Raw genomic sequence first — 113050 nt, 5'->3', positions numbered from 1 at the left:
CACTTCTATTGTGACCCGGTGATCCAGGCCCTGGCCGAAGAAACCGGTGGCTGTGTCTCCGACTCCCTGGAAATGGCCCGCTTCGGCGCCGCGCATCCGGCCAAGACCGTGCTGGTCGCCGGTGTGCGCTTCATGGGCGAGACCGCCAAAATCCTTACGCCCGAAAAACGCATTCTCATGCCGACGCTGGAAGCCACGTGTTCCCTGGACCTGGGTTGCCCGGTGGAGGAGTTTTCGGCGTTCTGTGATCAGCATCCCGAGCGCACCGTGGTGGTGTACGCCAACACGTCGGCGGCGGTCAAAGCCCGAGCGGATTGGGTGGTGACCTCCAGCTGTGCGCTGGAAATTGTCGAAAGCCTGATGGACAACGGCGAGACGATCATCTGGGGCCCGGACAAGCACCTGGGTACTTACATCCAGCGCCAGACCGGTGCCGATATGCTGTTGTGGGACGGTGCCTGCATCGTCCACGAAGAGTTCAAGTCCAAGCAGTTGGAAGACATGAAGGCGCTGTACCCGGATGCAGCCATTCTGGTGCACCCGGAGTCGCCGACGGCGGTGATTGAACTGGCGGACGCCGTGGGTTCAACCAGCCAACTGATCGCGGCTGCCCAACGCTTGCCGAACAAGACCTTTATCGTCGCCACCGACCGCGGCATCTTCTACAAGATGCAGCAGCTGTGCCCGGACAAAGTCTTTATCGAAGCGCCTACCGCCGGCAACGGCGCCGCGTGCCGCAGTTGCGCACACTGCCCGTGGATGGCGATGAACACGCTGGAGCGCACGCTGCAGTGCCTGCGTGAGGGTAGCAACGAGATCTTCGTCGAGCCGTCGGTGATCCCGCATGCGGTGCGCCCGCTCAAGCGCATGCTGGACTTCACCCAGGCTGCGCGCCTGAAGCTGGCCGGCAACGCCTGACCCCGTTGTGAACACTGTCAAACTGTGGGAGCTGGCAAACCAGCTCCCACAGTTGATGTGTGTCGTCTGCAATTACTTCTTCTGCTTCGGAACCCGCACCAGTTGCGTATCCGAATAGATATCGTGCCAGCTGCGCTTTTGCTTATCGAACAGCGACCAGATAAACCCCAGCCCCACGCACAGCCACGACGCAATCGACACCACAAAGCGCAACAGCGCCTGCCACAGGCTGATCCGCGAGCCGTCGGCGTTCTGCACGCGCACGCCCCACACCTGCATGCCCAGGGTCTGCCCGGAATGGGTCCAGAACTTGGCGAAGAAACCAAACAGCACAAACAACAGAATCGTCGACAGCAGCGGATCGCCATCCAGTGCGCCGGACTCGGTGAGCGTGCGCATCCTGGCTTCGCCCATAAACGCGATCCAGATCAGCTTGTAGATGAACGCAGTAACGATCAGCAGCGCGGTGCACAACAGGAAGTCGTAGAACATCGCTGCCAAGCGACGGCCCAGGCCAACGGCGGGGAAATCGCCTGTGGGGCTCAGCAGGGGTTTCGACATGGCAGGGCTCTCTAATGGAAAAAGCCATTTTACGAGCAATCGCACATAAAAAAGCCCCTGATGTCAGCATCAGGGGCTTTTTGTCGCAGTTGGGATCAGCCTTCTGCTTGTACTTCGTCAGCCTGCATGCCTTTCTGGCCTTGCACAGCAACGAACGTCACTTTCTGGCCTTCTTTCAGGCTCTTGAAGCCGTTGCCCTGAATGGCGCGGAAATGCACGAACAGATCCTGACCGCTTTCTGGCGTGATAAAACCAAACCCTTTCTCGTCGTTAAACCACTTGACGGTACCGCTCTGACGTTCAGACATTTTCTTATTTCCTTGACGCTAAAATTAATGACAGCCTCTTTCACATGAAAGAGCACTGGGCTGGGTTGCAGGAAAGTAAGAGACGTCGAACGGGTTGTAGCACAACTACTTCAGCTACTGCCCAGGTCCAGGTTCCAAGCGACCCATGCAAACACAGTGCGCAAACTCTACGCCAACTAATAGATAAAAAACAAGTCCTGGCAAATGCCCCGTGTTTGCTGGGCTTTATGACGCTTTGGCGAATAATGAGGCGTCGACTTATTCGATAGAGTTGGTCACTTGTTATGGGTTTAAACACTTAATAAAGACTATCGGTGATGCACTGTTTTGTGGCGGTTGCGTTACAGATTAGTGCACGCTGGCGCAACCGCGTTACTTATAGAAACAGTCAATCAACCGCGGTAGTAACGTTGCGGCACAAATGGCATTTTACTTACACGCAGTGGCACTTTTTTCCCACGCACCAGCGCAGACACTTCGGTATCCAGCGCGATGAATGCACTGTCCAGGTAACCCATAGCCAGCGGGCCACCCAGCGTCGGACCGAAACCACCGCTGCACACCCTGCCAATCACTGTGCCGTGTTCGTCAACGATTTCCGCGCCTTCACGCACTGGCGTGCGCTCCTGTGGCAACAGGCCAACACGTTTACGACTTACGCCGGCTTGCTGCTGGGTGAAGACCTTGTCGGCGCCCGGGAAGCCACCGGCACGCGCGCCGTCGGCGCGGCGGGCCTTGGAGATCGCCCACAACAGGCTGGCTTCGATGGGTGTGGTGTCGGTGTTCATGTCGTGGCCATACAGGCACAGGCCGGCTTCCAGGCGCAGCGAGTCGCGGGCGCCCAGGCCGATGGCCTGTACTTCGGTCTCAGCGAGCAGGCTGCGGGCCAGGCTTTCGGCGTTGGCGGCCGGCACGGAGATTTCAAAGCCGTCCTCACCGGTGTAGCCCGAACGACTGACGTAGCAGTCCACACCCAGCAGGCGCAGGGTGGTGAACTGCATGAAGGTCATCTTGGTGACTTCCGGTGCCAGGCGTGCCAGTACCTTGACCGCCGCCGGCCCCTGCAGGGCCAGCAATGCACGCTCTTCGAACAGCGGTTCGATGCTGCACTGGTCGCCGATATGCTGGCGCAGGTGCGCCAGATCCTGATCCTTGCAGGCGGCGTTGACCACCAGGAACAGCTCGTCGTTACCCAGGTTGGCCACCATCAGGTCGTCGAGAATGCCGCCCTGGTCATTGGTGAACATCGCGTAGCGCTGCATGCCCACCGGCAAGTCGATGATGTCGACCGGCACCAGGGTTTCCAGGGCTTTGGCCGCATTGGCGCCGGTGAGGCGGATCTGGCCCATGTGGGACACGTCGAACAGCCCGGCTTGATCACGGGTGTGCAGGTGTTCCTTCATCACACCCAGAGGGTATTGCACCGGCATGTCGTAGCCGGCGAAGGGCACCATGCGCGCGCCCAGCTCAATGTGCAGGGCGTGCAGTGGGGTTTTCAACAGGGTTTCGGTGGACATATTCAGCTCCTGAAAAACGTGCTGGCGCGCCGTTAGGCGTCAGCACTCGATAATGTTGACCGCCAAACCGCCACGGGCGGTTTCCTTGTATTTGCTTTTCATGTCGGCGCCAGTCTGGCGCATGGTGCGGATGACTTTATCCAGCGAGACGAAATGTTGGCCGTCGCCGCGCAAGGCCATACGCACCGCATTGATCGCCTTGACCGAACCCATGGCATTGCGCTCGATGCAGGGCACCTGCACCAGCCCGCCAATCGGGTCGCAGGTCAGGCCGAGGTTGTGTTCCATGCCGATCTCGGCGGCGTTTTCCACTTGGGAGACGCTGCCACCCAATACTTCGCACAGCGCGCCCGCCGCCATCGAACAGGCCACGCCTACTTCACCCTGGCAGCCGACTTCGGCGCCGGAAATCGAGGCGTTTTCCTTGTACAGAATGCCGATGGCAGCGGCGGTGAGCAGAAAACGCACCACGCCGTCTTCGTTCGCGCCGGGGATAAAGCGCATGTAGTAATGCAGTACGGCTGGCACGATCCCGGCCGCGCCGTTGGTCGGCGCCGTGACTACGCGCCCGCCGTTGGCGTTTTCTTCGTTGACTGCCAGGGCGTAAAGGTTGACCCAATCCAGCACCGACAACGGGTCGCGCAGCGCCGATTCCGGGTGCTTGCACAGCTGGCGATGCAGCGCAGCAGCGCGCCGCTTGACCTTCAAGCCACCCGGCAAAATCCCCTCATTGCGGCAGCCCGCGTCGACGCAGTCCTGCATCACTTGCCAGATTTTCAACAGGCCTGCGCGGGTCTCCGCTTCGGGGCGCCAGGCACTTTCATTGGTCAGCATCACCTGGCTGATGGACAACCCATAGGTAGTGCAATGACCGAGCAGGTCTTTGGCGTGTTTGAAGGGGAAGGTCAGCGGCGTGGCGTCTTCGACAATCCGGTCAGCGCCTGCGGCGTCCTCATCTACCACAAACCCGCCACCGACCGAGTAGTACTCGCGGCTGCGGATCTGGATGTTGGCGGCGTCAAAGGCACGAAAGATCATGCCGTTGGGGTGGTAGGTGAGGGGTTTGCGAATCATCGCCAAGTGTTCTTTCTCATTGAACGCAATGCTGTGTTCGCCGAGCAAATTCAGGCAGCCGTCCTTGCGCATCTGCGCCAGGCGCGTCGCCACGGTTTCGGTGTTGACGGTGTCCGGGTGTTCGCCTTCCAGTCCGAGCAGCACGGCCTTGTCGCTGCCGTGGCCTTTGCCGGTGGCGCCCAGCGATCCATAGAGTTCCACCTTGACGGTGGTGGTGGCGCTCAGCAGGTTGTCACGGCGCAAGCCCTCGACAAACCGGGCTGCGGCGCGCATCGGGCCGACGGTGTGGGAACTGGAGGGGCCGATGCCAATCTTGAACAGGTCGAACACGCTAAGGGACATGGTTGTTCTCCGGTTTCTTATTATGTGTGGGAGGTACTCGATTCAACTGTGGAAGAGGTGTGTGTGGGAGCCGGGCTTGCCCGCGATGCAGGCACCTCGGTCCATCTGGCAGACCGAGGTGAGGCTATCGCAGGCAAGCCAGCTCCCACACAAGCCAGCTTTCACATCTAATCGAGCACAGCCTCAGTTATGCGTAGCTCTCGATCGACGGGCATGCACACACCAGGTTGCGATCGCCAAACACGTTGTCGACCCGGCCAACCGGCGGCCAGTATTTGCCTTCGATCAACGAAGCCACCGGGTACACAGCCTGTTCACGGCTATACGGGTGTGTCCACTCGCCCACCAGCTCGGCTGCGGTGTGCGGCGCGTTCTTCAGCGGGTTGTCATCCTTGTCCAGGGTGCCGTTTTCCACGGCGCGGATTTCTTCGCGGATGGCGATCATGGCGTCGCAGAAGCGGTCCAGTTCTTCCTTGGATTCGCTCTCGGTCGGCTCGATCATCAACGTGCCCGCGACCGGGAACGACATGGTCGGCGCATGGAAGCCGAAGTCGATCAGGCGCTTGGCCACGTCATCTACGCTGATGCCGCTGCTGTCTTTGAGTGGGCGCAGGTCGAGGATGCATTCATGCGCTACCAGGCCGTTGCTGCCGGTGTAGAGCACGGGGTAGTGCTCCTCCAGACGACGGGAAATGTAGTTGGCATTCAGGATCGCCAGTTGCGAAGCGCGCTTGAGGCCCGCGCCGCCCATCATGCTGATGTACATCCAGGTGATCGGCAGAATGCTTGCGCTGCCGAACGGCGCCGCGCAGACCGCGCCTTCCTTGCGTTCCATGGCTGCGTGGCCTGGCAGGAACGGCGTGAGGTGCGACTTGACGCCAATCGGGCCGACGCCCGGGCCGCCACCGCCGTGGGGAATGCAGAAGGTCTTGTGCAGGTTCAGGTGGGACACGTCGCCGCCGAACTTGCCCGGTGCGCACAGGCCGACCATGGCGTTCATGTTGGCGCCGTCGATGTACACCTGGCCGCCGTTGTCGTGAATGATGCCGCAGATTTCGCGGATACCTTCTTCGAACACACCATGGGTGGACGGGTAGGTAATCATCAGCGCGGCGAGGTGGTCGCGGTGCTCGATGGCCTTGGCGCGCAGGTCTTCGATATCGACGTTGCCACGCGCATCGCAGGCGGTGACGACAACGCGCATGCCAGCCATGTTGGCGGTGGCAGGGTTGGTGCCGTGGGCCGACGATGGGATCAGGCAGATGTCGCGGCGTTCATCGCCACGGCTCTGGTGGTACGCACGGATGGCCAACAGGCCCGCGTACTCGCCTTGGGAGCCGGCGTTCGGCTGCAGGGAGATTGCATCGTAACCGGTGGCCGCGCAGAGCATGGCTTCCAGGTCGGAGGTCAGCTCCAGGTAACCGGTGCTTTGCTCGGCCGGGGCGAAGGGGTGCAGGGCACCGAACTCGGCCCAGGTCACCGGGATCATTTCGCTGGCGGCGTTGAGCTTCATGGTGCACGAGCCCAGCGGGATCATGGTGCGGTCCAGCGCCAGGTCCTTGTCGGCCAGCTTGCGCAGGTAGCGCATCAGCTCGGTTTCCGAGTGATAACGGTTGAACACCGGGTGGCTGAGGACGGGCGACTGGCGCAGCAGTGCGGCCGGTAGGGCGCTGTCAACGTTGGCAGTGAAGGCTGGCAGCGGCTTGCCGTCGGCGAAGATGCTCCACAGCGTTTCGATATCCGCCTGGTTGGTGGTTTCGTCCACCGACACGCCAAGACGCTCAGCGTCCACCACACGCAGGTTGATGCGCTGGGCACGGGCCTTGTCGTGCAGGGCGGCGGTGTTGGCGCCGGTGTTGAGGGTAATGGTGTCGAAGAAGTTGGCTTGCTCGACTTTCAGGCCCAGGGCGGTCAAGCCCTTGGCCAGGATCGCGGTCAACTGGTGCACGCGCTGGGCGATCTGGGTCAGGCCTTTGGGGCCGTGGTACACGGCGTACATGCTGGCGATGTTGGCCAGTAGCACCTGGGCGGTGCAGATGTTGCTGGTGGCCTTTTCGCGGCGGATATGCTGCTCGCGGGTCTGCATCGCCAGGCGCAGGGCCGGCTTGCCGAAACGGTCGACGGACACACCTACCAGGCGGCCCGGCATGTCGCGCTTGAACGCATCCTTGGTGGAGAAGTACGCCGCGTGCGGGCCACCGAAGCCCAGCGGCACGCCGAAGCGTTGCGCGCTGCCGATGGCCACGTCGGCGCCGAATTCACCCGGTGGGGTCAGCAGGGTCAGGGCCAGCAGGTCAGCGGCTACCGCGACCAGTGCGTTGGCGGCGTGGAAGCGCTCGGTGAGCTCGCGGTAGTCGAACACGTCACCGTTGCTGGCTGGATATTGCAGCAGGGCGCCGAAAAACGGGGTGACGTCGTTCAGTTCGCGCTCATCGCCTACGACCACATCGATACCCAACGGCTCGGCACGGGTGCGCAGCACGTCGAGGGTTTGCGGGTGGCTGTGGATCGAGGCGAAGAAGGCATTGCTGCCCTTGTTCTTGCTCAGGCGTTTGCAGAAGGTCATGGCCTCGGCGGCAGCGGTGGCTTCGTCGAGCAGGGAGGCGTTGGCGATCGGCAGGCCGGTGAGGTCGCTGATCAGGGTCTGGAAATTCAGCAACGCTTCCAGGCGGCCTTGGGAAATCTCTGGCTGGTACGGCGTGTAGGCGGTGTACCAGGCCGGATTTTCCAGCAGGTTACGCAGGATCGGCGACGGCGTGTGGCAGTTGTAGTAGCCCTGGCCGATGTAGGTTTTGAACAATTGGTTCTTGCCGGCGATGGCCTTGATCCTGGCCAGGGCCTCGGCTTCGCTCAGGCCGTCTTCCAGGCCGAGCACGCTGGTGCCCTTGATGCTTTCCGGGATCACGCTGGCGCTCAGGGCTTCCAGGGAGTCGAAACCCAGGCTGGCCAGCATGTGCTGCTCGTCTTCCTGACGCGGGCCGATGTGGCGGGCGATAAATTCGTTGGCAGTGCTCAAGTTGATCGTCATGGCGCGCTCCTCAGGCTTCAGCGTTGGCTTTGATCAGGCGGTCGTACGCGTCCTGATCCAGCAGTTTAGCTACCGCCTCGGCGTCGGCCGGTTTAAAGCGGAAGAACCAACCTTCGCCCATCGGGTCTTCGTTGACCAGTTCCGGGTTGCCATCGAGTTTTTCGTTCACTTCGAGCACTTCACCGTCCAAAGGCATGTACACGCCGCTGGCGGCTTTTACGGACTCGACGGTAGACGCTTCGGCGCCCTTGTCGTAAGCCTGCAACTGCGGCAGTTGCACGAAAACCACATCACCCAGCGCGTTCTGCGCAAAAGCGGTGATCCCCACGGTGACGCTGCCGTCAGCTTCGGCGCGCAGCCATTCGTGATCTTCAGTGAAACGCAACTCGCTCATGGAAACTCCTCGGGGCCAGATTCGTCTGGTGGACGGGATTGGAATAATGGGGAGTTACTTAGCAATATCGCGGCCAAGCTTGTTAAAGCCTTTTAAATCAAGGGTTTAATAAAAAATGGTTATGACGATAGGGCATTTGGCTGTAGCGATTTCGCTACACTCCGACGCGCAGAAAAAAGCCTATGCGGATCAAAGCCTTGCATGGCGCGCAAAAAACAAGGTTGTAGCGATATCGTTCCGCTGTAGCGCTTTCAGTACAGCCGATGTCGTTCTCAGACCAACTTTTGCAATACGGTCCTGTGGGCGCTGGCTGGCCTGCGATGGCGGTCCATCAAACCCAAATGGGCCGGCTGACCCACCGCTATCGCAGGCCAGCCAGCTCCCCCATTGAGACTGCGTTTGTTCAGTCAGGGTTTGTTGGGAATGCCGTACTTGCGCAGGCGATGGGCAATCGCCGTGTGGGAAGTCTGCAAGCGGCTGGCCAGTTGGCGCGTCGAGGGGTAGCTGCTGTAGAGCTTTTCCAGCAGGCTGCGCTCGAAATCTTCCATGGCCTGTTCCAGGCTGTCGACTTCACCGTCGCCCTGGCGCGCTACTGACGTGCCGGCGATGTCGAGGTCGCCAATGTCCACCAGGCTGCTTTCACAGATGGCGGCGGCGCGGAAGATCACGTTTTGCAACTGGCGCACATTGCCCGGCCAGCGGTTGCCCAACAGCGCCGGGTAAGTGCCGGGCGCCAGGCGGCAGACCGGACGTTGGATCTGCGCACAAGCCTGCTGCATGAAATAGCGCGCCAGCAGCAGGATGTCCTGGCCGCGTTCGCGCAGCGGCGGTACTTCGACGTTGAGCACATTGAGGCGGTAGAACAAGTCTTCGCGAAAGGTGCCCTCGCTGACCATCTTTTCCAGGTCGCGGTGGGTGGCGCTGAGGATGCGCACATTGACCTTCACTTCACGGTCGCCACCGACGCGACGGAAGCTGCCGTCATTGAGAAAACGCAGCAGCTTGGCCTGCAGGTACGGGGACATCTCACCGATCTCATCCAGGAACACCGTGCCCTGGTTGGCCAACTCCATCAGCCCCGGCTTGCCGCCGCGTTGCGCGCCGGTAAAGGCGCCCGGTGCATAACCGAACAGCTCACTTTCGGCGAGGTTTTCCGGCAGCGCCGCGCAGTTCAATGCCAGAAAGGGCGCGCTGTGACGCGCGCTGATGGCGTGGCAGGCACGTGCCACCAGCTCCTTGCCGGTGCCGGTTTCGCCTTGAATCAATAGCGGTGCATCCAATGCCGCCACCCGCTGCGCGCGCGCCTTGAGCGTGCGGATGACGGGGGATTCGCCGAGCAGCGCATCAAACCCTTCGGCATGGTCGTGGTGCAGCGCCGACAGTTGTTCGCCGATACGGTTGGGTTGGTAGAGGGTGAGCAGGGCACCGGCGTCGGTGATCGGCGTGGCGTCCAGCAGCAAGGTCTGGCCGTTGACGCTGATCTCACGCAGCGGCAGGCGAAAGCCGTGTTCCAGCAACGTGTCCAGCAGCGTCGGGTCGTTGAACAGCTCGCTGATGCTTTCCCCGGCCGGTTCGCGGCCATACAGGGCGATCAGTGCCGGGTTGGCCAACAGAATCTTGCCGGCGCTATCCAGGGCCAGCACCGGGTCGGTCATGGCGGCCAGCAGGGCATCGAGTTGCAGGTGGCGGCGTTGACCGGGGAGGATATCCACCACCGTGACCGCCTGTACGCCGTGCACGCGGAAGAGGGCGTCGCGCAGCGCTTCCAGCACCTCAGCGCTCAGGGTCGGCGCATCGATGTAGACATTGGGCGGCACCATTTCCACCGCATCCAGGTTGAGATTACGCCCACCGAGCAAGGCCAGGACTTCCTGGGTGATGCCGACGCGGTCGATGAAGCTGACGTGGATACGCATGGGGCGGATCTTGATTCTGGAGTGCGGAGGGTGGCCAGTATGCCTTGGAGATGATGGAGATCAAAATGTGGGAGCAAGCCAGTCAGCTCCCACAGGGGATTTGCGGTGTTGTTACTCCAGGTGCTCGGGCTTGACTGGATCACCCGGCTTCACATCCAGCTGATGCCGCACATCCTCGAACATCAAGTCGTACTGCTTGTGCATCGAGCCGTTCAACACCGCGGTCTTGGGCATTCCATACTTCTGCGCAATATTCATCGCATGCCGCGCAAAGTCGAACGCCTGGTCCTTGGGCAGGAAGAACGCTTCCTTGAGGTCCTTGCCCTGCACCGAGCCATGCAGCGTGAACAGCATCCCCTTGCCTTCCTTGGGGTCCTGGCTGACTTCATACTCGATGCACAGGTTGTAGCTGTAGTCCTGGGCATTCAGCGCGTGACGTTCAACGTGCAAGTGACCGGGTTCAAAGGTGGCCATAGGCGTCTCTCCTCCACTTCACAGATAGGTGATGCCAGGTTTTGCCGTGCTGATGCGTGTACCGGCGCTGCCCTGGACGATGGCTTCGATGTCCGAGAGTGAACCGATGACGGCGGTTTTGCCAGTCTGGCGGGCGAACTCGCAGGCGGCTTGCACCTTGGGCCCCATGGAACCGGCGGCGAAGCCGAGTTTTTCCATTTCGTCAGGGTGGGCCTGGCCGATGGCTTTTTGGGTCGGCTTGCCGTAGTCGATGAAAGCGGCGTTGACATCGGTGGCGATCACCAGCAAATCGGCGTCCAGTTGCGCAGCCAGCAAGGATGAGCAGAGGTCTTTGTCGATCACCGCTTCGATGCCTTGGAGCTTGCCGTCTTCGCCGTACATTGTCGGGATGCCGCCACCTCCGGCGCAGATCACGATGGCGCTTTTTTCCAGTAGCCACTTGATCGGGCGGATTTCAAAGATACGTTTCGGCCGTGGGCTGGCGACCACACGGCGGTATTTATCGCCGTCTGGTGCAATTGCCCAGCCTTTTTCGGCGGCGAGCTTTTGCGCTTCGGCCTTGGAGTACACCGGGCCGATGGGCTTGGTCGGGTTCTGGAACGCTGGGTCCTTGGCGTCGACTTCCACCTGGGTGAGCAAGGTGGCGAACGGCACTTCGAAGTCCAATAGATTGCCCAGCTCCTGCTCGATGATGTAGCCGATCATGCCTTCGGTCTCGGCGCCGAGCACGTCCAGCGGGTAGGGCGAAACCTGGGTATAGGCCGCCGCCTGCAATGACAGCAGGCCGACTTGCGGGCCATTGCCGTGGGCGATCACCAGCTCGTTGCCGGTATGGATCTTGGCGATCTGCTCGGTGGCGATGCGAATATTGGCGCGTTGGTTGTCCGCCGTCATGGGTTCACCACGGCGGAGCAGGGCGTTGCCGCCCAGGGCTACGACGATGCGCATACAGAGTGTCCTTCTGAAAGTTCTGATGAAGGAACGCGGTCAATGTGGGAGCTGGCTTGCCTGCGATAGCATCACCGCGGTCTGCTTGATAGACCGAGGTGCCTGCATCGCGGGCAAGCCCGGCTCCCACATTTGTCCTCATTGCCAACTTAAGGGTTAGATATCCGCCAACGCCGACACCAGAATCGCCTTGATGGTATGCATGCGGTTCTCCGCCTGCTCAAACGCAATGTTGGCCGGCGATTCAAACACCTCTTCAGTCACTTCCACGCCATTGGCCAGGTTCGGATAGCGCGCGGCGATGTCCTTGCCGACCTTGGTTTCGCTGTTATGGAACGCCGGCAGGCAGTGCATGAACTTCACGCGTGGGTTGCCCGAGGCTTTCATCATCTTGGCGTTGACTTGGTACGGCAGCAGTTGCTCGATGCGCTCGTCCCACGCTTCCACCGGCTCACCCATCGACACCCAGATATCGGTGTGGATGAAGTCCACGCCTTTCACGGCTTCTTTCGGGTCTTCGGTGATGGTGATGCGTGCGCCGCTTTCTTCGGCGAACGCCTGGCATTGCTTGATGAAATCTTCGTGCGGCCACAGGGCTTTCGGCGCACCGATGCGCACGTCCATGCCCAGCTTGGCGCCGATCATCAGCAGCGAGTTGCCCATGTTGTAACGGGCATCGCCGAGGTAGGCGTAGCTGATGTCATGCAACGGCTTGTCGCTGTGTTCGCGCATGGTCAGGGTGTCGGCGATCATTTGCGTCGGGTGGAATTCGGCGGTGAGTCCGTTGAACACCGGCACGCCGGCGAATTTGGCCAGCTCTTCGACGATTTCCTGCTCGAAGCCACGGTACTCAATGGCATCGAACATGCGCCCGAGCACCCGGGCGGTGTCTTTCATGCTTTCTTTGTGGCCGATCTGCGATGAAACCGGATCGATATAGGTGACGTGGGCACCCTGGTCATGGGCTGCGACTTCGAAAGCGCAACGGGTGCGGGTCGAGGTTTTTTCGAAGATCAGCGCGATGTTCTTGCCTTTCAGGTGCGCACGCTCGGTGCCGGTGTATTTGGCGCGTTTGAGGTCTCGGGACAGGTCCAGCAGGTAGTTGAGCTCGCGGGTGGTGTGGTGCATCAGCGAGAGCAGGCTGCGGTTGCGCATGTTGAAAGCCATGATGGATCTCCTTAATAGTCGATTGGGTCGCGGATGATCGGGCAGGTCATGCAGTGGCCGCCGCCACGGCCGCGGCCGAGTTCACCGGCGCTGATGGTGATGACTTCCACACCGGCCTTGCGCAGCAAGGTGTTGGTGTAGGTGTTGCGGTCGTAACCGATCACCACGCCAGGCTCCACGGCGACTACGTTGTTGCCGTCGTCCCACTGCTCGCGTTCGGCGGCGAAGCTGTTGCCACCGGTTTCAACCACACGCAGGGCCTTGAGGTTGAGCGCTGCGGCTACGGTCTCAAGGAAGTTGGTTTTCTCGCGTTGGATATCGATACCGTGCGGCTTGCTTTCGTCAGGGCGCAGGGTGAAGGGGACGATTTGGTTGACCACTTCGGGGAAGATGGTGACCAGGTCGCGGTCGCAGAAGCTGAACACGGTATCCAGGTGCATCGCCGCGCGGGATTTCGGCAGTCCGGCAACGATCACGCGTTCCACGGCTTTGTTTTTGAACAAGTTGCGCGCCAATTGGCCGATGGCTTGGTGGGACGAGCGTTCGCCCATACCGATCAAGACCACGCCGTTACCAATGGGCATCACGTCGCCGCCTTCCAGCGTGGCGGCACCGTGTTCCTGGTCGGGGTCGCCGTACCAGATCTGGAAGTCCGCGTGGGTGAACTCAGGGTGGAATTTATAGATGGCGCTGGCCAACAGGGTTTCCTGGCGTCGCGCCGGCCAGTACATCGGGTTCAGCGTCACGCCGCCGTAGATCCAGCAGGTGGTGTCACGGGTGAACTGAGTGTTGGGCAGCGGGGGCAGGATGAAACTGGCGTGGCCGAGGAAGTCGCGGAACATCTCGATGGTCTTGCCACCAAAGCTGCTCGGCAGGTCATCCGCCGATACGCCGCCGATCAGGAACTCAGCGATCTTGCGCGGCTCCAGACTGCGCAGCCACGAGCTGACTTCATCGACCAGGCCCAGGCCGACCGTGTTGGAGGTGATCTTGCGCGCCAGGATCCAGTCGAGCGCTTCAGGGTTGGCAACGATGTCGGTCAGCAGGTTGTGCATTTCCAGCACATCAATGTCCCGCTCGCGCATCTTGGTCACGAAGTCGAAATGGTCGCGCTTGGCCTGGGCCACCCACAACACGTCATCGAACAGCAGTTCATCGCAGTTGTTGGGCGTCAGTCGTTGATGGGCCAAGCCTGGGGAGCACACCATGACTTTGCGCAGTTTGCCGGCTTCGGAATGTACGCCGTACTTTACTTTTTCCGTGGTCATTACAGATCCTCCAAGGAACAACAGTTTCTTTGGGTAAAAAGCTACAAGGTCAAAAAGCCGTCGTAGAGCCCATACGCCGCCACCAGGGCGCCAATGACCACTGCGGCGAAAATCAGCTTCTCGACGAGGGTGAAAATCGGTTTGCCCAGTTCACGCTTGGCCTTGGCGAACAGGATCGCGCCGGGGGCGTAGAGCAGGGCGGAGAGCAGCAGGTATTTGGTGCCGCCGGCGTAGAGCAGCCAGATCGCGTAGATCAGGGCGACCGCGCCAATGAACAGGTATTTCTTGCGTTCGGCCAGGGCGTTTTCGTAGGTTTCGCCACGCACCGCCAGCAGCAGGGCGTAGGCCGCCGACCACAGGTAAGGCACCAGGATCATCGAGGTGGCGAGGTAGATCAGCGACAGGTAGGTGCTGGCGGAAAACAGTGTGATCACCAGGAAAATCTGCACCATCGCGTTGGTCAGCCAAAGGGCATTGACCGGCACGTGGTTGGCGTTTTCCTTACGCAGGAACTCCGGCATGGTGTGGTCCTTGGCAGCGGCGAACATGATCTCCGCACACAGCAGCACCCATGACAGCAACGCCCCGAGCAGCGAGATGATCAAGCCGACGCTGATCAGTACCGCGCCCCAGTGGCCCACCACATGCTCCAGCACGGCGGCCATCGACGGGTTCTGCAGCTTGGCCAGTTCTGGCTGAGTCATGATCCCCAGCGACAGTACGTTCACCAGCATCAGGAACAGCAACACGGTGATAAAACCAATCACGGTAGCCTTGCCCACGTCGGAGCGTTTTTCCGCACGGGAGGAGAAGATGCTTGCGCCTTCGATGCCGATGAACACCCACACGGTGACCAGCATCATGTTGCGCACCTGGTTCATCACACTGCCCAGGTCAGGGTTTTTCACGCCCCAGATGTCTGCGGTGAAGATGTCCAGCTTGAACGCGAACACTGCGATCAACACGAACAGCACCAGCGGCACGATCTTGGCGACGGTGGTCACCAGGTTGATGAACGCCGCTTCCTTGATCCCGCGCAGCACCAGGAAATGCACGGCCCACAGCAGTACCGACGCACCGATCACTGCGGCCGGCGTGTTGCCTTCGCCAAAGATCGGAAAAAAGTAGCCGAGGGTGCTGAACAGCAACACGAAGTAACCGACGTTGCCCAGCCAGGCGCTGATCCAGTAGCCCCACGCGGAGGAGAAACCCATGTAGTCGCCAAAACCGGCCTTGGCGTAGGCGTACACCCCGCCGTCGAGGTCGGGCTTGCGGTTGGCAAGAGTTTGAAAGACAAACGCGAGGGTCAGCATGCCGATGGCGGTAATCACCCAACCAATCAACACCGCACCGACATCGGCGCTGGCGGCCATGTTTTGCGGCAGTGAGAAGATCCCGCCACCAATCATTGAACCGACGACAAGTGCAACCAGTGCGCCTAATCGAAGTTTTCCGGGAGATTCAGACATCGCATAACTCCAATGCAGGAGAAGAGAGGCCGCAGAATAATGCCGTGCGCTAATCAATCATCTGACTCAGATCACTTCATTGGCAGATACCTGTGTGAATTAATAACTTGAGGTTGAAAGCTTCAGGCACGAATTTTCCGCGCAAAGCCGCTTCCCAGAGCGATCCCTGCGTTTTGATTAATCATTTAGTGCTGCCTATGGGCGTTTGAAGCTAGACCGTTTTCTCGAATGTGCAAACTTTGCGAAAATGCGACAGCAAGTAGCGTGGAAGCGACAAGGTAGTCGCCGTATTTAAATTATAAGTAAGCCTAAACTATACAAGCTGTCATGCCGTTGGGTTATGAGCGTAGCGTTTTTATCGCAGTCTCTAATAAACGATACACTGGCTGAGTTAATTAGTTGAGTGCACGGTTGTTAGCTCGAATTATTATTTATTCAGGAGTGTTCATGTCCCAACCGGCCCAAAAACTTCGACTCAGTGCTTTGATTGCCTTGGTAGTGGGCTCGATGATCGGCGGCGGGATCTTCTCCCTACCGCAGAACATGGCCGCGCGCGCCGAGGTAGGTGCCGTATTGATCGGCTGGGCGATCACCGCCGTCGGCATGCTGACCCTTGCGTTTGTGTTCCAGACCCTGGCCAATCGCAAACCCGATCTGGACTCGGGGGTGTATGCCTACGCCAAGGCGGGTTTCGGCGACTATATGGGCTTCTCCTCCGCATGGGGCTATTGGATCAGCGCATGGATGGGCAACGTCGGTTACTTCGTGTTGCTGTTCAGCACCCTCGGTTACTTTTTTCCGGTGTTTGGCCAGGGCAACACACCAGTGGCCATCGGCTGTGCGTCGTTGCTGCTGTGGGGCGTACATTTCCTGGTAATGCGCGGGATCAAGGAGGCGGCCCTCATCAACCAGATCACCACGGTGGCCAAGATCGTGCCGTTGCTGATGTTCATCGTGATCGCCGCCGTAGCGTTCAAGGCGGATATTTTCACCCGGGACATCTGGGGCCTGGGTAATCCGGGCATCGGCAATGTGGTGGACCAGGTGCGCAACATGATGCTGGTCACCGTGTTTGTGTTTATCGGCATCGAGGGCGCCAGCGTGTATTCGGCGCGCGCCGAGAAACGCTCGGACGTGGGCCGCGCCACGCTGATCGGCTTTCTTGGCGTGTTGGCGTTGCTGGTGCTGGTGAATGTGCTGTCCCTGGGGATCATGAGCCAGCCGGAGCTCGCGCAGTTGCAAAACCCGTCCCTGGCCGGTGTGCTGGAGCATATCGTCGGGCCCTGGGGCGCGATGGCAATCAGCATTGGCCTGGCGGTGTCACTGCTCGGCGCCTTACTGTCCTGGGCGCTGCTCTGCGCGGAAATTCTCTACGCCACCGCCCATGACAAGACCATGCCGGCCTTTCTGAAAAAGGAAAACGCCAACCAGGTGCCGGTCAACGCGTTGTGGCTGACCAATGTGATGATCCAGGCCTTCCTGGTGATTACACTGTTTTCCCACAGCACCTACACCACCCTGATTTACCTGGCCTCGTCGATGATTCTGGTGCCGTACCTGTGGTCGGCGGCGTATGCGGTGTTGTTGAGCGGGCGTGGCGAAACCTATGAGGGCGCTCACGGCCAGCGCATGAAAGACTTGCTGGTGGGCCTGATCGCCCTCGGCTATGCGGTGTGGCTGCTCTACGCTGGCGGCTTGAAGTACCTGCTGCTGTCGGCGCTGCTGTATGCACCGGGCGTGATCCTGTTTGCCCTCGCCAAGCGTGAGCAGGGCCAGCCTCTGTTTACCCACCTGGAAAAAGGCATTTTCAGCTGCGTGATCGCGGGCGCCGGGTTGGCGGCGTATGGGCTGTATAGCGGAGTGCTGTCGCTGTGAGACTGGCGTATCAGCCGCCTTATGACTGGGCGGCGATGGTGGGTTTTCTATCGGCGCGCGCTATCGCTGGGATGGAGACGGTCGAAGCTGGCATGTACCGGCGCAGCATCAGCGTGAGCGGCCAGCACGGCTGGCTCAGCGTGGTACCGGGGGCTGGCGATTGGTTGGACGTGGCGGTGGAGTTTCCAGAGGGTTCGGCGCTGCCTGAGATCGAACGGCGCCTGCGCAAGCTGTTTGATCTGGATGCCCAGCCTCAGTTGATCAACGCGCAATTGGCGACGGACCCGTTGATGGCGCAGTTGGTGGCGGCGCGTCCCGGCCTGCGCGTGCCGGGCACTTGGGATGGCCTGGAACTGGCGATTCGGGCAGTGCTGGGCCAGCAGATCACGGTAGTGGCCGCGATTCGTTTGGCGGGCAAGCTGGTGGCGCAATACGGTCAGCCGCTGCAAACACCGTATGCGGGTATCACGCATGTTTTTCCCACGCCCGAGGTATTGGCGGCTGCGGACCTGGCGACCTTGGGCATGCCCAAGGCGCGTGGGCGCACGTTGTCGGGTGTCGCACAGGCGTTGCTGGATGATCCTGAAGTGTTCGAACCCAAGGCCAGCCTCAAGGAAGGCGTGGCACGGCTGGTGGCTTTACCGGGGATTGGCGATTGGACGGCGCAGTACATCGCAATGCGCCAGATGCGTGAGGCGGATGCGTTTGCGACGGGGGATATCGGGCTGATTAATGCGCTGGCAGCGTTGGCGGGTGGGCCGGTTTCGGCGCGGCAGTTGTCGGCGCGGGCCGAGGCTTGGCGGCCGCTCAGGGCTTATGCGGCGCAGCATTTGTGGACGTCGTTGCAGCGGTCAGATTGATAGTGTCTGTACGGGCCTTATAGCAGGCAAGCCAGCGCCCACAGTTGGAATGCGGTCAAGTGTGGGCGCTGGCTTGCCTGCGATAGCGCAGGTCAGATCACCACTGCGGCCGGTGCGACCCCAATTCCCCAGCCGGCAAATCCCACTGCAACGGCGTGCCGCTGATGGTCAGCGGCGCCAACAACCGATGGGCCTGGCCCCAGGTTGTTTGCTCCATCACCAAACCCTGATCCCCTGGCTCTTCAGTGCGCAACCCCGGTTGCTCCGGCACCTGTCCCGCCTCCACCAATAACTTCGCCGTACGTGCCAACGACAACCGCGCCGAACCGCCGCGCCCGGTTTTCAACCGTTCGCTCAATGCCTGAATCGCACTGGCCGCCATCAAATACCCGGTCGCGTGATCCAGCGCCTGCAACGGCAGCGGCACCGGCACCGGTTTATCCGATTGTTTCCAGGCCATGCCCGCGTCGGCAATCCCGCTGCTCATTTGCACCAGGCTGTCGAAACCCCGGCGATTTCGCCACGGGCCGCTCCAGCCGTAGGCGTTGAGACTCACGTCGATCAGGCCGGGGGTGAGGGTTTGCAGTTCGTTGGCGGTGTAACCCAATTGCTCCAAGGCGTCGGCACGGTAGCCGTGGAACAGAATGTCGGCCTCCTTGAGCAGGCTTTCGAAAATCCGACGGCCTTCTGGGGTCTTCAAGTCGAGACGGGCACAGCGTTTGCCGAGGGTCATTTCCGGTACTACGCCGGGTTCGTTCCAGGTCGGCGAGTCGATACGCAGCACGTCGGCGCCCAGGCCCGCGAGAAAACGACTGGCCACGGGGCCGGCCAGCACGCGAGTCAGGTCCAGCACCTTGATGCCCGCGAGTGGCCGCGTCACCGAGCCGAGCCAGGGTTTGTCGGCGTCGGGTTCAAAGGTCTGGCGCTGCACCAGGTCTTCAGCATTCACCGCCAACCCTTGCGGGTGCACTTGCCAGGCCTGCCAGGCACGCATCTGCGCCGCACAGCCACCTTCATCGACAATCGCCTGTTCCAGTTCAGCGGCGCTCCATGGGGCAACGCGGGCAGCCATCTCGGCACGGTCAGTGACTTTGCCTAACACCCGCTCGGCGGCGCCTCGGTGATGGGGGGCGTTGGTGTGCAGGCGAATCCAGCCATCGGCGCTGGCATAGTCACCGGCTACCGGATCCCACAGCGGCGGCACTTGCCAGCCCACCGGGCGAATCGAGGATGAAAACCAGAAAGAGGCGAGGCGCCGGTCCACGCTGACGCCGGGCAAGCGCCCGGTCTGTTGCTGGATCAACTGGGCCAAGGCCTGGCCGGCAGCGCCGATACAGGCGCTGGCCAGTTCGGTCACGGCGAAAGTCGAGGGCAGGGCGCCGGCTTCGGTAAAGGTCAGGGGCGTTTGCGGCAGGTCGAGTGCAGCTTGGATGGGAGTCAGCAGGTCAGTCATCGAAGGCCCTCCGTAAGAGAAGGGCCACTATAAGAGATGATCAGCCCGGTGTGACAACCCCAGGCACCAACGGCAGGTCGATGCTGGCGATAAAACCACCCTCTGCAGGGTTGGCCAGGATCAGGCTGCCACCGTGGCGTTCGGCGGCGCGACGGGCAATCGCCAGGCCCAGGCCGTGGCCTTGTGCTGTTTGGCCGGGAGCGCGATAGAACGGTTCGCCCAACTGGCTCAAGTGTTCGGCTTCAACGCCTGGGCCGTGGTCGCGCACGCTGATCAGGATGCGCTCGCCCAGGCGCTGGGCCTGCAACTCGATCGGCAATCCCGGCGGGTTAAAGCGCTGTGCATTGCGCAGCAAGTTATCCACAGCACGTTCGATCATGGTCGGCCACCCCTTGAGGTGCAGGTCGGTGTGAGTGATCAGTTTCACTGCTTGGTCCGGCGCGCTAAGTTGCGCGTCTTTCTGCAGGGTCTTGAGCAGCGGGTTGAGGTCGATGTCTTCGGCGCTGGCATTGTCGGCGTCGACACGGGCCAATACCAGGATTTCGCTGATCAGCGCTTCCAGTCGATCGCATTCGCGGGTCAGGCGTGGCCAGAGTTTTTCCCGCTCTTCGGGGTTGGCGCGTTCGGCCAAGGCCAGGGCGATTCGCAAGCGGGCCAGGGGCGAGCGCAGTTCGTGGGACACGTCCCGCAGCAATTGGCGCTGACTGCCGATCAGGCTTTGCAGGCGCGCGCCCATGCGGTTGAAGTCGGTGGCCAACACGCCGAACTCATCGCGCCGGTTAGCCAGTTGCGCCAAGCTGTTTTGCTGGTAGGTGGCCTGGCCGAGGTCATGCACTGCACCGCGCAGACGGCTGAGCGGGCGAGTGATGGACAACGTCACCAGCAGGCTGAACAGGGTCAGCACTACCAGCGCAATTGCCAGTGCACTCAACGGCCACGTCAGGCTACTGCGGTGCCATTCGTCCAGTTCCGGGTGCGGGATGCGGTAGATCAACAGGTAGGTGTCGCCGGTTTTTGCACTGGTGTATTCGGCGGTCAGGCGGCGCCAGGGCAGATGGCCGTCCTGGCTGTCATTCTGGCGAGCTTCGAAGGCGGCGGCGCGACGTGGGAAAGTACCGCGCACCACCGGGTCGCCGCTTTCGTTGAGCACTTGCACGTCGATGTGGTACTGGCGTTTGCGCTGCTGCAGCAGATCCTGCGCAGCGACCTCACCCTGGGCTTCGTAGCGTTGGGTCCACTCTTGCGCCAGGTTATTGAGGCCGGGGTGACGGCTGAGAATCCAGGCATCTTGATTGAGCATGTGCCCAATCAGGATCGACAACCCGGCAACCAGGGCGATGGCCAGCCAGAAACTGGCCAGGATGCGCCAGAACAATGAACGCACAGGAAACCCTCAAACAGGAAAAGCCCAGTGGCGCAGGCCACTGGGCTGGGAACGTTAATGGGAGGGCATTATTGCGCTTTTTGCGGCTGTTGCGCTTTCCAGGCTTGGAATTCCTTCCATTCGGCACGACGCTGTTCTTGCTTCTTGACGATCTCGTCGAACTTTTTCTGCTGGTCAGGCTTGAGTACCGCGCGGATATCGGCCTGGGTTTTCTGCTTGCCGGCGGCGATTTCGTCCTGCATGGCTTTCTGGTCAGCGGCTGGCAGTTTGTCCAAGTACTTCTTGGTCAAGTCTTTGCGAGCGTGCCATTGGTCGCCCATCAGTTTGCCGATCTGCTGGCGCTGTTCCTTGCTCAGGTCCAGTTGGCTGAAGGGGCCGCCTTTGCCACGCGGACCGTGTTCACCGCCGTGGCCCGGGCCACCCATCATGTGACCTTCCGGGCCACCCATCGGGCCTGGGCCTTCTGGCATTGCTGCCATGGCAACGGTCGGCAGGGCAGCGGCGAACATCAAAGCGATAAGGGTCTTGCGCATGGTGATTCTCCTGTCTCTATTCCGGTGAGTCCGGATGTGAGTAGATTACGCAGATCAAGGTCAGCCGCCGTCAGGAGAGGGTAAAGGTTTGGTAAGGGGGAGGGGGCAGCTGCAAGTCTTTAGCTGCAAGCGGCAAGTAAGAGCTTTTCGCTTGCAGCTGCTTTAAAGACTGTAATAGTAACCACGGCTACGCAATGCCACGATCCGCGGCCGGCCATCCGGGTGCGGGCCGATCTTTTTGCGCAGGTTGCTGACGTGCATGTCCAGGCTGCGATCGTAAAGGGTCAACTTGCGGCCCAGGGCGATCTGCGCCAGTTCCTGTTTGTCCAGTGGCTCGCCGGGCTGGCGTAGCAGGGCTTCCAGCAGACGACTTTCGGAGACGGTGAGGGTGAATTCCTGTTCATCGATGCTGACCACGCCGCGCACCGGGCTGAAGCACAAGTCGCCCAGTTCCAGCTGTGAGGACACGGCGGCCGGGTGGCTGCGGCGCAGCACGGCGCGCAGGCGAGCGGTAAGCTCGCGGGGGTCGCAGGGCTTGGCCAGGTAATCGTCGGCGCCCAGTTCCAGGCCGAGGATGCGGTCCAGGGGTTCGCCGCGGGCCGAGAGCATCAGCACCGGCAGCTCCGGGTGGTCGTTGCGCAATTGCTTGAGCAGCTCCAGCCCGCTGCCGTCGGGCAGCATCACGTCGAGCACCACCGCCGCCGGGGCGCTGTCGGCCAAGGCTTTGCGGGCGCTCAAGCCGTCATGGCAGGCGCGCACCTGGAAGCCTTCCTGGCTCAGCCAACGGGTCAGCAGCTCGCAGAGCTCCTGGTCATCATCTATCAGTAACAGCTCGCTCATGACTCACTCAATTTAGCCATTGTCGACGGCGACGGTGCCCACCGCTGGCGAAGATCCCGCACAGCAGGGCGATCAGAGCGACGGCCCCGCCGGTGACAAACCATTGCTGTTGCTCGGTCAGCCAGCGGGTCAAGGCGCCGCCCTGTGAATCTTTGAGTTGCTGGGCCAGGCGTTGATTCTCTTGGCGAAGGCGACTCAATTGGGCGCTTTCGCGGGAGGCCTCCGCACTTTGCAGCTGCTTGCCCAGTTCTTCACGCTGGCGTTCGCTTTCTTTCAAACGTTGTTGCAACTCGGTGATCTGGGCGCCGGCACTCAAGGACAGGGGCGTGGAACTGCCGGTGTTCGAGGTTTCTTCAGCGTGGGCCGTAGCCCCGATCATTAACACTGCCAACAGACACAACTGACGTAAGCGCATCGGAACTCCTGATTCCACACGAATATTCAGAACGTTGTCGGCAGGTTACTCAGAATAATGAGCAATTAGGAGCGCGCCGAACTGAAATGGTTCGGCGCGACCTGAGTCAAGGCAGGACTTGCTTGAACGGCTTGATCACGACGTCAGCGTAAACGCCTGCTGCAACGTAAGGATCGGCCTTGGCCCAAGCCTGGGCATCGGCCAGGGAGGCGAACTCGGCGACGATCAGGCTACCGGTGAAACCGGCATCGCCTGGGTCATTGCTGTCCACCGCCGGATGCGGGCCAGCCAATACGATACGGCCTTCGGCTTGCAGCTGTTTGAGGCGCTCGACGTGCGCCGGGCGCACGGAAAGGCGCTTTTCCAGCGAGTTGGCAACGTCGGTAGCAATGATGGCGTAGAGCATGTCAGTCCTCGGTTTTTGGCGTGGTAGGGTCGGTGTCATGCAGATGGCGCGACAGGTAAATACCCTGGGCAACCAGGAACAGCACGGTCATGCCAAGGCTGCCGAAGACTTTGAAGTCGACCCAGTAGTCCTGGAAGGTGAACGCCACGAACAGGTTGGCGGCGCCGCAGAACAGGAAAAACACGATCCAGGCGATGTTCAGGCGCACCCACACCGGCTCTGGCAGGGTCAGGGCATGGCCCATGATCCGCTTGATCAGCAGGCGGTCACCGATGAAATGGCTGCCGATAAACGCCAGGGCGAACAGCCAGTTCACCACCGGGGCTTTCCATTTAAGGAAGGTTTCGCTGTGAAAGGCCAGGGTCAGGCTGCCGAAGACCAGGCACGCAACCAGGGTCAGCCATTGGCTTTTTTCCAGTTTGCGCTGGGAGATGAAGAGGGCGCCGTAGACCACGAGTGAGCTGATGATGAGCACGGCGGTGGCGCTGTAGATGCCCCCGAACGTCAGCTCATGGCCGGCCAGATCAATGACCCTGGGGTCGAGTTTGTAAACGATGAAAAACAGCAACAGCGGGATGAAGTCGATGAATTGTTTCACAGTAAGAGCCAGAAGCTGGATGTGGCGGCATAATAACAAACATCCTTGGTAGCGAAAGCGCCAGCTGACTTGAGGTTACAAAGCCCCGTGAATGTTGATTTGCACTGCCACAGCACGGCCTCCGACGGCGCCCTGGCGCCTGCGGTACTGGTTGCGCGTGCGTTTGAAAAAGGCGTGCGAGTCCTTTCGTTGACCGACCACGACACCCTCGAAGGGCTGGACGAAGCCCGCGAAACCGCGCAGGCGCTGGGCATGCAGCTGGTCAACGGTGTGGAATTGTCCTGCACCTGGGGCGGCGCCACCATTCATGTGCTTGGCTACGGGTTTGATCAGAAAGCCCCGGCATTGGTGCAGTCCATCGCTAATTTGCACGATGGCCGTTGGCTGCGGTCAGAAGAAATAAGCCGCAAACTCAGCCTTAAAGGCATGCCCAATGCCCTCGACGGCGCCCGCGCCATCCAGCAGCAACTGGGCGACAGCGGCAACGCACCGGCCCGGCCGCATTTTGCCGACTGGATGGTACGTGAAGGTTTTGTTAAAGACCGTGCCGAAGCCTTTCGCAAATGGCTGGGCGCCGGCAAGTTGGGGGATGTGAAGTTGCATTGGCCGACCTTGGAAGACACCGTCGAGACCCTGCGCGCCTCCGGGGCCTGGGTCAGCCTGGCGCACCCTTGGCATTACGATTTCACCCGCAGTAAGCGCCGCAAGCTGATCAGCGACTATATTGGTGCGGGTGGCCACGCGATTGAAGTGGTCAATGGGCATCAACCCGCCGAACAGGTGGGCAGCCTGGCGATTCTTGCTCGCGAATTTGGTCTGCTGGTCAGCGCCGGCAGTGACTTTCATGGCCCAGGCGGCTGGTCCGAGATCGGCGAGTATCGCCAGGTCCCGGAGGACTTGCCGCTCTTGTGGGGGCGATTCAAGCATGACCCCATTATTGCCACCGTCTGAACAGGTAGAACACGTGAGTCAATTTTTCCAGATTCATCCGGAAAACCCCCAGGCGCGCCTGATTAAACAGGCCGTCGAGATCATTCGCGCCGGCGGCGTGGTGATCTACCCGACGGATTCGTCCTACGCTATTGGTTGCCAGATCGGCGACAAGGGCGCGGTAGAGCGTGTAAGGCGACTGCGTGACCTGGACAAGAACCACAACTTTGCGCTGATCTGCAGCGACTTGTCCCAACTAGGGCTGTTCGCCAAGGTCGACACCGGCACCTTCCGCCTGCTCAAGGCTCACACGCCGGGCCCCTACACGTTCATTCTCAACGCCACCCGTGAAGTGCCGCGCCTGCTGCTGCACCCGAAGAAACGCACCATCGGTCTGCGCGTGCCGGAGCATCCGATTGCCCTGGCGCTGCTGGCCGAGCTGGGTGAGCCACTGATGAGCGTGTCGTTGATCATGCCCGGCGACAGCGAACCGCTGGAAGACCCGTACGAAATGCGCCAGCTCCTGGAAAAACAGGTGGACCTGATCATCGACGGTGGCTTCGGGGGTGGCAAAGCCTCTACGGTGATCAACCTGGCCGACGGCGAACCGGAGGTAATCCGTGTGGGGTGCGGTGACCCGGCTCCGTTTATGGTTGAGGCCTGAATGTCGTCTGTGGAAACCGTCGACAGCCAGGCCGGCGCCCAGCAGGAACTGCCATTTGCAATGGTGTATGGCCAGGCCGTGCTGGAAATGCCGCTGGACTTGTACATCCCGCCGGACGCCCTGGAAGTCTTCCTTGAAGCCTTCGAAGGCCCGCTGGACTTGCTGCTCTACCTGATCCGCAAGCAGAACATCAACATCCTCGACATCCCGGTGGCGGAAATCACCCGTCAGTACATGGGCTATGTCGAGTTGATGCAGTCGGTGCGCCTGGAACTGGCCGCCGAGTACCTGGTGATGGCCGCCATGCTTGCCGAGATCAAGTCGCGCATGCTGCTGCCGCGCTCGGAGACGGTTGAGGCCGAAGAAGACGACCCGCGCGCCGAACTGATCCGTCGCCTGCAAGAATACGAGCGCTTCAAGGCGGCCGCCGAAGGCATCGATGGCTTGAGCCGGGTCGGCCGTGACGTGGTGGTGCCCAAACTCGACGCGCCCGAGGCCCGTGCGCGCAAGTTGTTGCCGGACGTGAGCCTGGAAGAATTATTGATGTCCATGGCCGAGGTATTGCGCCGTGGGGATATGTTTGAAAGCCACCAGGTCAGCCGCGAAGCGTTGTCGACCCGCGAGCGCATGAGTGATGTGCTGGATCGCCTCAAGGGCGGCGGGTTTGTGCCTTTTGTCGAACTGTTTACGAAAGAAGAAGGGCGCCTGGGGGTGGTGGTGACGTTTATGGCGATCCTTGAATTGGTCAAGGAATCCTTGGTCGAGCTGGTCCAGAATGAGCCTTTTGCGGCTATCCACGTGCGGGCGCGAGCCGAATAAAGAGCTGAATCGATGAATCTGACTGAACCCCGCGAATTGGCGACGCTGCTGGAGGCTTTTCTCCTGGCCTCGGGTAAACCGCAATCCCTGGAGCGCTTGTTCGAACTCTTTGAAGAGTCCGAGCGCCCTGAGCCGCCGGTGTTCAAGAAGGCGCTGGAGATATTGCGCAAATCCTGCGACGGCCGTGCCTTTGAACTGCGCGAGGTGGCGTCGGGTTATCGCCTTCAGATCCGTGAGAAGTTTTCCCCGTGGGTTGGGCGTTTGTGGGAAGAGCGCCCGCAACGTTATTCGCGGGCAATGCTGGAAACCATGGCGCTGATCGCCTACCGCCAGCCCATCACCCGAGGCGAGATCGAGGACGTACGTGGCGTGGCGGTCAATAGCCATATCGTCAAGACCTTGCTGGAGCGCGAGTGGATCCGCATCGTTGGCTACCGTGACGTTCCCGGCAAACCGGCGATGTTTGCCACCACCAAGGTGTTCCTCGACCATTTCAACCTGAAAAACCTCGACGACCTGCCGCCGCTCGCCGAACTGCGCGAAATGGAGCCAGACCCGGTGCTGGACTTCGACGACGCCCCCGTGCCCGCCAGTTTGCAAGCGTTGGCGGATGCCAGTGCCGAGCCGGAAGAGCCGAAGGACGAGACCAGTTTCCACACGTTGTTGCTGGAACTGGACGACATGGAGCAGGGGATCAAGACCGACTTCGACGATTTGCTGCGTGACGGCGCGGTTGAACCTGAAACCCAGCTGAACGTTGAAGTTGAGCCTGAAGTCGAACCTGAGATTGAGGTTCAGCCTGAGCCCGAGGAAGATAGCCTCGGCGTCGCCGAAGCCCGCGAGAAACTCCTGGCCGCCGTCGCCGCCCTCGAACAGCCGCCGCTGAGCGACGAAGAAGACGAAGCCCGCGCCCTGGCCGAAGCCATCGAAAACGAGCGCCGCGAGTTCGAAGACTGACGTGAGCAAGCCCGTACACATTTGATTATTGTTGCCAGGGAGAAATCATATGAGTTCAACCAAAGACCCCTGCATCAGCGTCTGCAAATTCAGCGACGACATTTGCGTCGGCTGTGGCCGCAACAAGCGCGAAATCCGTGCCTGGAAGAAACTCGACAAGGTCGACAAGCGCACAGTGTTGGCCGAGGCCGAGCTCCGATTGCTGGCGCTGGGCGCCACCGGTCGGCGGAAAAGCAAATGACTTGGGTCATATCGACTAGTCTGTGATGCGCAACGCGCGTCATGTGCGTATGATTCGCGACCCTTTGCCGAGCTATTCGGCCAAAGCCCCGCTTTCAACACTCTTCAGGCCACGCCTGAATCGACCCACCGGGAGGTGCTTAAGATGAACGACAAAGACCAGAACGACAGCCAGGAAATCGGCCCAGCAGGTGAAAAACTGCAAAAGGTGCTGGCGCGTATCGGCGTGGGCTCGCGCCGCGACGTCGAAGCCTGGATCACTCAGAAGCGCATCAAGGTCAACGGCGTCGAGGCCACCCTCGGCCAGCGCGTCGACCTGCACGATGCAATCACCATTGATGGCAAGGTCATCAAGCGTGAAGAAGCCGCCGAATCGGTGCGCCGCGTGATCATGTACAACAAGCCCGATGGCGAGATCTGCACCCGTGACGACCCGGAAGGCCGTCCGACCGTGTTCGACAAGATGCCTAAGCCAAAAGAAGGCCGTTGGATCAACATCGGTCGTCTCGACATCAACACCACCGGCTTGCTGATGTTCACCACTGACGGTGAATTGGCCAACCGCCTGATGCACCCGTCCTACGAGATGGACCGCGAATACGCTGTGCGTGTGCGTGGCGAAGTCGATGACGAGATGATCGAGCGCTTGAAAGCCGGCGTGGTGCTGGAAGACGGCCCGGCCAAGTTCACCGATATCAAGCAGGCCCCTGGTGGCGAAGGTTTCAACCACTGGTACCACTGCGTGGTGATGGAAGGTCGTAACCGTGAAGTCCGTCGCCTGTGGGAATCCCAGGGCCTGGTGGTCAGCCGCCTGAAGCGCGTGCGTTTCGGTCCGGTGTTCCTGAACTCCGACCTGCCGATGGGCCGCTGGCGCGAAATGAGCCAGTACGAAGTCGACATCCTCAGCGCCGAAGTCGGCCTGACACCAGTCGCGATGCCGCAGATGAACGCCAAGAGCAAAGACAAGCTTGAGCGTATGCAGCGTAAATCGTCGCGTCCGGTTGCTCGTACCGAGCGCGTTGCCCGCACCCTGCGCCCTGCGCTGAATGCACCGGCTACCGGCGGTCGTATTTCCCGTGAGCCGCAGATCGAAGGCGAGCGTCGTCCAACTGCGCCATCGCGCCAGGAAGGCGAGCGTGCTCCTCGCACGCCGCGCCCAGCTCCGGCCGGTGGTCGCAGCAATCGCGGTGAAGCGGATCGCCCCGCCGACAGCGCCAGCACCAAGCGTCCGGCCAAGCCGGCGGCAAACAAGCGCCCCGGCCCGAAACTGGTCGCGGACGAGCCGTCGGGCAAGCGCCGTGGCGCTCCGGCCGGTTCGGGTCAGCGTCCTGGTTTTGGTCGTAAGAAGCCTTAAGAGCAGCGGCAAGCTTTTAGCTTCAAGCTGCAAGAGAGACGCGCTGGCCCTCACAGGTTGGCGCTTTTTTTTGCTTGAAGCTTATAGCTTACGACGTGTAGCTGGCCCTAAAACGCAAATCTCCCATCAAAAAACGGTTTATCGTCCAGGGCCAAAGTCCCACTGGCAAAGATCAGGTCCAGGTGATGGCTGCCTTTCTGCCCACCTCCCAAGCCCAAATGCAACCCACAATGGCGCTCCTCAAACCCGGCATTGCGCGCATACAAATCCTTGACCCCTTCATTGGTACCAATCCCCAATTCCTCCACGCGCCGGTTGGACGGGTTGGCATTCAGGTACTTGTTGAAGTCATCGGCCAACCCCGGCACCTCACTGGCTACGCTGCAGACGGTCGAGTGCTCGATCCACAGCTGCAGCGGTGATTGCAGCACGCCATATTTGCGTGCAAACGGGATGGTGCTGAGAAAGGTGCCGACAAACCGCACCTGGCCATTGATGGCTTCGCTGTGGGTCGCGATCTCGCCGGGTGCGAGGTCGTGGTTGCCGATGCCGTTGATATTGGTCCACTTCTTGATGCTGCTCAGCGGCGCCTCCAGCCGCGAGCCGTGCTTGTCGGTGAAGCGCAGCACATTGGCCTGGGACATGCGCCGGATCAACGTGGCATTGAGGTCGGCAATGCGCTGTGGCTCGACGCTGAAGGTGTCGTAGAAATAGTCGCCGTAATCCTTGAACAGCAGGGATTTCTTCCAGTGCTCGGCCATCACGCCCTGCAGCGCGCGGATAAAGTCCGGGCCTTCGGCGCGTGGGTTGGGCAAGGTCGAGGAATCGTAGAAAAACAGATAGAGGTCGCAGGCTTCGATGGCTTGGGCCAGCGCGTCGCTGGCGGCCAGGTCCAGGCGCTGCACCTGGAAATTGAAACGGGCTGCGCAGCTGTGGGTGATCGCCTGGGCAATGGCGTCGTAGCGCTCGGTATGGCCCAGTAACACGGTGGGACGATTCAGGCCGCTGAGGGCCGGGTGGTGCGCAAGGTAGTAGAGAAAGTGTTCGACGGCGCGGGCCTTGTCCATGACGTGCATCCTTTTTTGCCTTGGGTAAGGGTGGCAGGTGCCGTGCACAGCACCTGCCGGATACCTGCCGATTTTAGAAAGGCCACATCGCGGTGCCGAACGGCACGACGGCATCGGCTTGCATCATTTCAACGGCGGCCTCATGGGTCGGCGCTTCAAACCAATCGTCGAGTTGCAGTTCGGTTTCCAGGTCGTTTTCCAGTGCTTGCATGGTGTAGCTCCTAGAGGACGTTGTTTGAGAACGGCTTGCCAACGGGCTGCGCTGGGCAAGTGGGATGAACCTAGGAGAGCCTGTTTCAGAATGCAAAATATTTATTGACACGGTTCCAATTGCACAATTTTTTCTATTTGGGGGCGTCTGCTTTTTTTCCATAAAAAACAGCAGGCTGATCAGGATGATTTTTAAGAAGTTCCCCGCCGCCAATTTTCCGTGAGTTCACGCTTGTAACGTAGATTTTCCGCGCTGTAACGATTAATTGACGATAAGACCGCGTGCTTGTTGAGCGGTGAAGCCCTGTAAGAAATGCCTGACAGATCGTCGCACGCACCGTTGCGGTGCGGCCTCAAGCTGTCGAGCGGTGTACAATCCGCCGCGTTTTACTGTGACGCCCTTGCGTACCCACGCAAAAGGCCAAGACCTCAGGGTTATCGACCCTGATCACTCCGCCCGGCCACGAGCCAGACGGGTTCGATTTCGTCACAGATAAAAATAAACAGGTGACGCATGACCGTTAGAAAGACGCTGTACTCCTGGTGCCTGCGCTGGGGTTTGAGCAGCGCTGCTTGAGTCGAGATTCAAGGCAGCAACGTGCATTCAACATCATCAAACCTTGCGTGAGATCCTTTTCATGAGCGGACCCCATTCCTCTTCAGGCGAGCTGAAACGCGGCTTGAAAAATCGGCATATCCAATTGATCGCCCTCGGTGGCGCCATCGGCACCGGCCTGTTCCTGGGCTCTGCCGGGGTGCTCAAATCCGCCGGCCCTTCGATGATCCTGGGTTATGCCATCTGCGGCTTCATTGCCTTCATGATCATGCGCCAGCTCGGCGAAATGATTGTTGAAGAGCCGGTCGCTGGTTCCTTCAGCCACTTTGCCCACAAGTACTGGGGCGGTTTCGCTGGCTTCCTGTCGGGCTGGAACTGCTGGCTCCTGTACATTTTGGTGGGCATGTCGGAGCTGACGGCCGTCGGCAAATACGTGCATTACTGGTGGCCGGAGATTCCGACTTGGGTCTCGGCGGCAGCGTTCTTCGTGCTGATCAACCTGATCAATCTGGCCAACGTCAAAGTCTTTGGTGAGGCTGAGTTCTGGTTCGCCATCATCAAGGTGGTGGCCATCGTCGGCATGATCGCCCTGGGCAGCTACATGCTGGTCAGCGGCAGTGGCGGGCCGCAGGCTTCGGTGACTAACTTGTGGGAGCACGGTGGGTTCTTCCCTCACGGCGTCGGCGGTTTGGTGATGGCCATGGCGATCATCATGTTCTCCTTCGGTGGCCTGGAAATGCTTGGCTTCACCGCTGCCGAAGCGGACCAGCCACGCACCGTGATCCCGAAAGCGATCAACCAAGTGATCTACCGCATCCTGATTTTCTACATCGGTGCTCTGGTCGTGCTGTTGTCGCTGACACCGTGGGACAGCCTGCTGACAACCCTCAACGCCTCCGGCGATGCCTACAGCGGCAGCCCGTTCGTGCAGGTGTTCTCGATGCTGGGCAGCAACACCGCCGCGCATATTCTTAACTTCGTGGTCCTGACGGCGGCACTGTCGGTATACAACAGCGGCACTTACTGCAACAGCCGCATGCTGCTGGGCATGGCCGAACAGGGTGATGCGCCCAAAGCACTGGCGAAGATCGACAAGCGCGGCGTGCCAGTGCGCTCCATCCTCGCCTCGGCGGCGATCACCCTGGTGGCGGTGTTGATGAACTACCTGATCCCGCAACACGCACTGGAACTGCTGATGTCTCTGGTCGTGGCTACGCTGGTGATCAACTGGGCGATGATCAGCTTCTCCCACTTCAAGTTCCGCCAGCACATGAACCGCACCGGCCAAGTGCCGTTGTTCAAGGCGCTGTGGTACCCGTATGGCAACTATGTGTGCCTGGCGTTCGTGGTGTTTATCCTGGTGATCATGCTGATGATTCCAGGGATTCAGGTGTCGGTGTACGCGATCCCGGTGTGGGTGGCGTTTATGGCGGTGTGTTACTGGATCAAGAACAAGCGCGCTGCGCAGCCGTACCCTCACGTGGTAACGCCAGCGGCGAAGTAACCCTTTGGCGTGTTGAGCAAACCCGGACCTGCGCCGGGTTTGCTGTTTCAGGGGCAAGGGCAAGGCGCATTCGCGTATCCTTGGATACCTTCGACCGGAACCCTTTACCCAATGCTGGTGATTTCCAACAACGTGCACCTGCCCGACGCCGAGATCGAGCTGACCGCCATTCGCGCCCAAGGCGCCGGTGGGCAGAACGTGAATAAGGTGTCGAGCGCGGTGCACCTGCGCTTTGACATTCCGGCGTCGTCGCTGCCGGAGTTCTATAAGGAGCGGCTGCTGGCGCTGCGCGATAGCCGTATCACCAGCGAAGGCGTGCTGGTGCTCAAGGCCCAGCAATACCGGACCCAGGAACAGAATCGCGCGGATGCGCTGGAGCGTTTGGTGGAGTTGATTCTCTGCGCCACCAAGGTCGAGAAGAAGCGCCGCCCGACCAAGCCGACCCTGGGCTCGAAAAAGCGTCGCCTCGAATCCAAGACCAAGCGTGGCAGCATCAAGGCCGGGCGCGGCAAGGTCGACTTTTAGTCGCCGCGCGCTTCACGGGCCTTGGGTGCCTGGCGGTACAGGTACACGCTCAGTAGCAAACCACCCAGGGCGGCGAGGGCGGCGAACAGGAAGATCGACGCAAAGCCGAAGCCAGCCGCCACGGCCCCGGCGAGCGGGCCGGTGATGCCCAGCGATAAATCGATAAACAGCGAATAGGCCCCCACCGCCGAGCCACGGCTGGACGCCGGTACCAGGTTCACTGCCTCCACCCCCAACGCCGGAAACACCAGGGAAAAGCCGAAGCCACTCAACGCCGCGCCGGCCAGGGCCAGGTTGGCGTCCGGCGCCAGCCACAGCAACAGCAGCCCTAGGATTTCTACCGACAGGCAGGCAATCGCCACGCGAAAGCCGCCGATCCGGTTGATCAGGTTACCGAACAGCAAGCGCGCGCCGATGAAACTGGCGCCGAATAGGCTCAGGGCCCACACCGCGTTATCCCAGTGCTGGGTGGTGTAATACAAGGTGATAAACGTGGCGATGGTGCCAAAACCGATGGAGCCCAACGCCAGCGCGCAGCCGTGGGGCAATACCCGGCCCAGTACATTCATGAACGGCAGGCGCACGCCAGCGACGATCGGCGCTGCGACTTTGTTCCAGGCCAGCAATAAGCCGACGACCGCCAGCAGAATGATGCTGACGCCCATGCTCCACAGCCCGAAGTTTCTCACCAGCAGCACACCCATAGGTGCTCCTACGGCCAAGGCGCCATAGCTGGCGATGCCGTTCCAGGAGATGACTTTGGCGGTATTTGCCGCACCGACCCGGCCGATGCCCCAGCCGATGGCGCCCGACCCCACCAGGCTTTCAGCGCTGCCTAGGACCAGGCGGCCAATCAGCAGGCTGCAGAGGCTCACGGCAGGCACGCTTGAAAACCACGCCGCGAGCAGCATGAACACGCCGCTCAGGCCACAGCCCGCTAAACCGATCAGCACCGCACGCTTGCTGCCCAGGTTGTCGATGATTTTGCCCGCATAGGGGCGGCTCAGTAGGGTGGCCAGGTATTGCACGCTGATCACCAGGCCGGCAATCACCGCGCCGTAGCCCAGTTCACTGTGGACATAGCCTGGCAATACGGCCAGGGGAATGCCGATATTCAGGTAGCCGATAAAGGTGAACAGTACGATGGAAACAACGTGCAGCGTGACCGCCATGGGGCGCTGGGTATCTGGCATGGGGAGAGGTCCACTGTCGCAGCAGGTAAAGATAGGCTGCTAATGATACCGGTGGTTTGGCCCGCGCAGGGCGGTAAAACGCAAAAACCTCAGGTCACAAAGAACTCAGGTTTGCGCAGGGGCCAGCAATTGCGTAGTGACCAGGGCGGCCAGCGCGTTTTCCTGGGTGCCGAAGCGCTTGAGCAGCACGGCTTGTTTGTCTGCGCTGAGGCGGTTCCAGACCTCGACCATCTGCAGGGCAGCATCGAGTACGGCGGTGTCCGGGGGAGTGGGGGAGGAGTCAGTCATGGCAGGTATCTCGGATGATTCAGGCAGTGTGGAAAGCGCTCAAAGCTGCGCTTTCCACACGGTCTGGTACGGCGTCAGTCCTGGCTTTTGCTGTCGACTGGTTTTGCTTCTCTGGCCTCAGGCTGCTTGTCGCTGGCCTGCTGCGGTGTTGGCTGCTCTGTAGGGTGCAGGCTTGGGAAGGGGAGATTAGGTATCTCGTGCATTGTCGTCGCTCCTCGCAAGGTCTGTTTTTTCAATCGCAGGTGATTCCGCGCTCTCAAAAAGCCTTGGCAGGATACAGCACTGTAAATGACAAATAGACTTTTATCTCGACGAATAGGTAACCCTTGATCCTGCAAACGCAAGTGACATGGGGTCACACTTACCTTTAGAAAGGCACTTTGCCCAGGATCATGTCGCGATACATCACAAAATCCCCGAGCAAGCTGTAGAACGGGTGCTGAAACGTCGCCGGGCGGTTTTTTTCGAAGAAGAAGTGACCGATCCACGCAAAGCTGTAGCCAGCAATCGGCACGGCAATCAGTAGGCCCAGCGAGCCTCTGCCGATGGCGTACGCCAAAATCCCGATCACCAGCGTGGTGCCGATAAAATGAAGGCGCCGGCACGTGCTGTTGCCGTGCTCGCTCAGGTAATAAGGGTAGAACTCAGCGAAGCTATTGAATTGCTTGACGTTTTCCACAGTGACCGGCCCTTTGATTGTTATGCCGCCCAACAGGTGTTCGGCGGGGAGCTTATTTGAGTCTAGAGTGATCAGTGGTAACGGCCAGTGACAATAGACGCCACTTTAGTATCCTTGGCTTCCTGGCTGCCATTTGAACCTGCTTTTTTAAGAAGACGCCATGAGCGAACGAACAACTTCTGCAAGCTGGGCGATGGGGATCGTCAAGGCATTGGAAATGGACGGCTTGGATTGCCGCGCCTTGTTCAAGCAGCTCGGCCTGGACTACGCCGCCCTGAATGACCCCGATGCGCGGTTTCCGCAAGACTCCATGACGCGCCTGTGGCAACGGGCGGTAGAGCTTTCAGGCAACCCGGCGATCGGCCTGAACATGGGTAAAGTGGTGCGCCCGGCGTCGTTTCATGTGGCTGGCTATGCACTGATGTCCAGCAATACCCTTGCCGAGGGCTTTATGCGCCTGGTGCGCTACCAGCGCATCATCGCCGAAAGTGCAGACCTGAGTTTCCGACTGATCCCCGAAGGTTATGCGCTGATTCTGACGGTGCATGGCGATCACCTGCCGCCCACCCGGCAAAGCGCCGAAGCTTCGCTGGCCAGCGCCTTGGCCCTGTGCGGTTGGCTGACCGGTCGTACCCTGCAGCCGCGCAAGGTGGTGTTGCAAGGTGATCAGCCGGCGGACCTGTCGCCCTACAAACAAGCCTTCCATGCGCCTTTGGAATTCAACGCGCCCTATGACGCGCTGATTTTCGAGCGGGCCGACATGGACGCGCAGTTGCCCACGGCCAACGAGGCCATGGCGCTGCTGCATGATCGATTTGCCGGCGAATACCTGGCGCGTTTTTCGGAGAGCCGCGTGACCCACAAGGCACGGCAGGTGTTGTGCCGGCTGTTGCCCCAGGGTGAGCCCAAACGAGAAGTGGTGGCCCAGACGTTGCACCTTTCCCAGCGCACCTTGCAGCGGCGTCTACAGGAGGAGGGCACCAGCTTCCAGACCCTGCTCGATGACACCCGCCGCGAATTGGCCGAGCAGTACCTGGCGCAGCCCAGCATGACGTTATTGGAAATCGCCTACCTGTTGGGTTTTGCCGACCCGAGCAACTTCTTTCGCGCGTTTCGTCGTTGGTTCGACGCCACGCCCGGCGAATACCGGGCGCGGTTGCTGGAAGCGTCGGCCATCAGTGGCGCCAAAACGCCGGAATGCACAGAACAAAGACCGTAATGATCTCCAGTCGGCCCAGCAGCATGCCGAGTGACAGGATCCACTTGGCCGCATCCGGCAGGCTGGCGAAGTTACCCGCAGGGCCAATGGTTTCGCCAAGGCCAGGGCCGACGCCGGAGACGGTACTGGCTGCGCCGGTCAAGGCGGTCATCCAGTCCAGGCCCAGAAGCGACAAGGCCAGGGCGATGGCGCAGATGGTAATGGCGAAGAAAAACGAGAACGTCAGGATCGAACGCACGATCTCTTCGTCAAGGCGATGGCCGTTGTACTTCTGCTTGATCACCGCGCGCGGGTGAATCAGTTGGTTCAAGTTGGCCTTGAGCAGGATATAGGCGACCTGAAAGCGGAAGATCTTGATCCCACCCGCCGTAGAGCCTGAACAACCACCGATAAAGCCCAGGTAAAAGAACAGCATCAGTGAGAAGTTGCCCCACAGGCTGTAGTCCCCCAATGCAAAACCCGTGGTGGTGACCACCGAGGTCACGTTCAACGCCACATGACGCAAGGCTTCCAGCCAATGCAGGTTGGTGGTCCACCAGTACCAGGTGCCCAGTACCAGCCAGGTCACGATCAACAAACCGAGCAAACCCTGCACTTGCTGATCCTTGATCAACGCCTTGCGGTTGCCACGCAAGGTGGCCACATAGAGCGTGAACGGCAAGCTGCCGAGGATCATCACCACCACCGCCACCCAGTGCACGGCAGGTTGTTTCCAGTGGGCCAGGGACTCATCCGAAGTGGAGAAGCCCCCGGTGGAAATCGCCGACATCGCGTGGTTGATCGCATCGAACAGGCCCATCCCGGCCCACCAGAACGCCAGGCTGCCGAGGATGGTGATGCCGACGTAGGCCGCCACGATCAGCCGCGCCACCATGTGCGAGCGGGGCATGACCTTTTCCGAGCGGTCCGAGGATTCGGTCTGGAACAGGCGCATGCCACCAATGCGCAGCAGTGGCAGGATCGCCACCGCCATGCCGATAAAGCCGATGCCACCCAGCCAGTGCAGCAGCGAGCGCCAGATCAGGATGCCTGGCGACATGGCGTCCAGGCCGCTCAACACGGTGGAGCCGGTGGCGGTGATACCGGACATGCTTTCAAAAAACGAGTCGGTGTAGCTGATGTGTTGGGTCAACAGAAACGGCAACGCCGCAAAGATGCACACCACCACCCAGCTTGTCACTGTGAGTAGGTACATGTCCCGCGGGCGCAGGTGCACATGCTCGGGGCGACCTGGAATCACCAGGGCCAGGCCGGCAAGAAAGGTGATCATGCTGGCCCACAGGAAAGAGGGCAGGTCACTGGTGCGTTCGAATATCACCAGGGTCGCCATTGGCACGACCATGGCGATCGCGAGGGTGATCAGGAAGATGCCGATGATGAAACCGATAATGCGTAGGGTCGGCAACGCCATGAAGTGAGCTCGGGGTTATTGGGCAGAGGCGCCATTCTACCTGCGGTGCAGGTCTTGTAAACCGGGGCTTGGAAGCGATGTAAGTCGAATGTGGGGCTTGCTCGCGAATGCGCAGTGTCAGTCAACGGATTCACTTGCTGATCCACCGCATTCGCGAGCAAGCCCGCACACATTGGTTTTGTGGCGCCTGATTGATTGTCGACAGGCGCATACAAAAAAGGCGACCCAAAGGCCGCCTTTTCCAATTCGCTACTGATCAGAACTCGTGATCAGCGCTGTCCGGGTTCAAGTCGCTGATGCCCAGCTTGCCTGCCGCCGCTTCGATCGAACCGGTCTGCTTGACCAGCGCAGCGATGGCGTCACGCACGACCTGATTGCCCGCATCGTTACCGGCAGCGATCAACTGGTCGTAGTGCTCACCCTTGTTGGCGTGGTCAACCATGACCTGGATCTTCGCTTCGGTGGCTGCCAGCTCCGCTTTCAGCGCGGTATCGGCAGCTGGATCGGCCTTGGCCACCAGGGATGACAGGCTGGCGCCGGTCATTTTGGTGCCGTCAACGCGGGTGTACTCGCCCAGGTAGACGTTGCGGATACCCTTGGCGTCGTAGAAGTGCGAGTTGTGGGTGTTGTCGCTGAAGCAGTCTTGCTCGTCTTCCGGCGAGTTGGCTTCCAGGGAAACCTTCATGCGCTCACCGGCCAGTTCGCCGAGGGACAGGCTGCCCATGCCGAACAGCATCTTGCGCACGCCGTCGGTGGCAGGTTCTGCCTCCAGGGTGGCGCGGTAGTTGTCTTCGACGTTTGGTTTCCAGTTGCCGACCATTTCTTCCAGGTCGCTGAGCAGCAGTTGAGTCACAGCGCTCAGGTAGGCACGGCGACGCTCGTTGTGGCCGCCTGTAGCGCCGTCGCCGGTCAGGTAGTCCGACGCAGGACGGTTGCCGGCGCCTGGGCCGGTGCCGTTCAGGTCTTGGCCCCAGAGCAGGAATTCGATGGCGTGGTAACCGGTGGCGACGTTGGCCTCGGAACCGCCCAGCTCATTGAGGCTGGCGAGTTTTTCCGGGGTGATGTCCTTCACGTCGACCTTGTCTTCGCCGACCTGGATCTCGGTATTGGCGATGATGTTGGCAGTGGCGCCTGGGTTACCCAAGGCGTGTTCGTAGGACTTGTCGGTGTAGTCGATCAGGCCTTCGTCGAGCGGCCATGCGTTCACCTGGCCTTCCCAGTCGTCGATGATGGTGTTGCCGAAGCGGAACACTTCGCTTTGCAGGTACGGAACGCGGGCGGCGACCCAGGCGGTACGCGCGGCTTTCAGGGTTTCGTCGTTCGGCTTGGCGAGAAACGCGTCGATCGCAGTTTGCAGGGTTTTAGCGGTGGACTCGGCGTCACTGTAGACCGCAAACACCATGTCTGCGTAATGCGCGACCACGGCCTTGGCGGCGGCTTCGTCGATCTGACCGGCAGGGGTGGCAGCGGCTGGAGCGGTGGTGCTGGTAGCCGGGGTCGGCGCCTGGTTTGCAGGGGCCTTGTCTTTACCTTCGCCGCAACCGGCGAGAGAAATGGCAATGGCCAGTAGACTGGCGGTGGCCAGGGGCATACGAATCATGGCGAACATCCTGCTTCGGTTGTTGAGAGGGCGCGCGGGGGCGCGCAAAGCTGCGACATAATGCGAAAGATTTGCATTTTGTGTAAAGGGTTATACGCGGGAAATATTTAGTATCATCTTGCCAGGTCAGAGAATGGCGGCGTTATTGCGCTCCGATTGCTTCAAAAAAGCCGCCAGCTCTCGGGCCTGCAAGGGCTTGCTGTAGTGGTAACCCTGACCCTCATGGCAGCCTTCGGAGATGATGTAAGCCTCCTGCTCAGCGGTTTCCACGCCTTCGGCGATCACCTGCATGCCCAGGCTTTTGCCCAACTGGATGATCGCGCGCACGATGGTGGCGTCGTCGTCATCGTCCAGCAGGTCCTGGACGAAGCTCTTGTCTATCTTGATCTTGTCCAAGGGCAGGCTTTTCAAGTAGCTGAGGGATGAGTAGCCGGTGCCGAAGTCATCAATCGCGATCAACGCCCCGGACCGGCGCAGGCTCAGCAGGTGCTGGGCGGCGGTGCTGATGTCTTCCATCAAGCCGGTTTCCGTGACTTCCAGTTCCAGGCTGCGCGGCGGCAAGCGGTAGATTTGCATCAGGTTATTGACCACCCGCGGCAACTCGGTGTGGTGCAACTGCACGGTGGACAGGTTGACCGCCATGCGCAGGTCGGTAAAGCCAAGGTCGTGCCATTCGCGCAATTGGCGGCAGGCTTGGTCGAGTACCCATTCGCCTATCGGGATAATCGTGCCGTTTTGCTCTGCCAGCGGGATAAACAGGTCCGGCGGGACCAGGCCGTGTTCCGGGTGCTGCCAGCGCAGCAGGGCTTCCACGCCCACTACACGGTGGTCGCGGTAACTGATCTGCGGCTGGTACACCAAGTAGAATTGATTGCGGCTGAGGGCGTCGCGCAGGTCCTTTTCCAGCTCCCGGCGGCGGCGCATCTCACTGTCGACGCTGGCGATATAGAACTGATAGCGGTTGCGCGAGCGGGTCTTGGCCAGGGTCATGGTCTGTTCGGCTTTTTGCAGCAGCTTTTCAGTGCTGTCGCCGTCTTCCGGGAATAAGGTGATGCCGATGGTGGCGCGCAGTCGAATCTGTTGGTGATCGAGGACGAAGTCTGCTTCCAGGTCATCAAGGATGCTTTGCGCCAGCTCGGCGGCTTCGTAAGGCTGTTCGATATCGGCTTGGACCAGCGCGAACTGATCTCCGCCCAGACGGGCCAGGGTGCCGAGGCGCCCACTGTGCGCGCGTAAACGGTCTGCCAGCGCCAGCAGCAGTTTGTCGCCGGCTTGATAGGTGAACTGTTCGTTGACGCTTTTGAAATCATCCAGCCCCACGCACAACACTGCTACGCGCCGTTGTCGGCGGCCTGCGTCAATAAGGATCTTGTCCAGTTGCTCCTGCAGTTTCTGGCGGTTCGGTAAACCGGTCAGGAAGTCGTACTGGGCCATGCGCAGCAGGCTGGTTTCGGCTTCATGGCGCAGGTGGGTGTTGCGCTCGATTGACTCGAGCAGCTGGTTGGCGGTATTGATCCACAGCCCCAATTCGTTGCGTTCGTGACCCTTGAGCTGCGGGATCTTGTGTTTGCTGGGCCGGTCCGGGTTGATCGACGTCAGGTGTTCGATAATCCGCGACAGCGGCTTGGTCAGCAGCCAGTGATAAACCAGGTAGAGCACCAGGCCCATGGCGAGGGCGCGCAATACACCGGAAATAAAAATGATCACCGAATTGACGATAAATCCCTGGCCATAGGTGGCCGTGTCGAGGGTGATACTCAGGTCACCGTAATACTCGCTGTAGGGGCCTTTGCCGACCAGGGGCGTGGTAAACGTGCGTTCCTGGCCAAGAATCAGGTCGGTCAACCAGCGGCTGGGGGCGTGCTGCAAAGTGCGGCTCTTCTCGGCCAGCATGGTTTCGTTGGGGTGGCCGATGGACGCCATGCGCACCGCGTCATCCTGGAACAGGCCCTCAATCACTTGCATGCCCATTTCGCGGTCCAGGCTGTAGATGGCCTGGGTCGAGGGGTCGCGAAACATGTCGAGGATGCGCTGGGCATCGCTGACGACGGCCTGACGCGTCTTGTAGGCATCGTAAACGATCTGCGCCACGCTCAGTGATACGCCCACAATCAATGCCGACAGCAGCACAACCCGTAGCAACTTCACGGACAAGCTGTTCTTGAGTTCCAGCTTCAAAGGGGCATTCCTTGTCTCATGCGGGTGGCCTTCAATATGCCATGAGTATTGGCAATCCCGTGAGGGCAGTCAAAGGAACATTAGGGCCGCAGACGTCTTGATGCGGGATACGCAGAAAAAACCAGAAAAAAACGGCGGATTTACTCCGCCGTCTGGGTGCTCGACTCACCTGTGGTCAGGTCAATGCCCTTCCAGGCCGTGAGCGTATTCACTGATACGCGGAAATCTCGATCTTTGGCGGCGGTGGCGGCATCATGTCTTCGCCTGGCCGGCCGGGTGCATTGGCACCACCGCCTTCACCGCCCCCTCCACCACCCGCACCACCGGCGAGGCCTTTCATCAGCCCGCTGATGAGTTGCATCGCCATCTGCCCACCTGCTTTTCCGATTTCTTCCATTGTGACTCTCCAGAAGCATGTGAGAGGGTTATTCCTCTCACTGCGTAGGTGGCACATTCCTTTGTGCGGGTTCCACGATTCCGGGCAAGTCGCTGATGCTGAGCGCACAAAAAAGCCCGGCAATCGCCGGGCTCTTTCTACTGCAAGCGTTGCTTAGGCAGTGAAGGTCTTGCCTTCGAACTGATCAGCCACGAACTTCCAGTTGACCAGGTTCCAGAACGCTTCCACGTACTTTGGACGCACGTTGCGGTAGTCGATGTAGTAGGCGTGTTCCCATACGTCGCAGGTCAGCAGCGGGGTGTCGCCGCTGGTCAGCGGGTTGCCGGCGCCGATGGTGCTGGCCAGGGCCAGGGAACCGTCAGCCTTTTTTACCAGCCAGCCCCAACCGGAACCGAAGGTGCCGACAGACGTCTTGGTGAACTCTTCCTTGAACTTGTCGAACGAACCAAACGCAGCGTTGATGGCTTCAGCCAGCGCGCCGGTAGGTTGGCCGCCGGCGTTTGGCGCCAGGCAGTTCCAGTAGAAGGTGTGGTTCCAGACCTGAGCGGCGTTGTTGAAGATGCCGCCCGAAGAGGATTTAACGATCTCTTCCAGGGTCTTGCCTTCGAACTCGGTGCCTGGCACCAGGTTGTTCAGGTTCACGACATAGGTGTTGTGGTGCTTGTCGTGGTGAAATTCCAAGGTTTCCTTGGAGATGTGCGGCTGCAGGGCATCGTGTGCGTAGGGCAGCGGCGGCAATTCGAAAGCCATGATGATTCTCCTAATCAGGTCAGTTGCGGTGAGCGCAAGGCCGATCACGGGCGGCCAAACAAGCGCCGGGGAGTTTGTACTCTTTGCGGCGCCGGGTCCGGATCATAGCACCGGGGGTGCGGCAAAACCACGCAACAACTGTGTGGGATAGAGGTTCCAGAGCGTTTTGGAATATTCCTCAGGCGCTGATCAATTGGTAGGCCACGCTGAACATCATCAGCGCTACCAACAGGTCCAGCAGGCGCCAGGTGGCGGGGCGCGCCAGCCAGGGGGCCAGCCAGGCCGCGCCGAGTGCCAAAGTCGCGAACCACAGGAACGAGGCGCTGGCGGCACCGGCCACATAGGCGCCGGGTTCGGTTTGCTGCGCGCCGAGAGAGCCGATCAGCAATACAGTGTCCAAGTACACGTGAGGGTTGAGCAGTGTCACCGCCAAGGCACTGAGCAACACGGCGCGCAAGGACCGCACCTTCAGGTCGTCGCCTTGTTCCATTCGCTGTTTTGAACAGGCCCGACGCAGTGCGCAAGCCCCGTACCAGATCAGGAAAGCTGCGCCGCCCCAGCGCGCAATCGCCAGCAGTAAAGGGCTTTGTGCCAGCACTGTGGCCAGGCCAAACACCCCGGCAGCCACCAGCAGGGCATCGCAGATCACACACAACGCCGCGACCGGCACGTGATGCTCGCGACGCAGGCTTTGCGCCAATACAAAGGCATTCTGGGAACCGATGGCCATGATCAGGCCGAACGCGACCAGCAAGCCATTCAGATAACTTTGCCACATAGGGTTTACTCCGCGTCCGCTGCCAATTGCCGCAAAACGTGCAGGGCGCGCTCGGCGTCGGCACGCCCGACAAACAGGTGGTCGTGGTAATAGCCGGCAATCACATTGCAACTGATGCCGGCCTTGCCCAGTGCGCTGGCGAAGGCGGCGGTCAAGCCCACGGCTTCCAGGGCCGAGTGCACATTCAAGGTGATCCACGCGGCAACGTAGTCAAAGGCCAAGCCCGCCTGTTCCGCCTGCTGGCGTTCAACGATCAGGGTCAGGCCTTCCTGCTCGCGAAAGCTGCCGATCACCTCGCAACCGGCAGGGACACGGTGATCGGGCAGGGTGCAGAACACGTAGTCACCCTCATTGAGATGGGGGCTCATGCTGCGCAGCAAGGTTGCCAGGGCGGTTTCGCCAGCCATGGGAGGTTCCTTATAGAGAGAAGCGATGCTGGCTATTCTCTTGGCATAGGCTGTATAAGAAAAACAAATATTACTGATCGCTCATTAGAGAAACTGATGTTCGACTATAAATTGCTTTCTGCCCTGGCGGCGGTGGTGGAACAGGCTGGCTTCGAGCGCGCCGCGCAAGTGTTGGGGCTCTCGCAATCGGCGATCTCCCAGCGCATCAAGTTGCTCGAGGCGCGCATCGGCCAGCCGGTCCTGGTGCGGGCCACGCCGCCGACGCCTACCGAGATCGGCCGTCGCCTGCTCAACCATGTGCAACAGGTGCGACTGTTGGAGCGCGACCTGCAAAGTCAGGTACCGGCACTGGACGAGGAAGGCATGCCTGAGCGTCTGCGCATCGCGTTAAACGCCGATAGCCTGGCCACCTGGTGGGCCGAGGCCGTCAGCGATTTTTGCGCCGAACAACATTTGCTGCTGGATTTGGTGGTGGAAGACCAGACCGTGGGCCTCAAACGCATGCGTGCTGGCGAAGTGGCCGCCTGCATCTGCGCCAGCGAGCGCCCGGTTGCAGGGGCACGCAGCCTGTTGCTGGGCGCTATGCGCTACCGGGCGCTGGCGAGCCCGGCTTTTATAACCCGGCACTTTCCGCATGGCGTACGCGCTGATCAACTGGCGCGCACCCCCGCACTGGTGTTCGGCCCGGATGATTTCCTGCAACACCGTTACCTGGCGTCCCTCGGCGTGGACGGTGGTTTCGAGCACCATTTGTGCCCATCGTCCGAAGGCTTCATCCGTTTGACAGAAGCAGGCCTGGGCTGGGGGTTGGTGCCGGAATTGCAGGTGCGCGACCAACTGGAAAAGGGCGTATTGGTCGAGTTATTGCCAGATAAGCCCATCGACGTGCCGTTGTACTGGCATCATTGGCGCAGTGGCGGGCAACTGCTGGGCTTGTTGACCGATCACCTGGCCCAGGCATGTGGCCAATGGTTGGTGCCCTATCAGCAGTGACAAGCGTCAAGCTGCAAGCTGCAAGAGAAGAGCTTGCAGATCGTATTTAACTTGCGGCTTATAGCTTGAAGCTTGCAGCTGCATCCGTAGGAGGCTCCATGAAAGTTCTGGTCACCGGCGCAAGCGGCTTCATTGGCGGGCGCTTTGCGCGTTTCGCCTTGGAGCAGGGCCTGGACGTGCGGGTCAACGGGCGGCGCGCCGAAGGTGTGGAACACCTGGTGAGGCGCGGCGCTGAGTTTATCCAGGGTGATCTGAATGACGCCGACCTGGTGCGCGGTCTGTGCCGCGATGTCGAAGCCGTGGTGCATTGCGCTGGCGCTGTCGGGCTGTGGGGGCGCTATCAGGACTTTCACCAGGGCAACGTGCTGGTCACTGAGAACGTGGTCGAGGCCTGCCTCAAGCAACGGGTCGGCCGACTGGTGCACCTGTCGTCGCCATCGATTTACTTTGACGGCCGCGACCACCTGGGCCTGACTGAAGAGCAAGTCCCCAAGCGCTTCAAACATCCCTATGCCGCCACCAAATACCTGGCGGAACAAAAGGTATTTGGCGCCCAGGAGTTCGGCCTCGAAGTGCTGGCCCTGCGCCCGCGCTTCGTTACTGGCGCCGGCGACATGAGCATCTTCCCACGCCTGCTGAAAATGCAGCGCAAGAACCGCCTGGCTATCGTCGGCGACGGCCTGAACAAGGTCGATTTCACCAGCGTGCACAACCTCAACGAAGCGCTGCTCAGCAGCCTGCTCGCTACCGGTTCAGCGCTAGGCAAGACCTACAACATCAGCAACGGCACGCCGGTGCCGGTGTGGGATGTGGTGAACTACGTGATGCGCCAAATGGAGTTGCCGCAGGTAACGCGGTATCGGTCCTACGGTTTGTCCTACAGCGTAGCGGCCCTCAACGAAGCCTTCTGCGCAATGTGGCCAGGGCGTCCGGAGCCAGCATTGTCACGCCTGGGCATGCAAGTCATGAACAAAGATTTCACGTTAGACATCAGCCGCGCCAGGCATTATCTGGACTACGAGCCCAAGGTCAGCCTGTGGACCGCCCTCGACGAGTTCTGCAGTTGGTGGAAGGCCCAGGACCCAGGGTTCAAGTAAGCACACAACAGGCAATACTTCGGGAACCGAATCTGGCATTCCAGGTCGATCAGTGCGCCGGGAAGGCGGTTTATACTCCCGTCGCTCGCCACTTCACCGATTCAGGGTTGATTCATGCGCAACGATGCTAAAGACGACTTCGACAACGTTCCCAGCCTGCGGGCCGATGTCGGGGATGACGATGATTTCGAACCTACCCCGGCCACCTCGGTGCGTTCGCGCAACACTAAGGTCGTCAAGGTCAAGAGCGCCAGCACTGGCCCGTTGTGGGCTTTGATCGGCGCTTTGCTGATCGCTTTTGCGGGCCTGGCCTGGTGGAGCTTCCAGCAGATTTCCCTGATGGGCCAGCAATTGGTTGCCACCCAGGAAAGTTTTGCGCGCATCAGCGAAGAAGCGGCGGGGCGTCTGCAAGATATTTCCGGCAAGGTGGTGGCCAGTGAAGCCAGCGTCAACAACGGTAGCGAAGCGTTGAAACTGCAGATCAAGCAACTCGAAAGCCAGTTGCTGGAGCAGGGAAGACAGCAGGTCGGCGTGGCCGGCCGGGCCACCGAGTTGGATAAGCGCCTGGCGCAAATGACAGCCAGCACCACTGAACTGTCTAACGCCAACAGCAAGCTGCAAGGCCAGGTCCAGGCCCTGACCGACGCCGTGGCCACGCTTAAGGCGGCGCAAGGCGACGCAGGTAAGCGTGATGCCGAAATCAAGGAGCTTTCCGCTGACGTGGCCGCGTTGAAGAAGCAGGGCAACCCAAGTGCGGCCATCGCCCGCATCGAGCAGGACCTGGTAGTGCTCAAAAGCGCGCAGGATAACCAGCCGGTCAATAGCGATGCGCCTACGAATAAAGAGTTCGACGTGTTCCGCATCCAGACCACGCGTAACATCACCACCTTGCAGAGCCAGGTGCGGAACCTGCAGCAACAGCTCAACGCGCCGGCGAAGATCACCCCGCGCGGCCAGTGACCGTTGCTGAGATAACACGGGTGTAAACCGATTTAAATGGGGGAGCGAGCACGCCCACTCCCCCATTCGAGTTGCAGCCAAGCGCTCGATAATGGTCGCTTGCAACATTGTCACCAGTCGGTGACATTTCCCATCCCCTTCGTTACTTGCCCCCGCCGCGCCCTTGTTTAGACTCCGGTCATCCCACAAAAAATAATAAGGGCCACCCATGACCACGCAACCACTGCCTGCCAGCAGTTGGCTGAACGCGCCTGCCCATCGCGCTTGGCTCGCCGCTGAAGGCCAGCGCCTGCTGGCATTCGCCAAGGCATCTCGACTGCCCGATGGTTTCGGCAACCTTGACGACAAAGGCCAGCTGCCAGCCGATGCCCACGCCGAAACCATGAACACCGCCCGCATGACCCACAGCTTCGCCATGGCTCATGCCTTGGGCTTGCCTGGGTATGCCGAGCTGGTCGCACACGGTGTTGCGGCCCTCAGTGGCCCGCTGCGGGACGCTGAGCACGGAGGCTGGTTCGCCGCCCCCCACGCCCTCGATGGCAACCGTGGCAAGGCTGCTTACCTGCACGCCTTCGTCGCCCTGGCCGCGAGCTCGGCGGTGGTGGCCGGCGCTCCCGGCGCACAAAACCTGTTGAACGACGCCATCCATATCATCGACCAGCTTTTCTGGAGCGAGGAGGAGGGCGTGATGCTCGAGTCGTTCGCCCAAGACTGGAGCGGCATCGAAGCCTATCGCGGCGCCAACAGCAACATGCACGCCACCGAAGCCTTTCTCGCCCTGGCCGATGTCACCGGCGATACACGCTGGCTGGACCGCGCGATGCGGATCGTCGAGCGGGTGATCCACACCCACGCCGCCGGCAACCAGTACATGGTGATCGAGCATTTCGACGCGCACTGGCAACCGCTGCTCGGTTACAACGAAGACAACCCCGCAGACGGCTTCCGGCCCTACGGCATCACCCCCGGCCACGGTTTTGAATGGGCACGGTTGGTGCTGCATTTGGAAGCGGCACGCCTGCAAGCCGGGTTGGCCACGCCGGACTGGTTGGTGAGCGACGCCAAGGGCCTGTTCGCCAGCGCCTGCGAATATGCCTGGTCCGTGGATGGCGCCCCCGGCATCGTCTACACCCTGGACTGGACCTACCGACCGGTGGTGCACGAGCGCTTGCATTGGACCCACGCCGAAGCCAGCGCCGCTGCCCAAGCCTTGCTCAAGCGTACCGGCGAGTTGCACTACGAAACGTGGTACCGGCGCTTCTGGGAGTTTTGCGAGGCCCACTTTATCGACCGTACCCACGGCAGCTGGCACCACGAACTCAGCCCCCATAACACGCCCAGCAGCAACATCTGGGGCGGCAAGCCAGACCTGTACCATGCCTGGCAAGCGGTATTGCTGCCTGCGCTGCCGTTAGCGCCAAGCATGGCCAGTGCAATAGGGGCTGGGCGTTATGTCACCAATTGGTGACATTTGGGCATCCCTTTGTTACCTGCGCCTCAAAAATCCATGTTTAAACTCCGTGCAGCGCAAGCTTAAGACTTGCATGCATAACAACAAGAAAAGGTATTCAGATGAACGCGATTAATCGCCTCGCCGTAGCTATTTCCATTGCCTCGTTGTTTCCCCTCAGTGCATTCGCGGCCGACTCGAAAGGGACGGTTGAAGTTGTGCATTGGTGGACCTCGGGCGGTGAAAAAGCGGCTGTAGATGTCCTGAAGGCCCAAGTTGAAAAAGACGGCTTCACCTGGAAAGACGGTGCCGTCGCAGGTGGCGGTGGCGCCACGGCCATGACCGTGCTGAAAAGCCGCGCGGTCGCCGGCAACCCGCCCGCCGTTGCCCAGATCAAAGGCCCCGACATCCAGGAATGGGCGTCCACCGGCCTGCTCGACACCGACGTTCTGAAGTCTGTCGCCAAAGACGAAAAATGGGACTCCCTGCTCGACAAGAAAGTCTCCGACACCGTGAAGTACGACGGTGACTACGTTGCCGTACCGGTCAACATCCACCGCGTGAACTGGCTGTGGATCAACCCGGAAGTCTTCAAGAAAGCCGGCATCACCAAGAACCCAACCACCCTCGAAGAATTCTACGCAGCGGGCGACAAGCTCAAGGCCGCGGGCTTCATTCCGCTCGCCCATGGTGGCCAGCCGTGGCAGGACAGCACCGTTTTCGAAGCCGTCGTCCTGTCGGTGATGGGTGCCGATGGCTACAAGAAAGCCCTGGTCGACCTGGATAACGCCGCACTGACCGGTCCGGAAATGGTCAAGTCGCTGACCGAGCTGAAGAAAGTCGCGACTTACATGGACGTCGACGGTAAAGGCCAAGACTGGAACCTCGAAGCGGGCAAAGTCATCAACGGCAAGGCCGGCATGCAGATCATGGGTGACTGGGCCAAGTCCGAGTGGACCGCTGCCAAGAAAGTCGCCGGTAAAGACTACGAGTGCGTAGCGTTCCCGGGCACCGACAAAGCCTTTACCTACAACATCGACTCCCTGGCGGTGTTCAAGCAGAAAGACAAAGGCACTGCGGCGGGTCAGCAGGACATCGCCAAAGTCGTGCTGGGTGAAAACTTCCAGAAAGTGTTCAGCATCAACAAGGGTTCGATCCCTGTGCGTAACGACATGCTGACCAAAATGGATTCGTACGGCTTCGACTCTTGCGCCCAGGCTGCCGCCAAGGACTTCCTGGCAGACGCCAAGACCGGCGGCCTGCAGCCAAGCATGGCGCACAACATGGCCACGACCCTGGCTGTGCAAGGTGCGTTCTTTGACGTCGTGACCAACTTCATCAACGACCCGAAAGCTGACCCAGCCGACACCGCCAAGAAACTCGGCGCTGCGATCAAGTCGGCCAAATAAGCTACAAGCTGCAAGTTAAACGCTGCAACTGGTGTGCTGCCTCTCTTGCCGCTTGTAGCTTGTAACTTGCAGCTGCCTTTATTCTTTTAGTGGATTTTCCCATGAGTTCTGTTGCTGTGTTCAGCAAAGCCTCGCCGTTCGATGCACTGCAGCGCTGGCTACCCAAACTGGTGCTGGCGCCCAGCATGTTCATCGTGTTGGTGGGCTTCTACGGCTACATCCTGTGGACGTTTGTACTGTCGTTTACGACATCTACGTTCCTGCCAAGCTACAAATGGGCGGGTCTCGCGCAATATCAGCGTTTGTTCGACAACGACCGCTGGTGGGTCGCGAGCAAGAACCTGGCCCTGTTTGGCGGAATGTTTATCGGCATCACCTTGGTTATCGGCGTGACACTGGCGATCTTCCTCGACCAGAAAATCCGTCGCGAAGGCTTTATCCGCACCGTTTACCTGTACCCGATGGCGCTCTCGATGATCGTCACTGGTACCGCCTGGAAATGGCTGCTCAACCCGGGCATGGGCCTGGACAAACTTCTGCGTGACTGGGGCTGGGAAGGCTTCCGTCTCGATTGGCTGATCGACCCGGACCGCGTGGTCTACTGCCTGGTGATCGCCGCGGTATGGCAAGCTTCGGGCTTCATCATGGCGATGTTCCTCGCCGGCCTGCGGGGGGTTGATCAATCGATCATCCGCGCCGCGCAGATCGACGGCGCGAGCATGCCGCGCATCTACTGGAGCGTGGTGCTGCCGAGCCTGCGTCCGGTGTTCTTCAGTGCGGTGATGATCCTGGCGCACATTGCGATCAAGAGCTTCGACCTGGTGGCGGCGATGACTGCTGGCGGCCCCGGCTATTCGTCCGACCTGCCTGCGATGTTCATGTACTCGTTCACCTTCAGCCGTGGCCAGATGGGCGTGGGCTCGGCCAGTGCAATCCTGATGCTCGGTGCGATCCTCGCGATCATCGTGCCTTACCTCTACTCCGAGCTGAGGACCAAACGTAATGACTAGTCTCGTCTCCAAATCGCCCATCAGCCTGAGTCGCATCGCGATCTACGCGGTGCTGATCCTTGCCGTGCTGCTGTACCTGGTGCCGCTGGTGGTGATGCTGCTCACCAGCTTCAAGACCCCGGAAGACATCAGCACCGGCAACCTGCTGAGCTGGCCGACCGTGGTCTCCGGCATCGGTTGGGTCAAGGCCTGGGCCACCGTGGATGGCTACTTCTGGAACTCGATCAAGATCACCGTGCCCGCTGTGCTGATCTCCACCGCTATCGGTGCGTTGAACGGCTACGTGCTGTCGTTCTGGCGCTTCCGGGGTTCGCAGTTGTTCTTCGGTCTGTTGTTGTTCGGCTGCTTCCTGCCATTCCAGACCGTGCTGCTGCCGGCTTCCTTCACCCTCGGCAAGATGGGGCTCGCCAGCACCACCACCGGCCTGGTGTTTATCCATGTGGTCTACGGCCTGGCGTTCACCACGCTGTTTTTCCGTAATTACTACGTCAGCATTCCGGATGCGCTGATCAAAGCGGCGCGCCTGGACGGTGCCGGTTTCTTCACCATTTTCCGCCTGATCATCCTACCGATGTCGACCCCGATCATCATGGTCTGCCTGATCTGGCAGTTCACCCAGATCTGGAACGACTTCCTGTTCGGTGTGGTGTTCTCCAGTGGCGACTCCCAGCCCATCACGGTGGCGCTGAACAACCTGGTCAACACCAGCACCGGGGCCAAGGAATATAACGTGGACATGGCGGCGGCGATGATCGCCGGGCTGCCGACCCTGCTGGTCTATGTGATCGCAGGCAAGTATTTCGTGCGCGGCCTCACGGCCGGCGCGGTCAAGGGGTAATCATGGCTACGCTTGAACTTCGCAATGTAAACAAGACCTATGGCGCCGGCCTGCCCGACACCTTGAAGAACATCGAACTGTCGATCAAGGAAGGCGAATTCCTGATCCTGGTCGGCCCTTCGGGGTGCGGTAAATCCACGCTGATGAACTGCATCGCTGGCCTGGAAACCATCACCGGTGGCGCGATCATGATCGGTGATCAAGACGTGAGCGGCATGAGCCCCAAGGATCGCGACATCGCCATGGTGTTCCAGTCCTACGCGCTGTACCCGACCATGAGCGTGCGCGAGAACATCGAGTTCGGCCTCAAGATCCGCAAGATGCCCCAGGCCGAGATCGACGCTGAAGTGGCGCGCGTGGCCAAGCTGCTGCAGATCGAACACCTGCTCAACCGCAAGCCGGGCCAGCTATCCGGTGGCCAGCAACAGCGTGTGGCCATGGGCCGTGCCCTGGCGCGTCGGCCGAAGATCTACCTGTTCGACGAACCGCTGTCCAACCTCGACGCCAAGCTACGCGTCGAGATGCGCACCGAAATGAAACTGATGCACCAGCGTCTCAAGACCACCACGGTCTACGTGACCCACGACCAGATCGAAGCGATGACCCTGGGCGATAAAGTCGCGGTGATGAAGGACGGCATCATTCAGCAGTTCGGCACGCCAAAAGACATCTACAACAACCCGGCCAACCAGTTCGTGGCGAGCTTTATCGGTTCGCCGCCGATGAACTTCGTACCCCTGCGCCTGCAGCGCAAGGACGGTCGCCTGGTGGCCGTGCTCGACAGCGGCCAGGCCCGTTGCGAGCTGGCGCTGAACGTGACAGACGCGGGCCTTGAAGACCGCGACGTGATCCTGGGCTTGCGTCCCGAGCAAATCATGTTGGCGGCGGGTGAGGGCGACACGGCGTCGAGTATTCGTGCCGAAGTCCAGGTCACCGAGCCGACCGGCCCGGATACCCTGGTGTTTGTGCAACTCAACGACACCAAGGTCTGCTGCCGCCTGTCGCCCGACGTGGCACCCCAGGTGGGCGAGACCCTGACGTTGCAATTCGACCCTTCCAAGGTCTTGCTGTTCGACGCCCAAACGGGCGAGCGATTGGGCACTGCTTCCTCATTGCCTGAACAGGGGCATGCCGACAATGTGGCCCAATTCAAAGGCCGCTGAAGCAGATAACATGTTGTTTTAGATAAAAAAGTTAACCGCGTTAAATAAAAACAGTTTAATAACAATAAAGACGAGGATGTAGGGATGAAAAAGCAACACAACAACACTCGATTGATCTGCCAAATGTCAGCCGCAGCAGCCCTGGTTTTGTCCGCCAATGCGATGGCGGCCGATGCGTTCAGCGCTGATTCGAAGTGGATGACCGGCGATTGGGGCGGTGAACGTACCAAGCTGATCGAGCAAGGTATCGACATTAAGGCTGACTACGTAGGGGAGATGGGCTACAACGCGCATGGCGGTTACAACACCGACAAGACGGGCCGTTACGCCGACCAGTTCGGTTTGGGCGTAGCGCTGGATCTGCAAAAGCTGTGGGGTTGGGATAACACCCAGGCCAAGATCCAGTTCACCAACCGTAATGGCCAGAACATCTCCAACGACCGCATCGGCGACCCACGTGCCGGCACGCTCAGTTCGTCGATGGAAGTCTACGGCCGTGGCCACATGGTGCGTCTGACCCAGTTCTGGATCCAGCACCAGATGTTCGACAACAAGCTGGACGTCAAACTCGGCTACTTCGGTGAAGGCGAAGACTTCAATACCTTCCCGTGCGACTTCCAGAACCTGTCGTTCTGCGGCTCCCAGGTCGGCAACTACGTGAACACCTGGTACAACTGGCCCGTCAGCCAGGCCGCGATCCGCGTGAAGTACAACATCACGCCTGAGCTGTATGCGCAAATCGGTGCCTACAACCAGAACCCATCGCAGCTCGAGCACGGCAACGGCTTCAAGCTCAGCGGCAGCGGCACCAAGGGCACCGTGATTCCTGTGGAATTGGTTTGGTCGCCGAAGGTCAACAACCTGCCGGGCGAATACCGTGTGGGTTACTACAAGAGCGCGGCTGATGCTGCCGACGTACGTGAAGACGTGAACGGCAACGATGCGGCTACCACTCGCGCCGCGTACCGTACCCGCAGCAGCAAGAAAGGCTACTGGTTTGTTGCCCAACAGCAACTCACCACGCATAACGGCGACGCTTCCCGCGGCTTGAATATCGCGGCCAACGCCACCTTCCACGACAAAGAAACCAACCTGGTCGACAACTACCAGTCGTTGATGCTGGTGTACAAAGGCCCATTCGACGCACGTCCAAAAGATGACGTCGGCATTGGCGCTGCTCGCCTGCACGTCAACGATGACGTGAAGAAGAACGCTGAGCTGCTGAACGTCGCCAATGGCGTGAATGATTACGACAATGCGCTGTTCTCGCCCATTCGCGAAACCGAGTACAACTTCGAAATCAACTACGGCTTCCACGTTACCAACTGGCTGACCGTGCGTCCTAACCTGCAATACGTCGTCCAGCCTGGCGGCGTGGATAAAGTCGACAACGCGCTCGTGGCGGGTCTGAAAATTCAGTCTACGTTCTAACGCTGTTGCGATAAGCTCCTCTCTCTGTGCGCATTTTGCGGGTAGCCATGGCTATCCGCTTTTTTTTGGGTCGCATTGTGAAGATATTCAGGACCGTGGCACATGCATGAGCAACCGCTGCAACGTTTTTTCAAATCCCTGCGCGAGCGTCCAGTGTTCGCCTGGGAGCGCTTTCAGATGCGCGATGTATTGGTCATTGATCATCCGCTGTGCCAAGCGGTGTTCAGTCGCCAGGGCGCGCAGCTGTTGCACTTCCAACCCCGTGGCCAGAAACCCTGGTTGTGGTGTGCAGCCAAGTGGCCACAGGTGGGCGCCATCCGTGGTGGCGTACCGGTGTGCTGGCCGTGGTATGGCCGCCACCCGAGCGAAAATGCCTGGCCGTCCCATGGCTGGGCGCGGCTGATCGACTGGAAACTGCTCGACAGCAGCACTGACGACGAGGGTGTGCGCCTGCACTGGCAATTGCAGTTGTGCGACTGGCAGGTGGACTTGCACGCGCACCTGGGGGAGACCCTGGAACTGCGCCTGAGCACCGAGCACCAGGACGAGCTGCCGTGCCAGCTGAGCCATGCTTTGCACGCTTATTGGCGTATCGGTCACGTTGATGAGGTAGCGCTGTCTGGGCTTGATGGCGCGCAAGGTTACGACCAGCTCAATCGCCAGGTTTGCCAGCAGGAAGGTGAGCTAAGGGTAGAGGGCGGGTGCCAGCGGGTGTTTCAGCATGACGGTGAGTTGCAGCTCAAGGACCATGCCTGGCAGCGTGAACTGTGCATTGATACGGGTGACAGCGCCGACACGGTGGTGTGGCATCCCGGCAGCCGGCCACTGTTGGGGGTGAGCTTTAACGAGGCGTCGGGGTTTGTGTGCGTGGAGTCGGCGATGGCTGGGGCCAGTTTGGCGCCGGGGGAGAGGGCGCATTTGAGTTTGCAGGCGCGGGCAGGGTTTTAGCGGTGTGGCTGATGACGCTATCGCGGGCAAGCCCGGCGCCCACATGGGAATGCATTCCAGTGTGGAAGCGGGCTTGCCCGCGATCAGGCCGGTAGTGCCACCGCAAATGTCTGTTTAGTTGAACTCGTCGCCCACCGGATACCGGCTGTCATTCAAGCTTTCCTTGATCTTGCGCAAATGCGGCTGGAAATCCACGCCACGACGCAAAGTCATGCCGGTCGCCAACACATCCAGCACCGTCAACTGGATGATCCGCGAGGTCATCGGCATGTAGATGTCGGTGTCTTCCGGCAGCGGAATGTTCAAGCTCACCGTGCTGGCCTTGGCCAGCGGCGAATTCTCAGCCGTCACGCCCAGCACGGAAGCGCCGTTTTCCCGTGCGATCCGCGCCACTTCTACGAGCTCACGGGTACGCCCGGTGTAGGAAATGATCACGAACAACTCGCCCGTGTGCGCCACCGAGGCGATCATGCGCTGCATCAGCACGTCGGCGTGGGCGGTAACGGCCAGGTTGAAACGGAAGAACTTGTGCAGCGCATCCATGGCCACCGGGGCCGAAGCGCCCAGGCCGAAGAAGTGGATCTGCCGTGCCTGGATCAACAAATCCACGGCTTTGCTGATCAGGGCAGGGTCCAGCGCCTGGCAGGCACTGTCCAGCGAGGCGATGGCGCTGCCGAAGATTTTCTGGGTGTAGGCCTCAGGGTTATCATCGGCCCCCACCGCGTGGCTGACATACGCCGCGCCACTGGCCAGGCTTTGCGCCAGCTGCAATTTCAGTTCAGGGTAACCGCTCACGCCGAACGAACGGCAGAAACGGTTGACCGTCGGTTCACTGACCGAGGCAGCCTGGGCGAGGGCGGCGATGGAGAAGCGGGTCGCCTGCTGCGGGTTGAGCAGGATGACCTCGGCGACTTTTTTCTCTGCCTTGTTCAATTCTTCGAGGCGATTCCGGATCTGTTCCAGAAGATTTCGCACGCGGTCCATTCAGTCTTTCCTTCGGGCGACGATGCAAATAAAAGGTGGCGACCAATCGATGAGTGGTCTTTTGCGGTGGCCTATCCTACTGAGGGTAGCTGAACACCACCACTCGCAATGCGTATTTCGGGAAAATGTTGTGGTTATTACTACATTTTTCCTTGAGTGATGCCTTGAAAAAAGGTATTTGTAGCTTAACTTGATAAAAGAACAAACATCATGCCTTCGATAACCGTAGAACCCTGCACCTTTGCCCTGTTTGGCGCCTTGGGTGATCTGGCGCTGCGCAAGTTATTTCCTGCCCTCTATCAACTCGATGGCGCCGGGCTGCTGCACGACGACACGCGCATCCTGGCCCTGGCCCGTGAAGCCGGTTCCGAGCAACAACACCTGGCCCATATCGAGCAAGCACTGCGCAAATACGTCGGCAAGGAACTGGACGAAGCCATCGCCCAGCGTTTCCTCGCGCGCCTGACTTACGTTCACGTTGACTTCATGAAGGCTGATGACTATGTGGTCCTGGCTGAAATCGCCGGCACCGAGCAGCGTCTGATCGCCTATTTCGCCACGCCTGCAGCAGTCTACGGCGCGATCTGCGAGAACCTGTCCAAGGTCGGCCTGGCGGAAAACACCCGCGTCGTGCTGGAAAAGCCGATCGGTTCGGACCTGGAGTCCTCGCGCAAGGTCAATGACGCCGTTGCGCAGTATTTTCCGGAAAACCGCACCTACCGCATCGACCACTATCTGGGCAAGGAAACCGTCCAGAACCTGATCGCGCTGCGTTTCGCCAACAGTCTGTTCGAAACCCAGTGGAACCAGAATTACATTTCCCACGTGGAAATCACCGTGGCTGAGCAGGTCGGTATCGAGGGCCGTTGGGGCTACTTCGACAAGGCCGGCCAACTGCGCGACATGATCCAGAACCACCTGTTGCAACTGCTCTGCCTGATCGCCATGGACCCGCCGGCCGACCTGTCCGCCGACAGCATCCGCGACGAGAAGGTCAAGGTGCTCAAGGCCCTGGCGCCAATCAGCCCGGACGGGCTGACCACCCAAGTGGTGCGCGGCCAGTACATTGCCGGCTACAGCGCCGGCAAGCCAGTGCCGGGTTACCTGGAAGAAGAGAACTCCAACACCCAGAGCGACACTGAAACTTTCGTCGCCCTGCGCGCCGATATCCGCAACTGGCGTTGGGCCGGCGTGCCGTTCTACCTGCGCACCGGCAAGCGCATGCCGCAGAAGTTGTCGCAGATTGTCATCCACTTCAAGGAACCGTCCCACTACATCTTCGCCCCCGAGCAGCGCTTGCAGATCAGCAACAAGCTGATCATCCGCCTGCAACCGGACGAAGGTATTTCCTTGCGCGTGATGACCAAGGAGCAGGGCCTGGACAAGGGCATGCAACTGCGCAGCGGCCCACTGCAACTGAATTTTTCCGACACCTACCGCAGCGCACGGATTCCCGATGCTTATGAGCGGTTGTTGCTTGAAGTAATGCGCGGCAATCAGAACCTGTTTGTTCGCAAAGATGAAATCGAAGCCGCGTGGAAGTGGTGTGACCAGCTGATCGCCGGGTGGAAAAAATCCGGTGATGCGCCCAAGCCGTACGCGGCGGGTTCCTGGGGGCCGATGAGCTCGATTGCACTGATCACGCGGGATGGGAGGTCGTGGTATGGCGATATCTGAATTGAAACTGCCTCAGGGTGTCAGCGCCCATGAGTACCGTACGCCGGCCTTGTTGGCGGACGGTCTGGCCAATGACGTGGCCGAACAACTGCGCGGGGCTATCAGTGCCCGTGGCGAAGCGACCCTGGTCGTCTCCGGCGGGCGTAGCCCCGTGGCGTTTTTCCAGAACCTGGCCAAGCAAGGCCTGGACTGGTCCAAGGTCACGGTCACGCTGGCCGATGAGCGTTGGGTGCCGGTTGAGCACGCCGACAGCAATGCCGGCCTGTTGAAGCAACACCTGCTGCAGGGCCCGGCGGCCAAGGCCAGGTTCCTCAGCCTGTACAGCGCCGCAGCTAATCTTGAAGACGCTGCCGAGCAGGCTGATCGCCTGCTGGGCGAGTTGCCAGCCATCGATGTGCTGGTGCTCGGGATGGGCGATGACGGCCACACCGCATCGCTGTTCCCCAACAGCCCGAACCTGATTGAAGCCTTGCAGGCCGACGGTACCCGCCGTTGCTGGCCGATGCTGGCGCCGACCGTGCCACATCAGCGCCTGACCATGAGTCGCGCCCTGCTGGCCACTGCCCATTACACCGTCCTGTCGATTTCCGGCAGTTCGAAGTTGACCACCTTGAGCGCCGCGCTGGCCAGTGACGATGTCTCTGCCATGCCGATTCGCGCGTTTTTGCAACCTACATTAGAGATTTACTGGTGCCCATGAGCCAAGGATCAGCCGCTATGAAAAGCCCTCAACCGACCGTGTCCATGGCGGATAAAGTTGCCCTGATCGACAGCCTCTGCGCGAAGGCGCGGATCCTGCCGGTGATCACCATCGCCCGCGAACAGGACATCCTGCCGCTGGCCGATGCCTTGGCAGCCGGCGGTTTGACCGCATTGGAAGTGACCCTGCGTTCCGAGTTCGGCCTCAAGGCCATTCAGGTATTGCGCGAGCAACGCCCTGAACTGTGCACCGGTGCCGGCACTGTGCTGGATCGGCACATGCTCGAAGCGGCCGAAGTGGCGGGCTCGCAATTCATCGTCACCCCCGGCATTACCCGCGACCTGCTGGAAGCTTCGGTGCACAGCCCGATTCCGCTGCTGCCGGGCATCAGTAATGCGTCGGGCATCATGGAAGGCTATGGCCTGGGCTATCGCCGCTTCAAGCTGTTCCCCGCCGAAGTCAGCGGTGGCGTTGCTGCCATCAAGGCCCTCGGTGGCCCGTTTGGCGAAGTGAAATTCTGCCCGACTGGCGGCGTTAGCCCGGCCAATATCAAAAGCTACATGGCGTTGAAAAATGTGATGTGCGTGGGTGGCAGTTGGATGCTCGATCCTGAGTGGATCAAGAACGGCGACTGGGCCCGCATCCAGGAAGTCACCGCCGAAGCGCTGGCACTGTTGGATTGATCTGATTTATCGAATCGTTGTTGCTGTGCTTAACGGCATTTTTGCGGTGCACTTGGTCGGTGTGCCGCTTTTTTTTGCCTGCAGAAAACCTCAAGAACACTGATGTTCAGATGTGGGAACTGGCAAGCCAGCGCCCACATTTTTAATCTGCGTTCAGTTGGGTAATTGCTTGGACCAACACATTGATATCTGCCGATGAAGTCAGCAACCCCGGCGTCACCCGGATACAGGTGCCAAATGTTGCGCCGGTGCGGGTAGTGGTAAACAAGTCATAGTCCTTGAGTAGCCTATCCACCATCACCTGCTGATCCCGCCCGACAAACTTGAACGCCGTAATCCCGCAATACAGCCTCGGGTCATCCGGTGTCAGCACTTCAATCCCCGGCAACGCCCGCACCTGGCTTACCCACCGATCCCGCAGGTAGTTCACCCGCGCACCCTTGGCCGCCGAGCCACCCAACTCCCGGTGCTCTTCAAACACCAACGGCAAGGTCATCAGCGCTGGAAAGTTCGGCGTGCTGTAGGACGTGCGTGCGCGTACGTCGGTAGCCGGGTAGTGAAACTCGCCCATGTCCGTGTCGATATCGCCCAGGCGCTCCGGGGCGATGTACAGAAAGCCCAGGGTCAACGGCGCGCCGATCCATTTGTGCAAGTTGAAGCCGGCAAACTGAATGCCCAATTCGGCGAGGTTGAACTCGATCTGGCCCAGCGCGTGGGCGCCATCCAGGATCACATCGATTTCATGCGCGCGCGCCGCCTGGGCAATCGCTGCAACGGGCATGACCAGCCCGGTGCGGTGGGTAACGTGGGTCAGCGCCATCATTTTGAGGCGTGGGTACTTAACGAACGCTTCGCGATAAGTGTGCACCAGACTGTCGAAACTGGCCGGGTGCGTGTGGGACAGTTCGATCACCTCCACGCCACGATAGCCTGCCAGCCAGCGCATGGCGCCTTTCACGGTGTCGTACTCCAGGTCACTGATGAGCACTTGATCGCCCGGTTGCAGGCGGTTGTAGTTGCGGATCAGCGATTGCAGGGCGTCAGTGGCGTTACGGGTAAAGGCCACTGACGCTGGGTCGACATCCATTAGCCCGGCCAACTGCCGACGAATCTCGACGTTTTCGCCTGTTTCGAACGTCTGACGCACATAGAGCGAGTTGCTGCGGTTGATAAACGCAACGTGTTCCAGATACTGCGTTTGCACCGCTTGGCTCATGTGGCCGAAGTAGCCGTTTTCCAGATTGATCGGGCCGGGTTCCAGGGCGTAGCGCTGGGCGATGGTCAGCCAGTGACGTTCGTTGTCTGCACTGCGTGGCATAGGGCGCTCTTAATGACGAGGGGCGGGTTTACCGTGTTTAGCGCGCAGCGGTTCAAGCAATTCAGACAATCCGTTGCTGTCGATTTCCTGCATCAATGCCAGCAACCCGCCCAATTCGCCGTGAGGGAAGCCTTCACGGGCAAACCAGTTCAGGTAGGGGCCTGGCAGGTCGGCGATGATCCGTCCCTTGTATTTGCCGAAGGGCATTTCGCGGGTGATCAGTAGTTCGAGTTTTTCGGGGTTCATGGGCGCTTCGTGAAGGTCAGTCGTAGCAGTGGAAAATACAGGCATTCTGCATGAAGGCCAAATGACAGATCATGCAAAAAACGCAAATACAGAAGGTTCAAGAATTTTTAAGCTGTTGATTTACAAAGATAAATAGTTTTTAAAGAAGCTGGCACGGACGCTGCAATTCTTATTGCAACCTTCTAACCTGCCAAAGGAATTGAAAAATGACTGACATCAATAAAGAATCCATCTCCGTACTCAACGACCTGATCGAGACCAGCATTGACGGTCAAAAAGGTTTCAAAGAGTGCGCTGAAGACATCAAGCACCCAGAACTCAAAGCACTGTTTGCCAAACGTTCCACCGATTGCGCGACAGCTGCAGCTGAACTGAAAACCGCCGTACGTGCCCTGGGTGGCGATCCGGAAGATTCCGGCAGTGTTTCTGGCGCCCTGCACCGCGGCTGGGTCGATGTTAAATCGATGGTGACTGGTAAAGACGAAGAAGCTGTGCTGAATGAGGCCGAGCGCGGTGAAGACCACGCACTGAAGGCTTATCGTGAAGCGATTGAGAAAATCAACAAGCACAACCTGCTGGGTATTCGTGATCTGGTTGAGCGTCAGTACCACGGCGTACAACGCAACCACGACCAAGTAAAAGCCCTGCGTAACCAGGCTCGCGCTCAGTCGTAAGCTTCGGGCTGTAAATGCTGTAAACAATGTGGGAGCGGGCTTGCTTGCGAATGCGGTTTTTCAGTCTCATCTTTATTGACTGAACTATCGCTTTCGCGGGCAAGCCCGCTCCCACATTTGTAGTGCGTGAATCTTAAGATCTGGGTCAGCCGATGCTGATTGGCGGCAGCTCGGTCAAAGTAACAACCTGCTGCTTACGCGGCGCCAAAATCTCCGCCTCACCGTCCACCACCAATTCATCACGCTGGTTGAACACACGGGTGGCAATGCGCACACGAAACTTCGGCAACTTCTCGAGAATTTCCAGGCGCACGGTCAGGGTGTCGCCGATCTTCACTGGCTTCTGGAAGCTCATCTGCTGGCCAATGTAGATCGTGCCCGGCCCAGGCAACTCGCAAGCAACCGCCGCGCTGATCAGGGCGCCGCTGAACATGCCATGGGCGATACGCTCCTTGAACATGGTGGCCTTGGCGTATTCGGCGTCCAGGTGCACCGGGTTGTGGTCACCGGACATGGCGGCGAACAGCTGGATATCGCGCTCTTCCACCCGCTTGCTGTAGCTGGCGGTCTGGCCGACTTCGAGGGCTTCGTACGGGGTGTTGGTTACCTGGGTCATCTAAAGGTGCATCCTGTGGCTAATCGGTAATTTAATTGGCTGATTTTAAAAGGCTGATTTTCACAAAGAGGTCATTCGCAGCGAGTTGGCCTGCGTAATGTCAGGGCCTGGTCGAGCCACGTCAGCACATCCGCTGTAACGTGATCACGGTTGGTTTCATTGAACACTTCATGGCGCGCCTGCGGGTAGATATTCAGATGCAGGTGCTGGCAGCCGGCTTCACGCAACGCATGGGCCAGGCTTTTGAGACGCTTGCCTTCACTCACCGGATCACATTCGCCGCCCATCACCAGGATCGGCAGGCCCGGATCGATCTGCGCGAGATTGGACGCTTTGCTGATTTGCTGCAAGCCGCCGAGCAGGTCGATCCACAGTTGGTTGGTGCAGCGGAACCCACACAGCGGGTCATTGATGTAATTGTCAACTTCCGCCGGGTCACGGCTGAGCCAGTCGAAAGCGGTGCGATTGGGTTTGAACGCCTTGTTGAACGATCCAAACGACAGGAATTCGATCAGCGCACTGCGCCCGCGCAAACCCTGGCGCAAGCGTTCGGCCCGGGCAATCACGCGTGCGGCGCGATACAGCGCCACCGGCTGGAAATTCGAACCGCTGAGAATCACCCCATGCAGGCTGGCGCTATGGTGCAGCAAGTACGCCTGGGCGATATAACTGCCCATGCTGTGGCCCAGCAGAATGATCGGCAGCCCCGGCTGCTGTTGGCCGATATGCTGGTTGAGGCTGGCGAGGTCGCCCACCACTTTGTTCCAGCCGTCCTTTTCGGCGTAGAGGCCCAAGGAGCCTTCATCGGCAGTACGGCCATGGCCCCGCTGGTCCAGCGCATATAAACCGTAGCCGGCGCCGCACAAGGCTTCAGCCAGGCGTGCATAACGACCGCTGTGCTCGGCCATGCCATGGGACAGCATCACCACGGCCTTGGCGCAGCCGTCGGGCATCCATTGGTTGACGTACAGGCGGCTGCGGTCATTCGCGGTCAGCCAGAAGGTGCTGTGGTTCATGGCGGTTCCTTTGCTCACGTTCTGCTCAAGGTCTGCGTTGCAGTGTATAGCTCATCCCACGCAAGCGTCTGATCAGTGCGGGCACGTGTAGGAAGATTCACGCAATCAATGAAGCGCCGTCCTGTATTTGCCTGTTTGGCCATAGCTGCTAACGTCCCCAAAGCTCCGCTTTTTATCGCTGTACACTTTTGCAGCAGCAGCGGCCGGACACACTCAGGTAAGAGGACAAGAATAATGCAACCTGATTTCTGGAATGACAAACGCGCGGCGGGCGTTCCCAATGACATCGACCTGGGGGCCTACAAGTCGGTGATCGAAGTCTTCGAGCGCTCGTGCAAGACTTTTGCCGACCGTCCGGCATTCAGCAACATGGGCATCACCCTGACCTACGCCGAGCTTGAACGCCAGAGCGCGGCGTTTGCCGGCTACCTGCAACAGCACACCGACCTCAAGCCGGGCGAGCGTATCGCGGTACAAATGCCCAACGTGCTGCATTACCCGATTGCCGTGTTCGGCGCACTGCGCGCCGGGCTGATCGTGGTCAACACCAACCCGCTGTACACCCCGCGCGAGATGCGTCACCAGTTCAAGGACGCTGGCGTGCGGGCGCTGGTCTACCTCAACCTGTTCGGTTCGCGGGTGCAGGAAGTGTGCAGCGACACCGAGATCGACTACCTGATCGAAGCCAAGATGGGCGACTTCATGCCCGCCGCCAAGGGCTGGCTGGTCAATACCTTGGTCGATAAGGTCAAGAAGATGGTCCCGGCCTACAGTCTGCCGCGCGCCGTCTCCTTCAAGCGGGCGTTGCGCATGGGCTCGGGCCTGGGTCTTACCCGTCACCCGATGACCCTGGACGACATCGCCGTGCTGCAATACACCGGCGGCACCACCGGCCTGGCCAAGGGCGCGATGCTCACCCACGGCAACCTGGTGGCCAACATGCAACAGGTGCGCGCCTGCATGTCTCAGACCGGCGAGGACGGCCACCCGCTGATCAAGGAAGGGCAGGAGGTGATGATCGCGCCGCTGCCGCTGTACCACATCTATGCATTCACCGCGAACTGCATGTGCATGATGGTCTCCGGCAACCATAACGTGCTGATCACCAATCCACGGGACATCGGCGGCTTTATCAAAGAGCTGAAGAAGTGGCGGTTTACCGGGTTGTTGGGGCTAAACACGCTGTTTGTCGCGTTGATGGACCACCCGGACTTCAAGACCCTGGATTTCTCCCACCTCAAGCTCACCAACTCCGGCGGCACTGCGTTGATCAAGGCCACAGCTGAGCGTTGGGAGCAAATCACCGGCTGTGCGATTGGTGAGGGCTATGGCCTGACGGAAACCTCCCCGGTGGCCAGCACCAACCCGTACGGCAACAAATCCCGGCTGGGCACCGTGGGCATTCCGGTGCCGGCCACGGCGATGAAGGTGATTGATGATCAGGGCGTCGAGCTGCCGTTGGGCGAGCGCGGCGAGCTGTGCATCAAAGGCCCGCAGGTGATGAAGGGCTACTGGCAGCAACCGGCCGCCACCGCCGAGGCCCTGGACGCCGAGGGGTGGCTGAAGACCGGTGACATCGCGGTGATCGATGACGATGGCTTCGTGCGCATCGTCGACCGCAAGAAAGACCTGATCATCGTCTCGGGCTTCAACGTGTACCCCAACGAAATCGAAGACGTGGTGATGGCCCACCCGGCCGTGGCCAACTGCGCGGTGATCGGCGTGCCGGATGAGCGCACCGGGGAGGCGGTGAAGCTGTTTGTGGTGGCGCGCGCGGAGGGTGTGAGCCTTGAGGAGTTGAAGGCGTACTGCAAGATCAACTTCACGGGGTACAAAGTGCCTAAGCATATTGTGTTGCGCGAATCGTTGCCGATGACGCCGGTGGGGAAAATTCTGCGGCGTGAGCTGCGCGACATCGCCTGATTTGAAACAGGGTAAAAGATGCGGGAGCGGGCTTGCTCGCGAATGCGGTGGATCAGTCACCAAATGTATCGACTGAACCACTGCATTCGCGAGCAAGCCCGCTCCCACATTCTTATTTGTCGCTCTGTAGCGCGCATTCCAGAGCCATTTTCTAGCTTATAGAATCTTTGCTCTAAAAATGACCACTGGCTATTCTTGAGTCATGTTTATGACCGTAGGGCCCTCGTTTGGCTCTAGGCGGCCCTTGGCAAAGCTGCTACTCTCGGCGCGCTTTGTGACGTCTCGGCCTGCTTTAAAGCGCCAGATTCACCTAAAAACACACACCAATAATAATTGCATCAAATGCGATGATGAATTCGCGTCGCTGAGGAGTGGGCTTCCATGAACGAAGACTTTTGGAAGGATAAGTACCCCGCCGGGATTGCTGCAGAAATCAATCCAGACGAGTATCCGAATATTCAGGCGGTACTGAAGCAGTCCTGCCAGCGCTTCGCCAACAAACCGGCTTTCAGCAACCTGGGCAAGACAATCACCTACGGTGAATTGTACGAACTGTCCGGCGCCTTCGCCGCCTACCTGCAACAGCATACCGACTTGAAGCCCGGCGATCGAATCGCCGTGCAACTGCCCAACGTCCTGCAATACCCGGTCGCGGTGTTCGGCGCCATCCGTGCCGGCCTGATCGTGGTCAACACCAACCCGCTGTACACCGCGCGGGAAATGGAACACCAATTCAACGACTCCGGTGCCAAGGCCCTGATCTGCCTGGCCAACATGGCGCACCTGGCGGAAAAGGTCGTGCCCAAGACCGCCGTCAAGCATGTGATCGTCACCGAAGTCGCCGACCTGTTGCCGCCGCTCAAGCGTCTGCTGATCAACAGCGTCATCAAGTACGTTAAGAAAATGGTCCCGGCTTACCACTTGCCACAGGCGATCAAGTTCAACGACGTACTCGCCAAGGGCCATGGCCAGGCGGTCAACGAAGTCAGCCCGGCCAGCAGTGATGTGGCCGTGCTGCAATACACCGGCGGTACCACCGGCGTGGCCAAGGGCGCGATGCTCACCCACCGCAACCTGGTCGCCAACATGCTGCAATGCAAGGCGCTGATGGGCTCCAACCTCAACGAAGGCTGCGAGATCCTCATCACGCCGCTGCCGCTTTACCACATCTATGCGTTCACCTTTCATTGCATGGCGATGATGCTGATCGGTAACCACAACATCCTGATCAGCAACCCGCGTGACCTGCCGGCGATGGTCAAGGAACTGTCGAAGTGGAAGTTCAGCGGCTTTGTCGGCCTGAATACCCTGTTCGTGGCGCTGTGCAACAACGAAGCGTTCCGCAAGCTGGACTTCTCTGCGCTGAAAGTCACCTTGTCGGGCGGTATGGCCCTGCAACTGGCGGCGGCCGAGCGTTGGAAGGCCGTGACCGGCTGTGGCATCTGCGAAGGTTACGGCATGACCGAAACCAGCCCGGTGGCGACGGTGAACCCGATCCAGCATATCCAGCTCGGTACCATCGGGATTCCGGTGCCGTCCACTGTGTGTAAAGTCATTTCCGACGACGGCACCGAGCTGGCGCTGGGCGAAACCGGCGAGCTGTGCGTCAAGGGCCCGCAAGTCATGAAGGGTTACTGGCAGCGCCAGGACGCCACCGACGAGATGCTCGACAGCGAAGGTTGGCTGAAGACCGGCGACATCGCGATCATCCAGCCCGACGGCTACATGCGCATTGTCGACCGCAAGAAGGACATGATCCTGGTCTCGGGCTTCAACGTGTACCCCAACGAGCTCGAAGACGTACTGGCGGGCCTGCCGGGCGTGCTGCAGTGCGCAGCCATCGGCGTGCCGGACGAGAAGTCCGGGGAGCACATCAAGCTGTTTATCGTGGTCAAGCCGGGCGCAACCCTGACCAAGGAGCAGGTGATGGAGCATATGCGCGCCAACGTCACCGCCTACAAAGTGCCCAAGGCGGTGGAGTTCCGTGATGCGTTGCCGACCACCAACGTGGGCAAGATCCTGCGGCGTGAATTGCGCGATGAAGAGTTGAAGAAGCTCGGTCTGAAAAAGTAACCCATAAAAAACCCCGCAAATGCGGGGTTTTTATTGGGCTATCGCAGGCAAGCCTGCTCCACATTTTTAATCCGGTGTTTACAGGGCGAACGGGGCGAAGCTCACGCCTGCACCCGCCGGGCGCACGTCCTTCAAGAACGAATCCTTATCCGCACTCAGCTCCAGGGTGATCTCCGGGCTACGCTTGCCCGCATTACGCACCACCAGGCCTTCGACCTTCTCACGCAAAAACACCGTCGGCACCTTCAGGTGCAGCAACTGGTCAGTCTCGGCATTGTGCATCAACAAGTGAATCCACTCGTACTGGCCCACGGCGATACGGCCCAGCGGCAGGTCGAACCACCAGATGTTGCGTTTCTGGTCCAGTTCGGTGAAGTGGCAGTTGTTGACGCCGAGTACGGCACCGCCCAGTTCAGTGTTTCTGCGGGCGATAGCCTGTGCTTTATTGAGTTTCATAACCTTCCTACGGGATCTGTTATTCAGCGTTGTAGCCTGAATGTGCCGGGCATTCTCGTGGGTTGGCCACAAAACATAAAGCCCAACCTGCGGATGGCGATGAAATGCACAGGCAAAAATAATTGAAACTCTGCCAAACCGCCTCGGGTCAATCTTTACGTGATGACCAAAAACCATCGATTGTTCCAGGAGAAATACCATGAGCAGCACATCGGATAAGGTAAAAGGTGTAGCGAACGAAGTGGCCGGCAACGTGAAGCAAGGTGTCGGTAAAGTGACTGGCGACGACAAACTGCGCGCTGAAGGTCTGGTACAAGAAAAGAAAGGCGAAGTGCAGAAAGCGGTCGGCGATACCAAAGACGCTGTGAAAAAAGCGACCCAGTAATTTCGAATCGCTGGCTGGCTTTACGCAGCCCGACGGCCATCCACGGATGGCCGTTTTTGTATCCGCCGTTGCAACTAAACTTTCGAAATTGTTTCAAAGTCGCCAAATGGGCTACTTTGATGTAGAAAACGGCCCCTGAGTCGCCCACGAACTCAACCTTTTGCGGCGAAAGGAGACGCTATGCTTTTTCCGGTATTACAAGGCCTCAAACTGCACAAAGTGCTGGTGCGCACCGTCACGGAATTCGTCGATGACGAGATGCCCACCTACGCCTCGGCGCTGGCCTACCAGATGCTGTTCTCGCTGTTTCCCTTTCTGCTGTTCCTGATCGCGCTGATCGGTTTCCTGCACCTGCCGGATTTCTTCTCCTGGCTGCGCCTGCAGTCGGAGCTGGTGTTGCCGCCCCAGGCGCTGGAGCAGGTCAACCCGGTCATCGACCAGTTGCAGCAATCCAAGGGTGGCCTGCTGTCCGTGGGTATCGTGATCGCGCTGTGGACGGCTTCGGCCGGCGTGCGCCTGATGATGAGTGCGATGAACGCCGCCTACGACGTGGTTGAAGGCCGGCCGATCTGGAAGCGTTTCCCGCTGTCGATTCTCTATACCATCGGTATTGCCGGCATGCTGTTGGCCGCCGCCGCGCTGATGGTGCTTGGCCCGCAGGTGATGGAGTGGATCGCCGCGCAGATCGGCATGCAGGAATTCGTGGTCACCCTGTGGACCATCCTGCGCTGGCCGCTGATCGTGATCCTGCTGATGTTCGCCGTGGCCCTCATGTACTACGTGATGCCCGACGTCGAGCAGGAATTCCGTTTTATCACGCCAGGCTCGGTGCTGGCGGTGGTGGTGTGGATCGTCGCGTCCCTGGGCTTTGGCTATTACGTCAAAACCTTTGCCGACTACAACGCCATGTATGGCAGTATCGGCGCAATTATCGTGCTGCTCCTGTACTTCTATATTTCCGCCGCGGTGCTGCTGCTGGGTGCGGAGATGAATGCAGTGATCGAACACATGTCCGCCGAAGGTAAGGAACCGGGTGAAAAAGAGTTTGATGCGCCGGCTCATACCACTGAAAAACAGCACGTCTCAGGCCTCGGCCGGGACCATTCCAAGCCCACCCCTGACGAAGTCTGATCGATGATCCGTGAAATCCTGAAAATGGGCGACGAGCGCCTGCTGCGTATCGCGCCGCCGGTTCCGCCGGAAATGTTCGACAGCCCCGAGCTGTGGCAATTGATCGATGACATGTTCCAGACCATGGAGCATGTGGGTGGCGTCGGCCTGGCCGCACCGCAGATTGGTGTCGACCTGCAATTGGTGATCTTTGGTTTCGAGTCCAGCGAACGCTACCCGGACGCGCCGCCGGTGCCGCAGACCATCCTGATCAACCCGCTGATCACACCACTGAGCCCAGCGCTGGAGGAGGGCTACGAAGGTTGCCTGTCTGTGCCGGGCCTGCGTGGCGCGGTGAGCCGTTACCAGCAGATTCGCTACGAGGGCTTCGATCCGAAGGGTGAGCCTATCGTGCGTTTTGCCGATGGTTTTCATGCGCGGGTGGTGCAGCATGAGTGCGATCACTTGATCGGCCGTTTGTACCCGTCACGGGTTACGGATTTCAGTAAGTTCGGGTTTATTGACGTGATGTTCCCGGAGCTCGAGCCCACTGCTGACGAATAGCTTTCAGATCCAATGAGGTCCAAATGTGGGAGCGAGCAAGCCCGCTTCCACTTTGAGCCTGCGTTCTGCTCAGGTTATTTAGCAGGCTTTACGAACCGCAACGTCCTCCCATCCTTTTTCTTCAGGTTTTCTTCGGATGTGCGTGCGTAAGCACTGCTGCTTGCGGCCTGCACGGCGGCGATGGATGGCGATAGCCGTCGCGGGCGCTGTTGGCCGGGTCGCGCCAACTGCCGGCGAGCACGTTCTGGTATTGCTTGGCGCTGATCGGTGCCTCGGCTGCCTGGCTCAAGACCGGAGCGAGCAGGGCGGTGAGGGAGAGAACTGCAAGCGTCGTGTTCATGATCATCCTGTAAAGCGCCACTGTGCCACCGAGGCTAGCATGGGGCTCGCAGGCGCTGATCACACATTATCCGGGGTCGACGTCACCAAACGATCCAAGCCCATCGCGATCATGGGTTTGTTGCGTTTGTAGCGCACCAACCGCTCGCTAAGCGATTGCGGCAGCAGCGTGTCCTGAGTGAATCCCATGCGCTGGTATAGCCCTTCCAGATCCGGATGACACAACAACCAAACGGTTCCCTCGCAAGCAGTCACCGCCGTAAGAATCAATCGCGCCGCCAACCCCTGGCCGCGATACGCGGGTGCCACACACACACCGGTCAACCACTGCCCACCCACCACCGGCGTGAGGCACAGCCCCGCGACGATCTCACCCTCCCGGGCCACCCACAAACGCCCGCCCTTGAGCGCCTTCATCGGCGAATTATGGCTGCGGTAAAACTTGTTCAGCAGCGGCCACAACGGCTCTGCCAGCGGTTCGATGTGTAATTCGGGCATGGTGTTCAGGCAGCGTTATCAAGGGCTGGGGATTATAAGCGCCTTCTACGTCGCAATAGGTGGTATACCCAGTGCTACATCCCCTGTTCAGTGGAGCACGCATCATGGCCAAAGGTATGGATTCAAAGAAAGCCGCGAAGAAAAAACCGGCAAAGACCGCCGATGAAAAACGCGCTGACAAGAAAGCCAAGAAAACCGAGACAGGTCTGTTCGGTCACTGAGACCCGTTTTTGAATGAACTCAGCTTTCGGGGGATTCGGCGGCCAGCGAGGCAATCACTGCTGGCCGCTCACCGACCCGCTGCTCAAATGCCGCCAGCGCCGGCCACTCGCTCAGATCAATCGCGTGAAAGGCCGCCCAGCGCAGCACCACGAACAGGTACGCATCCGCGACTGAGAACTGCGAACCCAGCAAGTAATCCTGGCGTTCCAGCGTCTGCACCAGCACCGCAAAACGCTTGAACAGCGTCGCCTGGAACATGGCTCGCACCTCGCCCTGAATCGCATCATTGAAGAACACCGCCAACCCACCATGTACTTCGGTGGCGATAAAATTCAGCCATTCCTGCAAACGCACACGCTCCCAGCGGCCATTGGCCGGCGCTAGATTTGCTGTGGGTTTCAGGTCAGCCAGATACTGCAGGATCGCGCTGGCTTCGGTCAGCACCTGGCCGTTGTCCAGTTTCAGCGCTGCAACGTAGCCCTTGGGGTTGATCTGCAGGAAGTCTTCGCCGTCGGCGGTGGTCTTGGCCTGGTTATCGACCCGCACCAGGTCGAACGGCAACGCCAGTTCGCGCAGCACGATATGCGGTGCGAGGGAGCAGGCGTGGGGGAAGAAATACAGTTTCATCTTGAACAGCTCCGTTGAATTTGCGCCAGTCTCGCGGGCATGGCACCGTGCGTAAAATTAAACCTTCAGACCCCTGCCATAAGGACAGCGAATGCCATGATGAACCTGATGCACTGGCGCCTGCTGGTGGCCGTGGCCGATCACGGCAGCATCACTGCCGCCGCCGAGCGCGTCGGTATGACTCAATCCGCCGCCAGCCAGGCCATGGCCGGCATGGAGGCGACCCTGGGCGCGCAGCTGTTTACCCGTGCACCACGCAAGACCTTGCCCACCGCCCTGGGCTTGAGTGTGATCGAACAGGCGCGGGTGATGCTCAAAGCCTTGCAGACCATTCGCAGCACCGTGGATGAAGCCCGCCCAATGCTGCGCGGGACGATTCGTATCGCCAGTTTTCCCATGGTGCTGGCCAGGTTCCTGACGCCGTTGTTGCAGCGCTTTGCCCAGCTTTATCCGGGGATCGAGGTGACCACCCTGGATGTCACCGACAATGAAGTGCTCACCTTGCTCGACGCGGAGTTGATCGACCTGGGTGTCGTGCTCAACCCCAAGCCCGAGCGCAATGCCACGGTACTGGGCCGGGACTTCTGGATGGCCGTGCTACCGGTGGCCCATGCGCTGGCGCAACGCCCGGCCGATGCCAGTGTGTCGCTTGAGGCGTTACTTGAGCAGCCGTTCGTGCTCGCCACCGGTGGGTGTACCGCGAATGCGCGCAGCCTGGGCGCCGCAGCGGGGCTGACGCTGCGCGATATCCGCGTGGAAGTGCGCGAATGGAACAGCGCGTTCAGCCTGGTGCGCGAGGGCGTGGGCGTTACGCTGGTGCCGGAAATGGCTCTGCCGGCCCAGCGCAAAGGCTTGCGCGTGATGCCGCTGACGGTGCCGCTGCACCGTGAGTTTGCCTTGGTCGGCTCGCCCACCCGTGACCCTTCAGCCGCTGCCCGCGCTTTATTAGAAATGCTGGCTGATTAGTGGCCTTGCATAGTGCCTAGCCCTGTCTATGCTCACCCATAACCGTTGATGACGCTTGGCAGATAAAGCGATTTGGATGGTTATTCCCCATGAAGGTGTACCAGCACTACCCAACATATGAATGGAACGCGCCTTCCGTGCGCCGGGAATCCAGGGTGATCTGACCATGTTCAACCGCCATCACAAATCCGACCTGCTTGAAATCCAACGCTTTTCCTGCGCACTTACCGAAACCAACGCCAAACTCGCGGCCATCAGCCGCTCCATGGCCATGATCGAGTTCGACGCCAGTGGCGTGATCCTCGACGCCAACGACAACTTCTGCAAAACCATGGGCTACAGCGCCGAGGAGATTCGCGGCAAGCATCATCGCCTCTTTTGCGATGAGGCCTACACCCACACCGACGGTTACGCCAAGCTATGGCGCGACTTGGCGCGGGGCGAGGCGCTGAGTGGCACCTTCATGCGCTTGAACAAGCACGGCCAGGAGGTGTGGCTGGAAGCCAGCTACATGCCGGTGCTGGACAAGGACAATCAGGTGCAGAGCGTGATCAAAGTCGCGTCGGATATTTCTGCGCGGGTTCACCACGAACATGAAAACCAGAGCCTGATCGACGCCATCGGCCGTTCCATGGCAGTGATCGAGTTCACGCCTCAGGGCCAGATTCTCAATGCCAACGAAAACTTCCTGAAGACCGTGCAGTATTCCCTGGATGAAATCGTCGGCCAGCACCACAGCATGTTCTGCCACCGCAACGAAGTGGAGTCGCCGGCCTACACTGCATTCTGGGCTTCCCTCAATCGCGGTGAATACCATTCACACCGCTTCGAGCGCAAAAACAAATACGGCAAGACCCTGTTCCTGGAAGCCTCCTACAACCCGATCTTCGACCCCAATGGCCGCTTGTACAAAGTGGTGAAGTTCGCCAGCGACATCACCGACCAAGTCACCACCCTGCGCACCGCTGCCGACTCGGCCCACGCCACCTCGGTGCAAAACGATGCCTGCGCGCGCAAGGGCTCGGAGGTGGTGCAGCAAACCGTGCAGATCATCGAACAGATTTCCCGCGACTTGAACCAGGCCGCCGAGAGCATTGATGCGGTCAACAAGCAGTCGGACATCATCGGCGCCATCGTCCAGACCATCAGCGGCATTGCCGAGCAAACCAATATGCTCGCGCTGAACGCTGCGATTGAAGCAGCGCGGGCCGGTGAGCAAGGGCGCGGCTTTGCAGTGGTGGCCGACGAAGTGCGCAGCCTCGCGGCGCGCACCAGCCAAGCGACGGTGGAGATAGTGGGTGTGGTGCGCAAGAACCACGACCTGTCGCTGAGCGCGGTGTCGAGCATGCAATCGAGCTTGAGCCGCACGGGGCTCGGGGTTGAGCTGGCAAATGAAGCGGGGCAGGTGATCCTGGAGATTCAGGAAGGGTCACGGCATGTGGTGGATGCGATCGGGCAGTTCAACTCGACCCTACAACTTCAGTAACACTGAGCAGGCTTGTAGTGAGCGGGCGGTGCGACGACTCGACAAGCCCGCTCATTACAGGTCGAACAAGATTAGATCGCGGCCAAGGTTTCTTTCACGGTTTGCGCCTGAGGCTCAGCCGTCTTCGCCGCTATCTGCTGCTCTTGTTGCTGCTTCAAACGGTCAGCCACTTGCTTGGAAATAGCGTCCTGCTTTTCCTGCGACATGTTCTGCACATCCGCCTCGGTCAAACCCTGTTCCTTGAGCAATTGCTCACGGATACGCTCGGCCGGCGTCTTGCTCATGTAGTCGGTAAAATCCGCCCGCGCGCCGGAGGTAGCGCTGGTCGCCGGCACATCGGAGGCCGAAGCGGAGGCCTGCAGTTGCACGCGGGTCTTGGCGAAGGCCTCGTCGATACGGTCGGTGGCCTTGTCCAGTTCCTTTTGCGCGGCCGGCATGGTCACGCTTTGCTGCGTCGCCTGCAGGGCACCGCTGTACAGCGCGCTGGCAGCGGCGTTGGCAGGGTCCATATCAGGCCGTTTGATCTGTTGAACGGTCGACACGGCTTGGGTGTTGTTGTTAACCAGCATGATCGGTCACCTGTGGAGTGTTCGGTGCCACAGCTGGAGCAAATAGCGTGCCGGGTGCGAAGCGCCCGGTTTTATTGGGGATGATGTCGCCGCCGCGGCAAGTAGTGTCCCGCAGGCGGCCAACCGTTGCCGTCAATGGGCGATATTTTCCAATGCCAAGTTACGCGTACGCGGCCCGAACCAACTGATGGTGATCATCACGATCAACATGCTGCTGGCAATAAACGCCAACACCCCTGGCGTGCCCAGGTGTTCAAGGATAAAACCGATCAACAGGCTGCTGAATACCGTGGACAAGCGGCTGAACGAATAACAGAACCCCACCGCCCGCGCGCGGATGTTGGTGGGGAACAGCTCGCTCTGGTACGAGTGATAGCTGAAGCTCAGCCAGGCATTGCAGAACGTGATCATCACCCCGCAGATCACCAGCCCCACCGCCGTGGTTTGCAGCGCGAACAGGCTGCCGAAGATCACCGCGCCCATGGCTGAGCCGACGATCTGCCATTTGTTTTCAAAGCGGTTGGCCACTTTCACAAACAGCAACGGCCCCAGCGGGTAGGCGAGTGTGATGATAAAAGCGTAGAGCAAGCTGTGGGTCACGCTGACGCCCTGGCCCGAAAGCAGCGCCGGCAACCAATTGCCAAAGCCGAAAAAGCCGATGGCCTGAAACACATGAAACACAATCAGCATCAACGCGCGGCGACGGTACGGCGGTTGCCAGATATCGGCAAAACGGCCACTGCCCTGAACGCTGACGGCTTGCGGCTCGGGCTCCTCCAGCGGTTTGCCGTGATCTTTCTGACAGCGCGCCTCCAGGTTATCCATGATCGCACCGGCTTCTTCGAAGCGGCCCTTTTGCGCGAGCCAGCGGGGTGATTCCGGCAGGCGTTTGCGAAGTTGCCAGATAAACAACGCAAACACCGCGCTCGACAGTACCACCCAGCGCCAGCCGGACACGCCGAACGGCGCTTGCGGCACCAGCCACCACGACATCAATGCCACGGCCGGCACTGACAGAAATTGGATAGAAAACGCGAAGGCAAACGCCGAGCTGCGCATGCGCTTGGGCACCAGTTCCGAGAGGTAGGCGTCGATGGTCACCAGCTCAATGCCCAGGCCAATCCCCACCAGAAAACGCATGCAGATGATGCCCACGGCGGAGGTCTGGATACCCATTAACACGGTGGCGACGGTGTACCAGATCAGCGCAAAGGTGAAGATCGCCCGCCGACCGTAGCGGTCGGCGATGGGGCTGAGCAGGCTGGCGCCGAGGAACAGGCCAAGGAAGGTTACCGAGGCGAACGCGGCTTGGTCGGAGAAACCGAATACGCCCGCGCTGCCGGTATGGAAAATCCCGTCGCTGATCAAGCCGGGGCTGATATAGGCGGTCTGGAACAGGTCATACAGCTCGAAAAAGCCGCCAATCGACAGCAGTGCCACCAGGCGCCAGACCGTCGCAACGGCGGGCAGGCGGTCGATGCGCGCGCTGATATGGGCTGCACGGAGGGGGTCGATGCCGTCGGCGGCAGAGGCGGTGAGTGTGGACATGGGAGGAGATTCCAGGGGCAGTGACCTGGAATCTTAGCGGGCTAACGGAAATCGGTGCTTGTGAAGTTGTGCATGTTTGGCTGCATATTCACCGATTTATTGCGCCAAAACTTCATATTTAAAGGTTTATGGCGCAGAGCCTCCGTAGGCTATGGGTATTTCAAACGTCTGGAAGGCGTCGTCCACCGGTTGGTAACCCAGCACGCGTGTGGTTTCGCTCAGGTCCAAGCGCTTGAAGCGGTTATTGGATATGCCATGGGCGATCAGGTGCTTCACGCCTTCAGCCTCTACCGAACGCTGCAGCAACTGCACCGCATCACGCGGGCTGAGCCAGGCGCTGAGGTCGCGGGCGTTGTTCAGGTCGTGGGTTTCGGGGAATTCAAAGGCGCCGATGCGCAGGGCGATCGTCGAAAGTGGCGTTTTGGCTGCGTAGTAACCACACAGCGCTTCGCCATAGCATTTGCTCACGCCATACAGGTTGGCGGGCATGACCTGCATGCCAGGCGTGATCTGGCGGTCTACCGGGTAGCCTTCGATGGTCTGGGCGCTGCTGGCGAACACCAGGCGTTTTACCCCGGCGGCCACGGCGGCTTCGAACAGGTAGGTGGTGGCGAGGATATTGTTGGGCAGCAATTCGTCGAATGAGGCGCTGGCGTGCGGAATACCTGACAGGTGCACGATAACCTCGATGCCGTCGAGCAGGGCGACCAGGCTGGATGGGTCGCTGAGGTCGGCGTGCACAAAACGGTGCTCGGCCAGGTCGAAATTCGGCGCGATACGGTCCGTGAGGGTGAAACGGTAGCGGTCTTTCGAGGCTTCGAAAAACGTCTTGCCGATTCTGCCGCAGGCGCCAGTGAGCAGTACGTTGAGGCCTTTCACGGTGGAGTCCTTATTTTAGTTATGGCCGTCAAGTGCGAAAGTCTGGAAGCCTTTGTGCTGGCTCAGCCGCTGATAGTACGCGGCAATAGCCGGGTAGGGCGGGCGTGCCATAGGCGTCATCTGCCAGCGGTGCACCGACAGCCCGATCAGGATGTCGGCGAGGGTGAATTCATCACCGGCCACGTAAGCGTTTGTGCGAACGAGCTGTTGTTCCAGAATGCCCATCTTGTCGTTCCAGACCTGCACAGCAGCGGCGATCTGCGCGGCGTCCAGACCATCCGGGTTATTACGCACCAAGGCCGTGAACGCATCGCCCCAGGCGCGGTTGAGTTCGATGGCTTGCCAGTCTATCCATTGCTCGACCCGGGCCCGCGGCGCAGGTTCGGCGGGCAGCAGGTCATGCCGTTGGTAGAGGTTCACGAGGTAGCGGCAGATGGTATTGGACTCCCACAGCACGCCGTGGTCGTCGATCAGTACGGGTATTTGAGCGTTGGGGTTCAAGGCGAGGAATTCAGCGGACTGAGTGGGTTTGAAGCCGATGCCCCAGTCTTCGCGCTGGTAGTCGATGCCCAGTTCCTGGCAGGTCCATAGCACTTTGCGCACGTTGATGGAGGACGTGCGGCCGAGGATTTTCAGTGAGTGTCCCATGGTGCTTCCCTTGCGATGGAGAGCAGCCAATCTAGCAGGGGCAGGAAGCTACGGCGATATTTCAACGCGGGCACGGTAAAAAATGTGGGAGCTGGCTTGCCTGCGATAGCGGTGTGCCAGGCAATGAAGTGTCAGCTGACCTACCGCCATCGCAGGCAAGCCACAGTGGAGGGTGTGCTGCATTACAGGTCAGGTACTCTCCCGCACCTGCAATTCAAACCCCATATCCACCACCGGCTTGGCGATCTTGTTACCCGCCATGATCGTCAGCAAATGCTCCGCCGAACGCCGGCCAATCGCTTCACGCGGCGTGCTGATGCTGCTCAGGCGCGGCACCATATAGGACGAGGCGGGCAGGTCGTTGAAACCCAGCACCGCGACGCGCTCCGGCACCTTGATGCCATGGCGCATGGCTTCCAGCAGCGCGCCTTGGGCCAGGTCGTCGTTGCCAAAGAAGATCGCATCCACATCCGGATGGGCGGCCAACAGTTGCAAAAACAGCTCGCCACCCAAACCGACCGAAGAGGGCCGCGGTGTCAGCAATTCCAGCGCCGGGTCATACAGGCCGGCCTGTTGCAGCGCCCGGCGGAAACCTTCGCCACGCAGCAAGGTGCGTTGGTCCAGTTGCGCGCCGATATACGCCAATCGTTTGTACCCACGGGACAGCAAATGCGCTGCCGCCGTTTCACCCGCCGCCAGCTGCGAGAAACCCACGCAGTTCACGCCGGCATTCGGGTCCAGGTCCATCATGTACACGCAGGGCACGTTGCTGGCCTCGACCATCCGTCGGGCGCTTTCGGTGCGATCGAACCCGGTGAGTAGCAATCCACGTGGCTGGTAGGCCATGTAGTTGCGCAGCAGGTTTTCTTCTTCATCACGCGAATAGTGGAAGTTACCGATCAACACTTCAAAGCCCTTGGGCCGCAGCACCTGGTGGATGGCTTCGAGGGTTTCGATGAACAGCAGGTTGGACAGCGACGGCACCAACACCACCACCGAATGGCTCTGGGCCGAGGCCAGGGCGCGGGCGGCGGGGTTGACCACGTAGTTGAGTTCGGCGGCGGCCCGCTGCACTTTTTCCACCAACTCGGTGGCGACGGTGCTGATGCCACGCAGGGCGCGCGACGCGGTAATCGGGCTGACGCCGGCCAGGCGGGCGACTTCGTTAAGGGTCGGGCGACCCGTAGTGCGCAATTTTTTATCGTTCTTAGAGGTCATCAGGCGGCTTGCCAAACAAAAATCGAGGCACTAAGGTAGCGCTGTCTCCAAACGGCTGCAAATGCTTGAACGTTGGGTTGCCTGATCCCGTTCGAATGATTGGAGCGGATGCACGCGTCACTCCATAAAAAAAGACAAGACGGCGCGGGAAAAGCCTGTTTTTGCACTAGCCTTACAGCGTGCAAAGGTAGCGCTATCTGCGTCCTGAGGTGTTTCATGAGTCAACCTGTTACCGCCCTGGTTATCATGGGTGTTGCCGGCTGTGGCAAGACCAGCGTCAGCGAGGCCCTGTGCCGGCTGAACGGCGCCACTGCCATTGAAGGCGACAGCTTTCACCCCGCCGCGAATATCGAAAAGATGAGCGCCGGCCACCCCCTCAACGACGACGACCGCGCCGGCTGGCTCGACATCCTGTGCGATGAACTGCGCCGTTCGCTCAAGGCAGGCGAGCACCCGGTGCTCACCTGCTCCTCACTCAAGAAAAAATACCGCGACCACCTGCGCGAAGCCGCGCCGGGCCTGGGGTTTGTCTTTTTGGAGCTGACCCGCGAAGTGGCCGCCGACCGCGTGTCGCATCGCCCCGGCCATTTCATGCCGGCCAGCCTGATCGACAGCCAGTTCGCTACCCTCGAATCGCCGATAGGCGAACCGCTGACCCTGGCCCTCAACGCCAGCGAAGACAGCATCGAGGAACTGGCCGAGCAGACCAACACCTGGTGGCTGCAACACGGCTTTGAACCAACCCGATAATTTTTTGCCGGAAAGATAGCGCTATCCCCGGCGAAAGATTCAACACCCGCTTTAATAACAACAACAAACAGGAGAGACCCCCCATGTTTGGCATGTCCCACGAGTCCTACCTGCTGCTAGACGCAGTGGTCACTATCATCGGGTTGATCGTTCTGATCACCAAGTTCAAGGTGCACCCGTTCATTGCACTGATCATCGCGGCCGGCTTCCTCGGCCTGACCTCGGGCATGCCCGTGGACAAGATCATCAAGGCGTTCCAGGACGGTTTCGGCGGGGTGCTCGGCTTTGTCGGCATCATCCTCGCGCTGGGCACCATGCTCGGCAAGATGATGGCCGAATCCGGCGGCGCCGATCAGATCGCCCAGACCCTGATCCGCGCCTTTGGCAAGGACAAGGTCCAGTGGGCGATGATGTTTGCCGCGTTCCTGGTGGGTATCCCGCTGTTCTTCGAGATCGGTTTTGTCTTGCTGATCCCGCTGGTATTCATCGTCGCGCGACGCACCGGCGTGTCGCTTATCAAGATCGGCATCCCGCTGCTGGCCGGCCTGTCGGCCGTACACGGCCTGGTGCCACCGCACCCGGGCCCGCTGCTGGCCATCGGCGTGTTTGGCGCGGACATCGGCAAGACCATCCTGTACGGCCTGATCGTCGCACTGCCGACTGCCATCATCGCCGGCCCGATCTTCGGTACGTTTATCGCCAAGTACATCCCGGGCAACCCGTCCCAGGAACTGGTCGACCAACTGGCCCGCGATACCGATAACAAGTCGTTGCCGAGCTTTGGCATCACCCTGGTCACCGTGCTGCTGCCGGTGTTCCTGATGCTGCTCAAAACCTTTGCCGACATTGCGTTTGCCGAAGGCAACGTGGTGCGCAACTGGATGGACATGATCGGTCACCCGATCACTGCGCTGCTGCTGGCGTTGCTGCTGTCGCTGTATACCTTCGGCCATCGCCAGGGCATTCACTCCAAGCAAATCCTCAAGTTGCTCGACGCCAGCCTTGCGCCGACCGCCGCGATCATTCTGATCATCGGTGCCGGTGGTGGCTTCAAGCAGATGCTGGTGACCAGCGGTGTGGGCGACGTGATCGGCCATATGGCGGTGAACGCGCAGATCAACCCGATCCTGCTGGCGTGGCTGGTGGCGGCGGTGATTCGCGTCGCGACGGGCTCGGCCACCGTGGCGACCATTACTGGCGCGGGCATTGTGGTGCCGGTGGTAGGCATGATTCCAGGGGTTAACCGTGAGCTGCTGGTGTTGGCGACAGGGGCGGGTTCGTTGATCCTGTCTCACGTCAACGATGCGGGGTTCTGGCTGGTGAAGCAGTACTTCAACATGACCGTGGCTGAGACGTTCAAGACGTGGACGGCGATGGAGACGATTCTGTCGATCGTGGCGTTGATCTTTATCATGCTGTTGTCGTTGGTGGTGTGACGTACACACCCTGAAGCTTGGGTGAAAACCCGATGCAAATGTGGGAGCGGGCTTGCTCGCGAATGCGGTGGATCAGTCGCCAACTCCATTGACTGACATTGCGCTTTCGCGAGCAAGCCCGCTCCCACAGTTTTAATCACATCCCAACAGGTGAGTCGGGTCAGGGCTTGGTGACCAGGCCATCCGCCCGGAACATCCCGCGAATCCCCCGCACAGCCTGGCGAATCCGGTCCTGGTTCTCGATCAGCGCAAAGCGCACATGATCATCGCCATACTCGCCAAACCCAATCCCCGGCGACACACACACCTTGGCTTCCAGCAGCAGTTTCTTGGCAAACTCCAGCGAGCCCATGGCAGCATACGCTTCGGGGATTTTCGCCCAGACGTACATCGACGCCTTTGGATTCTCGACCATCCAGCCCAGCTCATGCAGGCCCTTGACCAGCACGTTACGCCGCTGGCGATACTGCTCGGCAATGTCCTTCACGCACTGCTGATCGCCTTCCAGCGCCGCAATCGCCGCCACTTGCAGCGGAGTGAAAGTGCCGTAGTCGTGATAACTCTTGATCCGCGCCAGGGCGTTGACCAGTTCCGGGTTACCCACCATGAAACCGATGCGCCAGCCGGCCATGTTGTAGCTCTTGGACAGGGTGAAAAACTCCACCGCAATGTCCTTGGCGCCCGGCACCTGCATGATCGACGGGGCTTTCCAGCCGTCGTAAACGATGTCGGCGTAGGCCAGGTCGTGCACCACCAGCACGTCGTACTGCTTGGCCAGCGCAATCACACGCTCGAAGAAATCCAACTCCACGCACTGCGCAGTGGGGTTGGACGGGAAGCCCAGGATCATCATCTTCGGTTTGGGGATCGAACCGCGAATCGCCCGTTCCAGTTCAGCGAAGAAGTCCACGCCAGGAATCAGCGGCACCGAGCGGACCTGGGCGCCGGCAATCACGGCACCGTAGATGTGGATCGGGTAGCTCGGGTTCGGCACCAAAACAGTGTCGCCCTGGTCCAGGGTGGCCAGCATCAAGTGCGCCAGGCCTTCCTTGGAACCGATGGTCACGATGGCCTCGGTTTCCGGGTTGATGTCCACTTCATAGCGGTCTTTGTACCAGCGCGAAATCGCCCGGCGTAGGCGCGGAATGCCTTTGGAGGTGGAGTAGCCGTGGGTGTCTTCACGCTGGGCGACGGTGACCATTTTCTCCACGATATGCGGTGGGGTCGGGCCGTCAGGGTTACCCATGCTCAAGTCGATGATGTCTTCGCCGCGCCGACGCGCAGCCATCTTCAGCTCGGCAGTGATATTGAACACGTAAGGGGGGAGTCGATCTATGCGCGCAAAGCGGCGCGGCAAACCTTGGTCAGCCATTGTTGCCTCGAGGGTACGTAAGCGCCCGGAACCGTCCGAGCGACGTCGGCCACTGCGGTGGCCTGCGGAGCAGACAATACGGTCGGTGATGGCCAGTTGTCCAGATGCGTAGGAAAATTTTCTGCATGGAGTCCAATACGGATATGCCCCTATACTCGATGCGGGTTTGTTCCCTCATAAGAAGGAGACTGTTCGTATGGATCAGCAGACAAAACAACCGTTAGAACCGCGCATGGAAGCGGGCAAGGCTCTGGTGATTGCCGGTGTACAAGGGCGTTATTCAAAGGCCACCGTGGGTGATATCCCCAAACTGTGGGAGTTGTTTGATACCTGCATCAAGGACATCAAGCAGCGCGTTGGCGGGGTGACGTATGGCGTTTGCCATAACTCCCATCACGGCGAATTCGATTACATGGCCGGTGTTGAAGTCCCGAGCAAAGCCGAAGTGCCGGGCAATTTCGAGTCTATCGAAATTCCGCCGCTCAACTATGCCGTGTTCCCGCATTACGGGCCGGTGCAGGCGCTTGAGCAAACCTACGAGCGCATCATGTTCGAATGGCTGCCATCTTCGGGCTATAAGGTGATAGGCGCGGATTTCGAGCGCTACAGTGCGGATTTTGATGGGCGCAAAGGCACCGGCACGGTGGAGATCTGGTTGCCGGTCGGCGAAAGAGGCTGAAACTGCTGCCCATGCCACGTAAACAGGACATGCACGTGCGAACGTCCTGTTTACGTGACATTCCGCTAAGGATTAAATGCCCACCTCAACCGGCGCTCATACCCAATCCGCCCCTTGTACGCCTCCCCACTGTCCACCCATCCAGCCGCCAGATACAGTCGCATCGCCGGCACATTTTCCGCGTCCACCGACAACGCCAAGCCCTTGATCTGTGGCCACGCTTGCAATGCCGCCGCCGGCAACGCCTGCAAACATGCCTTGCCGAATCCGCGCCCTTGCTGGTGCCGGTCCACCTGCAATGCATGCAGCGTCGCGCTGTGTTCATCGGCCCAATGGGGCAGGCAAGGTGGGCGTTTGAGCAACAGGAAGGCCACGGGCTGGTCGTCGGCGAGCAGGGCGAAGCCTTTGATCGCGTCGGGATTGGGATTGACCAGCAGGCTGTTCAGCGCACAGTAGATATCACCGGAATACGCCAGTTGCTCGGGATGCACTTGCAGGGTGTCGAGTTGCTGTTTCTGTACAAGGCTCAGCGTCTCATAGGAGACGAGGCGGGTTTCCATGGGGGGGCGCATCCGAAATCCTACAAAGAGGCGTGATTCTAGCGGGTTTGGCGTCTGTCGGGTCGACCGGAAACCTTGAGCGACGCGAACTATAGTGAGTCCCGTGCGCCCATTGAATCTCTGAACACAACACTCATAAGACTCAAGAGGTTTCATGACAGAGGGGGTCAGAGCCTGGATCGGTTGGTGACGCTGGTCACCGAAGGCATGCGGGATCGAGCGCACGGTAGGTGATCAAAATGTGAGCGCAGGCTTGCTCGCGAACGCGATGTTTCCAGCCACACATAAGTTGACTCACCCCCCCGCTCTCGCGAGCAAGCCCGCTTTGATCTTCATTGTCTGGCCGGGATCACTCAAGCATCTTGCCCAACAACCAACTCCCCGCCGGCCCCGGCGGGTGCTGCCGCGACCACAGCGCATCCACCGCCACCGAGCGCGGCCAACTGCGTGCTTTGAGCTCGACCAATTGGCCGCCATCAAAACGCTCGACCAACCAGCGCGGCAGCGGTGCCCAGCCGAAGCCCAGTTGCGCCATTTCCATCAACATCAAGTAACTCGGCGCCGACCACACGCGGCCGCTGGGGCGGGTTTCAGTCGGGTTGATGATGCTGGCCAGGCGCAGTTCGCGATGCTGGCGCAGCGTGTCGGCGGGGATGTTTTTCAGGTTGGCCAGTGGGTGTCTGGCCGCGACGAACAGTGAGATTTCCGTGCTTTCTGCTACCGGCGCGCCGGTGAGGTCGGGCGGGTAGTTATCCTGTTTTTCAATAAAAGCGAGGTGCGCGCGGCCACTTTGTACCAAGGCAACCAAATCCTCGCACTCAGCGATCAGGCATTCCAGTTCAAGGTCCGGGTAACGCTGCTCAAAGGCGCTGAGCGCGACCTCGAAGCGATCGGACTGGTAAGTATCGGACATGGCGATGGTCAGTTTCGGCTCCAAACCCTGGGCCAACTGGCTCGCTGCCAGCTCCAAACGACTGCTGGCCTCCAGCACCTGCTCGGCGCGTTGCAGCAACACATGGCCGGCCGGCGTCAGCGTCGGCTTGCGGCTAGTGCGGTCAAACAGCACCACATTCAGGTCAATCTCCAGGCTCGCCACTGCCGCGCTGACGGTGGACTGGCTCTTGCCCAGCTTGCGCGCCGCTGCGGAAAACGAGCCCTGGGTGGCGGCCTGCACAAACGCCTGCAGCACTTCATGGGAGGCCATTACTATCGCCTTGATCGATGGTTATTGGTTATGAAGTATCGAGTCAGAGAGTGATCATGGCAACCCTCGTCACTCACGGAGCCCAGGTTATGAGCCCTACCAAGTCGGTTACTGAACGTGTTTGCCAAGCCATCGGTTTTGAGGGATTGGCATTGTTGATCTGCACCCCATTGCTGGCGTGGATCATGGACAAGCCCGCCCTGGAAATGGGCATGGTCACCCTGGCGATCAGCCTGATCGCGCTGACCTGGAACGTGATCTTCAACGGCCTGTTCGACCGCCTCAAGGTGCGCCTGCAACTGGCCAACACGCCGTGGACGCGGGTGTTGCATGCGTTGCTGTTTGAAGGCGGGCTGATTCTGGTGTGCGTGCCGCTGATCGCGGCGTGGCTGAACATCAGTCTGATCCAGGCGTTCATCCTCGACATAGGTGTACTGCTGTTTTTCCTGCCGTACACCTATGTGTATCACTGGGGCTATGACGTGCTGCGCGAGAAGCGCCTGGGGCTTAAAGAAACATCCCCCCCGAAGCCTCAATGCGCTGACCGGTGATCCAGTTGCTGCCGCCACCTTGCAAGCCCGGCTCTAGCGTCGCGCCGACAACTGCTGCGGCGCCAGGAACGCGTCGTGGAAGTAATCGCGCACCGCCTGCATCGCCGGGGTAAACGCACGCTCACGGTGCCAAGCCAGGCCGACGCTCATGGGCGTTACCGGGTCGGTGACGGTCAGGGTTTCGATGCGTTTGCCTTCCAATGACCAAGGCCTGTGCACCAGGTCTGACAGGATCGCCACACCACTGCCATTGGCAACCATGCTGCGCACTGCCTCCACCGAACTGGTGCGCAGCCGCACCTCTGGCGCTTGCCCGGCCTGCTCCCAGTAGCGCATGGCGCTGTGCTCGGCCTCGTCGACGGTGAGCAGGATGTAGGGCTCCTGGGCCACATCCGCCAGGCTCACGGCGCCGCGTTCGCACAGGGGGTGATGGCTGGGCAGCCACAGGCGGCGTTCCGAATTGAACAGGATTTCCGAGACGATATCCGGGTGGGTGAGGTTGGCGGTGAGCACCACCGCCATGTCGAACTGGCCGTCGAGCAAACCTTGTTCGATGGCTTGGCGCTCCTGCTCAAAGACCTCGATGGTCACGTCCGGGTGCCAGTGTTCCATGCGTTGCAAGTGGTGGGGCAGGAAGTAGCCGAGCACCGTGTAGCTGGCCGCCAGGCGCAACACGCCACTGGCGCGGTAGTCGGGCAACGGGCTGTTCAACGCATCATCGACACTGCGCACAATCACATAGGCGCGGTTGAGAAAGTGCCGGCCGGCGTCGGTCAGGTTCATGCCCTGGGCCGAGCGTACGAACAGTTGCACACCCAGCATGGCCTCCAATTCCTTGATCGCCGTGGTCACTGCCGATTGGGAGATATTCAGGTGAATCGCCGCCTGGGAAATCTGGCCAATCTCAGCCGTGGCGACGAAATAGCGGACTTGGCGCAAGGTCAGGGACATCTGCCTCTCCAAAACGTAGGGCTATCTGATTTTCAGAAGATGGGCCATCTGATAATAGATCTTCCCAAGGGGTCAAGCTGCAGCCTACTTTCCAGCATCACCTTTTGGCGGAGCGACCCTGATGCAGGCAGTGGATTTCAACTCAGACATGGGCGAAGGCTTCGGCCCCTGGACCATTGGCGACGGCGTCGACGCGGAGCTGATGGCTTATATCAGCTCGGCCAATATCGCTACCGGCTTTCATGCCGGTGACCCCGGCACCATGCGCCGTACCGTCGAGCGTGCCAAGCAACTGGGCGTCGCTATCGGTGCGCACCCTGGCTTTCGTGATTTGGTCGGCTTCGGCCGGCGCCACATCAACGCCCCGGCGCAGGAACTGGTGGACGACATGCTCTATCAGCTCGGCGCGCTGCGTGAAATTGCACGTGCCCAAGGTATGATCCTGCAACACATCAAGCCCCATGGCGCGCTGTATATGCACCTCGCCCGCGACGAAGAAGCCGCGCGGCTGCTGGTGCAAAACCTGCAAATCATCGAGCCGACATTGCTGCTGTACTGCATGCCCAACTCGGTGATCTGGCGCGTCGCCCAGGAACTCGGGCAGCCGGTGGTGCGCGAGTTTTATGCCGACCGTGAGTACGATCTGACGGGCTCCATCGTGTTTACGCGCAATGTGCGGGCGCTGGATCCTGCGACGGTGGCGGCGCGAGTCCTGCGTGCGTGTCAGACCGGTCTGGTGCGCACCGTTGAAGGCGAAGACTTGTTTATCGAATTCGATTCCATCTGCCTGCACAGCGACACGCCCGGCGCGCTTGAACTGGTGGAAGCGACCCGCGAAGCCCTGGACCGAGCGGGCATCACCGTCACAACACCCCAATAAGATCGAAACATTATTTTTTTCGCCTGCCTTTCTACAATGATTCCAAGAGGAACAGACATGGCTGAAACGTCTCCCATCCGCTACAGCTTCGGCGGTGATGAACACCTGTTTGCCGAGGTCAGCGAGAGCATGTCCCTGGAGGCCTTTTTCAAAGGCATGGCCGTGACGCGTGCGGTGGAACGCCTGGCGCTGGAGGGCGTGCTGGACGTGTGCCTGGCCAATGCATCGTTCCAGATTCGCTTCGACCCCGACCGCATCGCGCCCCATGCACTGCTCGATGCGGTGCAAACCGCCGAATCCCAGGCCGTGGCCGAACGCACCCTGCACACGCGCATCATTGAAATTCCAGTGCTCTACAACGACCCCTGGACCCATGAAACCCTGATGCGCTTTCGCGACCGCCATCAAGACCCCAGCGGCACCGACCTTGAATACGCGGCGCGCATCAATGGCCTGGCCGATGTGGATGCGTTTATCGCCGCCCACAGTGGTGCGCCGTGGTTTGTGTCGATGGTCGGCTTTGTCGCGGGCTTGCCGTTCATGTTCCAGATGGTCGAGCGCGAGCGGCAGTTGCAGGTGCCCAAGTACCTGCGCCCGCGCACCGACACGCCGAAACTCACCCTCGGCCACGGCGGCTGCTTTGGTTGCATCTATTCGGTACGCGGTGCCGGTGGTTACCAGATGTTCGGCGTGACCCCGGCGCCGATCTACGACCCGGCGCAGCAATTGGCGTACCTCAAGGAACACATGGTGTTCTTCCGTCCCGGCGATATCGTGCAATTCAAACCGATGGACCGTGACGCCTACGACCTAGCGGTGGCCGAAGTGGACGCAGGACGTTTCGACCTGCGTATCCGCTCGGTGGAGTTTTCCCTCGACGCCTTTCTCGCCGACCCCATTGGTTATCCGAAATCCCTGCAGGAGGCGCTGGCATGATCAAGGTCCTCAAACCCGGCCTCGCCACCTCCGTGCAAGACCTTGGCCGCGAAGGTTATTACCACTTGGGCATCCCGCCGTCGGGCGCGTTGGACCAATATGCGTTGAGTACGGCCAATCACCTGGTGGGTAATCCGGTCGGCGCGGCGGGGTTGGAATGCACGCTGATAGGCCCCGAACTGGCGTTTCAACAGGACGCGTTGGTGGCACTCAGCGGTGCCTTGATGTCGCCGCGCCTGGACGGTGAAGTGGTGCACCAGGACACCGCGTTCCAGGTGCGCGTCGGGCAGGTTTTACGCTTTGAATTTCCCAAGGCCGGCGCGCGGACCTATCTCGCGGTGGCCGGTGGTATTGATGTGCCGAGGGTGCTCGGCAGTCGTTCGACCTACACCCTCGGCGCACTCGGTGGGTTTCACGGTCGGCGCTTGCAGGAAGGCGATGAATTGCCCATCGGTGAGGCCAGCGGTACGGGCCGTGCGGGCAACAGTTTGCCGATGGCGTTACGCCGTTCGGTGGGCGGTGATGTGACCCTGCGTGTGGTGCCAGGGCTGTATTACGAGCGCCTCACGGATGCGGCCAAACGCAGTTTTTTTGCCGAGCCCTGGACGGTGGGTTCCGAAGCCGACCGCATCGGCTATCGCTTCAAAGGCGGCAGTGCACTGAGCTTTCAGCCAAGGGAGCAGCCGTTTGGCGCGGGCTCCGATCCTTCGAATATCGTTGACAGTTGCTACCCGATTGGTTCGATCCAGGTGCCGGCCGGGTTGGAGCCGATCGTGTTGCATCGGGACGCGGTGTCGGGCGGTGGGTACGCAATGATTGGCACGGTGATCAGTGCCGATCTGGACTTGATCGGGCAGATGCAGCCGAACCAGCGGGCCGGGTTTGTGGCGGTGACGCTGGAGGAAGCATTGGAGGCGCGGCGGGTGTACAAGAAACGGCTCAACGCGATGGCTGGACTCTTCAATCACTGAAGAAATACACAACCAAATGTGGGAGCGAGCAAGCCCGCTCCCACATTTTGTCCTGAGTTGTGTCAGAAGAGTTTAGTGAACAGCCAGTAAAGGCTACCTGAAAGAAGAATGGCCGCTGGCAATGTGAGCACCCACGCCATCAGCAAATGACGGATAGTCCGCCTCTGCAACCCACCGCCATTCGCCACCATGGTCCCCGCCACACCCGACGACAGCACATGCGTGGTCGACACCGGCAACCCGTACATGTCCGCCGCGCCGATGGTCAGCATCGCCACCATCTCGGCCGAGGCACCTTGGGCATACGTCAGGTGCGTCTTGCCGATCTTCTCGCCGACTGTCACCACGATGCGCTTCCAGCCCACCATGGTGCCCAGGCCCAGGGCGATGGCCACGGCGATTTTCACCCACAGCGGAATGAAGCGTGTGGAGCTGTCGATCTGTTGCTTGAACAGTTGCAGCTTGCCCTGGGTGTCGGCGTCGAAATGGCCGACCTTGCCCTTGTCCATCAGGCGAATGGTTTCGCTGGTCAGGTACATGTCGTTACGTACGTTGCCGACGGCTTCGGCGGGCACTTTGGCCAGGGAACCGTAGCCTTTGACTTCGTCCCCGATCTGTCCGGCGAGCGCGGCGAGGGCGGGCACCAGTTCCGGCGTGGCTTCCTTGGTGCGCACGTAGGTCGAGAGGATCGGACGCGGGTCGCCTGTCAGTGCTTGCGGCGCGCTTTTTAGCAGGGCGACCTGGGTGACTTCAGCCACGGCCGCGAACTGCAACGACTGCTCGGCGGGCATCGCGCGGTTCAGCGCGTAGGCCATCGGCAGCGTGCCGACCAGAATCAGCATGATCAGGCCCATGCCTTTCTGCCCATCGTTGGAACCGTGGGCGAAGGAGACGCCAGTGCAGGTGGCGATCAGCATGCCGCGGATCCACCACGGCGGTGGCGCGTCGCCTTTCGGCGCCTTGTACAGTGCGCGGTTCTTGACGAAGGCGCGCAAGGCCAGCAGCAACATCGCGGCAAACGCAAAGCCGATCAGCGGCGAGAGCAGCAAGGCGTAACCGATCTTGATCGCCTGGCTCCAGTCCACACCGCTGGTACCGTCGCGCCCGTGCATCAAAGCATTCGCCACGCCAACGCCGATGATCGAGCCAATCAGAGTGTGGGAAGACGACGCCGGCAAACCCAGCCACCAAGTGCCGAGGTTCCACAGGATCGCGGCGATCAACAGCGCGAAGATCATCGCAAAACCGGCAGATGAACCCACCTGCAAAATAAGCTCCACCGGCAGCAGCGCAATGATGCCAAACGCCACCGCACCGCTGGAGAGCAGCACGCCGAGGAAGTTGAAAAAGCCCGACCACACCACCGCAAAATACGGCGGCAGCGAGTGGGTGTAGATCACCGTCGCCACCGCGTTGGCGGTGTCGTGGAAGCCGTTGACGAACTCGAAACCCAGGGCAATCAACAGCGCCACGCCCAACAGCAGGAACGGTGTCCAAGTGGTGAGTTGCGCGCCCATTTCGCGCATGTCATGCATACAGGCTGTAGGCGGTAAACAACAGGCCCATGGCGAGCACGGCGACGAACATGATCACCGTGACCAGGCTGGGTTTCTTGTCTAGCCGGGGTTTTGGGGCTGCGGGTGAAGCGTGGGTTGAGGCAGTCAGGGAGGGGATGGCCATGCCGGAGCATCCTGTGTAGGGAGGATGTCGTGCATAGTCATTGCAAAGTATTACAGAGATGCTGCGGTAGGTCATTGTTTAGGGAATTGGATTTGCCGCCGGTCCATAAAGCACCGCAAAACCAATGTGGGAGCTGGCTTGCCTGCGATAGCGGTGTATCAGGCCCTGCAAAGGGCACTGACAAATAGCTATCGCAGGCAAGCCAGCTCCCACGGTTGATCTCATTTCAGCTCGAGAATTTGCGGAATGCCCAACGTCCAGCGATTAACGTGAAGGTCGCCACCAACGCCACCAGAATCCAAAACCCCTCCGGATCCTGGGAGAGTGGCACACCCCCCACGTTCATCCCAAAAAAACCGGCAATGATGTTGATCGGCAATGCCAGCACCGTCACCACCGTAAGGGTGAACAACGTGCGGTTGCTTTGCTCGTTGAGGTTGGCGGCGATCTCTTCCTGCAGCAGCTTGATGCGTTCGCCCAAGGCCATCAGGTCGTTGATGATCAGCGCAAACTCTTCGGTGGATTTACGCAGTTCCTTCACGTCTTCCTTTTGCAGCCACTGCGGCGGGCGGTTGAGCAGACGCAGTAGCGAGCCCGGCTCCAGCGCCAGCAGGCGTTGCAGACGCACCAGCACCCGGCGCGCGGCACCCAGTTCGGTGCGGTTGGTGGACAAGCGCGAGGACAGCAACTGGTCTTCGATATGGTCGACGCTGATGCTGGTCTTGCGCACGATCTGCGTCAGTACTTCACCCTGGTCGCGCAGCAGGTGCACCAGCAAGGCCAGCGGTGAGCGAAAGCTCTCACCGGCCTTTACCGACGAACGTAATTTGTCCACCGAGTGCAGTGGTTGCAGGCGCGCGCTGATCAACAGACGGCTGCGGGCGCAGACCCAGAGCGTGGAAATATCCGACGAGACCATGCTGCTGAAGTTGAACACCACGTCGTTGACCACTGCCAGCAAGGCCGAGTCGACATGTTCGATACGCGTGGAGCGCGAGCCTTCATGCAAGGCTTCGAAGAACTCTTCCGGCAGGTCCAGGTGTGCCTGCATCCAGCGTTCGCACGCCGCGTGGGCCAGGTTCAGGTGCAGCCACAAAAACACTTGCGGGTCGGCTGGTTGCTGCAGGGCCTGAAGCGCCGTGGCCGAATCTATCTGCTCGCCCTTTTCACCGGGCCGAAAACGGAAACCGTAGAGCAAGCCAAACAGATCGGGGTCCTGGTGGCTGTGATCAATGCTGTGGTTCATGGGGGCTCGCAGAGAAATGGCCTGTAGGACGTTTCACAGGTCGCGGGGGCGATCATTGCAAGGTGAAATGACAGTTTTGTGACGATTTTGTAATTATTTCGTCGTGGTGACATTTATTTGACCGTTTGTCAGCAGCCGTTCAAGAAGCCTCCAGCTCGGCCGATTCAGGGCATATGAGCCGCCGTGGATGGGCGGTGCTTTGACGACAAGGACGTTAGGCGTGCACGCACCAATTCCTTGTATCGAGGCTTTTCCCCGATGAATGTTTTGCGAACCTCCTTGAGAGCACAAATCCTGTCGCTGCTCGGTGGCAGCCTGTTGGCGATCTTGCTGATCGCCCTGGCGTGTTTCAACTTCCTGTCCAACGGCGTGCAGAGTTATCGCAGTTTGATTGATGGGCCGTTACTGACTTCACAGATGATTGACGAGGCCAACCTGCAATTCAAAGTGCAGGTGCAGGAATGGAAAAACGTCCTGCTGCGCGGTAAGCAGCCTCAGGACATGGAGAAATATTGGGGCCAGTTCCAGGACCGTCAGCGCGATGTGCAAGACATCCTCACGCGGCTGGTCACCCAGACCACTGGCGACCCGACCGTGAGCCGGCGTATCGAAACCCTGCGCCAGGAACACGTGCAACTCGGCGTGGCCTACCAGAAGGGCCGCGATGCCTACGTAGCGGCGGGCGGCGATGCAACCGCCGGCGACACGGCGGTCAAGGGTGTGGACCGCGCTACCAGCGAGCAGATGAGTGCACTGGTCAACGACCTGCGTGCGCAGGGCAGCCAGCAATCCAAAGCCATCAGCGCCTACGCTGAGCGCACCGTGTTGGTGGGCCTGGCGGTTATGTTGCTGTCCGGTGTGTTGATCGGCCTGTTCAGCCTCTGGCTGATCAACCGTAACCTGATCCTGCCGATCCGCAGCCTGATCGATTACGTGACGCAACTGAGCCACGGTCGCTTCGCCGAGCGCGTGGCCAGCCGTCGCCAGGATGAGCTGGGCCATCTGGCCGCAGCGGCGAATACCTTGCGCGATTTTCTTGCCGAAACGTTCAGCCGCCTGCAGCGCAGCGCCACCGACCTGGTCAGCTCCAGCGGCGAGTTGAATGCGATCGCCGGGCAGATGGCGAACGGTACCAGCGATCAATTCAACCGCACCGACCAGGTGGCCACGGCGATGACGGAAATGTCGGCCACCGCCCAGGAAGTCGCGCGCCACGCCGCCAGTGCCTCCCGTGCTGCTGATGAGGCCGATCATTCGGCCCGCGAAGGCGGTGAAGTGATGAAGGTTACCATCGCCACCATCGGCCAGATGCGCAACGAGATCCTCAACACCGGCACCATCATCCGCCGCCTGGAAACCGATAGTGTGCGCATCGGCAAGGTGCTGGAAGTGATACGCGGGATCGCCGAGCAGACCAATCTGCTGGCGCTCAACGCCGCCATCGAAGCCGCGCGCGCAGGCGACGCCGGCCGTGGTTTCGCGGTAGTGGCCGATGAAGTGCGCAGCCTGGCGCAACGCACGGCGGCGTCGATCATCGAGATCAACGGCATTATCGAGGCCGTGCAAACCGGCGCGGTGGACGCGGCCGAAGCCATCCTGAGCGGCCAGTCGTGCAGTGATGACAGTGTGGAGAAGGTGACGCAGGCCGGTGCCATGCTGGCTCACATCACCCAGGCGGTGGAGGCGATCCGCGACATGAACCGCCAGATCGCCACGGCTGCCGAGGAGCAGACGTCGGTGGCGGAGGATATCTCGCGCAATATCACGCAAATCACCACTGTGGCCACGGCCAACCTCGACAACGTCAAGCGCACCGAAGCGGCAAGCCACAACCTGCGCGGGTTGTCGAGCGAGTTGAATGAGGTGACGGCGCGTCTGGGCGCCTGATCGGGCATAAAAAAACGCCACCCCCTAGGGTGGCGTTTTTTTTTGCGTATTCGACTCAAGTATCGAGTTTGTTTTCCAGGACTTCGCTGGTTTTGGCGTCGAGTTTCAGGTCCCACTTTTTGCCAGTGGTGTCGGTCAGGTCCACTTCGTAGACCAGGCGACCGGCTTCGTTGTCCAGCTCGGTGTCATTGATGGTGGCGCCGGGGTGTTTGGCCAGGGCGTCTTTGTTGAGCTGCGCGAAAGGCTTCACGGCGCCGGACTGCAACAGGCCTGGAATCTGGTCTGGGCGAACGTCGGCCTGAGCCAGGCCAGCAGTCAGGGTCAGGGCGGTAGCGGCGAACAAAACGGTCAGGTTTTTCATGGTGTGTGTCCTTGTCTGGTGAGCTGTTTAAGTGGGATCAGGTTATCCAGCGCAACTTAATTCATCCTTAATTATTTCAAGCGGTTGCGCAGTTTGTTCAATCCGACGCGCGCGGGGGATTTCATGCTGGGGGCTCACTTCAAAGGAGACTCGGCATGAAACGCTTAGTGAGTTGGATCTATGCGCCCGCCTTTTTGCTGGGGTTTATCAGTTGCGGACTCTGGCAGCCGAACAGCTTGATTCTGCTGTTCGTGATTGCCGTCGCAGTGTCATTCCTGGCAGAGCAGTGGCTGCCCTATGAACCGCAGTGGAATCGCAGCCTGGGCGATCGTCGGCGCGACACCTTGCACGCCTTGGTCAACGAAAGCCTGAATGCCGCTGGATTGTTGATCCTGCCGGGGCTCACGGCGCTGTTGGCGTTTGAAGGTATCTGGCCGCGTGGCTGGCCGCTGTGGGAGCAACTGCTGATGGCGATTGTGCTCGCTGATGCCGGTATTACCTTGATGCATTACGCCAGCCACCGCATTAGGCCGCTGTGGCGTTTGCATGCGGTGCATCACAGCGTGCAGCGGCTTTACGGTTTCAATGGGTTGATGAAGCATCCGTTGCACCAGATGCTGGAAGCCACGGCGGGGCTGCTGCCATTGATCCTGCTGGGCATTCCCTCTCCGGTGGCGCAGTTGCTGGCATTGGCCATCGCCGTTCAATTGCTATTGCAGCATTCCAATGTGGACATGCGCCTGGGGCCGTTGCGGTGGGTGTTCGCCTGGGCGCCTGTGCATCGGTTTCACCATATGAAGTACGGTCGCGCCGGGGATGTGAATTTTGGGCTGTTTTTCAATCTGTGGGATTGGTTGCTGGGCACGGCGTTCTATCGCGACGGGCATCGCATGGGGCCGGGAGACCTGGGGATTGGCAGTCGACCGGATTTCCCGGTGGCGTATGGGGAACAGTTGCGTGACCCGTTCAGGCCGGTTGCCTTGAGCAAGGAACCGGCACTGCCATACGATTCACGCTAATAGCTGCACCTCCAGCCGGCGCAATGAGGCTGCCGCCGTGACGCCAAACAACTGCTTCATGGTCCGTGAGAAGTGCGCGGAATCAGCAAAACCCGCACCGTGCGCAGCGTCGGTCAGCGTGCCGCCGGCGAGTGCCAATTGCAGGGCGATGCGCAAGCGTCGCCACAGCACCAGGCGGCGCACGGGCAAGCCGAGTTGATCCGAGAACAGCCGCTCCAGTTGGCTCAATGACAGGTGCGCCGCTTCGGCCAGGGCGTGGGCAGAAACCTTGCCGCTCAACTGCTGATCCAGTGCAGCAAGGGCACGCTCCACGCGTGGATCATCCAGCGTGCGCCGGGGGAGTTGGCGTAACCCCTCCAGGGACAGCTGTTCGTGGATCAACAGGTGTTGCAAGTGGGCGGTATCAAACACGGCGGGTTCGGCATACAGCACCTTCACCTCACCCTCAGTGTCGAGAATGGCGTGTGTCTGTCGCGAAGGGATAAACAGGCGATGCGCTGTGGTGACCTGGCCATCAAGGCTGACCGTGATTGGCCGGGCGCAGAGCATCAACTGGTGGGCGTAATGCGCATGGGGCGCGGTGCGCCCCAGCTCGCCGAGGATCAGGCCGTAGTCACGCCCCAACCACAGGCGGCCTGGCCATTGGGCCTTCACTCAGTACTTATAGTCGTTCAGCAGGTCCTGCACGCTGGACGACGGCCAGCGTTTGTAGAACTTCAGCAGTTCGGCGGCGCGGTTGGTGAAGATGCCATCGACGCCCGCTTTCATCACCTTCTCGAAGTCGACCGGCTCATCCACGGTGTAGACGTGTACCAGCAAGCCTTTGTCGTGGGTCAGCTTGTTCATCTCGGGTTTGACCAAGTCCGAATAGCTCTGGTCGCCGTGGTTTGTCAGCTCAGCCGATGGGCCGGTGCCGATGGCGCCGAGGTTCTTGGCTTCGTCGACCCATTTTTCGAACTCGGCAGCGTCCTTAGGCGCCTGCTTGGCGTAGTAGGCGGCCTTGGTCGGTTCGCCGGATTCGGCGAAGGTCTGCTTGTTTTTCGGTTCGATGCTGCCTTCGCCCACCCACAGCAGGAGGATTTTCGGGGTGTTGGGCATTTCGTTCTGCAGCGCTTTGAGGCTCGCCACTTCGAAAGTTTGCAGCACCACGCGGCCCTTGCCCTGGCCGACGCCGGTGTTGCTCTTGCCCAGCTTGGAACCGGCGGAACTCAGCCAGCCTTTGTCCAGCAGCTTGTTCTTCAGGTCGGCTTCGATGCCCGGGAATTGCTTGGGCTCCTTGGTTTCGATGTAGAGGCCGGGTTTGTGCTGCGGGTTGCCCTCGGCGATCTTGATGATGTCGTCCAGGCTCTGGATTTTCAAGCCGACGAAACCCGGGCGCGCACGGTCCGGGTAGGCGGCGTTGAACCAACTGCCGGCGTCGAGGGTTTGCAATTCTTTCCAGGTGAATTCGTTGGCCGGGGCGTCCTTGCGGTCGGGAAACTTGGTGGCCACGTCGGTGGTGCGCTGCAGGTTGTTGTCGTGCAGGGCGAACAGCACGCCGTCCTTGCTGCGCTGCAGGTCCAGTTCCAGGTAGTCGGCGCCCAAGTCACGCGCAACCTTGTAGGCGGCGGCGGTGGACTCAGGCGCGTCGTATGAAGCGCCCCGGTGGGCGATCACGGCAGGGTAGGGGATGCCTTCGTTAGTCGCCAATTCAGCCGGGCTGATCGGGTCGGCAGCCTGTGCTTGGCCAAGGCCGAGCACCAGGGCCAGCAGCAGGGCGCTCTTGGTAAACGTGACAGGCATATGCGAAGTCCTTTCTTGGGGGAGGCTTTGAGAAGGCCTCCTTTTTAACAATTGATGGCGAAAGGCGCTATCACCAAACCGACATTAACGTGCGCATGGGCAAAATTTTCGGGTTTTTAGGGGATGCATTGCAGTACTCTTGCCCGAAGCTGCCCCATTAGAGGACGCTACTTTTTGCCACGCGTGTAAACCATCTTTCCAGTCCATATAGGACTTTTCAGTGAGGTTTACCATGCGCATCACCTCCGAGCTTATCTGCCAGGCCGCCGACCAACTCCACGGGTTTGTTGGCCTCAACCGCAAGACCGGCCAGTACATCGTACGTTTCAGCGAAGACGCCTTCGGTATGGACGTGGCCGATGACGGCATCATCCCCACCGCCGAGTTTGTCTGGCTGCCGGCCCCGGAGCAGACCATGACCCTGTCCCGCGAGCGCCTCCAGTTGTTGCTGGATCAGAACATCGACGACCGCATCAACATCACCGAACCGCTGCGGGTGTACATGCGGCGGGCGGAGATTGCGCAGATCAGTGCGTTGCGCAGTCTGGTGAGCTGAATAACGAGGCCGATCAACTGTGGGAGCACGCTTGTCGAATCGCAGCATAGCTAACTACACACTTTAAATATGATCGTGCGTAGCAGCTGTCGAGCCCTGGCGAGGCTGCGTTTGCGGCCTGTCTGACACAACGCTGACGCAGCCACGCCGTGGCTCGACAGTTGCTACGCAGAAAACGTATAGACCTCTGGCTATCGTAGCGATGCGGCGATCCGACAAGTCAGCTCCCACCGCGTTTTTGTGCTGCTCTTCAGGCACTATTTCAATGGTGGAATGTGTAAGCCCGCTCTACTTTGCACACCCGGGTCTGAAAGGCCGAGTACCAAGTGGCGCGCCCCTGTTCGCGCACCGCTCGATGCTCGGCGTGCTGCTTCCACGCCAAAATCGCCGCCTCACTCTCCCAGTACGACACGGTAATCCCCAGGCCATCTTCCCGTGCCGATTCCACACCGAGAAACCCCGGTTGTTCGCGCGCCAGTTCCAGCATGCGGTTGGCCGCCTGGCCGTAACCTTGATCGCCCTCGGTGCGCAGTGAGCTGAAAATCACCGCGTAGTAGGGCGGGGCAGGCGTGCGCGCGATCATGCCGACACCGCCTGACAGGCTTTGAGCAGGGCAATCGCCAAGGGTGGGGTGATGCCTTTTAATGCGTTGCGTTCGGGTTGGAACAGGGTGGCCACGAAGAACGGGTGGTCGAGCAGTTCCACCGCGCGCAGGTCACCTGCCGAGTCATGGCCACTGGGGATCAGATCGCCTTCCAGCAGGGCATTGAGAAACTCAGGGTTCACGCCATAGCGGCAACGATAACCTTCCTGTACATCAAGAGTCCCGTAGGCTTCGGCGATGCGGGTGTAGGGCGCCAAACGCACGGTGTCGGTGGCTTCCACCAGTGTGCAACTCAGCGGCGTGATCACCGCGCGCTTTGCATGCGGAGCGAGTTCGCCATGCTCGGCGTCCTTCCAGCCCAGCACATTGCGGGCATATTCCAACACCGCGTGTTGAAAACCGCCGCAGGTGCCGAGAAACGGACGCCGCTGTTCGCGGGCAAAACGGATCGCTCGCAGTGCGCCATCGGTGTCGCGGTAGGGACTGCCGGGCACGCACCAGAACCCGTCGAAGCCATGCAGTGACTGGGGCAGCGCATCCGTGTCGAGCCACTGGGAATGAACGATCAGACCCAGGGTGTCAGCTGCTTGTTGCAACGCCACGGGTATGGCCTGGTGGGCGATAACATCGGGGTTGTAATCGCCGATCAGGGCGAGGTGCAAGGGTGTGGCGTTCATCGTTTACGTCCCATGGCTTGTGGTGTCCTGGGGTGCACTATAGATTGGCGCCAACGCAATCAAAATTGGCATTTGCCCACATGTTCAATGCAGCCACGCACTATTCAATTGACTACCCTGACCTGTCGCTGATCCTCGCCCTGGTGCGCGGCGGCACCCTCGCGCGGGCGGCGGCGTTGTTGCGGGTGGACGTGTCCACGGTGTTCCGCGCAGTGCGGCGCCTGGAGGCGGCGCTGGGCCAGACACTGTTTGAAAAGAGCCGCACGGGCTACTTGCCCACCAGCCTGGCAAGCAACCTGGCCCAGCAGGCGGAGCGCGCTGAACAAGCACTGGAGGCGGCGCGTGTTGGCGTGGAGCAGGGGGGTGAAGTGATCAACGGCACGGTGCGCCTGACCTGTACCGATTCGGTGTTGCAGGGTTTATTGCTGCCGGCCCTGGCGCAATTCATGCCGCAGTACCCTGCGCTGATCCTGGAGCTGAGCACGTCGAATGATTTCGCCAACCTCAGCCGCCGCGACGCTGACATCGCCCTGCGCCTGACTCGCACGCCGCCGGAGCATCTGGTGGGCCGTCGCCTTGGTAGCGTGGCCTATCAGGTATGCGCCAGCCCTGGTTTCGCCCGCCAACACGCGGGCCGTGAGTTGGCCGACCTGCCCTGGATCACCCCGGATGACTTCCTGCCCGACCACCCTACGGTCGCCTGGCGCCGCGAGCACCTGCCCGGTGTGCGCCCCAGTTATCGCTGCAACAGCATGTTGTCGGTCACCGAGTTGGTGCGGGCGGGGCTAGGGGTGGCGGCGTTGCCGGACTTTCTATTGGATGCAGGCCTGCAAACGCTGGGTCCCGCGTTGGCCGGGCACGATACGGCGTTGTGGTTGCTCACGCGCGCGGACTGCCGGGCGTTGCGCTCGGTGGTGACGTTGTTCGATGAACTGGGGCGGCATATTGGGATGAAGTGTGGTACCGCCGCTCCCACCGGGGATCACGGGTGTTCTTGAGGTTTTCGGACAAAGTGCTCATGCATTTCACACGTCAGGCTTTCGATGTGTTCTGTCAGTTGTTTGGTCATTTCCGTAAGCCGGGTATTTTGCTCCAGCCGTTCCAGTAACCGCCTGGACCGCCTTGCTGGTGCCTTCGCGAATCTGCAGGATTACCGTGCCGGCGCGATTCGCCAGGTCGACCCCTTGCGCAGCGCGGTCGCGGGTGCCGTCCATGCTGTGGATAGCCTGGCGGGTTTCATTCTGGATCATCGCGATCATGCTGGAAATTTCCGTCGTGGAACCGCTGGTGCGCGCCGCCAGTTGGCGTACTTCATCTGCCACCACGGCAAACCCGCGACCTTGTTCGCCTGCACGCGCCGCCTCAATGGCGGCGTTGAGTGCCAGCAGGTTGGTCTGTCCTGCGATGCCGCGAAGGGTGTTGACGATGGTGGTGATCTGCTGCGAACGCTTGCCCAACTTGGCGATCAGTTGCGAAGAGCTATCGATGTCCGCGGCAATGTCGCGCATGCCACTGGCCGCTTGCTGGATTACCTCGGCGCGTTTTTCGGCGATGTCCCGAGTGGTCAGGGAGATGTGGTACGCCCGGGCTGCGCTGGCGGCGTCGGCGGCATGTTGTTGCACCATAGCGGTGACGTCGGAGGCGAACTTGACCACTTTGCACAGGCGCCCGATGGCGTTGTAGACCGGGTTGTAGTTGGCTTCGAGCCACACGGTTTGGCCATTTTTATCCACCCGCTCGAACTGGCCGCTGAACAATTCGCCCTGGTTCAGGCGCTGCCAGAAATCACTGTAGGCCGAGCTTCTGGCTATCTCTGCGGTGCAGAACATGCGGTGATGCTGACCCTTGATCTGCGTCAGGTATGTAGCCCATGCGCGGCAGGAAGTTTACGTTGGCAGTGATGACGGTGCCGTCGAGGTTGAACTCGATCACCGCCATGGCGCGCTCGATAACGTCCAGCAGGCTGGCCTGTTGGGCAATGGTGTGTTGCAAGGTGTTGATGCTTTTTTTGTGGGCGTTGAATAACATGTTCGGGGGCTTGGGCAAGCAAACCTCTAGGGTTTCCGTGGGTATGCGCCTGCCCCCGTAAGGCATCCGCCATACGGTTGACTTGCTCATTCTCAGCTTCCTTGTGCTGACAGGGGGGGGGACAACGGGTTCAGAGTGATCAGCCTGGCAAAACGTTCGCCCCAGGGGCAGGACCTTTTTTGGATAGCTGACCAGTCGTGGCATTGTGCTTTCTCTCGGGTGCTGAGAGGAAGATTCACACGAAGAGTCGTAGGACAACTTCAGGCGGAATGGGCGATCATTTCTTCGCTGACATTGACCCGGTTACGCCCGGTGTCCTTGGCGGCGTACAGCGCCCGATCCGCCGCATTCAGCCACATCGCGGCATCGGTGAAGAAGGGCTGGAAATCTGCCAGGCCGATGCTCAGGCTGACACGCAGCTCTGGGATCTGCGGGTTGCGATAATTGCAGACGGTTTCGCGCATGCGTTCCATCACCTGTGTCGCCTCTTCCAACGGTACTTGCGGAAGAATCACACAGAACTCATCGCCACCGTAACGCCCCGCCAAGTCGTTTTCACGCAGATTGCGCCGCAGTTCCAGGCTCAATTGGCGCAGTACGGCATCACCGACGATGTGGCCGTGGGTGTCGTTGATCTGTTTGAAATGATCGATATCGATCAAGGCAATCGTGGCGTGGCTTTGTTGCTGCTGGCACTTGTGGAACTTGAGGTGCAGCAGGTCTTTCCATGAACCGTGGTTAAGCAGGCCGGTGAGGCTGTCAGTGCGGCTGAGGGCGCCGAGCGCGCGCTTATGCTCCGACAGTTTGATCGCCAATTGGTAGCAGACCGCGCCGATGGCCATGGGGTAGAAGGTCAACATCGGCAGGCAGGTGTAAACCTGAGTGAGGCTGACATTGGGGTTGAACGTGAAGCCGAACAGCGCACCTGCGACTCCGATACCGGCGGCTTGCGCCAACAACCCGCGCAGGAACAGACGCTTGCCGCCCGCAGCGACGTTGTTCATGGTCATCATTGAAAGGATCGTCACGGTTGTCAGGGGCGTGAACTGCGTGGCCGCGGCCCAGAATCCACCACACAACGAGTCGTACAGCAAATTGCGCTGTTCAGCCTGATAGGGGAATTGCGAACGAGTCGAGAGTTGGTACGCCAGATGCGCCCAGGCAAAACCGTGGAACAGCAGGAATGCCCAGACCCAGCCCGGCATCGCGAGCGGATAAAGGGCGCCTGCGACACTGATGCAGCCGATACCAAAACCGATAATCCTTGGCTTGTAGATACGCCTGGCAAATGAAAGCCCTTTGCCTCGTCTGTTTTCCATAAATTCCTGGGGCCGTTCTTTTTCCGCGGGTGCAGCAATGTGCGTCAGCGGGTTGAACCGTTGCTCGGATAATTGTGAATATTGTCAGTGATTCGCGTGGGAATAATCAGTGTCCTTCCAAGCCATTTGTGCAGGACAGCGTGCGAACACGTCAAAAACGACCAGGAATGTCGCTTAAGCAATGGTTTGTTACTGATGACCGGGAGGCGGGACCGCGTAGCCGGCCAGGAACAGGTCAATGGCTGACTCGATAACGCTGGCCTGATTGGCCGCGTCGAGTACCGGCTGGCCCAAAGTGATCTGCGGCCAGAATGCAAAGGCTTTGAGCAGGCTCTGGATCTGGTGCGCGGCAAAGGCCGGGTCGCTGCAGTTGAGCCGGCCGTCCTCTTGAGCGGCGCGTACCCATTGGGTGAAGCCTTCTTCACGTTTGCTCAGGCGGGTGACCATGTCTTGTGCGCGCTCCGGTGAGTGGATGGTGGCGGCGATCGCGACCCGGGCCAGGTCGAGGAAATTGGCGTCCGACATCATCTTCATCTTCGCTTCCAACAACCCACGCAGTTGTTCACGTAGCGGGCGATCGCTGGCGTAGCTGACGTCGAGTTGTGCGACGCTGCTGGCCCAGAGTTGATGGAGTATTTCGGCGAACAACTCTTCCTTGCTGGGGAAGTGGTTATACACCGTGCGCTTGGAAACGCCGGCGGTGGCGGCGATCTTGTCCATGCTGGTGACCTCGAAACCGCAAACGCGAAACTCGGCGATGGCCGCTGCCACGATGGCTTCGCGTTTGCGGTCGGTGAGGCGTTGAGGGGCAGTCATGGGTAGCGCTCGGCTCTTCAGGGGAAATTACACTCGGTAGTTTACTTGCTCCGGATTTTGTTGCAATCTTGAAACTACACTGTGCAGTGTAACTTATAGCGATCCGTAGGAGTCACCCGGTAATGGCCACGATCTCGTCCCGTGTCGATTCTTCGCCAGCAGCGCCCAGGCAAGACCAGGCCCACTTCAGCAACGATGCCCCTGTGCAGCATGGTGGTTTTGGCAAGACCTTGCGTATTTTCTGGAACATGCTGTTCAACAAGCCGCGCAGCACGCGACCGGTGGGGCAGATCCCGGTGCAACCGCTGACCCGCGAGCAGTTACTGGCGGCTCCGGATCACAGCGTGTTCCGCCTCGGGCATTCCACCGTACTGCTGAAAATGCGCGGTAAATTCTGGGTGACCGACCCGGTGTTCGCCGAGCGTGCGTCACCGTTCCGTTGGGCCGGCCCCAAGCGTTTCCATCAGCCGCCCATCAGTCTTGAGGAATTACCGCCGTTGGAAGCGGTAATTCTTTCCCACAACCACTACGACCATCTCGACCGCAAGGCTGTCGTCCAATTGGCTGACAAAACCCGCTATTTTCTTGCGCCCCTGGGCGTGGGCGACATCCTGGTGAAGTGGGGCGTGGAGGCAAGCAAAGTGCGCCAGTTGGATTGGTGGCAAGGCACCGAGGTGGATGGCATTCGCTTTGTCGCCGCGCCTGCGCAGCATTTTTCCGGGCGCGGCCTGTTTGATGCCAACCAGACTTTGTGGTGTTCCTGGGTGATGATCGATGGCGCGCGGCGGATCTTTTTCAGCGGAGATACCGGTTACTTCGATGGCTTTAAGCGCATCGGCGAACAGTACGGCCCGTTTGACCTGACGTTGATGGAAACAGGTGCTTACAACGTCGATTGGCCCCATGTGCACATGCAGCCGGAGCAAACCCTGCAAGCGCACATCGACCTCAAAGGCCGCTGGCTGCTGCCGATTCACAACGGCACCTTCGACCTGGCGTTTCACGCGTGGCACGAACCGTTTGACCGCATCATGGCCCTGGCGTGGGAGCACAGCGTTTCGATTACCACGCCGCCGATGGGGCAGGCATTCAGCTTGAATCAACCCGAGCGTGGGTATGCATGGTGGTTGGAGGTGGAAACCCAAGGCGCACAGGAACACCTCGCCAACTGACGAAAGAGGTATCGGAAAAAGGAGTTATCAAGCTGTTTCAGAGCTGCGACAGGTGCCAGGCAAGGGTGCGATGATTCCCGGGAAGTCATTTCTCGGGGGCAGATCTTATGGAGAGTAAGTGTGGGAAATATTGGCAAGCGGGTATGGCGTGTCCGACAGACCAACCCGCACCTGTGCTCGCTGAACGTCCAGGTCTGGCAATTACGTCCAAGGATCATGCGAGCCTGAGAGGCATCAATTTTGGTGTCGATCCCCGCGCTCATGATCAGCCTGTGAGCAGCGTTCCGGTCCCGGGGTATGACGCCCCAGGACTTCCTCTTAAACCCCTGCGCGACCCGTCGCTGTCTCTGATTGCCTTGAGTGGTGTCGATCCTTCTGGGCCGGTGATGGTGCAAGTGCCCCTCGTCCAAAATAACAGCCCCTTTACGCCAGCCCAGGCGTTGAGCGGCAGGCGCGTGGGGTTTGCCGAGCGGTTTGCCGGCGGCCATGAACATGCGTTCATAGACCACAGCCCATCCTTCCTGAGAGCGCTGGACATCCTGTCACGGGCGGGGGCTCAGCCGGTGCCGGTGCTTGCCCACCAAGGCAATGGCCCGCAGTACACGCGCAATGAAATCGATGAACTTGTGCATGAATATCAACTGGACGCGTTGGTGTCCGACAGCCGCAGCGCCGCGTTCCATAGCGCTTGCAGGAGTGGGTATCCGGTGCTTGGCGAACCACTGGGGGATGGTGCGACACTTTGGTTCTACGGTGCGCAATGGTCGAGGGATTCGCTGAAAAGCCTGGTACAGGGGTATCGGAGCGTTCGGGATCTGATGGATGCAGGAGTGGCTACCCACAGCGTTGAATAATCCTACGTTGTAAATGACCTGCGTCGCGCTGCTGAACGGGGGATGGGTTTTTAGGCTGGGGCACGGATCAATCTGGGTCCTTCGTCATTTCTTACCCCCGAAGAGGTCTTATGTTAGGTATCGCATATGGTATGGGCTCCATCGTTCGGCAAGTCGTGCAGTCTTTTGCTGGCGACTACGCGCCCGTAGCTCCAGGTACCGAGTACCTGAGTGTCAAAGAACTCGGCACGCAAATGGCCCGGTCGGACGGGCTCACATCGGCCGATCTGGTCACTTACCTGCAGGAACGGATTCGCAAGGTGGACCCGCAACTGAGCTCCGTCATTGAACTCAACCCTGAAGCACTCGAGACCGCACGCGAGTTGGATCGTGAGCGAGCCAGCGGCAAAGTGCGCGGGCCGCTGCATGGCATTCCTATTTTGCTCAAGGACACCATTGAAACCTCAGGCATGCAAACCAGTGCAGGTGCGTATGGAATGGTCGGCGCAACGGCCGGCAAGAACGCGCCGTTGGTTGATCGCCTGATTCAGCAGGGCGCGGTGATCCTGGGTAAAACCAATATGACCGAACTGGCTGGGTTTCGAGGCGGCCCTGACGGCTGGAGTAGCCGGGGTGGGCAAACCCGCAACCCTCACCATCCTGATGCGGACGTCGGCGGTTCCAGCTCCGGTTCCGCCGCCGCAATCGCCGCTGGCCTGGCACCCTTGGCGGTGGGGGCTGAAACCAATGGTTCGATCATTGTGCCGGCAGCGTTCAATGGTGTTGTCGGGCTCAAGCCCAGCGTCGGTCTGCTGGATCGCAATGGGATTATCCCCGCGAGCCAGCGCCAGGACACACCGGGCCCGATGGCTCGCTCGGTGTTCGACGTAGCGCTGATGCTCAACGCCATGTCCGGCAGCGATCCTCAGGACCCAGCGAGTGTAGGCGCGCCCCAAGGTATTGATTACACCGAGCTACTGGTTTCGGGCGCCTTGAAAGGCAAGCGTATTGGATATCCCGCGACGTTCTCCGTACATGGCGAAACCCTGCCAGTGGTGAATAGTGTGCAATTTGGCCGGACACTTGAGGTGCTTCGCGAGCAGGGTGCGGTATTGATGCCGGTCAACATGCGCCTGGCCGATGCTTCACGCTACGACGAGTTGCTACTTTCGGATGTGAAAGAGGAGTTGAATGGTTACCTGGCCAAGCGCTCGGGCTTGCCGGTCAAGTCACTGACCGAACTGATCAAGTTCAACGATAAACGCGATGGCTCCGACGCGGATCATCAGCCAGTGCTCAAGCAAATCAGCGCTTCAACCCTGACGCTGGAGGAGCGCAAGCCACTGTGGGACGCGCTCATCCAGGATTTTCGCAGCACAGTGGACGGCCCGATCAAGTCGGAAAAACTCGACGCCATGGTCTCGGATTTCGAGACCAACAGTTACTTCGGTGTCGCAGCGGCCGGCTACCCAGGGATCGCCGTACCTTCCGGGACGAACGAGGACGGGCTACCGACCAGTGCCTACTTTTTTGGTACCCGCTGGTCCGAGCCCACTTTGTTGGCAGTGGCCCATGGGTATGAGCAGGCAGCCCAGGCGGCAATCAAGCCTGGGCTTTGACCGGGCACATAATTTCACATCGCAAATGGGGCGTCGGGTACTGCAACCGCCGTCCTGAGGTTCCCGGCGTCTTCACTCAGTGCCATGGAGGGCCGCCATGGCCTACAGAATTTACAGCCTCGGTGCAGCGGGCGCCGGTACCACGACGTTGGGCAAGGCCTCGGCCGAACGCTTGAACGTTGCCTATTTTGATTCGGACAACGTTTACTGGCAGCAGACGCCAAACTATTCCACCGTCGCACGCCCCAAAGATGAACGCATCCGCCTGCTGCAGGACCCGACCACCGATCTCGAAGGTTGGGTGCTGTCCGGCTCACTGTGCCGCTGGGGCGACCCCGTGATCCCGCACTTCACCCACGTGGTGTTCCTGCGCCTGGATTCGGAAGTACGCCTGCACCGTCGGCTCCTGCGGGAAGTGCAGCGTTACGGCGCTGAAATCCTCCCAGGTGGCAGCCGACATGAAAATAGCGTGGCCTTTCTGGCCTGGGCTGCCCGCTATGATGGCGGTAACCACAGCCTGGGTAGCTTGCGTCGGCATGAAACCTGGTTAAAGGCGCTGACGTGCCCGGTGATAGGGCTGGACTCTACGCACCATTCGGTTGAGGGGTTGGTGAGTCAATTGATGCCGTTGTTGTGCCGATCAAGCGGGAGATGATGCCTTGGGGTGTGGGCTCGGTTGAGGTCGTGTCAAACCGGCGCACACTCATCCCCCACCCGGGCGCAAACCCCGGGAAAAACACCAACCCCTCGGCCTCCAACCGAAACGCCAATGCCAGGCGGGTTTCATCACCCACATCGCGCTGGCGTTCAAACTGTTGAACCGCCTCCACCGACACACCTGCCAGGCGGGCCAGGTCTTCCCGGCTCCAGCTCAGCATCGCGCGTGCCTGTACGCTGTGTTTGGCGGTGAATTGATGCAGGACGATCTGCTGTTCTACGAAAGAGCTTATTGCCAGAGAGGACATGGGGTTTCTCCAGGGTTCGACGGGGAGGACAAACTATACTGTGTTTTTGTACAGTTGTTTTGACCGCTCATCAACTGGATATTTTTCAGCGCTTGCTTTGGACTATTTTTGAGGCTTGCAACATCGTGCCTTCGAGCTGGATCTCCGCTCGGCCGAATTGACCGCGTGGATTGCGATATTCAAACTCTGAGAGGGACGCAGGAGGGGGTGAGGGCTATTTCCGAAAGCGATTGGAAGAAATTTAAAGCGCTGAGAAAAATCGCGCTGGAGCGGTTCCACCTTGGCGTACTGAGTGACGCCAAGTCTGTCAGTGAGAACGTGCATTGTCTCCGGTCAACCGCTACAGAACGCTCTACTGCGTGGCTCATGATTTGTTGACGGATACTGAGCTTGCCGTGCTCAGCGAGGACGCTCGGGATGGCATTAGCTATGCGGTCAGGCAGCCTTATGAAATCAATTGGGTTGATGAACCTGAATCAGCCCCCTGGGTATTGGCTTAGGCGCCCTGTTTAGTCTTTAAGGAAAAACGGTGACATTGACGTTCAATTGTTCACAAGCTGCCTGTGATTTCTTCAGCCGCATTCATAAGGGCAAAAAAATCACAACGGTTCACCAAGCGCCTCCGACGCAAGCTTCAGGGGAGGATCTGCATACCAACCCCGATCAGTGGCTGGTACACGCAGCAACCGTCCAGCGTAAACATGTACTGCTGGCGATTCACTTGAAAACCCGTTATTGCATGCTGTTTTTTGACATGAAAAAAGCTGATGCCGAAGGGTTTGTGCAGACGTTTATCAACCGCTGGACAAACGGTGTCATGGATTTGGCCATGAAGGGCGGGCTACTGGACTTTGTTGATCCGCAAATCATCGAGCACTTATCGAACGATTTGCGCCAATCCTTTCTTATGCTCCAGCGCGGCGATCGCAGTGGCCAAACACACATCAATGAAGTGCTTCGATTTTTCAAATGGGATGCTGAAGATTTTGATTTTGTAAACCAGCCCTGGAGCGCTGTTCGCTACGACGCTCTTACTAATCAAAGACCTAGAAGCATCAAGCAGCAGAAGGGTTACATCTACCCCGCTGAGGAGATGTTGATTCACTGGTTGATCACCGTAGGCCGCGTGCCTGTTTCGAAAGCGGAACAGGTTCGTGAGATCTATCGGCACGCGTTACGTGCGCAGGTTGATTAAAGCCCTTCCACCCCCGGCGCCTCACGAATGATCAAGTGATCCAGATTTTCGATATTTGCGCTGAACACCCCAAATGTCTGCTCGGGATTTTTCTTGCTCGGCACCTGCTTCAGCTCCGGCGTCACCCCGTAGAAGAAGCAATACAATGCCCGCTCACTGTCCACCGCAGCCTTGATCTGCTCCAGGAACGCCGTGCGCTTGCGGTAGTTCTCAATGAGTTTCTTGCTCAGGTAAACGTTGACCGAATAAGGCTTTTTATCGAGCCACAGTTTTTTCTCGAAGTCGATGCGAAAGCTACTGGTGTAGTGCTTGATCGCCTTGATCTTGCCCCAGTAGATCAAGCCCTTGTTGTCTTGCAGGTATTCGATCTTCTTGAAAAACGTCCAGTAGGTTGCCGTGTGCTCGCCGATCTTCAACGGCATGCTTTTGAGCTTGTCCTTGTCGTTGATGTTGGACACATAGCATTCCACTGGGTGGGCAAAGACGCTGGTTTTGTCTGGAGTGCTGTCGTTGGTGCTATGGGATGTGGACACACGAGTTGAGGGTGTTTTCGCTGCATCTTGAGGGATGTTTCCCTCCGTGCCAGTCAGGGGCGCCTTGCGCTCGTACTGACGCCGCGTAAGCACAAATTCCGATGGGAAATTTTCCTCGCGCTCGTCGTCACCTTCACCCGTAGTGGTTTTGTGCGTGCTGGCGTAGCGGCAGCCGTCGATATGCTGGGTGCTGGTCTTGTTCTTGAAATGCGGCGTGCGCTGATAGTTAATGTTCTTCGCGTTGAAAGTGCTCAGCGTATTGCCGCCCGTATCAAACGTCGCGCGGCAGGCATCGTTGGGGCACAGGAAGCTGTCCTTGTCTGAGTCGAAATCAGCGGTTTCGTCGAAATTCAGGTCTCGTACGTCGTAAATCGATAGCTTGTCGTCGAGACTCAGGCTGTAGGCCGTGTCGAATTTCATGGGGCTCGGGTCCGTGAGATGAGTAGCGCGATACTACGCAAATATCAGCCCTATGGAGATCAAAAATGTGGGAGCGAGCCCCTCCCACATTAGATGTGTAGTGTTGGGGGCGGCGGGTTCTCAGCCACGCGTCGCCCACTCATGAAGCACAAGGTGCCACCGATTACTGTGAGTGCACCAAGGGTATAGAACATGCTGGCAGGCTGCGCACTCCACGCCATCCGGCCACCCGTTCCACGCTCATCCGGCCAGGCACTCCGAGCGCAGCGACGCAGGTTTGCATTGTTAGTCTGAAGTCCCTGTCGTCGTCAATTTCGTTGCGCGTCTGCGCATCGATTCGCCCTTCAGTTCTATCCGATAAGCGTTGTGCACCAGCCGGTCGAGGATCGCGTCGCCCAAGGTCGGATCGCCGATCAGCGCGTGCCATTTGTCCACTGGCATCTGGCTGGTCACTAACGTCGAGCGGTTACCGTATCGGTCGTCCAGCAGTTCAAGCACGTCCACCTCACCACTGCTTTCAACCTGATCCTGCGCCACAACGCGCCGAGAAACCCTTTGGTAAAAGCCTTTGCCAGAGCCCTGGGCGTAGACCTCAAAGCCACTATCTGACGCTACTGCCAAGCACCTTTCCACCTAGCGACAGAGATCAAATGTGGGAGTTGTCGACCCCATCAACCTGTATCCCTCTATACGAGCCGTTATCGTTTTCAACGTGAATGGTGGATTTATTAGCAAATTTGAGTATGCATTAGCGTTTTCGTGGTCACGAAATTATCGTTTTCGCCTACTATCTCCTGATAGTTATCGTTTTTTAGTTCTCGTTAGGGGATTCGACAATGCAAGTAGGCTTCAAGGCACTCGCTGACCGCTACCGTATCGCCCTTGCACAGCCGCTACGCGTCGAATCGGTAATTGGTACGACACGTATGACCCACGAGAGCAATGGACATGTCGAACGCAAGTACCCCATCAGCTACCAGCCGTCGGACGACTTTGCGGGGCATTTCGAGTTCGGGCTCAAGTATGAAGAAATTCATCTTGAATTTTTCGCTCGCTTATTTGCTGCCGCCGGCCCCGAACCCGTTGAAGCCTGGTGCCGGCAAACGCCCTTTGGTCAATATGCCCGCCGCACCGGATTCCTTTACGAATGGGTAACCGGACGGCAGCTTGATGTGCCAGACGTCACCAATGGCGGCTATGTCGATGCTGTTTCATCGCAGCATTACCTGACCCGCGTTGAGCCTCTAAGGATACGACGCTGGCGCATCAACGATAATCTTCCCGGCGTGCCAGCGTTCTCCCCTCTGATCCGCCGTACCGAAGCTGTACAAGACGCGCTGCAGTTTGATCTGGGTGCAGCACTGCGAGAACTGAACCAGACCTTTGGCGCCGATATCCTGATGCGCACGGCAAGTTGGCTGACGTTCAAGGAGTCGCGTGCCAGCTTTTTGATAGAGAGAGAGGCAGACAAAGCCGACAGGATCCAGCGGTTTGCCCACGTGATCGCCAAATACTGTGGCCATATCGAGGATCCGTTGAGCAACGAAAGCCTGCACACGTTGCAAGCCGGTATTTTGGGAGACGAGGCTCTCGGGCTGGGCTTGCGGCGCTCGCCGGTCTTTGTGGGGCAGGCGACCATGCGCGAGGACATCGTGCACTACATTGCGCCGCAATTTGAGGTGCTGACGCAACTGCTCAATGGCTTGAAAGCATTCGAGCTGGCAACACGAGGTTCTGAGTCGCTGGCCCGGGCAGCTGTAATCGCTTTCGCCTTCGTGTATATCCACCCCATGCGGGACGGCAATGGTCGGATCCATCGCTTTCTTATCAACGATACCTTGATCCGTGATAATGCGGTGCCTGATGGCGTGATCCTGCCGGTATCAGCCACGATTACAAGTTCGATTGATTTTCGGGCGCGTTACGATCGCACGCTGGAGGTGTTTTCGCGACCATTCATGCAACGCTACGCCGCGTCTTATCGGTTTGGCGAACTCGTCGTCTACGATGACGGCACCCGCAGCAACCTGGTCTTTGATGACTATGAAGATGCGCAATTCGCGTGGCGCTATCCCGATTTGACTGAGCATGTCCTGTATACGGCACAGGTTGTGGCGCATACGGTCCGTACAGAGATGGCTGATGAGGCGCGTGTATTGGTCATTTTTCAGCGCGCTCAGGAGCAGCTCAAAGAAGTGCTGGAAATGCCGGATCAGGACGCAAACCGCGTCATTCGCTCGCTAAAGGAAAATGGCTGGCAGATATCGGCGAAATTGAAAAAAGCGTATCCGCAGTTGGAAGTTGCTCACTTAGCCGAACGGGTAGTGGAAGCGGTGCGATCCGCATTTGAAGAACAAGAATCGGGTAGCGTTAACGAGTGATCGGGATGGGCCTATGCGGCCACTCAACCCCGGGCACCCCATGCTAGTGCGTTACCCAGTCTGACACCGATCAAACGGTGGGAGCTGTCGAACCCCAGCCATGCTGCGATGGGATCACCTCGATCCCCCCCGCCAACCCCAACCCCCCGCATCACCGCTTCAACCGACCCCGATTTTTCTTCTTCGCATGAAAATGCCGAAAATGCGCATCCTGCGCCGCCGCCAACAATTCTCGATCTCCGCGCGTATCGCCCCAGGCCCTGAGCCGATAATCCCCCAGGTCTCCGTACACTGCCTCAAGGCGCAACACCTTGTTCTTACACCGACAATTATTCCCGGTCAGGCGCCCGGTCAGCACCCCATCGACCACCTCAAGCTCAGTCCCGATCAACTTGATCCCGAGCCGGTTGGCAAACGGCTGTAACACCAACGCCGGCGAAGCCGAGCACAACGTCACCTCAGCCCCGGAGCCCAACTCCTGCTCCACCGAAAGCACCCCGGACGGCCGCATCAACCGCGCCCAATTGCGCTGGCAATACTCCTCGGCCTTCTGCTGCACCCACGCCTTCTCCACCCCGGTCATAAAGGTGCGGATCAACTGCGCCTTCAACTCATCCCGGCTGATCTGCCGCAACAAGAAACGCAGCCCAGGCACGGCCAGTTTTACCATCCGGCCATAAAACTCGCCGTTTCCGAAGGCAAACTTGAGGAAGGGCACGAAACTGTCGTGGTGGGTCAGGGTGCCGTCGAAGTCAAAGACGGAAAGTACTTTGGCGTCGATGGGGCCGGCTTCGAGCATGTCTGGGGTCACGGGTTGGCCTCGGTCCTATCTAATATTTTTAGGTGCGTGTCAGGTGTTACAGCGGGAGATTACTCCCGTGCCAATCTTTGGACTTTTGTAGAGCCCGTCGATGAAGGCTACCTATCACTTTATCGGTGCAACACTGATGGCAATTGGGATGCAAGGCTACAGCATTGCTCGTACGATCCGAACCCTCTCGGCGAGGTGGTTAGCGCGATGTGCTTCAAGCAATGGCGAATCAACGCACATAAAAAAGCCCTGAACAAGTCAGGGCTCCTTGATGTTGCTTGGCTTAGGGATCAATCCCAGCTCAACGCGCCGCCAGTCTGATACTCGATCACACGAGTCTCAAAGAAATTCTTCTCTTTCTTCAAGTCCATGATCTCGCTCATCCACGGGAACGGGTTGGTGGTGCCTGGATACTCTTCTTTCAAACCAATCTGCGACAGGCGACGGTTAGCGATGAACTTGAGGTAGTCCTCCATCATCGCCGCATTCATGCCCAGCACGCCGCGCGGCATGGTGTCGCGAGCATATTCAATCTCCAGTTGCGTCCCTTGCAGGATCATCTGGGTCGCTTCTTCCTTCATCTCGGCATCCCACAAATGCGGGTTTTCGATTTTGATCTGGTTGATCACATCGATACCGAAGTTCAGGTGCATCGACT

The 113050-nt window shown here is 59.8% G+C and carries 112 protein-coding genes and 5 pseudogenes (1 of these 117 cut by a window edge); 52 read left to right on the top strand and 65 right to left on the bottom strand.

The features are described 5' to 3' along the window. Positions 1 to 918: the 3' portion of a quinolinate synthase NadA gene (nadA, locus tag AACY44_RS07995; RefSeq protein ID WP_339417187.1), read on the top strand. It extends 141 nt beyond the left edge of the window; the window shows 918 of its 1059 coding nt (coding positions 142-1059); its start codon lies beyond the left edge, outside the window; its stop codon occupies positions 916 to 918. 72 nt (positions 919 to 990) lie between these two features. Here the strand turns inward: nadA and AACY44_RS07990 are convergent, their stop codons facing one another. The 12 genes from AACY44_RS07990 to arcD (AACY44_RS07935) all read right to left on the bottom strand — a co-directional run bounded on the left by AACY44_RS07990 (position 991) and on the right by arcD (AACY44_RS07935) (position 15384). Further along, positions 991 to 1479, bottom strand: a complete 489-nt coding sequence (locus tag AACY44_RS07990) for an RDD family protein (RefSeq protein WP_339438105.1) — start codon at positions 1477 to 1479, stop codon at positions 991 to 993. Between the two features lie 95 nt (positions 1480 to 1574). Further along, positions 1575 to 1787, bottom strand: coding sequence for a cold-shock protein (locus AACY44_RS07985; protein WP_339417184.1), 213 nt, complete (start codon positions 1785 to 1787; stop codon positions 1575 to 1577). A gap of 392 nt (positions 1788 to 2179) precedes the next feature. Beyond that, positions 2180 to 3304, bottom strand: a complete 1125-nt coding sequence (gcvT, locus tag AACY44_RS07980; RefSeq protein WP_339417182.1) for a glycine cleavage system aminomethyltransferase GcvT — start codon at positions 3302 to 3304, stop codon at positions 2180 to 2182. 39 nt (positions 3305 to 3343) lie between these two features. Beyond that, on the bottom strand, positions 3344 to 4720 hold the full coding sequence (locus tag AACY44_RS07975) for an L-serine ammonia-lyase (RefSeq protein ID WP_339417180.1): 1377 nt from the start codon (positions 4718 to 4720) through the stop codon (positions 3344 to 3346). Positions 4721 to 4907: 187 nt separating this feature from the next. Next, the gene (gene gcvP / locus AACY44_RS07970; protein ID WP_339530020.1) at positions 4908 to 7748 is read right to left on the bottom strand and encodes an aminomethyl-transferring glycine dehydrogenase; all 2841 of its coding nucleotides are present in this window, start codon (positions 7746 to 7748) and stop codon (positions 4908 to 4910) included. Positions 7749 to 7758: 10 nt separating this feature from the next. Next, the gene (gene gcvH / locus AACY44_RS07965) at positions 7759 to 8142 is read right to left on the bottom strand and encodes a glycine cleavage system protein GcvH (protein WP_339417177.1); all 384 of its coding nucleotides are present in this window, start codon (positions 8140 to 8142) and stop codon (positions 7759 to 7761) included. A 407-nt stretch (positions 8143 to 8549) separates the two neighbouring features. Then, positions 8550 to 10058, bottom strand: a complete 1509-nt coding sequence (locus AACY44_RS07960) for a sigma-54-dependent transcriptional regulator (RefSeq protein ID WP_339417176.1) — start codon at positions 10056 to 10058, stop codon at positions 8550 to 8552. A 111-nt stretch (positions 10059 to 10169) separates the two neighbouring features. Next, positions 10170 to 10532 carry a DUF5064 family protein gene (locus AACY44_RS07955; protein ID WP_339417175.1) on the bottom strand — a complete coding sequence of 121 codons (363 nt, stop codon included), beginning with the start codon at positions 10530 to 10532 and terminating at the stop codon, positions 10170 to 10172. A gap of 18 nt (positions 10533 to 10550) precedes the next feature. Further along, entirely contained in the window at positions 10551 to 11480 is a 930-nt protein-coding gene (arcC, locus tag AACY44_RS07950; RefSeq protein WP_339417173.1) for a carbamate kinase, read from the bottom strand. 156 nt (positions 11481 to 11636) lie between these two features. Continuing rightward, the gene (locus AACY44_RS07945; RefSeq protein WP_339417172.1) at positions 11637 to 12647 is read right to left on the bottom strand and encodes an ornithine carbamoyltransferase; all 1011 of its coding nucleotides are present in this window, start codon (positions 12645 to 12647) and stop codon (positions 11637 to 11639) included. A gap of 11 nt (positions 12648 to 12658) precedes the next feature. Next, positions 12659 to 13915 carry an arginine deiminase gene (gene arcA, locus AACY44_RS07940; protein ID WP_339417171.1) on the bottom strand — a complete coding sequence of 419 codons (1257 nt, stop codon included), beginning with the start codon at positions 13913 to 13915 and terminating at the stop codon, positions 12659 to 12661. Between the two features lie 41 nt (positions 13916 to 13956). Continuing rightward, on the bottom strand, positions 13957 to 15384 hold the full coding sequence (gene arcD / locus AACY44_RS07935) for an arginine-ornithine antiporter (protein ID WP_339530018.1): 1428 nt from the start codon (positions 15382 to 15384) through the stop codon (positions 13957 to 13959). 447 nt (positions 15385 to 15831) lie between these two features. On the opposite strand from arcD (AACY44_RS07935), the gene arcD (AACY44_RS07930) reads away from it, so the two are divergent. Together arcD (AACY44_RS07930) and AACY44_RS07925 are read left to right on the top strand one after the other, a co-directional pair. After that, entirely contained in the window at positions 15832 to 17259 is a 1428-nt protein-coding gene (gene arcD / locus AACY44_RS07930) for an arginine-ornithine antiporter (protein WP_339417168.1), read from the top strand. After that, positions 17256 to 18119 carry a DNA-3-methyladenine glycosylase family protein gene (locus AACY44_RS07925; RefSeq protein WP_339417166.1) on the top strand — a complete coding sequence of 288 codons (864 nt, stop codon included), beginning with the start codon at positions 17256 to 17258 and terminating at the stop codon, positions 18117 to 18119. The genes arcD (AACY44_RS07930) and AACY44_RS07925 overlap by 4 nt, the downstream gene beginning before the upstream one ends. Positions 18120 to 18216: 97 nt before the next feature. On the opposite strand, the gene AACY44_RS07920 is transcribed toward AACY44_RS07925, so the two are convergent. From AACY44_RS07920 to AACY44_RS07890, 7 genes are all read right to left on the bottom strand, one after another. Then, positions 18217 to 19572 carry a CoA transferase gene (locus AACY44_RS07920; protein ID WP_339506051.1) on the bottom strand — a complete coding sequence of 452 codons (1356 nt, stop codon included), beginning with the start codon at positions 19570 to 19572 and terminating at the stop codon, positions 18217 to 18219. Positions 19573 to 19612: 40 nt separating this feature from the next. Further along, a complete protein-coding gene (locus tag AACY44_RS07915) occupies positions 19613 to 20956 on the bottom strand; it encodes a sensor histidine kinase (protein ID WP_339417164.1) in 1344 nt (447 codons plus the stop codon). A 68-nt stretch (positions 20957 to 21024) separates the two neighbouring features. Further along, positions 21025 to 21489, bottom strand: coding sequence for an LTXXQ domain protein (locus AACY44_RS07910; RefSeq protein ID WP_032890971.1), 465 nt, complete (start codon positions 21487 to 21489; stop codon positions 21025 to 21027). A 162-nt stretch (positions 21490 to 21651) separates the two neighbouring features. Further along, on the bottom strand, positions 21652 to 22329 hold the full coding sequence (locus AACY44_RS07905; protein ID WP_339417163.1) for a response regulator transcription factor: 678 nt from the start codon (positions 22327 to 22329) through the stop codon (positions 21652 to 21654). A gap of 7 nt (positions 22330 to 22336) precedes the next feature. Further along, positions 22337 to 22744, bottom strand: a complete 408-nt coding sequence (locus AACY44_RS07900; RefSeq protein ID WP_339417162.1) for a translation initiation factor 2 — start codon at positions 22742 to 22744, stop codon at positions 22337 to 22339. 106 nt (positions 22745 to 22850) lie between these two features. Further along, the gene (locus AACY44_RS07895; RefSeq protein ID WP_015885584.1) at positions 22851 to 23150 is read right to left on the bottom strand and encodes a YciI family protein; all 300 of its coding nucleotides are present in this window, start codon (positions 23148 to 23150) and stop codon (positions 22851 to 22853) included. Position 23151: 1 nt separating this feature from the next. Further along, positions 23152 to 23748 carry a septation protein A gene (locus AACY44_RS07890; protein WP_314568617.1) on the bottom strand — a complete coding sequence of 199 codons (597 nt, stop codon included), beginning with the start codon at positions 23746 to 23748 and terminating at the stop codon, positions 23152 to 23154. An 87-nt stretch (positions 23749 to 23835) separates the two neighbouring features. Between AACY44_RS07890 and AACY44_RS07885 the strand changes: the two genes are divergently transcribed. From AACY44_RS07885 to rluB, 6 genes are all read left to right on the top strand, one after another. Beyond that, positions 23836 to 24699 (top strand): PHP domain-containing protein, encoded by an 864-nt coding sequence (locus AACY44_RS07885; protein WP_339417158.1) that lies wholly within the window; start codon positions 23836 to 23838, stop codon positions 24697 to 24699. A gap of 13 nt (positions 24700 to 24712) precedes the next feature. Further along, on the top strand, positions 24713 to 25342 hold the full coding sequence (locus AACY44_RS07880; protein WP_065873575.1) for an L-threonylcarbamoyladenylate synthase: 630 nt from the start codon (positions 24713 to 24715) through the stop codon (positions 25340 to 25342). Between the two features lie 120 nt (positions 25343 to 25462). Then, entirely contained in the window at positions 25463 to 26161 is a 699-nt protein-coding gene (locus AACY44_RS07875) for a segregation and condensation protein A (protein WP_175403020.1), read from the top strand. 12 nt (positions 26162 to 26173) lie between these two features. Next, positions 26174 to 27118 carry an SMC-Scp complex subunit ScpB gene (gene scpB, locus AACY44_RS07870; protein ID WP_339417157.1) on the top strand — a complete coding sequence of 315 codons (945 nt, stop codon included), beginning with the start codon at positions 26174 to 26176 and terminating at the stop codon, positions 27116 to 27118. 49 nt (positions 27119 to 27167) lie between these two features. Next, a complete protein-coding gene (locus AACY44_RS07865; protein ID WP_339417156.1) occupies positions 27168 to 27359 on the top strand; it encodes a DUF1289 domain-containing protein in 192 nt (63 codons plus the stop codon). Positions 27360 to 27503: 144 nt separating this feature from the next. Beyond that, the gene (gene rluB, locus AACY44_RS07860; protein ID WP_181080089.1) at positions 27504 to 28712 is read left to right on the top strand and encodes a 23S rRNA pseudouridine(2605) synthase RluB; all 1209 of its coding nucleotides are present in this window, start codon (positions 27504 to 27506) and stop codon (positions 28710 to 28712) included. Between the two features lie 107 nt (positions 28713 to 28819). Here rluB and AACY44_RS07855 read toward each other — a convergent pair whose 3' ends face one another. Both AACY44_RS07855 and AACY44_RS07850 read right to left on the bottom strand, forming a co-directional pair. Further along, complete coding sequence (locus tag AACY44_RS07855) at positions 28820 to 29779, bottom strand: leucyl aminopeptidase (RefSeq protein WP_339530015.1); 960 nt, start codon at positions 29777 to 29779, stop codon at positions 28820 to 28822. Positions 29780 to 29852: 73 nt separating this feature from the next. Then, positions 29853 to 29990: a hypothetical protein gene (locus AACY44_RS07850; protein WP_003175756.1), complete on the bottom strand. Its 138-nt coding sequence runs from the start codon at positions 29988 to 29990 to the stop codon at positions 29853 to 29855. 637 nt (positions 29991 to 30627) lie between these two features. Here AACY44_RS07850 and AACY44_RS07845 point away from each other — a divergent pair. Beyond that, positions 30628 to 32049 carry an amino acid permease gene (locus AACY44_RS07845; RefSeq protein WP_339417148.1) on the top strand — a complete coding sequence of 474 codons (1422 nt, stop codon included), beginning with the start codon at positions 30628 to 30630 and terminating at the stop codon, positions 32047 to 32049. 111 nt (positions 32050 to 32160) lie between these two features. Then, positions 32161 to 32574: an alternative ribosome rescue aminoacyl-tRNA hydrolase ArfB gene (arfB, locus tag AACY44_RS07840; protein WP_339417146.1), complete on the top strand. Its 414-nt coding sequence runs from the start codon at positions 32161 to 32163 to the stop codon at positions 32572 to 32574. On the opposite strand, the gene AACY44_RS07835 is transcribed toward arfB, so the two are convergent. From AACY44_RS07835 to AACY44_RS07825, 3 genes are all read right to left on the bottom strand, one after another. Further along, positions 32571 to 33767: an MFS transporter gene (locus tag AACY44_RS07835; protein WP_339417144.1), complete on the bottom strand. Its 1197-nt coding sequence runs from the start codon at positions 33765 to 33767 to the stop codon at positions 32571 to 32573. The genes arfB and AACY44_RS07835 overlap by 4 nt on opposite strands. A gap of 105 nt (positions 33768 to 33872) precedes the next feature. After that, on the bottom strand, positions 33873 to 34055 hold the full coding sequence (locus tag AACY44_RS07830) for a hypothetical protein (RefSeq protein ID WP_065873565.1): 183 nt from the start codon (positions 34053 to 34055) through the stop codon (positions 33873 to 33875). 367 nt (positions 34056 to 34422) lie between these two features. Then, positions 34423 to 34734 carry a DUF962 domain-containing protein gene (locus AACY44_RS07825; protein ID WP_049711785.1) on the bottom strand — a complete coding sequence of 104 codons (312 nt, stop codon included), beginning with the start codon at positions 34732 to 34734 and terminating at the stop codon, positions 34423 to 34425. A gap of 160 nt (positions 34735 to 34894) precedes the next feature. Here AACY44_RS07825 and AACY44_RS07820 point away from each other — a divergent pair, with 160 nt between their 5' ends. After that, the gene (locus tag AACY44_RS07820) at positions 34895 to 35953 is read left to right on the top strand and encodes an AraC family transcriptional regulator (RefSeq protein WP_339417140.1); all 1059 of its coding nucleotides are present in this window, start codon (positions 34895 to 34897) and stop codon (positions 35951 to 35953) included. Here AACY44_RS07820 and AACY44_RS07815 read toward each other — a convergent pair. The 7 genes from AACY44_RS07815 to AACY44_RS07785 form a co-directional block, all read right to left on the bottom strand. Then, the gene (locus AACY44_RS07815; RefSeq protein WP_339417138.1) at positions 35910 to 37364 is read right to left on the bottom strand and encodes a TrkH family potassium uptake protein; all 1455 of its coding nucleotides are present in this window, start codon (positions 37362 to 37364) and stop codon (positions 35910 to 35912) included. The two genes, AACY44_RS07820 and AACY44_RS07815, sit on opposite strands and share 44 nt — an antisense overlap. 256 nt (positions 37365 to 37620) lie before the next feature. Beyond that, entirely contained in the window at positions 37621 to 38964 is a 1344-nt protein-coding gene (locus AACY44_RS07810; RefSeq protein ID WP_339530013.1) for an imelysin family protein, read from the bottom strand. 126 nt (positions 38965 to 39090) lie between these two features. Further along, positions 39091 to 41142, bottom strand: a complete 2052-nt coding sequence (locus AACY44_RS07805) for a putative bifunctional diguanylate cyclase/phosphodiesterase (RefSeq protein WP_339530011.1) — start codon at positions 41140 to 41142, stop codon at positions 39091 to 39093. Between the two features lie 208 nt (positions 41143 to 41350). Beyond that, on the bottom strand, positions 41351 to 41539 hold the full coding sequence (locus AACY44_RS07800) for a hypothetical protein (RefSeq protein ID WP_049711790.1): 189 nt from the start codon (positions 41537 to 41539) through the stop codon (positions 41351 to 41353). A gap of 153 nt (positions 41540 to 41692) precedes the next feature. Continuing rightward, positions 41693 to 42289 (bottom strand): superoxide dismutase, encoded by a 597-nt coding sequence (locus AACY44_RS07795; RefSeq protein WP_339436041.1) that lies wholly within the window; start codon positions 42287 to 42289, stop codon positions 41693 to 41695. Positions 42290 to 42467: 178 nt separating this feature from the next. Beyond that, complete coding sequence (locus AACY44_RS07790; RefSeq protein WP_339417127.1) at positions 42468 to 43067, bottom strand: LysE/ArgO family amino acid transporter; 600 nt, start codon at positions 43065 to 43067, stop codon at positions 42468 to 42470. Between the two features lie 5 nt (positions 43068 to 43072). After that, positions 43073 to 43474: an ACT domain-containing protein gene (locus tag AACY44_RS07785; RefSeq protein ID WP_339417125.1), complete on the bottom strand. Its 402-nt coding sequence runs from the start codon at positions 43472 to 43474 to the stop codon at positions 43073 to 43075. 96 nt (positions 43475 to 43570) lie between these two features. Between AACY44_RS07785 and AACY44_RS07780 the strand changes: the two genes are divergently transcribed. The 10 genes from AACY44_RS07780 (at position 43571) to AACY44_RS07735 (ending at position 54773) form a co-directional block, all read left to right on the top strand. Next, positions 43571 to 44467 (top strand): LysR family transcriptional regulator ArgP, encoded by an 897-nt coding sequence (locus AACY44_RS07780; protein ID WP_339417123.1) that lies wholly within the window; start codon positions 43571 to 43573, stop codon positions 44465 to 44467. A gap of 98 nt (positions 44468 to 44565) precedes the next feature. Continuing rightward, positions 44566 to 45564: an NAD-dependent epimerase/dehydratase family protein gene (locus tag AACY44_RS07775; RefSeq protein WP_339427468.1), complete on the top strand. Its 999-nt coding sequence runs from the start codon at positions 44566 to 44568 to the stop codon at positions 45562 to 45564. A 114-nt stretch (positions 45565 to 45678) separates the two neighbouring features. Beyond that, positions 45679 to 46524: an ATPase gene (locus tag AACY44_RS07770; RefSeq protein WP_339417119.1), complete on the top strand. Its 846-nt coding sequence runs from the start codon at positions 45679 to 45681 to the stop codon at positions 46522 to 46524. Between the two features lie 208 nt (positions 46525 to 46732). Then, positions 46733 to 47992, top strand: a complete 1260-nt coding sequence (locus tag AACY44_RS07765) for a D-mannose isomerase (protein ID WP_339530008.1) — start codon at positions 46733 to 46735, stop codon at positions 47990 to 47992. A 104-nt stretch (positions 47993 to 48096) separates the two neighbouring features. Next, positions 48097 to 49383 carry an ABC transporter substrate-binding protein gene (locus AACY44_RS07760; RefSeq protein ID WP_339417115.1) on the top strand — a complete coding sequence of 429 codons (1287 nt, stop codon included), beginning with the start codon at positions 48097 to 48099 and terminating at the stop codon, positions 49381 to 49383. A gap of 101 nt (positions 49384 to 49484) precedes the next feature. Then, positions 49485 to 50393 carry a carbohydrate ABC transporter permease gene (locus AACY44_RS07755; RefSeq protein WP_339417113.1) on the top strand — a complete coding sequence of 303 codons (909 nt, stop codon included), beginning with the start codon at positions 49485 to 49487 and terminating at the stop codon, positions 50391 to 50393. Further along, a complete protein-coding gene (locus AACY44_RS07750) occupies positions 50386 to 51231 on the top strand; it encodes a carbohydrate ABC transporter permease (protein ID WP_065873551.1) in 846 nt (281 codons plus the stop codon). The genes AACY44_RS07755 and AACY44_RS07750 overlap by 8 nt, the downstream gene beginning before the upstream one ends. A gap of 2 nt (positions 51232 to 51233) precedes the next feature. After that, positions 51234 to 52394, top strand: a complete 1161-nt coding sequence (locus tag AACY44_RS07745) for an ABC transporter ATP-binding protein (protein ID WP_339455864.1) — start codon at positions 51234 to 51236, stop codon at positions 52392 to 52394. An 84-nt stretch (positions 52395 to 52478) separates the two neighbouring features. Continuing rightward, positions 52479 to 53825, top strand: a complete 1347-nt coding sequence (locus AACY44_RS07740) for a carbohydrate porin (protein ID WP_339436045.1) — start codon at positions 52479 to 52481, stop codon at positions 53823 to 53825. Between the two features lie 102 nt (positions 53826 to 53927). Next, positions 53928 to 54773: a D-hexose-6-phosphate mutarotase gene (locus AACY44_RS07735; protein ID WP_339417109.1), complete on the top strand. Its 846-nt coding sequence runs from the start codon at positions 53928 to 53930 to the stop codon at positions 54771 to 54773. Between the two features lie 114 nt (positions 54774 to 54887). Here AACY44_RS07735 and AACY44_RS07730 read toward each other — a convergent pair whose 3' ends face one another. Beyond that, complete coding sequence (locus tag AACY44_RS07730) at positions 54888 to 55748, bottom strand: MurR/RpiR family transcriptional regulator (protein ID WP_339417331.1); 861 nt, start codon at positions 55746 to 55748, stop codon at positions 54888 to 54890. Positions 55749 to 55967: 219 nt separating this feature from the next. Between AACY44_RS07730 and zwf the strand changes: the two genes are divergently transcribed. From zwf to AACY44_RS07715, 3 genes are read left to right on the top strand one after another with little or no spacing between them, the layout of a single operon-like run. After that, the gene (gene zwf / locus AACY44_RS07725; RefSeq protein WP_339455862.1) at positions 55968 to 57434 is read left to right on the top strand and encodes a glucose-6-phosphate dehydrogenase; all 1467 of its coding nucleotides are present in this window, start codon (positions 55968 to 55970) and stop codon (positions 57432 to 57434) included. After that, positions 57421 to 58134, top strand: coding sequence for a 6-phosphogluconolactonase (gene pgl / locus AACY44_RS07720; RefSeq protein WP_339417107.1), 714 nt, complete (start codon positions 57421 to 57423; stop codon positions 58132 to 58134). Before zwf ends, pgl begins: the two co-directional genes overlap by 14 nt. Before the next feature lie 17 nt (positions 58135 to 58151). Then, positions 58152 to 58817 (top strand): bifunctional 4-hydroxy-2-oxoglutarate aldolase/2-dehydro-3-deoxy-phosphogluconate aldolase, encoded by a 666-nt coding sequence (locus AACY44_RS07715; protein WP_065873545.1) that lies wholly within the window; start codon positions 58152 to 58154, stop codon positions 58815 to 58817. Positions 58818 to 58959: 142 nt separating this feature from the next. On the opposite strand, the gene AACY44_RS07710 is transcribed toward AACY44_RS07715, so the two are convergent. Beyond that, positions 58960 to 60135, bottom strand: coding sequence for an aminotransferase class V-fold PLP-dependent enzyme (locus tag AACY44_RS07710; protein WP_339530005.1), 1176 nt, complete (start codon positions 60133 to 60135; stop codon positions 58960 to 58962). Positions 60136 to 60144: 9 nt separating this feature from the next. Continuing rightward, complete coding sequence (locus AACY44_RS07705; RefSeq protein WP_010208204.1) at positions 60145 to 60381, bottom strand: DUF3820 family protein; 237 nt, start codon at positions 60379 to 60381, stop codon at positions 60145 to 60147. Positions 60382 to 60587: 206 nt separating this feature from the next. On the opposite strand from AACY44_RS07705, the gene AACY44_RS07700 reads away from it, so the two are divergent. After that, positions 60588 to 61055, top strand: coding sequence for a ferritin-like domain-containing protein (locus AACY44_RS07700; protein WP_339417105.1), 468 nt, complete (start codon positions 60588 to 60590; stop codon positions 61053 to 61055). Between the two features lie 145 nt (positions 61056 to 61200). On the opposite strand, the gene AACY44_RS07695 is transcribed toward AACY44_RS07700, so the two are convergent. Both AACY44_RS07695 and AACY44_RS07690 read right to left on the bottom strand, forming a co-directional pair. After that, positions 61201 to 61671: a MaoC family dehydratase gene (locus AACY44_RS07695; RefSeq protein WP_339417104.1), complete on the bottom strand. Its 471-nt coding sequence runs from the start codon at positions 61669 to 61671 to the stop codon at positions 61201 to 61203. A gap of 71 nt (positions 61672 to 61742) precedes the next feature. Next, positions 61743 to 62687, bottom strand: coding sequence for an alpha/beta hydrolase (locus AACY44_RS07690; protein WP_339417103.1), 945 nt, complete (start codon positions 62685 to 62687; stop codon positions 61743 to 61745). A gap of 234 nt (positions 62688 to 62921) precedes the next feature. Between AACY44_RS07690 and fadD2 the strand changes: the two genes are divergently transcribed. Both fadD2 and fadD1 read left to right on the top strand, forming a co-directional pair. Beyond that, on the top strand, positions 62922 to 64610 hold the full coding sequence (gene fadD2 / locus AACY44_RS07685) for a long-chain-fatty-acid--CoA ligase FadD2 (RefSeq protein WP_339417102.1): 1689 nt from the start codon (positions 62922 to 62924) through the stop codon (positions 64608 to 64610). A gap of 381 nt (positions 64611 to 64991) precedes the next feature. Continuing rightward, complete coding sequence (gene fadD1, locus AACY44_RS07680) at positions 64992 to 66683, top strand: long-chain-fatty-acid--CoA ligase FadD1 (protein WP_065873541.1); 1692 nt, start codon at positions 64992 to 64994, stop codon at positions 66681 to 66683. A 78-nt stretch (positions 66684 to 66761) separates the two neighbouring features. On the opposite strand, the gene AACY44_RS07675 is transcribed toward fadD1, so the two are convergent. After that, entirely contained in the window at positions 66762 to 67139 is a 378-nt protein-coding gene (locus AACY44_RS07675) for a hypothetical protein (RefSeq protein WP_339417100.1), read from the bottom strand. A gap of 199 nt (positions 67140 to 67338) precedes the next feature. On the opposite strand from AACY44_RS07675, the gene AACY44_RS07670 reads away from it, so the two are divergent. The 3 genes from AACY44_RS07670 (at position 67339) to def (ending at position 69198) form a co-directional block, all read left to right on the top strand. Beyond that, positions 67339 to 67524, top strand: coding sequence for a CsbD family protein (locus tag AACY44_RS07670; RefSeq protein ID WP_339417098.1), 186 nt, complete (start codon positions 67339 to 67341; stop codon positions 67522 to 67524). A gap of 180 nt (positions 67525 to 67704) precedes the next feature. Beyond that, positions 67705 to 68655 carry a YihY/virulence factor BrkB family protein gene (locus AACY44_RS07665; RefSeq protein WP_339417097.1) on the top strand — a complete coding sequence of 317 codons (951 nt, stop codon included), beginning with the start codon at positions 67705 to 67707 and terminating at the stop codon, positions 68653 to 68655. 3 nt (positions 68656 to 68658) lie between these two features. Beyond that, positions 68659 to 69198, top strand: a complete 540-nt coding sequence (gene def / locus AACY44_RS07660) for a peptide deformylase (RefSeq protein WP_339417096.1) — start codon at positions 68659 to 68661, stop codon at positions 69196 to 69198. Positions 69199 to 69311: 113 nt separating this feature from the next. Here the strand turns inward: def and AACY44_RS07655 are convergent. The 3 genes and pseudogenes from AACY44_RS07655 to gstA all read right to left on the bottom strand — a co-directional run. Continuing rightward, positions 69312 to 69538: pseudogene (locus AACY44_RS07655) on the bottom strand (methyltransferase); the annotation flags it as partial. Positions 69539 to 69597: 59 nt separating this feature from the next. After that, complete coding sequence (locus tag AACY44_RS07650) at positions 69598 to 70035, bottom strand: GNAT family N-acetyltransferase (RefSeq protein WP_339438097.1); 438 nt, start codon at positions 70033 to 70035, stop codon at positions 69598 to 69600. A 240-nt stretch (positions 70036 to 70275) separates the two neighbouring features. After that, positions 70276 to 70884, bottom strand: a complete 609-nt coding sequence (gstA, locus tag AACY44_RS07645; RefSeq protein ID WP_339417092.1) for a glutathione transferase GstA — start codon at positions 70882 to 70884, stop codon at positions 70276 to 70278. 96 nt (positions 70885 to 70980) lie between these two features. On the opposite strand from gstA, the gene AACY44_RS07640 reads away from it, so the two are divergent. The 3 genes and pseudogenes from AACY44_RS07640 (at position 70981) to AACY44_RS27675 (ending at position 73336) form a co-directional block, all read left to right on the top strand. After that, positions 70981 to 71850 carry a LysR family transcriptional regulator gene (locus AACY44_RS07640; protein ID WP_339417090.1) on the top strand — a complete coding sequence of 290 codons (870 nt, stop codon included), beginning with the start codon at positions 70981 to 70983 and terminating at the stop codon, positions 71848 to 71850. 121 nt (positions 71851 to 71971) lie between these two features. Continuing rightward, positions 71972 to 72793, top strand: a pseudogene (locus tag AACY44_RS27680) (PAS domain-containing protein); the annotation flags it as partial. Continuing rightward, positions 72767 to 73336 (top strand): methyl-accepting chemotaxis protein, encoded by a 570-nt coding sequence (locus AACY44_RS27675; protein WP_445261928.1) that lies wholly within the window; start codon positions 72767 to 72769, stop codon positions 73334 to 73336. The pseudogene AACY44_RS27680 and the gene AACY44_RS27675, both read left to right, overlap by 27 nt. A 71-nt stretch (positions 73337 to 73407) precedes the next feature. Here AACY44_RS27675 and AACY44_RS07630 read toward each other — a convergent pair whose 3' ends face one another. From AACY44_RS07630 to AACY44_RS07610, 5 genes are all read right to left on the bottom strand, one after another. Then, positions 73408 to 73905: a hypothetical protein gene (locus AACY44_RS07630; protein WP_339417088.1), complete on the bottom strand. Its 498-nt coding sequence runs from the start codon at positions 73903 to 73905 to the stop codon at positions 73408 to 73410. A 132-nt stretch (positions 73906 to 74037) separates the two neighbouring features. Then, entirely contained in the window at positions 74038 to 75453 is a 1416-nt protein-coding gene (locus tag AACY44_RS07625; RefSeq protein ID WP_339417087.1) for an MFS transporter, read from the bottom strand. A gap of 126 nt (positions 75454 to 75579) precedes the next feature. Further along, the gene (locus tag AACY44_RS07620; RefSeq protein WP_339417086.1) at positions 75580 to 76332 is read right to left on the bottom strand and encodes an NAD-dependent epimerase/dehydratase family protein; all 753 of its coding nucleotides are present in this window, start codon (positions 76330 to 76332) and stop codon (positions 75580 to 75582) included. 15 nt (positions 76333 to 76347) lie between these two features. Beyond that, positions 76348 to 76980, bottom strand: coding sequence for a glutathione S-transferase family protein (locus AACY44_RS07615; RefSeq protein ID WP_339427465.1), 633 nt, complete (start codon positions 76978 to 76980; stop codon positions 76348 to 76350). A 189-nt stretch (positions 76981 to 77169) separates the two neighbouring features. Beyond that, positions 77170 to 78201, bottom strand: coding sequence for a LacI family DNA-binding transcriptional regulator (locus tag AACY44_RS07610; RefSeq protein WP_339417329.1), 1032 nt, complete (start codon positions 78199 to 78201; stop codon positions 77170 to 77172). A 213-nt stretch (positions 78202 to 78414) separates the two neighbouring features. Here AACY44_RS07610 and AACY44_RS07605 point away from each other — a divergent pair, with 213 nt between their 5' ends. Together AACY44_RS07605 and AACY44_RS07600 are read left to right on the top strand one after the other, a co-directional pair. Beyond that, positions 78415 to 78948: a gluconokinase gene (locus tag AACY44_RS07605; RefSeq protein WP_339455856.1), complete on the top strand. Its 534-nt coding sequence runs from the start codon at positions 78415 to 78417 to the stop codon at positions 78946 to 78948. Between the two features lie 83 nt (positions 78949 to 79031). Next, on the top strand, positions 79032 to 80384 hold the full coding sequence (locus AACY44_RS07600) for a GntP family permease (protein ID WP_339417083.1): 1353 nt from the start codon (positions 79032 to 79034) through the stop codon (positions 80382 to 80384). 160 nt (positions 80385 to 80544) lie between these two features. On the opposite strand, the gene alaC is transcribed toward AACY44_RS07600, so the two are convergent. Beyond that, complete coding sequence (gene alaC / locus AACY44_RS07595) at positions 80545 to 81756, bottom strand: alanine transaminase (RefSeq protein WP_339417082.1); 1212 nt, start codon at positions 81754 to 81756, stop codon at positions 80545 to 80547. 196 nt (positions 81757 to 81952) lie between these two features. Here alaC and AACY44_RS07590 point away from each other — a divergent pair, with 196 nt between their 5' ends. Further along, positions 81953 to 82435 (top strand): GyrI-like domain-containing protein, encoded by a 483-nt coding sequence (locus tag AACY44_RS07590; protein ID WP_339417081.1) that lies wholly within the window; start codon positions 81953 to 81955, stop codon positions 82433 to 82435. A 65-nt stretch (positions 82436 to 82500) separates the two neighbouring features. Here the strand turns inward: AACY44_RS07590 and AACY44_RS07585 are convergent, their stop codons facing one another. Further along, positions 82501 to 82995, bottom strand: a complete 495-nt coding sequence (locus AACY44_RS07585; protein WP_339428520.1) for a GNAT family N-acetyltransferase — start codon at positions 82993 to 82995, stop codon at positions 82501 to 82503. A gap of 349 nt (positions 82996 to 83344) precedes the next feature. After that, on the bottom strand, positions 83345 to 84199 hold the full coding sequence (locus tag AACY44_RS07580; RefSeq protein ID WP_339417079.1) for a LysR family transcriptional regulator: 855 nt from the start codon (positions 84197 to 84199) through the stop codon (positions 83345 to 83347). Positions 84200 to 84288: 89 nt separating this feature from the next. Between AACY44_RS07580 and AACY44_RS07575 the strand changes: the two genes are divergently transcribed. Then, entirely contained in the window at positions 84289 to 84750 is a 462-nt protein-coding gene (locus tag AACY44_RS07575; protein WP_339417078.1) for a multidrug/biocide efflux PACE transporter, read from the top strand. 33 nt (positions 84751 to 84783) lie between these two features. Here the strand turns inward: AACY44_RS07575 and AACY44_RS07570 are convergent, their stop codons facing one another. After that, entirely contained in the window at positions 84784 to 85701 is a 918-nt protein-coding gene (locus AACY44_RS07570) for a LysR family transcriptional regulator (protein ID WP_339417077.1), read from the bottom strand. Positions 85702 to 85822: 121 nt separating this feature from the next. Between AACY44_RS07570 and AACY44_RS07565 the strand changes: the two genes are divergently transcribed. Genes AACY44_RS07565 through AACY44_RS07555 form a run of 3 tightly spaced genes read left to right on the top strand, consistent with a single transcriptional unit; the run spans position 85823 to position 88488 of the window. Next, the gene (locus tag AACY44_RS07565; protein WP_339417076.1) at positions 85823 to 86581 is read left to right on the top strand and encodes a 5-oxoprolinase subunit PxpA; all 759 of its coding nucleotides are present in this window, start codon (positions 85823 to 85825) and stop codon (positions 86579 to 86581) included. Positions 86582 to 86638: 57 nt separating this feature from the next. Further along, positions 86639 to 87517, top strand: coding sequence for a 5-oxoprolinase subunit B family protein (locus AACY44_RS07560; protein ID WP_339417075.1), 879 nt, complete (start codon positions 86639 to 86641; stop codon positions 87515 to 87517). Then, complete coding sequence (locus tag AACY44_RS07555; RefSeq protein WP_339530002.1) at positions 87514 to 88488, top strand: 5-oxoprolinase subunit C family protein; 975 nt, start codon at positions 87514 to 87516, stop codon at positions 88486 to 88488. The genes AACY44_RS07560 and AACY44_RS07555 overlap by 4 nt, the downstream gene beginning before the upstream one ends. A gap of 62 nt (positions 88489 to 88550) precedes the next feature. Here AACY44_RS07555 and AACY44_RS07550 read toward each other — a convergent pair. Continuing rightward, positions 88551 to 90168: pseudogene (locus AACY44_RS07550) on the bottom strand (inorganic phosphate transporter). A gap of 226 nt (positions 90169 to 90394) precedes the next feature. Then, positions 90395 to 91414: a transporter gene (locus tag AACY44_RS07545; protein WP_339417072.1), complete on the bottom strand. Its 1020-nt coding sequence runs from the start codon at positions 91412 to 91414 to the stop codon at positions 90395 to 90397. Positions 91415 to 91672: 258 nt separating this feature from the next. Between AACY44_RS07545 and AACY44_RS07540 the strand changes: the two genes are divergently transcribed. Next, on the top strand, positions 91673 to 93301 hold the full coding sequence (locus tag AACY44_RS07540) for a methyl-accepting chemotaxis protein (protein WP_339417071.1): 1629 nt from the start codon (positions 91673 to 91675) through the stop codon (positions 93299 to 93301). Positions 93302 to 93356: 55 nt separating this feature from the next. Here AACY44_RS07540 and AACY44_RS07535 read toward each other — a convergent pair whose 3' ends face one another. After that, positions 93357 to 93662: a PepSY domain-containing protein gene (locus tag AACY44_RS07535; protein ID WP_339530000.1), complete on the bottom strand. Its 306-nt coding sequence runs from the start codon at positions 93660 to 93662 to the stop codon at positions 93357 to 93359. A gap of 155 nt (positions 93663 to 93817) precedes the next feature. Between AACY44_RS07535 and AACY44_RS07530 the strand changes: the two genes are divergently transcribed. Beyond that, entirely contained in the window at positions 93818 to 94681 is an 864-nt protein-coding gene (locus AACY44_RS07530) for a sterol desaturase family protein (RefSeq protein ID WP_339417069.1), read from the top strand. Here the strand turns inward: AACY44_RS07530 and AACY44_RS07525 are convergent. Together AACY44_RS07525 and AACY44_RS07520 are read right to left on the bottom strand one after the other, a co-directional pair. After that, positions 94673 to 95335 carry a helix-turn-helix domain-containing protein gene (locus tag AACY44_RS07525; protein WP_339417068.1) on the bottom strand — a complete coding sequence of 221 codons (663 nt, stop codon included), beginning with the start codon at positions 95333 to 95335 and terminating at the stop codon, positions 94673 to 94675. The two genes, AACY44_RS07530 and AACY44_RS07525, sit on opposite strands and share 9 nt — an antisense overlap. After that, entirely contained in the window at positions 95336 to 96463 is a 1128-nt protein-coding gene (locus AACY44_RS07520; protein WP_339436050.1) for a glycerophosphodiester phosphodiesterase family protein, read from the bottom strand. A gap of 232 nt (positions 96464 to 96695) precedes the next feature. Here AACY44_RS07520 and AACY44_RS07515 point away from each other — a divergent pair, with 232 nt between their 5' ends. Continuing rightward, the gene (locus tag AACY44_RS07515) at positions 96696 to 97019 is read left to right on the top strand and encodes a DUF2025 family protein (RefSeq protein WP_339417066.1); all 324 of its coding nucleotides are present in this window, start codon (positions 96696 to 96698) and stop codon (positions 97017 to 97019) included. Between the two features lie 262 nt (positions 97020 to 97281). On the opposite strand, the gene AACY44_RS07510 is transcribed toward AACY44_RS07515, so the two are convergent. Together AACY44_RS07510 and AACY44_RS07505 are read right to left on the bottom strand one after the other, a co-directional pair. Further along, on the bottom strand, positions 97282 to 97602 hold the full coding sequence (locus AACY44_RS07510; protein ID WP_339436052.1) for an antibiotic biosynthesis monooxygenase family protein: 321 nt from the start codon (positions 97600 to 97602) through the stop codon (positions 97282 to 97284). After that, positions 97599 to 98300, bottom strand: coding sequence for a CTP synthase C-terminal region-related (seleno)protein (locus tag AACY44_RS07505; RefSeq protein WP_339436053.1), 702 nt, complete (start codon positions 98298 to 98300; stop codon positions 97599 to 97601). Before AACY44_RS07505 ends, AACY44_RS07510 begins: the two co-directional genes overlap by 4 nt. Before the next feature lie 80 nt (positions 98301 to 98380). Between AACY44_RS07505 and AACY44_RS07500 the strand changes: the two genes are divergently transcribed. Next, on the top strand, positions 98381 to 99298 hold the full coding sequence (locus AACY44_RS07500) for a LysR family transcriptional regulator (protein WP_339417063.1): 918 nt from the start codon (positions 98381 to 98383) through the stop codon (positions 99296 to 99298). Between the two features lie 27 nt (positions 99299 to 99325). On the opposite strand, the gene AACY44_RS07495 is transcribed toward AACY44_RS07500, so the two are convergent. The 4 genes from AACY44_RS07495 to AACY44_RS07485 form a co-directional block, all read right to left on the bottom strand. Then, complete coding sequence (locus AACY44_RS07495) at positions 99326 to 100129, bottom strand: methyl-accepting chemotaxis protein (RefSeq protein ID WP_445261111.1); 804 nt, start codon at positions 100127 to 100129, stop codon at positions 99326 to 99328. Beyond that, positions 100086 to 100418 carry a hypothetical protein gene (locus tag AACY44_RS27670; protein WP_445261112.1) on the bottom strand — a complete coding sequence of 111 codons (333 nt, stop codon included), beginning with the start codon at positions 100416 to 100418 and terminating at the stop codon, positions 100086 to 100088. The genes AACY44_RS07495 and AACY44_RS27670 overlap by 44 nt, the downstream gene beginning before the upstream one ends. 170 nt (positions 100419 to 100588) lie before the next feature. After that, on the bottom strand, positions 100589 to 101647 hold the full coding sequence (locus AACY44_RS07490) for a diguanylate cyclase (protein ID WP_339417062.1): 1059 nt from the start codon (positions 101645 to 101647) through the stop codon (positions 100589 to 100591). Positions 101648 to 101836: 189 nt separating this feature from the next. Next, complete coding sequence (locus tag AACY44_RS07485) at positions 101837 to 102463, bottom strand: TetR/AcrR family transcriptional regulator (protein WP_339417061.1); 627 nt, start codon at positions 102461 to 102463, stop codon at positions 101837 to 101839. Between the two features lie 122 nt (positions 102464 to 102585). Between AACY44_RS07485 and AACY44_RS07480 the strand changes: the two genes are divergently transcribed. From AACY44_RS07480 to AACY44_RS07465, 4 genes are all read left to right on the top strand, one after another. Beyond that, on the top strand, positions 102586 to 103635 hold the full coding sequence (locus AACY44_RS07480; protein WP_339436054.1) for an MBL fold metallo-hydrolase: 1050 nt from the start codon (positions 102586 to 102588) through the stop codon (positions 103633 to 103635). Positions 103636 to 103907: 272 nt separating this feature from the next. Beyond that, the gene (locus tag AACY44_RS07475) at positions 103908 to 104489 is read left to right on the top strand and encodes a hypothetical protein (RefSeq protein WP_339455850.1); all 582 of its coding nucleotides are present in this window, start codon (positions 103908 to 103910) and stop codon (positions 104487 to 104489) included. 110 nt (positions 104490 to 104599) lie between these two features. Then, on the top strand, positions 104600 to 106087 hold the full coding sequence (locus AACY44_RS07470; RefSeq protein ID WP_339417057.1) for an amidase family protein: 1488 nt from the start codon (positions 104600 to 104602) through the stop codon (positions 106085 to 106087). Between the two features lie 97 nt (positions 106088 to 106184). After that, positions 106185 to 106742, top strand: a complete 558-nt coding sequence (locus tag AACY44_RS07465; protein ID WP_339417056.1) for a hypothetical protein — start codon at positions 106185 to 106187, stop codon at positions 106740 to 106742. Here the strand turns inward: AACY44_RS07465 and AACY44_RS07460 are convergent. Further along, positions 106672 to 107052, bottom strand: coding sequence for a helix-turn-helix domain-containing protein (locus AACY44_RS07460; RefSeq protein WP_339529997.1), 381 nt, complete (start codon positions 107050 to 107052; stop codon positions 106672 to 106674). The genes AACY44_RS07465 and AACY44_RS07460 overlap by 71 nt on opposite strands. A gap of 529 nt (positions 107053 to 107581) precedes the next feature. On the opposite strand from AACY44_RS07460, the gene AACY44_RS07455 reads away from it, so the two are divergent. Then, positions 107582 to 108247, top strand: coding sequence for a DUF6933 domain-containing protein (locus AACY44_RS07455; RefSeq protein ID WP_339421353.1), 666 nt, complete (start codon positions 107582 to 107584; stop codon positions 108245 to 108247). Here the strand turns inward: AACY44_RS07455 and AACY44_RS07450 are convergent. Both AACY44_RS07450 and istB read right to left on the bottom strand, forming a co-directional pair. Beyond that, on the bottom strand, positions 108244 to 109200 hold the full coding sequence (locus tag AACY44_RS07450) for a hypothetical protein (RefSeq protein WP_339421352.1): 957 nt from the start codon (positions 109198 to 109200) through the stop codon (positions 108244 to 108246). The genes AACY44_RS07455 and AACY44_RS07450 overlap by 4 nt on opposite strands. 285 nt (positions 109201 to 109485) lie before the next feature. Continuing rightward, positions 109486 to 109701 (bottom strand): annotated as a pseudogene (gene istB, locus AACY44_RS07445) (IS21-like element ISPre4 family helper ATPase IstB); the annotation flags it as partial. Here istB and AACY44_RS07440 point away from each other — a divergent pair. Further along, positions 109693 to 109809, top strand: a pseudogene (locus tag AACY44_RS07440) (LysR family transcriptional regulator); the annotation flags it as partial. The pseudogenes istB and AACY44_RS07440 overlap by 9 nt on opposite strands. 227 nt (positions 109810 to 110036) lie before the next feature. Beyond that, positions 110037 to 111581, top strand: a complete 1545-nt coding sequence (locus AACY44_RS07435) for a Fic family protein (protein WP_339436058.1) — start codon at positions 110037 to 110039, stop codon at positions 111579 to 111581. A gap of 151 nt (positions 111582 to 111732) precedes the next feature. On the opposite strand, the gene AACY44_RS07430 is transcribed toward AACY44_RS07435, so the two are convergent. Next, on the bottom strand, positions 111733 to 112380 hold the full coding sequence (locus AACY44_RS07430) for an HAD-IB family hydrolase (RefSeq protein WP_339428509.1): 648 nt from the start codon (positions 112378 to 112380) through the stop codon (positions 111733 to 111735). Positions 112381 to 112682: 302 nt separating this feature from the next. Continuing rightward, positions 112683 to 113050: ribonucleotide-diphosphate reductase subunit beta (locus AACY44_RS07425; RefSeq protein WP_073525043.1), on the bottom strand; the 368-nt coding region annotated here is incomplete at its 5' end.

This window comes from Pseudomonas sp. RA_15y_Pfl1_P11 (genome assembly GCF_963970975.1).
Taxonomy (GTDB): Bacteria; Pseudomonadota; Gammaproteobacteria; order Pseudomonadales; family Pseudomonadaceae; genus Aquipseudomonas; species Aquipseudomonas tritici.
Note: the sequence above shows the minus strand (reverse complement) of the source record. Positions and strands in the feature narration are given on the sequence as shown.

Coding starts and splice junctions, on each gene's coding strand:
- AACY44_RS07820 (WP_339417140.1), top strand. CDS start 34,895: ATGAGCGAACGAACAACTTCTGCAAGCTGGGCGATGGGGATCGTCAAG.
- AACY44_RS07850 (WP_003175756.1), bottom strand. CDS start 29,990: ATGCAAGCACTGGAAAACGACCTGGAAACCGAACTGCAACTCGACGAT.
- AACY44_RS07845 (WP_339417148.1), top strand. CDS start 30,628: ATGAGCGGACCCCATTCCTCTTCAGGCGAGCTGAAACGCGGCTTGAAA.
- AACY44_RS07465 (WP_339417056.1), top strand. CDS start 106,185: ATGGCCTACAGAATTTACAGCCTCGGTGCAGCGGGCGCCGGTACCACG.
- AACY44_RS07520 (WP_339436050.1), bottom strand. CDS start 96,463: ATGCCTGTCACGTTTACCAAGAGCGCCCTGCTGCTGGCCCTGGTGCTC.
- AACY44_RS07625 (WP_339417087.1), bottom strand. CDS start 75,453: ATGTCCACACTCACCGCCTCTGCCGCCGACGGCATCGACCCCCTCCGT.
- AACY44_RS07910 (WP_032890971.1), bottom strand. CDS start 21,489: ATGCGCAAGACCCTTATCGCTTTGATGTTCGCCGCTGCCCTGCCGACC.
- AACY44_RS07700 (WP_339417105.1), top strand. CDS start 60,588: ATGACTGACATCAATAAAGAATCCATCTCCGTACTCAACGACCTGATC.
- AACY44_RS07460 (WP_339529997.1), bottom strand. CDS start 107,052: ATGTCCTCTCTGGCAATAAGCTCTTTCGTAGAACAGCAGATCGTCCTG.
- AACY44_RS07770 (WP_339417119.1), top strand. CDS start 45,679: ATGCGCAACGATGCTAAAGACGACTTCGACAACGTTCCCAGCCTGCGG.
- AACY44_RS07865 (WP_339417156.1), top strand. CDS start 27,168: ATGAGTTCAACCAAAGACCCCTGCATCAGCGTCTGCAAATTCAGCGAC.
- scpB (WP_339417157.1), top strand. CDS start 26,174: ATGAATCTGACTGAACCCCGCGAATTGGCGACGCTGCTGGAGGCTTTT.
- AACY44_RS07600 (WP_339417083.1), top strand. CDS start 79,032: ATGTTTGGCATGTCCCACGAGTCCTACCTGCTGCTAGACGCAGTGGTC.
- AACY44_RS07540 (WP_339417071.1), top strand. CDS start 91,673: ATGAATGTTTTGCGAACCTCCTTGAGAGCACAAATCCTGTCGCTGCTC.
- AACY44_RS07580 (WP_339417079.1), bottom strand. CDS start 84,199: ATGGCCTCCCATGAAGTGCTGCAGGCGTTTGTGCAGGCCGCCACCCAG.
- AACY44_RS07895 (WP_015885584.1), bottom strand. CDS start 23,150: ATGCTCTACGCCATCATTGCTACCGACGTTGCCAACTCGCTGGAAAAG.
- AACY44_RS27670 (WP_445261112.1), bottom strand. CDS start 100,418: ATGAGCAAGTCAACCGTATGGCGGATGCCTTACGGGGGCAGGCGCATA.
- AACY44_RS07955 (WP_339417175.1), bottom strand. CDS start 10,532: ATGGCCACCTTTGAACCCGGTCACTTGCACGTTGAACGTCACGCGCTG.
- rluB (WP_181080089.1), top strand. CDS start 27,504: ATGAACGACAAAGACCAGAACGACAGCCAGGAAATCGGCCCAGCAGGT.
- AACY44_RS07785 (WP_339417125.1), bottom strand. CDS start 43,474: ATGGCTGGCGAAACCGCCCTGGCAACCTTGCTGCGCAGCATGAGCCCC.
- AACY44_RS07740 (WP_339436045.1), top strand. CDS start 52,479: ATGAAAAAGCAACACAACAACACTCGATTGATCTGCCAAATGTCAGCC.
- zwf (WP_339455862.1), top strand. CDS start 55,968: ATGCCTTCGATAACCGTAGAACCCTGCACCTTTGCCCTGTTTGGCGCC.
- AACY44_RS07765 (WP_339530008.1), top strand. CDS start 46,733: ATGACCACGCAACCACTGCCTGCCAGCAGTTGGCTGAACGCGCCTGCC.
- AACY44_RS07775 (WP_339427468.1), top strand. CDS start 44,566: ATGAAAGTTCTGGTCACCGGCGCAAGCGGCTTCATTGGCGGGCGCTTT.
- fadD2 (WP_339417102.1), top strand. CDS start 62,922: ATGCAACCTGATTTCTGGAATGACAAACGCGCGGCGGGCGTTCCCAAT.
- AACY44_RS07545 (WP_339417072.1), bottom strand. CDS start 91,414: ATGAACCACAGCATTGATCACAGCCACCAGGACCCCGATCTGTTTGGC.
- AACY44_RS07815 (WP_339417138.1), bottom strand. CDS start 37,364: ATGGCGTTGCCGACCCTACGCATTATCGGTTTCATCATCGGCATCTTC.
- AACY44_RS07755 (WP_339417113.1), top strand. CDS start 49,485: ATGAGTTCTGTTGCTGTGTTCAGCAAAGCCTCGCCGTTCGATGCACTG.
- AACY44_RS07510 (WP_339436052.1), bottom strand. CDS start 97,602: ATGATCGCGCGCACGCCTGCCCCGCCCTACTACGCGGTGATTTTCAGC.
- AACY44_RS07530 (WP_339417069.1), top strand. CDS start 93,818: ATGAAACGCTTAGTGAGTTGGATCTATGCGCCCGCCTTTTTGCTGGGG.
- gcvH (WP_339417177.1), bottom strand. CDS start 8,142: ATGAGCGAGTTGCGTTTCACTGAAGATCACGAATGGCTGCGCGCCGAA.
- AACY44_RS07585 (WP_339428520.1), bottom strand. CDS start 82,995: ATGGAAACCCGCCTCGTCTCCTATGAGACGCTGAGCCTTGTACAGAAA.
- AACY44_RS07630 (WP_339417088.1), bottom strand. CDS start 73,905: ATGCTGGTTAACAACAACACCCAAGCCGTGTCGACCGTTCAACAGATC.
- AACY44_RS07985 (WP_339417184.1), bottom strand. CDS start 1,787: ATGTCTGAACGTCAGAGCGGTACCGTCAAGTGGTTTAACGACGAGAAA.
- alaC (WP_339417082.1), bottom strand. CDS start 81,756: ATGGCTGACCAAGGTTTGCCGCGCCGCTTTGCGCGCATAGATCGACTC.
- AACY44_RS07670 (WP_339417098.1), top strand. CDS start 67,339: ATGAGCAGCACATCGGATAAGGTAAAAGGTGTAGCGAACGAAGTGGCC.
- AACY44_RS07920 (WP_339506051.1), bottom strand. CDS start 19,572: ATGACTGACCTGCTGACTCCCATCCAAGCTGCACTCGACCTGCCGCAA.
- AACY44_RS07505 (WP_339436053.1), bottom strand. CDS start 98,300: ATGAACGCCACACCCTTGCACCTCGCCCTGATCGGCGATTACAACCCC.
- AACY44_RS07780 (WP_339417123.1), top strand. CDS start 43,571: ATGTTCGACTATAAATTGCTTTCTGCCCTGGCGGCGGTGGTGGAACAG.
- pgl (WP_339417107.1), top strand. CDS start 57,421: ATGGCGATATCTGAATTGAAACTGCCTCAGGGTGTCAGCGCCCATGAG.
- AACY44_RS07795 (WP_339436041.1), bottom strand. CDS start 42,289: ATGGCTTTCGAATTGCCGCCGCTGCCCTACGCACACGATGCCCTGCAG.
- AACY44_RS07650 (WP_339438097.1), bottom strand. CDS start 70,035: ATGCCCGAATTACACATCGAACCGCTGGCAGAGCCGTTGTGGCCGCTG.
- AACY44_RS07500 (WP_339417063.1), top strand. CDS start 98,381: ATGTTCAATGCAGCCACGCACTATTCAATTGACTACCCTGACCTGTCG.
- gcvP (WP_339530020.1), bottom strand. CDS start 7,748: ATGACGATCAACTTGAGCACTGCCAACGAATTTATCGCCCGCCACATC.
- AACY44_RS07480 (WP_339436054.1), top strand. CDS start 102,586: ATGGCCACGATCTCGTCCCGTGTCGATTCTTCGCCAGCAGCGCCCAGG.
- arfB (WP_339417146.1), top strand. CDS start 32,161: ATGCTGGTGATTTCCAACAACGTGCACCTGCCCGACGCCGAGATCGAG.
- AACY44_RS07855 (WP_339530015.1), bottom strand. CDS start 29,779: ATGGACAAGGCCCGCGCCGTCGAACACTTTCTCTACTACCTTGCGCAC.
- AACY44_RS07715 (WP_065873545.1), top strand. CDS start 58,152: ATGAAAAGCCCTCAACCGACCGTGTCCATGGCGGATAAAGTTGCCCTG.
- AACY44_RS07575 (WP_339417078.1), top strand. CDS start 84,289: ATGAGCCCTACCAAGTCGGTTACTGAACGTGTTTGCCAAGCCATCGGT.
- arcD (WP_339530018.1), bottom strand. CDS start 15,384: ATGTCTGAATCTCCCGGAAAACTTCGATTAGGCGCACTGGTTGCACTT.
- def (WP_339417096.1), top strand. CDS start 68,659: ATGATCCGTGAAATCCTGAAAATGGGCGACGAGCGCCTGCTGCGTATC.
- AACY44_RS07495 (WP_445261111.1), bottom strand. CDS start 100,129: ATGTTCTGCACCGCAGAGATAGCCAGAAGCTCGGCCTACAGTGATTTC.
- AACY44_RS07690 (WP_339417103.1), bottom strand. CDS start 62,687: ATGAACCACAGCACCTTCTGGCTGACCGCGAATGACCGCAGCCGCCTG.
- AACY44_RS07605 (WP_339455856.1), top strand. CDS start 78,415: ATGAGTCAACCTGTTACCGCCCTGGTTATCATGGGTGTTGCCGGCTGT.
- AACY44_RS07490 (WP_339417062.1), bottom strand. CDS start 101,647: ATGGAAAACAGACGAGGCAAAGGGCTTTCATTTGCCAGGCGTATCTAC.
- gstA (WP_339417092.1), bottom strand. CDS start 70,884: ATGAAACTGTATTTCTTCCCCCACGCCTGCTCCCTCGCACCGCATATC.
- AACY44_RS07975 (WP_339417180.1), bottom strand. CDS start 4,720: ATGTCCCTTAGCGTGTTCGACCTGTTCAAGATTGGCATCGGCCCCTCC.
- AACY44_RS07695 (WP_339417104.1), bottom strand. CDS start 61,671: ATGACCCAGGTAACCAACACCCCGTACGAAGCCCTCGAAGTCGGCCAG.
- AACY44_RS07990 (WP_339438105.1), bottom strand. CDS start 1,479: ATGTCGAAACCCCTGCTGAGCCCCACAGGCGATTTCCCCGCCGTTGGC.
- AACY44_RS07710 (WP_339530005.1), bottom strand. CDS start 60,135: ATGCCACGCAGTGCAGACAACGAACGTCACTGGCTGACCATCGCCCAG.
- AACY44_RS07705 (WP_010208204.1), bottom strand. CDS start 60,381: ATGAACCCCGAAAAACTCGAACTACTGATCACCCGCGAAATGCCCTTC.
- AACY44_RS07615 (WP_339427465.1), bottom strand. CDS start 76,980: ATGGGACACTCACTGAAAATCCTCGGCCGCACGTCCTCCATCAACGTG.
- AACY44_RS07835 (WP_339417144.1), bottom strand. CDS start 33,767: ATGCCAGATACCCAGCGCCCCATGGCGGTCACGCTGCACGTTGTTTCC.
- AACY44_RS07945 (WP_339417172.1), bottom strand. CDS start 12,647: ATGGCTTTCAACATGCGCAACCGCAGCCTGCTCTCGCTGATGCACCAC.
- AACY44_RS07555 (WP_339530002.1), top strand. CDS start 87,514: ATGATCAAGGTCCTCAAACCCGGCCTCGCCACCTCCGTGCAAGACCTT.
- AACY44_RS07960 (WP_339417176.1), bottom strand. CDS start 10,058: ATGCGTATCCACGTCAGCTTCATCGACCGCGTCGGCATCACCCAGGAA.
- arcA (WP_339417171.1), bottom strand. CDS start 13,915: ATGACCACGGAAAAAGTAAAGTACGGCGTACATTCCGAAGCCGGCAAA.
- AACY44_RS07565 (WP_339417076.1), top strand. CDS start 85,823: ATGCAGGCAGTGGATTTCAACTCAGACATGGGCGAAGGCTTCGGCCCC.
- AACY44_RS07830 (WP_065873565.1), bottom strand. CDS start 34,055: ATGACTGACTCCTCCCCCACTCCCCCGGACACCGCCGTACTCGATGCT.
- AACY44_RS07900 (WP_339417162.1), bottom strand. CDS start 22,744: ATGCGCTTACGTCAGTTGTGTCTGTTGGCAGTGTTAATGATCGGGGCT.
- AACY44_RS07450 (WP_339421352.1), bottom strand. CDS start 109,200: ATGAAATTCGACACGGCCTACAGCCTGAGTCTCGACGACAAGCTATCG.
- AACY44_RS07810 (WP_339530013.1), bottom strand. CDS start 38,964: ATGATTCGTATGCCCCTGGCCACCGCCAGTCTACTGGCCATTGCCATT.
- AACY44_RS07735 (WP_339417109.1), top strand. CDS start 53,928: ATGCATGAGCAACCGCTGCAACGTTTTTTCAAATCCCTGCGCGAGCGT.
- AACY44_RS07570 (WP_339417077.1), bottom strand. CDS start 85,701: ATGTCCCTGACCTTGCGCCAAGTCCGCTATTTCGTCGCCACGGCTGAG.
- AACY44_RS07800 (WP_049711790.1), bottom strand. CDS start 41,539: ATGGAAGAAATCGGAAAAGCAGGTGGGCAGATGGCGATGCAACTCATC.
- AACY44_RS07790 (WP_339417127.1), bottom strand. CDS start 43,067: ATGTGGCAAAGTTATCTGAATGGCTTGCTGGTCGCGTTCGGCCTGATC.
- AACY44_RS07590 (WP_339417081.1), top strand. CDS start 81,953: ATGGATCAGCAGACAAAACAACCGTTAGAACCGCGCATGGAAGCGGGC.
- AACY44_RS07640 (WP_339417090.1), top strand. CDS start 70,981: ATGATGAACCTGATGCACTGGCGCCTGCTGGTGGCCGTGGCCGATCAC.
- AACY44_RS07430 (WP_339428509.1), bottom strand. CDS start 112,380: ATGCTCGAAGCCGGCCCCATCGACGCCAAAGTACTTTCCGTCTTTGAC.
- AACY44_RS07535 (WP_339530000.1), bottom strand. CDS start 93,662: ATGAAAAACCTGACCGTTTTGTTCGCCGCTACCGCCCTGACCCTGACT.
- gcvT (WP_339417182.1), bottom strand. CDS start 3,304: ATGTCCACCGAAACCCTGTTGAAAACCCCACTGCACGCCCTGCACATT.
- AACY44_RS07515 (WP_339417066.1), top strand. CDS start 96,696: ATGCGCATCACCTCCGAGCTTATCTGCCAGGCCGCCGACCAACTCCAC.
- AACY44_RS07470 (WP_339417057.1), top strand. CDS start 104,600: ATGTTAGGTATCGCATATGGTATGGGCTCCATCGTTCGGCAAGTCGTG.
- fadD1 (WP_065873541.1), top strand. CDS start 64,992: ATGAACGAAGACTTTTGGAAGGATAAGTACCCCGCCGGGATTGCTGCA.
- arcD (WP_339417168.1), top strand. CDS start 15,832: ATGTCCCAACCGGCCCAAAAACTTCGACTCAGTGCTTTGATTGCCTTG.
- AACY44_RS07560 (WP_339417075.1), top strand. CDS start 86,639: ATGGCTGAAACGTCTCCCATCCGCTACAGCTTCGGCGGTGATGAACAC.
- AACY44_RS07760 (WP_339417115.1), top strand. CDS start 48,097: ATGAACGCGATTAATCGCCTCGCCGTAGCTATTTCCATTGCCTCGTTG.
- AACY44_RS07745 (WP_339455864.1), top strand. CDS start 51,234: ATGGCTACGCTTGAACTTCGCAATGTAAACAAGACCTATGGCGCCGGC.
- AACY44_RS07485 (WP_339417061.1), bottom strand. CDS start 102,463: ATGACTGCCCCTCAACGCCTCACCGACCGCAAACGCGAAGCCATCGTG.
- AACY44_RS07435 (WP_339436058.1), top strand. CDS start 110,037: ATGCAAGTAGGCTTCAAGGCACTCGCTGACCGCTACCGTATCGCCCTT.
- AACY44_RS07905 (WP_339417163.1), bottom strand. CDS start 22,329: ATGAGCGAGCTGTTACTGATAGATGATGACCAGGAGCTCTGCGAGCTG.
- arcC (WP_339417173.1), bottom strand. CDS start 11,480: ATGCGCATCGTCGTAGCCCTGGGCGGCAACGCCCTGCTCCGCCGTGGT.
- AACY44_RS07675 (WP_339417100.1), bottom strand. CDS start 67,139: ATGAAACTCAATAAAGCACAGGCTATCGCCCGCAGAAACACTGAACTG.
- AACY44_RS07750 (WP_065873551.1), top strand. CDS start 50,386: ATGACTAGTCTCGTCTCCAAATCGCCCATCAGCCTGAGTCGCATCGCG.
- AACY44_RS07665 (WP_339417097.1), top strand. CDS start 67,705: ATGCTTTTTCCGGTATTACAAGGCCTCAAACTGCACAAAGTGCTGGTG.